Origin of the sequence: Methylobacterium amylolyticum (assembly GCF_030700245.1) — a bacterium.
GTDB lineage: Bacteria > Pseudomonadota > Alphaproteobacteria > Rhizobiales > Beijerinckiaceae > Methylobacterium.
The window spans coordinates 1-110,527 of sequence record NZ_JAUYZI010000002.1 but is presented as its reverse complement, the minus strand read 5'-3'; the positions used below and the strand labels follow the sequence as shown (position 1 = coordinate 110,527).

General features: G+C 74.1%; 107 protein-coding genes and 2 pseudogenes. 64 read left to right on the top strand and 45 right to left on the bottom strand.

The genetic code is table 11. The features are described from left to right. The first annotated feature begins 111 nt into the window (after window positions 1–111). Both Q8W71_RS02265 and Q8W71_RS02260 read left to right on the top strand, forming a co-directional pair. Entirely contained in the window at window positions 112–402 is a 291-nt protein-coding gene (locus Q8W71_RS02265) for a hypothetical protein (RefSeq protein WP_305523682.1), read from the top strand. A gap of 126 nt (window positions 403–528) precedes the next feature. Continuing rightward, window positions 529–4,050, top strand: a complete 3,522-nt coding sequence (locus Q8W71_RS02260) for an AsmA-like C-terminal region-containing protein (RefSeq protein WP_305523681.1) — start codon at window positions 529–531, stop codon at window positions 4,048–4,050. Window positions 4,051–4,078: 28 nt separating this feature from the next. Here Q8W71_RS02260 and Q8W71_RS02255 read toward each other — a convergent pair whose 3' ends face one another. Further along, window positions 4,079–5,443 carry an MFS transporter gene (locus tag Q8W71_RS02255; RefSeq protein ID WP_305523680.1) on the bottom strand — a complete coding sequence of 455 codons (1,365 nt, stop codon included), beginning with the start codon at window positions 5,441–5,443 and terminating at the stop codon, window positions 4,079–4,081. A gap of 170 nt (window positions 5,444–5,613) precedes the next feature. Then, entirely contained in the window at window positions 5,614–7,758 is a 2,145-nt protein-coding gene (locus Q8W71_RS02250; RefSeq protein WP_305523679.1) for a S9 family peptidase, read from the bottom strand. Between the two features lie 198 nt (window positions 7,759–7,956). Here Q8W71_RS02250 and Q8W71_RS02245 point away from each other — a divergent pair, with 198 nt between their 5' ends. Together Q8W71_RS02245 and Q8W71_RS02240 are read left to right on the top strand one after the other, a co-directional pair. After that, window positions 7,957–8,169, top strand: a complete 213-nt coding sequence (locus Q8W71_RS02245) for a hypothetical protein (protein ID WP_305523678.1) — start codon at window positions 7,957–7,959, stop codon at window positions 8,167–8,169. A 98-nt stretch (window positions 8,170–8,267) separates the two neighbouring features. Next, on the top strand, window positions 8,268–9,125 hold the full coding sequence (locus Q8W71_RS02240) for a DUF6456 domain-containing protein (protein WP_305523677.1): 858 nt from the start codon (window positions 8,268–8,270) through the stop codon (window positions 9,123–9,125). Window positions 9,126–9,131: 6 nt separating this feature from the next. On the opposite strand, the gene Q8W71_RS02235 is transcribed toward Q8W71_RS02240, so the two are convergent. Then, window positions 9,132–9,554 (bottom strand): SufE family protein, encoded by a 423-nt coding sequence (locus tag Q8W71_RS02235; RefSeq protein WP_305523676.1) that lies wholly within the window; start codon window positions 9,552–9,554, stop codon window positions 9,132–9,134. Between the two features lie 93 nt (window positions 9,555–9,647). Beyond that, the gene (locus Q8W71_RS02230; protein ID WP_305523675.1) at window positions 9,648–10,712 is read right to left on the bottom strand and encodes a sensor histidine kinase; all 1,065 of its coding nucleotides are present in this window, start codon (window positions 10,710–10,712) and stop codon (window positions 9,648–9,650) included. Window positions 10,713–10,930: 218 nt separating this feature from the next. On the opposite strand from Q8W71_RS02230, the gene Q8W71_RS02225 reads away from it, so the two are divergent. Next, window positions 10,931–11,860: a hypothetical protein gene (locus Q8W71_RS02225; protein WP_305523674.1), complete on the top strand. Its 930-nt coding sequence runs from the start codon at window positions 10,931–10,933 to the stop codon at window positions 11,858–11,860. Beyond that, the gene (locus Q8W71_RS02220) at window positions 11,805–13,079 is read left to right on the top strand and encodes a DNA-packaging protein (protein ID WP_305523853.1); all 1,275 of its coding nucleotides are present in this window, start codon (window positions 11,805–11,807) and stop codon (window positions 13,077–13,079) included. The genes Q8W71_RS02225 and Q8W71_RS02220 overlap by 56 nt, the downstream gene beginning before the upstream one ends. 343 nt (window positions 13,080–13,422) lie before the next feature. Here the strand turns inward: Q8W71_RS02220 and Q8W71_RS02215 are convergent, their stop codons facing one another. Beyond that, window positions 13,423–13,689, bottom strand: a complete 267-nt coding sequence (locus Q8W71_RS02215) for a hypothetical protein (protein WP_305523673.1) — start codon at window positions 13,687–13,689, stop codon at window positions 13,423–13,425. A 539-nt stretch (window positions 13,690–14,228) separates the two neighbouring features. Between Q8W71_RS02215 and Q8W71_RS02210 the strand changes: the two genes are divergently transcribed. From Q8W71_RS02210 to Q8W71_RS02195, 4 genes are all read left to right on the top strand, one after another. Continuing rightward, a complete protein-coding gene (locus tag Q8W71_RS02210; protein WP_305523672.1) occupies window positions 14,229–15,389 on the top strand; it encodes a phage portal protein in 1,161 nt (386 codons plus the stop codon). A 153-nt stretch (window positions 15,390–15,542) separates the two neighbouring features. Beyond that, entirely contained in the window at window positions 15,543–16,064 is a 522-nt protein-coding gene (locus tag Q8W71_RS02205; RefSeq protein ID WP_305523671.1) for an HK97 family phage prohead protease, read from the top strand. A 59-nt stretch (window positions 16,065–16,123) separates the two neighbouring features. Further along, on the top strand, window positions 16,124–17,455 hold the full coding sequence (locus Q8W71_RS02200; RefSeq protein WP_305523852.1) for a phage major capsid protein: 1,332 nt from the start codon (window positions 16,124–16,126) through the stop codon (window positions 17,453–17,455). A gap of 170 nt (window positions 17,456–17,625) precedes the next feature. Continuing rightward, complete coding sequence (locus Q8W71_RS02195; protein WP_305523670.1) at window positions 17,626–18,693, top strand: hypothetical protein; 1,068 nt, start codon at window positions 17,626–17,628, stop codon at window positions 18,691–18,693. A 31-nt stretch (window positions 18,694–18,724) separates the two neighbouring features. Here Q8W71_RS02195 and Q8W71_RS02190 read toward each other — a convergent pair whose 3' ends face one another. Both Q8W71_RS02190 and Q8W71_RS02185 read right to left on the bottom strand, forming a co-directional pair. Further along, window positions 18,725–19,615 (bottom strand): S1 family peptidase, encoded by an 891-nt coding sequence (locus Q8W71_RS02190; RefSeq protein ID WP_305523669.1) that lies wholly within the window; start codon window positions 19,613–19,615, stop codon window positions 18,725–18,727. Window positions 19,616–19,788: 173 nt separating this feature from the next. Then, entirely contained in the window at window positions 19,789–20,580 is a 792-nt protein-coding gene (locus tag Q8W71_RS02185; RefSeq protein WP_305523668.1) for a S1 family peptidase, read from the bottom strand. Window positions 20,581–20,607: 27 nt separating this feature from the next. On the opposite strand from Q8W71_RS02185, the gene Q8W71_RS02180 reads away from it, so the two are divergent. The 12 genes and pseudogenes from Q8W71_RS02180 to Q8W71_RS02125 form a co-directional block, all read left to right on the top strand. Then, window positions 20,608–21,171, top strand: coding sequence for a head-tail connector protein (locus tag Q8W71_RS02180; protein WP_305523667.1), 564 nt, complete (start codon window positions 20,608–20,610; stop codon window positions 21,169–21,171). 52 nt (window positions 21,172–21,223) lie between these two features. Then, on the top strand, window positions 21,224–21,577 hold the full coding sequence (locus tag Q8W71_RS02175; RefSeq protein WP_305523666.1) for a head-tail adaptor protein: 354 nt from the start codon (window positions 21,224–21,226) through the stop codon (window positions 21,575–21,577). A gap of 33 nt (window positions 21,578–21,610) precedes the next feature. After that, window positions 21,611–22,027 (top strand): DUF3168 domain-containing protein, encoded by a 417-nt coding sequence (locus Q8W71_RS02170; protein WP_305523665.1) that lies wholly within the window; start codon window positions 21,611–21,613, stop codon window positions 22,025–22,027. 84 nt (window positions 22,028–22,111) lie between these two features. Then, complete coding sequence (locus Q8W71_RS02165; RefSeq protein WP_305523664.1) at window positions 22,112–22,522, top strand: phage major tail protein, TP901-1 family; 411 nt, start codon at window positions 22,112–22,114, stop codon at window positions 22,520–22,522. 385 nt (window positions 22,523–22,907) lie between these two features. Continuing rightward, window positions 22,908–23,162, top strand: a complete 255-nt coding sequence (locus tag Q8W71_RS02160) for a hypothetical protein (protein ID WP_305523663.1) — start codon at window positions 22,908–22,910, stop codon at window positions 23,160–23,162. 412 nt (window positions 23,163–23,574) lie between these two features. Beyond that, complete coding sequence (locus Q8W71_RS02155) at window positions 23,575–23,757, top strand: type II toxin-antitoxin system YafQ family toxin (protein WP_305523851.1); 183 nt, start codon at window positions 23,575–23,577, stop codon at window positions 23,755–23,757. Window positions 23,758–23,813: 56 nt separating this feature from the next. Next, window positions 23,814–24,158 carry a gene transfer agent family protein gene (locus tag Q8W71_RS02150; protein ID WP_305523662.1) on the top strand — a complete coding sequence of 115 codons (345 nt, stop codon included), beginning with the start codon at window positions 23,814–23,816 and terminating at the stop codon, window positions 24,156–24,158. Window positions 24,159–24,166: 8 nt separating this feature from the next. Next, window positions 24,167–24,403: a phage tail assembly chaperone gene (locus Q8W71_RS02145; RefSeq protein WP_305523661.1), complete on the top strand. Its 237-nt coding sequence runs from the start codon at window positions 24,167–24,169 to the stop codon at window positions 24,401–24,403. A 10-nt stretch (window positions 24,404–24,413) separates the two neighbouring features. Then, window positions 24,414–24,987 (top strand): annotated as a pseudogene (locus tag Q8W71_RS02140) (phage tail tape measure protein). A gap of 120 nt (window positions 24,988–25,107) precedes the next feature. Further along, the gene (locus Q8W71_RS02135) at window positions 25,108–25,743 is read left to right on the top strand and encodes a DUF2460 domain-containing protein (RefSeq protein WP_305523660.1); all 636 of its coding nucleotides are present in this window, start codon (window positions 25,108–25,110) and stop codon (window positions 25,741–25,743) included. Between the two features lie 25 nt (window positions 25,744–25,768). Continuing rightward, a complete protein-coding gene (locus Q8W71_RS02130; RefSeq protein WP_305523659.1) occupies window positions 25,769–26,644 on the top strand; it encodes a DUF2163 domain-containing protein in 876 nt (291 codons plus the stop codon). Between the two features lie 5 nt (window positions 26,645–26,649). After that, a pseudogene (locus tag Q8W71_RS02125) lies at window positions 26,650–27,096 on the top strand (NlpC/P60 family protein); the annotation flags it as partial. 2 nt (window positions 27,097–27,098) lie between these two features. Here the strand turns inward: Q8W71_RS02125 and Q8W71_RS02120 are convergent. Then, window positions 27,099–27,854: a trypsin-like serine peptidase gene (locus Q8W71_RS02120; RefSeq protein ID WP_305523658.1), complete on the bottom strand. Its 756-nt coding sequence runs from the start codon at window positions 27,852–27,854 to the stop codon at window positions 27,099–27,101. A 340-nt stretch (window positions 27,855–28,194) separates the two neighbouring features. On the opposite strand from Q8W71_RS02120, the gene Q8W71_RS02115 reads away from it, so the two are divergent. The 9 genes from Q8W71_RS02115 to Q8W71_RS02075 all read left to right on the top strand — a co-directional run bounded on the left by Q8W71_RS02115 (window position 28,195) and on the right by Q8W71_RS02075 (window position 38,286). Then, a complete protein-coding gene (locus Q8W71_RS02115; RefSeq protein WP_305523657.1) occupies window positions 28,195–32,094 on the top strand; it encodes a baseplate multidomain protein megatron in 3,900 nt (1,299 codons plus the stop codon). 15 nt (window positions 32,095–32,109) lie between these two features. After that, window positions 32,110–33,558, top strand: a complete 1,449-nt coding sequence (locus Q8W71_RS02110) for a DUF2793 domain-containing protein (RefSeq protein ID WP_305523656.1) — start codon at window positions 32,110–32,112, stop codon at window positions 33,556–33,558. Between the two features lie 37 nt (window positions 33,559–33,595). Next, window positions 33,596–34,123, top strand: a complete 528-nt coding sequence (locus Q8W71_RS02105; RefSeq protein ID WP_305523655.1) for a phage tail tip lysozyme — start codon at window positions 33,596–33,598, stop codon at window positions 34,121–34,123. A gap of 7 nt (window positions 34,124–34,130) precedes the next feature. Further along, window positions 34,131–34,700 carry a hypothetical protein gene (locus Q8W71_RS02100; protein WP_305523654.1) on the top strand — a complete coding sequence of 190 codons (570 nt, stop codon included), beginning with the start codon at window positions 34,131–34,133 and terminating at the stop codon, window positions 34,698–34,700. 99 nt (window positions 34,701–34,799) lie between these two features. Next, window positions 34,800–35,324, top strand: a complete 525-nt coding sequence (locus tag Q8W71_RS02095; RefSeq protein WP_305523653.1) for a hypothetical protein — start codon at window positions 34,800–34,802, stop codon at window positions 35,322–35,324. Next, window positions 35,321–35,872 (top strand): hypothetical protein, encoded by a 552-nt coding sequence (locus tag Q8W71_RS02090; protein ID WP_305523652.1) that lies wholly within the window; start codon window positions 35,321–35,323, stop codon window positions 35,870–35,872. Before Q8W71_RS02095 ends, Q8W71_RS02090 begins: the two co-directional genes overlap by 4 nt. Window positions 35,873–36,009: 137 nt before the next feature. Further along, window positions 36,010–36,381, top strand: a complete 372-nt coding sequence (locus tag Q8W71_RS02085; protein WP_305523651.1) for a PepSY domain-containing protein — start codon at window positions 36,010–36,012, stop codon at window positions 36,379–36,381. Between the two features lie 32 nt (window positions 36,382–36,413). Further along, entirely contained in the window at window positions 36,414–37,091 is a 678-nt protein-coding gene (locus Q8W71_RS02080; protein ID WP_305523650.1) for a response regulator transcription factor, read from the top strand. A 10-nt stretch (window positions 37,092–37,101) separates the two neighbouring features. Further along, window positions 37,102–38,286 (top strand): 2-methylaconitate cis-trans isomerase PrpF family protein, encoded by a 1,185-nt coding sequence (locus tag Q8W71_RS02075; RefSeq protein ID WP_305523649.1) that lies wholly within the window; start codon window positions 37,102–37,104, stop codon window positions 38,284–38,286. 58 nt (window positions 38,287–38,344) lie between these two features. Here the strand turns inward: Q8W71_RS02075 and Q8W71_RS02070 are convergent, their stop codons facing one another. Continuing rightward, window positions 38,345–38,662: a type II toxin-antitoxin system VapC family toxin gene (locus Q8W71_RS02070; RefSeq protein WP_370875317.1), complete on the bottom strand. Its 318-nt coding sequence runs from the start codon at window positions 38,660–38,662 to the stop codon at window positions 38,345–38,347. A 76-nt stretch (window positions 38,663–38,738) separates the two neighbouring features. Continuing rightward, window positions 38,739–38,975 (bottom strand): type II toxin-antitoxin system VapB family antitoxin, encoded by a 237-nt coding sequence (locus Q8W71_RS02065; RefSeq protein ID WP_305523648.1) that lies wholly within the window; start codon window positions 38,973–38,975, stop codon window positions 38,739–38,741. A 91-nt stretch (window positions 38,976–39,066) separates the two neighbouring features. Here Q8W71_RS02065 and Q8W71_RS02060 point away from each other — a divergent pair, with 91 nt between their 5' ends. From Q8W71_RS02060 to Q8W71_RS02005, 12 genes are all read left to right on the top strand, one after another. Beyond that, on the top strand, window positions 39,067–40,485 hold the full coding sequence (locus Q8W71_RS02060; protein ID WP_305523647.1) for a sensor histidine kinase: 1,419 nt from the start codon (window positions 39,067–39,069) through the stop codon (window positions 40,483–40,485). 192 nt (window positions 40,486–40,677) lie between these two features. Then, entirely contained in the window at window positions 40,678–42,153 is a 1,476-nt protein-coding gene (gene ccmI / locus Q8W71_RS02055; RefSeq protein ID WP_305523646.1) for a c-type cytochrome biogenesis protein CcmI, read from the top strand. Between the two features lie 138 nt (window positions 42,154–42,291). Further along, the gene (gene ccmE, locus Q8W71_RS02050; protein ID WP_305523645.1) at window positions 42,292–42,804 is read left to right on the top strand and encodes a cytochrome c maturation protein CcmE; all 513 of its coding nucleotides are present in this window, start codon (window positions 42,292–42,294) and stop codon (window positions 42,802–42,804) included. 10 nt (window positions 42,805–42,814) lie between these two features. After that, a complete protein-coding gene (locus Q8W71_RS02045; protein ID WP_305523644.1) occupies window positions 42,815–44,833 on the top strand; it encodes a heme lyase CcmF/NrfE family subunit in 2,019 nt (672 codons plus the stop codon). Window positions 44,834–45,111: 278 nt separating this feature from the next. Then, a complete protein-coding gene (locus Q8W71_RS02040; protein ID WP_305523850.1) occupies window positions 45,112–45,537 on the top strand; it encodes a cytochrome c-type biogenesis protein in 426 nt (141 codons plus the stop codon). Between the two features lie 174 nt (window positions 45,538–45,711). Beyond that, complete coding sequence (locus tag Q8W71_RS02035; protein WP_305523643.1) at window positions 45,712–46,368, top strand: glutathione S-transferase family protein; 657 nt, start codon at window positions 45,712–45,714, stop codon at window positions 46,366–46,368. Window positions 46,369–46,976: 608 nt separating this feature from the next. After that, a complete protein-coding gene (locus Q8W71_RS02030) occupies window positions 46,977–47,477 on the top strand; it encodes a formate dehydrogenase subunit gamma (RefSeq protein ID WP_305523642.1) in 501 nt (166 codons plus the stop codon). Further along, window positions 47,474–49,033, top strand: coding sequence for a formate dehydrogenase beta subunit (locus Q8W71_RS02025; RefSeq protein ID WP_305523641.1), 1,560 nt, complete (start codon window positions 47,474–47,476; stop codon window positions 49,031–49,033). Before Q8W71_RS02030 ends, Q8W71_RS02025 begins: the two co-directional genes overlap by 4 nt. Before the next feature lie 10 nt (window positions 49,034–49,043). Then, window positions 49,044–51,905, top strand: a complete 2,862-nt coding sequence (fdhF, locus tag Q8W71_RS02020) for a formate dehydrogenase subunit alpha (RefSeq protein ID WP_305523640.1) — start codon at window positions 49,044–49,046, stop codon at window positions 51,903–51,905. Window positions 51,906–51,907: 2 nt separating this feature from the next. Continuing rightward, window positions 51,908–52,201 carry a formate dehydrogenase subunit delta gene (locus tag Q8W71_RS02015; protein ID WP_305523639.1) on the top strand — a complete coding sequence of 98 codons (294 nt, stop codon included), beginning with the start codon at window positions 51,908–51,910 and terminating at the stop codon, window positions 52,199–52,201. A 449-nt stretch (window positions 52,202–52,650) separates the two neighbouring features. After that, window positions 52,651–54,309, top strand: coding sequence for an OFA family MFS transporter (locus Q8W71_RS02010; protein ID WP_305523638.1), 1,659 nt, complete (start codon window positions 52,651–52,653; stop codon window positions 54,307–54,309). Between the two features lie 396 nt (window positions 54,310–54,705). Beyond that, window positions 54,706–55,623, top strand: a complete 918-nt coding sequence (locus tag Q8W71_RS02005; protein ID WP_305523637.1) for a LysR family transcriptional regulator — start codon at window positions 54,706–54,708, stop codon at window positions 55,621–55,623. Between the two features lie 414 nt (window positions 55,624–56,037). Here Q8W71_RS02005 and Q8W71_RS02000 read toward each other — a convergent pair whose 3' ends face one another. The 15 genes from Q8W71_RS02000 to Q8W71_RS01930 form a co-directional block, all read right to left on the bottom strand. Next, entirely contained in the window at window positions 56,038–58,023 is a 1,986-nt protein-coding gene (locus Q8W71_RS02000; protein WP_305523636.1) for an autotransporter domain-containing protein, read from the bottom strand. A 495-nt stretch (window positions 58,024–58,518) separates the two neighbouring features. Next, entirely contained in the window at window positions 58,519–59,208 is a 690-nt protein-coding gene (locus Q8W71_RS01995; protein ID WP_305523635.1) for a response regulator transcription factor, read from the bottom strand. After that, window positions 59,205–59,684 carry an MxaH protein gene (locus Q8W71_RS01990; RefSeq protein ID WP_305523849.1) on the bottom strand — a complete coding sequence of 160 codons (480 nt, stop codon included), beginning with the start codon at window positions 59,682–59,684 and terminating at the stop codon, window positions 59,205–59,207. The genes Q8W71_RS01995 and Q8W71_RS01990 overlap by 4 nt, the downstream gene beginning before the upstream one ends. A gap of 50 nt (window positions 59,685–59,734) precedes the next feature. Then, entirely contained in the window at window positions 59,735–60,676 is a 942-nt protein-coding gene (locus tag Q8W71_RS01985) for a YncE family protein (protein WP_370875322.1), read from the bottom strand. 47 nt (window positions 60,677–60,723) lie between these two features. Further along, the gene (locus Q8W71_RS01980) at window positions 60,724–61,305 is read right to left on the bottom strand and encodes an SRPBCC family protein (RefSeq protein WP_305523634.1); all 582 of its coding nucleotides are present in this window, start codon (window positions 61,303–61,305) and stop codon (window positions 60,724–60,726) included. 2 nt (window positions 61,306–61,307) lie between these two features. Then, on the bottom strand, window positions 61,308–62,285 hold the full coding sequence (locus tag Q8W71_RS01975; protein WP_305523847.1) for a vWA domain-containing protein: 978 nt from the start codon (window positions 62,283–62,285) through the stop codon (window positions 61,308–61,310). A 17-nt stretch (window positions 62,286–62,302) separates the two neighbouring features. Next, window positions 62,303–62,902: an MxaK protein gene (locus Q8W71_RS01970; protein WP_305523633.1), complete on the bottom strand. Its 600-nt coding sequence runs from the start codon at window positions 62,900–62,902 to the stop codon at window positions 62,303–62,305. Then, entirely contained in the window at window positions 62,899–63,969 is a 1,071-nt protein-coding gene (locus Q8W71_RS01965; protein ID WP_305523632.1) for a vWA domain-containing protein, read from the bottom strand. Before Q8W71_RS01965 ends, Q8W71_RS01970 begins: the two co-directional genes overlap by 4 nt. Window position 63,970: 1 nt before the next feature. Further along, a complete protein-coding gene (locus Q8W71_RS01960; RefSeq protein WP_305523631.1) occupies window positions 63,971–64,891 on the bottom strand; it encodes a nonribosomal peptide synthetase MxaA in 921 nt (306 codons plus the stop codon). A 2-nt stretch (window positions 64,892–64,893) separates the two neighbouring features. Further along, the gene (locus Q8W71_RS01955) at window positions 64,894–65,751 is read right to left on the bottom strand and encodes a DUF58 domain-containing protein (RefSeq protein WP_305523630.1); all 858 of its coding nucleotides are present in this window, start codon (window positions 65,749–65,751) and stop codon (window positions 64,894–64,896) included. Next, window positions 65,748–66,779, bottom strand: coding sequence for an AAA family ATPase (locus Q8W71_RS01950; protein WP_305523629.1), 1,032 nt, complete (start codon window positions 66,777–66,779; stop codon window positions 65,748–65,750). The genes Q8W71_RS01955 and Q8W71_RS01950 overlap by 4 nt, the downstream gene beginning before the upstream one ends. Before the next feature lie 64 nt (window positions 66,780–66,843). Beyond that, the gene (locus tag Q8W71_RS01945) at window positions 66,844–67,134 is read right to left on the bottom strand and encodes a methanol dehydrogenase [cytochrome c] subunit (RefSeq protein ID WP_305523628.1); all 291 of its coding nucleotides are present in this window, start codon (window positions 67,132–67,134) and stop codon (window positions 66,844–66,846) included. An 84-nt stretch (window positions 67,135–67,218) separates the two neighbouring features. After that, window positions 67,219–67,812: a cytochrome c(L), periplasmic gene (moxG, locus tag Q8W71_RS01940; protein WP_305523627.1), complete on the bottom strand. Its 594-nt coding sequence runs from the start codon at window positions 67,810–67,812 to the stop codon at window positions 67,219–67,221. Between the two features lie 47 nt (window positions 67,813–67,859). Beyond that, window positions 67,860–68,759 carry a methanol oxidation system protein MoxJ gene (moxJ, locus tag Q8W71_RS01935; RefSeq protein WP_305523626.1) on the bottom strand — a complete coding sequence of 300 codons (900 nt, stop codon included), beginning with the start codon at window positions 68,757–68,759 and terminating at the stop codon, window positions 67,860–67,862. 133 nt (window positions 68,760–68,892) lie between these two features. Then, complete coding sequence (locus tag Q8W71_RS01930) at window positions 68,893–70,782, bottom strand: methanol/ethanol family PQQ-dependent dehydrogenase (protein WP_305523846.1); 1,890 nt, start codon at window positions 70,780–70,782, stop codon at window positions 68,893–68,895. Window positions 70,783–71,127: 345 nt separating this feature from the next. On the opposite strand from Q8W71_RS01930, the gene Q8W71_RS01925 reads away from it, so the two are divergent. The 4 genes from Q8W71_RS01925 to Q8W71_RS01910 all read left to right on the top strand — a co-directional run bounded on the left by Q8W71_RS01925 (window position 71,128) and on the right by Q8W71_RS01910 (window position 74,207). Next, entirely contained in the window at window positions 71,128–72,000 is an 873-nt protein-coding gene (locus Q8W71_RS01925) for a S1 family peptidase (RefSeq protein ID WP_305523625.1), read from the top strand. Window positions 72,001–72,144: 144 nt separating this feature from the next. After that, window positions 72,145–72,579, top strand: a complete 435-nt coding sequence (locus Q8W71_RS01920) for a hypothetical protein (RefSeq protein WP_305523624.1) — start codon at window positions 72,145–72,147, stop codon at window positions 72,577–72,579. A 191-nt stretch (window positions 72,580–72,770) separates the two neighbouring features. Continuing rightward, entirely contained in the window at window positions 72,771–73,838 is a 1,068-nt protein-coding gene (locus Q8W71_RS01915) for a phosphoesterase (protein ID WP_305523623.1), read from the top strand. An 84-nt stretch (window positions 73,839–73,922) separates the two neighbouring features. Further along, window positions 73,923–74,207: a hypothetical protein gene (locus tag Q8W71_RS01910; RefSeq protein WP_305523622.1), complete on the top strand. Its 285-nt coding sequence runs from the start codon at window positions 73,923–73,925 to the stop codon at window positions 74,205–74,207. Window positions 74,208–74,340: 133 nt separating this feature from the next. Here the strand turns inward: Q8W71_RS01910 and Q8W71_RS32870 are convergent, their stop codons facing one another. Continuing rightward, a complete protein-coding gene (locus tag Q8W71_RS32870; RefSeq protein WP_370875316.1) occupies window positions 74,341–74,559 on the bottom strand; it encodes a GCG_CRPN prefix-to-repeats domain-containing protein in 219 nt (72 codons plus the stop codon). Between the two features lie 243 nt (window positions 74,560–74,802). Between Q8W71_RS32870 and Q8W71_RS01905 the strand changes: the two genes are divergently transcribed. Both Q8W71_RS01905 and Q8W71_RS01900 read left to right on the top strand, forming a co-directional pair. Continuing rightward, on the top strand, window positions 74,803–74,970 hold the full coding sequence (locus Q8W71_RS01905) for a hypothetical protein (protein WP_305523621.1): 168 nt from the start codon (window positions 74,803–74,805) through the stop codon (window positions 74,968–74,970). A gap of 6 nt (window positions 74,971–74,976) precedes the next feature. After that, a complete protein-coding gene (locus tag Q8W71_RS01900) occupies window positions 74,977–75,483 on the top strand; it encodes a CinA family protein (protein ID WP_305523620.1) in 507 nt (168 codons plus the stop codon). Window positions 75,484–75,581: 98 nt separating this feature from the next. On the opposite strand, the gene rpmG is transcribed toward Q8W71_RS01900, so the two are convergent. The 6 genes from rpmG to Q8W71_RS01870 form a co-directional block, all read right to left on the bottom strand. After that, window positions 75,582–75,749, bottom strand: coding sequence for a 50S ribosomal protein L33 (gene rpmG, locus Q8W71_RS01895; RefSeq protein WP_109950145.1), 168 nt, complete (start codon window positions 75,747–75,749; stop codon window positions 75,582–75,584). Between the two features lie 108 nt (window positions 75,750–75,857). Then, window positions 75,858–76,982, bottom strand: a complete 1,125-nt coding sequence (locus Q8W71_RS01890) for an MFS transporter (RefSeq protein WP_305523619.1) — start codon at window positions 76,980–76,982, stop codon at window positions 75,858–75,860. A gap of 295 nt (window positions 76,983–77,277) precedes the next feature. Beyond that, entirely contained in the window at window positions 77,278–78,090 is an 813-nt protein-coding gene (locus Q8W71_RS01885) for an NUDIX hydrolase (RefSeq protein ID WP_370875315.1), read from the bottom strand. After that, on the bottom strand, window positions 78,041–78,508 hold the full coding sequence (locus Q8W71_RS01880; RefSeq protein ID WP_305523618.1) for a DUF983 domain-containing protein: 468 nt from the start codon (window positions 78,506–78,508) through the stop codon (window positions 78,041–78,043). Before Q8W71_RS01880 ends, Q8W71_RS01885 begins: the two co-directional genes overlap by 50 nt. A 23-nt stretch (window positions 78,509–78,531) precedes the next feature. Next, complete coding sequence (gene rnr, locus Q8W71_RS01875; RefSeq protein ID WP_305523617.1) at window positions 78,532–80,847, bottom strand: ribonuclease R; 2,316 nt, start codon at window positions 80,845–80,847, stop codon at window positions 78,532–78,534. Between the two features lie 174 nt (window positions 80,848–81,021). After that, a complete protein-coding gene (locus Q8W71_RS01870) occupies window positions 81,022–81,360 on the bottom strand; it encodes a hypothetical protein (protein WP_305523616.1) in 339 nt (112 codons plus the stop codon). Between the two features lie 107 nt (window positions 81,361–81,467). Between Q8W71_RS01870 and Q8W71_RS01865 the strand changes: the two genes are divergently transcribed. The 3 genes from Q8W71_RS01865 (at window position 81,468) to Q8W71_RS01855 (ending at window position 86,729) form a co-directional block, all read left to right on the top strand. Next, window positions 81,468–84,692, top strand: coding sequence for an FAD-binding and (Fe-S)-binding domain-containing protein (locus tag Q8W71_RS01865; protein ID WP_305523615.1), 3,225 nt, complete (start codon window positions 81,468–81,470; stop codon window positions 84,690–84,692). Between the two features lie 53 nt (window positions 84,693–84,745). After that, entirely contained in the window at window positions 84,746–85,621 is an 876-nt protein-coding gene (locus Q8W71_RS01860; protein ID WP_305523844.1) for a ketopantoate reductase family protein, read from the top strand. Between the two features lie 781 nt (window positions 85,622–86,402). Then, window positions 86,403–86,729, top strand: a complete 327-nt coding sequence (locus Q8W71_RS01855; protein WP_305523614.1) for a hypothetical protein — start codon at window positions 86,403–86,405, stop codon at window positions 86,727–86,729. 31 nt (window positions 86,730–86,760) lie between these two features. Here Q8W71_RS01855 and Q8W71_RS01850 read toward each other — a convergent pair whose 3' ends face one another. After that, window positions 86,761–87,030, bottom strand: a complete 270-nt coding sequence (locus Q8W71_RS01850) for a hypothetical protein (protein WP_305523613.1) — start codon at window positions 87,028–87,030, stop codon at window positions 86,761–86,763. A gap of 56 nt (window positions 87,031–87,086) precedes the next feature. Between Q8W71_RS01850 and mdcB the strand changes: the two genes are divergently transcribed. Both mdcB and Q8W71_RS01840 read left to right on the top strand, forming a co-directional pair. Then, entirely contained in the window at window positions 87,087–88,169 is a 1,083-nt protein-coding gene (gene mdcB, locus Q8W71_RS01845; RefSeq protein ID WP_305523612.1) for a triphosphoribosyl-dephospho-CoA synthase MdcB, read from the top strand. Further along, complete coding sequence (locus tag Q8W71_RS01840) at window positions 88,145–88,489, top strand: hypothetical protein (protein WP_305523611.1); 345 nt, start codon at window positions 88,145–88,147, stop codon at window positions 88,487–88,489. The genes mdcB and Q8W71_RS01840 overlap by 25 nt, the downstream gene beginning before the upstream one ends. 67 nt (window positions 88,490–88,556) lie before the next feature. On the opposite strand, the gene Q8W71_RS01835 is transcribed toward Q8W71_RS01840, so the two are convergent. After that, a complete protein-coding gene (locus Q8W71_RS01835) occupies window positions 88,557–89,420 on the bottom strand; it encodes a hypothetical protein (RefSeq protein WP_305523610.1) in 864 nt (287 codons plus the stop codon). Window positions 89,421–89,491: 71 nt separating this feature from the next. Further along, window positions 89,492–90,823 (bottom strand): LLM class flavin-dependent oxidoreductase, encoded by a 1,332-nt coding sequence (locus tag Q8W71_RS01830; RefSeq protein ID WP_305523609.1) that lies wholly within the window; start codon window positions 90,821–90,823, stop codon window positions 89,492–89,494. Between the two features lie 312 nt (window positions 90,824–91,135). Between Q8W71_RS01830 and Q8W71_RS01825 the strand changes: the two genes are divergently transcribed. The 3 genes from Q8W71_RS01825 to Q8W71_RS01815 all read left to right on the top strand — a co-directional run bounded on the left by Q8W71_RS01825 (window position 91,136) and on the right by Q8W71_RS01815 (window position 94,085). Continuing rightward, complete coding sequence (locus Q8W71_RS01825; RefSeq protein ID WP_305523608.1) at window positions 91,136–91,612, top strand: VOC family protein; 477 nt, start codon at window positions 91,136–91,138, stop codon at window positions 91,610–91,612. 76 nt (window positions 91,613–91,688) lie between these two features. Beyond that, window positions 91,689–93,392 (top strand): dihydroxy-acid dehydratase, encoded by a 1,704-nt coding sequence (locus tag Q8W71_RS01820; protein WP_305523607.1) that lies wholly within the window; start codon window positions 91,689–91,691, stop codon window positions 93,390–93,392. 204 nt (window positions 93,393–93,596) lie between these two features. After that, complete coding sequence (locus tag Q8W71_RS01815) at window positions 93,597–94,085, top strand: hypothetical protein (RefSeq protein WP_305523606.1); 489 nt, start codon at window positions 93,597–93,599, stop codon at window positions 94,083–94,085. Between the two features lie 47 nt (window positions 94,086–94,132). Here Q8W71_RS01815 and Q8W71_RS01810 read toward each other — a convergent pair whose 3' ends face one another. Further along, a complete protein-coding gene (locus tag Q8W71_RS01810) occupies window positions 94,133–94,555 on the bottom strand; it encodes a flagellar biosynthesis repressor FlbT (RefSeq protein ID WP_305523605.1) in 423 nt (140 codons plus the stop codon). Window positions 94,556–94,754: 199 nt separating this feature from the next. Here Q8W71_RS01810 and Q8W71_RS01805 point away from each other — a divergent pair, with 199 nt between their 5' ends. Next, a complete protein-coding gene (locus tag Q8W71_RS01805; RefSeq protein WP_305523604.1) occupies window positions 94,755–98,375 on the top strand; it encodes a flagellin N-terminal helical domain-containing protein in 3,621 nt (1,206 codons plus the stop codon). Window positions 98,376–98,445: 70 nt separating this feature from the next. Here the strand turns inward: Q8W71_RS01805 and senA are convergent, their stop codons facing one another. Then, window positions 98,446–99,768: a selenoneine synthase SenA gene (gene senA, locus Q8W71_RS01800; RefSeq protein ID WP_305523603.1), complete on the bottom strand. Its 1,323-nt coding sequence runs from the start codon at window positions 99,766–99,768 to the stop codon at window positions 98,446–98,448. Window positions 99,769–99,841: 73 nt separating this feature from the next. On the opposite strand from senA, the gene senB reads away from it, so the two are divergent. The 3 genes from senB to Q8W71_RS01785 all read left to right on the top strand — a co-directional run bounded on the left by senB (window position 99,842) and on the right by Q8W71_RS01785 (window position 101,870). Beyond that, entirely contained in the window at window positions 99,842–100,795 is a 954-nt protein-coding gene (senB, locus tag Q8W71_RS01795; RefSeq protein WP_305523601.1) for a selenoneine biosynthesis selenosugar synthase SenB, read from the top strand. A gap of 141 nt (window positions 100,796–100,936) precedes the next feature. Beyond that, window positions 100,937–101,323, top strand: coding sequence for a hypothetical protein (locus Q8W71_RS01790; protein ID WP_305523600.1), 387 nt, complete (start codon window positions 100,937–100,939; stop codon window positions 101,321–101,323). Beyond that, window positions 101,298–101,870 carry a hypothetical protein gene (locus Q8W71_RS01785; RefSeq protein WP_305523599.1) on the top strand — a complete coding sequence of 191 codons (573 nt, stop codon included), beginning with the start codon at window positions 101,298–101,300 and terminating at the stop codon, window positions 101,868–101,870. Before Q8W71_RS01790 ends, Q8W71_RS01785 begins: the two co-directional genes overlap by 26 nt. Before the next feature lie 28 nt (window positions 101,871–101,898). Here Q8W71_RS01785 and Q8W71_RS01780 read toward each other — a convergent pair whose 3' ends face one another. The 6 genes from Q8W71_RS01780 to Q8W71_RS01755 form a co-directional block, all read right to left on the bottom strand. Next, window positions 101,899–102,600: a ribonuclease activity regulator RraA gene (locus Q8W71_RS01780; protein WP_305523598.1), complete on the bottom strand. Its 702-nt coding sequence runs from the start codon at window positions 102,598–102,600 to the stop codon at window positions 101,899–101,901. 109 nt (window positions 102,601–102,709) lie between these two features. Continuing rightward, complete coding sequence (locus tag Q8W71_RS01775) at window positions 102,710–102,940, bottom strand: hypothetical protein (protein ID WP_305523597.1); 231 nt, start codon at window positions 102,938–102,940, stop codon at window positions 102,710–102,712. 236 nt (window positions 102,941–103,176) lie between these two features. After that, window positions 103,177–103,428, bottom strand: a complete 252-nt coding sequence (gene moaD / locus Q8W71_RS01770) for a molybdopterin converting factor subunit 1 (RefSeq protein WP_305523596.1) — start codon at window positions 103,426–103,428, stop codon at window positions 103,177–103,179. 48 nt (window positions 103,429–103,476) lie between these two features. Further along, complete coding sequence (gene pgsA, locus Q8W71_RS01765; RefSeq protein WP_305523595.1) at window positions 103,477–104,076, bottom strand: CDP-diacylglycerol--glycerol-3-phosphate 3-phosphatidyltransferase; 600 nt, start codon at window positions 104,074–104,076, stop codon at window positions 103,477–103,479. 61 nt (window positions 104,077–104,137) lie between these two features. Continuing rightward, entirely contained in the window at window positions 104,138–106,213 is a 2,076-nt protein-coding gene (gene uvrC / locus Q8W71_RS01760; protein ID WP_305523594.1) for an excinuclease ABC subunit UvrC, read from the bottom strand. 70 nt (window positions 106,214–106,283) lie between these two features. Beyond that, window positions 106,284–106,979: a protein phosphatase CheZ gene (locus tag Q8W71_RS01755; RefSeq protein ID WP_305523593.1), complete on the bottom strand. Its 696-nt coding sequence runs from the start codon at window positions 106,977–106,979 to the stop codon at window positions 106,284–106,286. A 324-nt stretch (window positions 106,980–107,303) separates the two neighbouring features. Here Q8W71_RS01755 and Q8W71_RS01750 point away from each other — a divergent pair, with 324 nt between their 5' ends. From Q8W71_RS01750 to Q8W71_RS01740, 3 genes are all read left to right on the top strand, one after another. Then, the gene (locus Q8W71_RS01750) at window positions 107,304–108,116 is read left to right on the top strand and encodes a L,D-transpeptidase (RefSeq protein ID WP_305523592.1); all 813 of its coding nucleotides are present in this window, start codon (window positions 107,304–107,306) and stop codon (window positions 108,114–108,116) included. 81 nt (window positions 108,117–108,197) lie between these two features. After that, the gene (locus Q8W71_RS01745) at window positions 108,198–108,569 is read left to right on the top strand and encodes a nucleotidyltransferase domain-containing protein (RefSeq protein WP_305523591.1); all 372 of its coding nucleotides are present in this window, start codon (window positions 108,198–108,200) and stop codon (window positions 108,567–108,569) included. After that, window positions 108,566–108,982, top strand: a complete 417-nt coding sequence (locus Q8W71_RS01740) for a HEPN domain-containing protein (RefSeq protein WP_305523590.1) — start codon at window positions 108,566–108,568, stop codon at window positions 108,980–108,982. The genes Q8W71_RS01745 and Q8W71_RS01740 overlap by 4 nt, the downstream gene beginning before the upstream one ends. Window positions 108,983–109,198: 216 nt before the next feature. Here Q8W71_RS01740 and Q8W71_RS01735 read toward each other — a convergent pair whose 3' ends face one another. After that, window positions 109,199–109,954 carry a DUF2076 domain-containing protein gene (locus Q8W71_RS01735; protein WP_305523589.1) on the bottom strand — a complete coding sequence of 252 codons (756 nt, stop codon included), beginning with the start codon at window positions 109,952–109,954 and terminating at the stop codon, window positions 109,199–109,201. Between the two features lie 248 nt (window positions 109,955–110,202). Further along, window positions 110,203–110,527, bottom strand: a 325-nt coding sequence (locus Q8W71_RS01730; RefSeq protein WP_370875314.1) for an outer membrane protein, incomplete at its 5' end; no start/stop codon positions are given.

Here is a 110,527-nt window from a genome sequence, read left to right as displayed (position 1 = left end):
AATCGCGAACGGCGTCGAGGCCGTCCGCGGCCGGACTTCGCGGCCGGAACCGGGGCGCCGGCCGATGCTTGCCCTCACAGATCACGCCGTCGCGCCGTCGAGGTGACGCCCATGCGCCTGCCCGTCCATAGCCCCACCGCTCACATCCCTGCCGCCCTCGCCGCCGCGCTGCTGGCGGCACCGCTGCTGGCCGCGCCGGCCGCCGCGCAGGTGCAGCAGGGCAACCCGAACGCCGCCAACCGGGCCCTGTCGAACGCCGGCCAGGCCCGCGCGCAGCAGCAGGGTCAGGCCGCGCAGGGCAACACGACGATGATGAATGCGCAACGCGGCCGCAGCGCCGCCCCGCCGCCCTCCGGCGGCCAGATCATGGGGGTGCCCTCGGCCACCGGTCCCGGCCGCTGACGGCGTCCCGCGCCCGCGTCTGGCGCGGGCGCGGGTGGATCGTGCTATAGCCCCGCCGGGCTTGCCCGCGGGGGCACGCGACGGCCGTGCCCGGCGCACGTCGCGCGAGGGTGCGGAACGGGAACGGTGCGTGATCTCCTGACCGCGCTGGCGGGCGCCGTCATCCTCGTTCTCGTCGCGGCCCTGGCGGCCCCGCCCCTCGTGGACTGGTCCGCCCACCGCGCCCTGGTCGACCGGGCCCTGTCCCGCTCGCTCGGCCTCCACGCCCGCACCGAGGGGCGGATCGAGGTGCGGCTCCTGCCCTCGCCGCGCCTGCGCATCGACCGGCTCCACCTCGGCGACGATCCCGCCCGGCCCGCCCTCGACGCCCGCTTCGTCAAGGCCGAGATCGCGCTGGCCCCGCTGCTCAAGGCCGAGTTCCGGTTCACCGAGACGCGGATCGGCCGCGCCGAGATCCGGCTGCCGGTGACCGGCGGCGACGCCCTGCGCCTGCCCTCCGGCCTGCTCGACGACCTGCGCGGCCGCGACCTCGCCATCGAGGACCTGCGCGTCCAGCAATTCCTGGTGACGACCCAGGTGCCGGCCACCGGCCGCACCGACCAGTTCTACGCCACCGACCTGCGCCTCCAGGCGCCGGCGCTCGCCGGGCCGTGGCGGATCGAGGGGGCGAGCGACGGCGTCCCCTTCCGCGCGGTCACCGGCACGCCGGGCGCGGACGGGCGCCTGCCGCTGAAGATCTCCGGCGGCGGCGACGCGCACCCGCGCTTCGAGGCCGACGCGCGCCTCGGCCTCGCGCCGGTCGAGGTGGGCGCGGGCGCGCCGGTGCTGGTCGAGGCCGAGGGCACCGCCCGGCTCGTGGTCGGGCCGCCGACCCAGGCCGCGGGCGCCTACCTGCCGTTCGCCCTCGGCGGCGCCTTCAAGGCGCGGGGCGCCGCGGTCCGGTTCGAGGGCGTCACCCTGGAGATCGACCCGGGCGGCAACGCCCTGCGGCTCGCCGGGACCGGCCGGCTCGACATCCGCCAGGGGCGCGCCGCCCTGGCCCTGGAGGCGCGCCGCCTCGACCTCGACGCCTTCCTGGGAACGCCCGAGGGGCAGGCGCTGATCGCCCGGGGGCTGCCGCGCGGGCTCGCCCTGCCGGTGATGCTCGACCTCGACCTCGCCGTGGAGAGCGCCCGGCTCGGGGCGGAGGACTGGTCGGACCTCGCGCTCGCCGGCACGTTCGAGCGGGCCGGCGGGCTGCTCCTGCGCCGCCTCGCCGCCGCGGGGCCCGGCGGCGCGACCCTGACCGCCAGCGGGCAGGTCGAGACGGCGCCGTTCCGCTTCACCGGCCCGGCGGCCCTCGCCGCGCCGCGCTCGGACGCGCTGGGCCGCTACCTCGGCCGGCTCGGGGCGGAGGGGCCGCTGGTGGCGGTGCTCGACGGCCGCCCGGTGGAGGCCGCCGCCGACCTGTCCGCCTCGGCGGCGGACCTGTCCCTGCGCAACCTGCGCCTCGCGCTGGGCTCCGCGCGGATCACCGGCAACGCCCGCTACGCCGCGCCCGAGGCCGGCGCCCGCGGCCGGTTCGAGGCGCAGATCCGCGCGAGCGGGATCGACGTGACGGGCCTGCCGCCGCTCGGCGCGACGCTCGCCGGCCTGCACGACCGCGACGTCGCCCTGACCCTGGAGGCGCGGGACGTGCGCTTCGGCGCCGAGGGCTCCGGCGGCGGCACCATCGCCGCCCGGGTCCAGTCCGACGGGTCGAGCGTCGTGGTCGACAGCCTCGACGTGGCGGGCCTCGCCGGCGCGAGCGCCCGGCTCTCGGGCCGGATCGCCGCCGACGGGACCGGCCGGATCGCCGGGCGCCTCCAGGCTCCGGCGGCCGCGCCGCTGCTCACCCTGCTCGAACGGGTCTGGACCGAGGATCTCCGCCTGACGCCGGCCTTCCTGCGCGACGGGGCGGTCGACCTCGCCGTCACCCTCGACCGCGAGGCCGGCGCCGGCCCCCTGCGGGTCCAGGCCCAGGGCAAGGCCGGCGGCGGCACCCTCGACCTCGCGCTGGCGAGCCGCGACGGGCGGATCGCGGGCGGGCACGTGGCGCTCGGCGCGCCCCGGGCGGGGGTCTGGTTCGGGCGCACCGACATCCCGGGCCTCCAGGGGCCGGCGGAGCTGCGGGCGAGCGCCGAGCGGCCGGGGGGGGGGGCCCCCCCCCCCGGGGCCCCCCCCCCGCCCCCCCCCCCCCCCCGGCCCCCCCCCGCCCGCCCCCCCCCCCCCCCCCGGCCGGTCGAACTCGGCGAGGACCGCCTGCCGAAGGCCGGCGAGATCCGGGCCGAGACCGCCGATCTCGGCCCGTTCCTCGCGCTGGCGGGCGCCGCCCGCCTCGTACCCGGCGCGTGGCCGGCCGACCTCACCCTGGCGCTCGGGGCGGACGGCGGGGATCCGCGCGCCGACGTCTCCGGCCGGATCGCGGGGGCGGCGCTGAGCGGCCGGCTCGTGCGCGCCCCGGACGGGGCGCTGCGCGGGGGCGGCCAGATCGAGCGCCTGTCGGTGCCCCAGCTCGCCGCGGCGCTGGTGATCCCGCCGGAGGCCGGGGGCGCCCGCTTCGCCGCCCCGCCGCCGCCGCGGCCGCCCGCTGCCTTGGACCTCCGGGTCGGCACCCTCGACCTCGGCCGCGGCCTGAGCGCCGCGGAGACGGCGTTCACCCTCGCCCTCGACGACGGCGCCCTCGCGATCCGCGACCTCACCGGGCGGCTGGCGGACGGGCGCCTGTCCGGCTCGGTCACCCTGGCGCGCCGTGGGGCCGCGGCCACGGTCGCCGGGGAGGGCAGCCTCGACGACGCCGCGATCCGGGCGCTCGCCGACGGCGGGCCGATCGCCGGGCGTCTGTCCGCGAGCCTGCGCTTCGCCGCCTCCGCCGAGTCCGTGCCGGGGCTCGCCGCCGGCCTCGCGGGCAGCGGCTCCCTCACCCTCAAGGACCTCTCGGTGCCGGAGGCCGACCCCGCCGCCCTCGGCCGCGCCCTGACGCGGGCCCTGGAGATCGACGACCCCCTGCGCGACGGGCGGCTCGCGGCCCTCGTCGGCGAGGAGCTGTCGAAGGGGGCTGCGGGGATGCGCGGCCCGGTCACCGCCCCGGCGACGATCGTCGCGGGCGTCCTGCGCGCCGGCCCGCTCGACCTCGATCTCGGGCCCGCCCGCTGGTCGGGGACCCTGGGCTACGACCTGCGCGGCGGCCGCCTCGACGTCCGCGGCACCCTGACCGGCGGGGCCGTCCCGCGCGGCTGGAGCGCCGGCCCGCCCGCGGTTCAGCTCGGCCTCACGGGCCCGGTGGAGAACCCGGAGCGGAGTCTCGACGTCGGCGCCCTGTCCACCGGGCTCGCCGCCGCCGTGCTCCAGCGCGAGCTGGAGCGGATCGAGCTGATCGAGGCCGACGGGGTCGAGCGCCAGCGCCGCCGCGGGCGCATCGAGATGGACCGCGCCCGCGCCGCCGCCCTCAAGGCCGCGGCCGAGCGCGCCGCCGCCGAGGAGGCGCAGCGTCAGGCCCGCCTGCGCGCCCAGCAGGCGGCCGCGGAGGAGGCAGCGCGCCAAGCGCGGACCCGCCGGGACGGCGAGGGGCTGCCGCCGGCCGAGGTCCCGCCCGCGCAGGCCCCGGACGCGGAGGCCGTGCGCCCCTGAACCGGGCCCTGAACCGGGGCCCCCGAGGTCACGCCAGCGACGTCCCCGTCCGATCGCGCATCGTCACGACGGCGGCGAGCGAGATCGCCGAGAGCACGGCGATGTAGAGGCCCGGCCCGGTCGGCCACGCGAGGTGGTGGACGATCCAGGTCGCCGCCATCGGCGCGGTGCCGCCGACCAGCGCCATCGAGGCGTTGAAGCTGATCGCCAGCGCCGTGCAGCGCGAACGGTGCTGGAACATCTCGACGAACGCGGTCGGGACCACCGCCGCGTAGCCCGCGATCAGGACCGCGAACACGACCTGGCTCAGGATGATCAGCGCGATCTGCCCGCTGGTCAGCAGGACGAACAGCGGCCACGCCAGCACCGTCAGCCCCGCCCCCGTCAGGACCAGGACGCGCTTGCGTCCGTAGCGGTCCGACAGGGCTCCGGAGATCGGGATGCAGACGGCCTGCACCACCATGGCGAGCGTGTTGATCAGGAACGCCGTGTGCTGCGGGAGACCGGATTCCGTGTGCAGGTAGGTCACGAGGTAGACGAACACGACGTAGAAGGCGCAGGCCAGACCGAGGTTCATGGCGAAGGCGCGCAGCATCGCGGAGCCGTCGACCTCCACGGCCGCGCGCAGCGGCGAGCGCTGGACCGAAGGGGGGAGGGGCGCGGCGGGAGCCGCGGTGGGCGCCGCGCCGACGGGCCGCTCCTCCATCTGCCGACGCAGCACGAAGATGAAGGCGCCGAGCACGATCCCGAACAGGAACGGCACGCGCCAGCCCCACGCCTCCATCTGCTCGGGCGTGAGCAGGCCGGTGATGAGCGTCCCGAAGATCGAGCCGAGCAGGATTCCGCCGGCCGCGCCGATGCAGGCGAGGCTGCCCGTCAGGCCGCGGCGGGCCGGCTCCGCCGTCTCGGACAGGAAGATCGCCGACGAGGTGTACTCGCCGCCGACCGAGAGGCCCTGGCCCAGGCGCAGCACCACGAGCAGGACCGGGGCGAGAAGGCCCGCGGACGCGTAGGTGGGCAGGCAGCCCATCGCGAAGGTCGAGACCGCCATCAGGCCCGCCGACAGCAGGAGCGCCGCCTTGCGGCCGTAACGGTCGCCGATGTGTCCGAACACGATGCCGCCGATCGGGCGCATGAAGAACGCCGCGGCGAAGACCGCGAAGGCCGAGAGCAGCGATGTCGTGGGGTTGTCGGACGGGAAGAAGTTTCGCCCGACCACGACGCTGAAATAGCCGTAGGTCGCGAAATCGTACCATTCGAGCGTGTTGCCGATCGCGCCCGCGACGACGGAGGGGCGCCGCAGCGGACGGGTGGGCTCCGGCGCATGTCCGGCCGCGGTTCCCAGGGAACCGCTCGCGAGCAGCACCCCGCCTTCGGGGGGGGCGAACTTCATGGTTGGATGACCCTGCCGCCGAGACCGGTCTTTCGACGCTAGACCGAAACCTCAAGCTTGGCGACAGGATTCCGGACCGTGCACCCGCACGACGATCGACACGGTAAGCGGGCCTCGACGACTCCGGAACGGGCATGTCCCGCGCGGATACACGGGGCCGGTCCCGGCCCCTACGCCGCCCCCGCCGCCAGCAGCGCGAAGGCGTAGATCAGCGCCACCTCCTCCAGCCGGTCGAACCGGCCGGCGGCGCCGCCGTGCCCGGCCTCCATGTTGATGCGCAGCAGCACCGGGCCGCCGCCGGTCATGGTGGCGCGCAGCCGCGCCACCCACTTGGCCGGCTCCCAGTAGGTCACCCGTGGGTCCGTGAGGCCGCCGAGCGCCAGGATCGCCGGGTAGGCCTTCGCCGCGACGTTGTCGTAGGGGGAGTACGAAAGAATCGTCTCGAAGGCGGCCACGCTCTCGGCGGGGTTGCCCCATTCGGGCCATTCCGGCGGGGTCAGCGGCAGCTCGGCGTCGAGCATGGTGTTGAGGACGTCGACGAAGGGCACGTCGGCGACGATGCCGGCGAACAGCTCCGGGGCGAGGTTGGCCACCGCCCCCATCAGCATCCCGCCGGCTGAGCCGCCGTGGGCGACGATCCGCTTCTGCGCGGTGTAGCCGGCCTCGATCAGCGCCCGGGCGCAGGCCACGAAGTCGGTGAAGGTGTTGGGCTTCCGCTCGCGCTTGCCGTCGAGATACCAGCCCCAGCCCTTCTCGGTCCCGCCGCGCACGTGGGCGATGGCGTAGACGAAGCCGCGGTCGACGAGGCTCAGGAGGTTGGTGCGGAAGCCGGCCGGCATCAGCGTGCCGTAGGAGCCGTAGCCGTAGAGCAGCAGCGGCGCGCTGCCGTCGAGGGCGAGGCCGCGGCGGTGCAGCAGCGAGATCGGCACCTGCTCCCCGTCCGGGGCGGGGGCGAAGAGGCGCCGGACCACGTAGGCCGCCGGATCGTGCCCGCTCGGCACCGCCTGTCGCTTGCGCAAGACCCGCGCGCGGCTGGCGCAGTCGTAGTCCCAGGTCTCGGACGGCGTCGTCATCGACGAGTAGACGAAGCGGATGATCGCCGTGTCGAACCGGTGCCCCGGCTGGAGGCCGAGCGCGTAGGCCTCCTCGGCGAAGGCGACCGTGTGCTCGTCCCCGTCCCGGAGCGCCCGCACGACGATCCGCGGCCGGGCGTTCTCGACCTCCAGGCGGATCAGGTGGTCGCTGAGCGCGTGCAGGTGGCGGATCATGATCCCCGGCCGGTGCGGCACGAGGTCGGTCCAGTGCGCCCGGCCGGGCGTGGCGAGCGGCGCGGTGACGACCTTGAAGTCCTCGGCGCCGTCCGCGTTGGTGCGGATGTAGAGCGTGTCGCCCCGGTGCTCGACGCCGTAGATCAGCAGCGGCTCGCGGGGCTGCACGACGCGCAAGGCGGCCTCCGCCCGGTGCCGGTCGAGGAGATGGACCTCGGAGGTCTCGTGGTCGCTCGCCGTGACGACGAGGAACGCGCCGGACTGCGTCTCGGAGATGTGCACGAAGAAGCCGGGGTCAGTTTCCGCGTAGACCGTCTCGTCGGCCTCCTGCGCCGTGCCGAGCCGGTGGCGCATCACCCGGGCCGGGCGGTGGTTGGCGTCGAGGGCGACGTACCAGAAGCTCCGCCCGTCCGCGGCCCAAACCGCCTCGCCCGAGGTCGCCTCGACCCGGTCGTCGCGGTCGGCGCCGGTGGCGAGGTCGCGCACCCGCAGCGTGTGGAGTTCCGAGCCCTTGGTGTCCGCCCCCCAGGCCAGCAGGGCGTGGTCGTCGGAGTGCGCCGCGCTGGCGATCTCGAAGAAGGCGAGGCCCTCGCCCTCGCGGTCGCCGTCGATCAGGATCGCCTCGTCGCCTGCCCCGTCGCCCTCCACCGCGTCGAGGCCGCCGCCGGGGACGACCGGGCGGCGGCAGATCAGGGGGTGCTGGCCGCCCTCGCGGTGGCGGGCGTAGTAGGCGAACGGCCCGTCCGGCTCCGGCACGCCGCTCTCGTCCTCCTGGATGCGCCCGCGCATCTCGGCGACCAGGGTCCTGCGCAGGTCGACGGTCTGCGCGAGTGCGGCGTCCGCGTAGGCGTTCTCGGCCTTGAGGTAGGCGGCGATGTCGGCGGGCAGCGCCGCCGGATCCTTGAGCACCGCCTGCCAGTTCTCGGCCTTGAGCCACGCGTAGGGGTCGGTCAGCGTCCGGCCGTGGACGGTGACGTGCGTCGGCCGCGCCTCGGCGACCGGCGCGTCGGTTGGTGTGGCGAGCGGCACGGGTCCGGCCTCCGTCATCAGGTCCCTGTCGGCGGGGGATGTGACCCGTGCCCGCGCCCGAGGCAAGCCGCCGGCGGGGACGCAGCCGCCTCCCGGCGGCGCGGCGGGAGGCAGTCCGATCCCGTCCACAACTTACGTTCTGGATTGACTCGCCTCGGCAAAATAGCGCTCGATCGGCCTCGCGCGACGGACGGGCCGCGTGGAGAGCGCGACACCATGGTTTCTTCAGGCCCGCATGACGACGAACCCGAGCTGGACCTCGACGCGATCAACGGCCTTCTGGCCGAATGGGCGGCGCGCTCGGCGTCCGAGAGCGACGCGCTGATCGAGCGCTTCGAGGCGATGGGCTACGAAGTCCGGGGCAAGTCGACAGAGGAGATCGCCGCGGTGCTGCGGCGCGCGCCCACCCGGGCCGCCCGCGGGGGATAACCCGCCGGATTTAGGCCTTCCATCTTGACGTAGGACATTTTTCTATAAATGCTCACTCCGGTCGGGGCGTCGGAGGCGGTGCGAGTATGGAACAAAACATGAACAAAAGCGCGGCGCATCCGTGCGGCCTTGGCCAGGGCGTCGGCGTTCCGCTGTCCCGCCCGGCGCAGCGCCTCCTCGACGCCCTGGCCGAGGCCGGAGCCTACGCCCTGCCCGATCCGCTGAGGGAGGGCGCCCTGCTGGTGCGGCAGGGCGGTGCGGGCGTGTCGGTGGCCCGCGGCCACTTCCCGGATCGCGCGGGGCGGGATCTCGTCGCCGCCGACCTCGCCGAGCGGACGCGGGCCGGTCGCCTCACGCTCAGCGCCGCCGGGCGGGCGCGCCTGCGCCGGGCGGGGGCGAGGGCAGGAGCAAGGGCAGGAGCAGGGGAGGGCGCGGGCTACCTCGCCCAGCACCTCGATCTCCGCCGGGACCGGGGGGCGGCGGACGCGCCCCTGCGCGACGCCTCCGAGAGTCCGCTCGCCTGGATGGCCCGGCGCCGCGACCGCGACGGCCGGCCGCTGCTCGACGCCGCGGGCTACGAGGCCGGGGAGCGCCTGCGCCGCGACATCGCGGCCGCGCTGATGCTGCCGCGGACGGGCACCGACTGGGGAGCGCCGCGAGTCGACGGCGGGGGCCCGCGCGATCCCGCCTCCGCCTCGGACGCGGTGGTCGCCGCCCGGCAGCGGGTGCGCGACGCGCTGGCCGCGGTGGGCAGCGACCTGTCCGGCCTGTTGCTCGACCTGTGCGGCTTCCTGAAGGGGCTGGAGCGGATCGAGGCGGAGCGGCGCTGGCCGGCCCGCTCGGCCAAGGTGGTCGCCCGGATCGCGCTCGGCCGGCTCGCCGAGCATTACGGCTACGAGCGGGAGGCGGTCGGCCCCGAGCGGGTGCGCACGCGCCAGTGGCGGGAGCGGGCCTGATTTCAATCAGGCCGCGAGGGCGGCGGCGTCGCGGCGGATGCGCTCGACCATCGCGCGCACGCCGTTCGAGCGCTTCGAGGTCACGTGAGCGCCGAACCGCAGCTCGCGGAACAGGTCGAGCCCGTCGGTCTCGGCCGCCTCCCGCGGGGTCTTGCCGCCGTAGAGCGCGAGCATCAGCGCGACGAAGCCGCGGACGATGAACGAGTCGCTGAAGCCGTGCAGGGCGAGGCGCGGCGTGCCCGCGGCCTCCGCGACGCCCGCGTCGATCCACACTTGGCTCTCGCAGCCGTGGACCCGGTTCGCCTCGGTGCGCAGCGCGTCGGGCATCGGCGGCAGGGCGCGGCCGAGCTCGATCAGGTATTCGAGGCGCATGTCGTCGTCCTCGATCAGCTCGAAGTTCTCGATGATGGTGTCGATGGGCGGGAGCATGCCGGGCCGGGGGTGAGAGCGCGCGGGGGCGCTATACGCCGGTCGCGCGGCGGTTGCGAATCGAGGACCCTCGCCCTTCCCCTTACCTCCGCCTCAGGCGAGCGGGCCGGTGCGGGGCTCGGGCAGGTGCAGCAGCAGCGGGTCGCCGGGGCTGGCGTCGCCGCTCACCGCGATCTCGGCCTGCGCCGCGTAGGCGGCGATCAGCCGGGGCCCGAGCTTGGGGATGTTGGGCCGGCCGACGGCGTCGGCGTCGCTGAGGCCGGAGACGATCCCGACCCGCAGCGGCAGGCCGGCCTCGGCCCGGATGTCGATCGCGATGGAGCAGGCGACCGATTCGGCGGTGGCGTCCAGGCACTCGGCGACGATCTCGGCGACGATCATGCCCAGCGCGTTGGCGGTGCGCGGCTCGACCAGCCCGGTGCCCGAGCCCTCGACCTGGACGCCGATCCGCCCGACCCGGCGGAGCTGCCCGAGCCCGGAGGCGAGGCGGTGCAGGTAGTCGCGCAGGTCGATCGAGGCGATGTGCGGCGCCTCGTGCAGGTGCTGCTGCACGAGCGCGATCGCCCGCACCCGCTGGCCCAGCGCCTCGAAGCTGCCGCGGCAGGGCTCCGGCGCCGCCCGGCCGTAGAGGCCGATCAGGCTGACCATCACCTGGAGGTTGTTGCGCACCCGGTGATAGACCTCGGCGAGCAAGGCCTCCTTCTCGGCGAGCGCGTGCTCGATGTGCTCCTCGGCGTGCTTGCGGTCGGTGATGTCGAAGCAGGAGCCGAGATAGCCCTGGAAGCGGCCGTCCTCGACCAGCGGGCGGGCGGTGTCGAGCAGCCAGCGGTAGACCCCGTCGTGGCGCCGCAGCCGGAACTCCACGGTGAACGGCTCGCGGGCCGTGAACGCTTCGGCCACGATCCGGGCGTGCCGCTCGAAATCCTCCGGGTGGAGGCCGCTGCGCCAGCCGAGGCCGAGTTCCTCCTCCAGGGGGCGCCCGGTGAAGGCCAGCCAGCACTCGTTGTGGTGGACGGCGTGGCCCCGCGTGTCGGAGCGCCACATCATCAGCGGCACCACGTCCGCGAAGCGGCGGAAGCTGTCGCTCAGCGCCACCGCACCCGCGTCGCCCGCGGCGTCCGGATCGGGCCGGCCCGTCTGTGGTGGCTGCGCGACCATACTGAACCCGATTCGCCCTGCCGAGACGCCCGATGCGGTGGAGAGATGCGCCGGTCAACGTGCCGGTCGGGGTGCCGTTCCGGTCCTTTCCCGGCCTGCCGCAGATGCCGCGGGGCCGTACCCTGAAAAAAGGCACAAGTCAGGAAATTAGAGATTGACAGCGGCGCGCTCCTCCGGTACAAGGAGGGCAGGCTCAGGAAGTGTGCGGGGGCGGCGGGATGCCGTACGAGAGCCATCACCCGCCCGGCCTGCGCGCCGAGGTCGAGGCGCTCCTGCGCGACACCGACCTGAGATTCGTCGACATCGCGGCGCGCACCGGCGTCAGCCGGCACACGGTCGCCACCTGGAACGCCCGCTCGCCCTGGCGGCGGCCGCCGCGGGAGGCGCGCCGGTTCCTGGCGACGTGGCCGGCGGCGCGCCGCGCCGCGCTCGCCCGGCTCTACGCCGAACCTGGGCTCGATCCCGGCGACCTCGCCGAGGCGGCGGGCGTCGCGCGGGAGGCGGGGCCGGACCTGTTCGCGGCGATGGGACTGGCGTGTCCGGATCCGGACGGCGATGCGGGGGCTGATGAAGCCCGCGCCGCCCTCCCTCCCCCCTCTGCGGGGGAGGGTGGCCCCTGCGCGAGCAGGGGTCGGGAGAGGGGCGGCGCGACGGCGCAGGATGCGGCTCGCAGCGCGCCCTCTCCGGACGCGGCGCTCCCCTCTCCCCCCCTGCTACGCAGGGTACCCTCCCCCGCAGAGGGGGGAGGGGGGCCGCGCGGCGGCCGAACCCGCGCCGCGCATCAGGAAGCCTTATCCGGGAAGGGCGGACGTTCGGCACCGCACACGGAGATCGACCCGCCCACCCTGCGCGCGCACCTGCGCGCCCACATCGCCCGGCAGATCGCCGCCTTCGACGCGGCCCTGCGCGGGGAGGGCGCCGCGGTGGTCGATTCGGCCCGGGTGCTGCGCGACCTCGGCGGCCTCAAGCGGCTGTTCGACGAGCTGGTCCGGGAGGATGGGGAGGAGGGCGGCGATGGACCGGAGCCCGACCTGCCCGCCCTGCGCGCGGCCATCGCGCGACGCCTTGCGGGCGGCGGCGGCGCGGGGGACGCTGCCGGCCTTCCTAGAGACCCTGCCGCGGCCGCTGCTCACGGCGCTGGCGGATGACTGGTTCTTCCAGGCCCGGCCCGACCAACTCCCGCCGCCGGGGGACTGGACGGTCTGGGCGGTGATCGGCGGCCGCGGCAGCGGCAAGACCCGGACCGGGGCGGAATGGGTGGACGCGCTGGCCCGGGGCGACCCGGCCTTCGCCGCCAGGCCGGTCGGGCGCATCGCGCTGGTCGGCGAGACCCATCTGGCGGTGCGCGACGTGATGGTGGAGGGGGAGTCGGGCCTGCTCAACCTGCCGGCCCGGGGCCGGGCCCGACCCCTGTGGTCGCCGAGCCTGCGCCGGATCGCGTGGCCGAACGGCGCGGTCGCCCACGCCTACTCCGCGGAGGAGCCCGATTCCCTGCGCGGTCCGCAATTCGGCGCGGCGTGGTGCGACGAGGCCGCCAAGTGGAAGAGTCCGGAGGCCGCCTTCGACATGCTCCAGTTCGGGCTGCGGCTCGGCGCCCGCCCGCGCAGCCTCGTGACCACGACCCCGCGGCCGGTCGCGCTGATCCGCCGGCTGCTCGCCGACCCGCGCACCGCCGTCACCCGCGCCCGCACCGCCGACAACGCGGACAACCTCGCGCCGGACTTCCTCTCGGCGGTGGTCGGGCGCTACGCCGGCACACGGCTCGGCCGCCAGGAACTCGACGGCGAGCTGATCGCCGACCGGCCGGACGGGCTGTGGGAGCGCGGCGCGATCGAGGCGGCCCGCGTGGCCGCCGCGCCGGAGCTGGCGCGGGTGGTCGTCGCGGTCGATCCGCCCGCCGCCTCGACCGCGCGCTCCGACGCCTGCGGCCTCGTCGCGGCCGGGCGGCTCGGCGACCACGCCTACGTGCTGGCGGATGCGAGCCTGTCCCGGGCGAGCCCCGAGGCCTGGGCCGCCGCGGCGCTGGCGCTCTACCACCGGCTCGGCGCCGACGCGCTGGTGGTCGAGGTCAACCAGGGCGGCGAGATGGCCGCCGCGGTGCTCGCCCAGTGCGACCCGGCCGTGCCGGTGACGGCGGTGCGCGCCACCCGCGGCAAGTTCCTGCGGGCGGAGCCGGTGTCGCTGCTCTACGCCCGCGGCCGCGTCCACCACGTCGGCGCCCTGCCGGCGCTGGAGGACGAGCTGTGCGATTTCGGGCCCGAGGGCCTGTCGAGCGGGGCCTCGCCCGACCGGCTCGACGCCCTGGTCTGGGCCCTGACCCACCTGATGCTGGACCCGCGGCCCGAGCCGCGGATCCGCCGGTTGTGAGGGCCCCGGGCTAAGCGGGTTTCGCCGAAGTGGTCGCCGGTCCGGCGTCGAAAACCTGCGATCCACCAAGGATCTAAGTGGGTGAAGCGTTGGCGTGCCCAGAGTACACAACAGTCCGGGGTGCAGCCCCGCGGATCCCATCAGACCCCCTCATCCTGAGGCGCCCCTTGCCGTGGCAAGGGGCCTCGAAGGAGCCCTCCAGAGGGCGCCGCGATCCCTGGAGCCCTCCTTCGAGGCCGCTCCGCGGCACCTCAGGATGAGGAACAGGGTTGGATGCGCCGCCCGGCACGCACTGTCGTGTACCGTGTGGCGTGCCAACGCGAACTTGCTTAGGGCCGGCGCCTCAGCGGGAGCCGCCGCCCCCGCCCTGCGGCGCCGCCCGCGAGGGCTGGCCGGCATTGCCGGCGGAGGAGGAGTCGTTGGAGATCGAGGCGGCCGGGTTGCCGCCCGGGGCGACGGTGCCCGCGGCCGGGGCCCCGGTCGAGTTCGTCTGGGGCGTCGCCACGGTCCCGCCCGGTCCGGGCGTGCCGGGCGGCGTCGTCTGCGCCGACGCGGTGCCGGCGAGCGCCAGCAGCAGCGAGCCGGCGAGAAGGGGAATGCGCACGGACATGAATACCTCAGGGTTGTTTCTGTCGGTGGCAAACGCGTTGGCCGCGAACCGGTTCGAACCTGCGCCGTCCGGGTGAGCGGGCGTGCGGGTGGGCCGATCGTCCCGAGTCCCTTTCCCTGCGGGCCACCGGATTCACCCATCGGCTCCGGATCTGTCGTCGAACCGCAGCGCGTTTCCCTTCCCCCTTTTCCCCTCCCCCTTGTGAGGAGGGGCGAGGGGTGGGGGTGGTGCAGGAGGCACCGCCCCGCTCGATCCGGAACCACCCCCACCTCCACCTCCTCCCCACAAGGGGGAGGAGAGCGCGTCGCGGTTCGCATCGCGCGCGTCGCGCGAGGCACGAGGGCGAAGACGTCGTGTCGGGCCTCCGCGCAAAACAATACGGCGCGCCTCTTCCGAGGCGCGCCGCGAGTCGGTTCGTGGTCTCTGGAACGAACTGCGCGCTGCATACGCCCGCCCGGCCACGGAAGCTGTAGCCGCCGCGCCACGCGCGCTCCGCGGCGGTCGCCGGGTCCGGAATCCCCGCCCACGGAGCCACCGGCATGTCGATCCTCCACACGTCGGGCCTGCTCGGGCGGCTCGCCCGCGCCGCGGGCCTCGCGACCAAGGCGGCGCCGGGCTTCGCGCTCTACGCGGAGGGGCGGCCGAGCTGGACGCCCCGCGATCCGGCGGCGCTGGCGCGGGCCGGCTACGCGCGCAACCCGGTGGTCCACCGGGCGGTGCGGCTCGTGGCCGAATCCGCCGCGAGCCTGCCGCTCGCCGCCGCGGCGGGGGAGGCGGACGGGCTGCTGGCGCTGCTCGCCCGGCCGAACCCGCGCGAGGGCGGCGCGGGGCTGCTCGAGACGGTCTACGCCGACCTGATGCTCGCGGGCACCGCCTACCTGGAGGCGGTGTGCCTCGACGGCCGGATCGCCGCCCTGCAGGCGCTGCGCCCCGAGCGGATGCGGATGCTGCCCGGCCCCGACGGCTGGCCCGCCGCCTACGTCTACACCGCCGGGGGCGGCAGCCGCCGGTTCGACCAGGACGACGGCCCGGTGCCGCCGATTCTGGCGCTCAGCCTGTTCCACCCCGCCGACGACCACGTCGGCCTCGCCCCGATCGAGGCGGCGGCCACCGCGCTCGACATCCACAACGCCGCCGGCGCCTGGAACAAGGCGCTGCTCGACAACGCCGCGCGGCCCTCGGGCGCCCTGGTCTTCGCCGGCGCCGCGCTGAGCGAGCCGCAGTTCGAGCGGCTGAAGGGCGAGCTGGAGGCCAATTACCAGGGCGCCGGCAATGCCGGCCGGCCGCTGCTGCTCGAAGGCGGCCTGGACTGGAAGCCGCTGGCCCTGTCCCCGAAGGACATGGACTTCGTCGAGGCCAAGAACGCCGCGGCCCGGGAGATCGCGCTGGCCTTCGGCGTGCCGCCGCTGCTGCTCGGCCTGCCGGGGGACAACACCCACGCCAACTACGCCGAGGCCAACCGCGCCCTCTACCGCCAGACCCTGATCCCGCTCGCCCGCCGCACCGCGGGGGCGATCGCCACGTGGCTGGAGCCCGCCTTCGGCCCGGTGAACCTGGAGCCCGACCTCGACCGGATCGAGGCGCTGGCCTCCGAGCGCGAATCCCTGTGGCGCCGGGTGCAGGCCGCCGACTTCCTGACGGTGGCCGAGAAGCGCGAGGCGGTCGGCTACCCCGCGGAAGTCCCGGGGTCCGGGGCCTGAGGGCGCCGCATCGTCATCGCGAGCCGCAGGCGAAGCGATCCAGGGCGGCGCCACGGTCGTAGGCCTCGCGCTTCCCTGGGTCGCTTCGCTGCGCTCGCGATGACGGCGGATGCGCGGCGCGCGCCGATTCCAACACCGCTTCGGAGCACAGCGATGGACGGCCACTTCACCGGCTACGCCAGCGTGTTCGGCGTGCCCGACCTCGGGCGCGACGTGGTGGTCGCGGGCGCCTTCGCGGGCAGCCTCGCCCGGCGCGGGGCGGGGGGCGTGCGGATGCTGTTCCAGCACGACCCCGCCGAGCCGATCGGCCGCTGGATCGCCCTGCGCGAGGACGCCCGCGGGCTGTTCGCGGAGGGCCAGCTCAACCTCGCCGTGCAACGCGCCCGGGAGGTCGACGCGCTGATGCGCGGCGGCGGCCTCGACGGCCTGTCGATCGGCTTCCGCACACTGCGCGCCCGGCCCGGCGCCGGGGGGGAGCGCCGGCTGCTCGGCGTCGACCTGTGGGAGATCTCCCTGGTGACCTTCCCCCTCCAGCCCGGGGCGCGGGCGAGCCCGGATCTCGGCCCGGATTCCGGCCCGTCGCCCGACGCGCTCCGCGGCCTCGCCCGGCGGATCGCTCCCGTCGCCCGACCTCTCGCCCGCTCCGCCGCCGGCCGCGTGGCCGCACGGCCCTGACCCCTCGACCCCGGAAGACGAGACACGCCATGACCCACGCCGCAATGACCGACGCTGCCATGACCCACGCTGCCGTGACCCAAGCCCCCGTGACCCGAGCCGCCGAGACCAAGAGCCTCCTCCCCGACCTGGAGAACAAGGCCGGCCGGGCCGACCCCCTCGCCAGCCCCTTGCCCGGCCCCTTGCCCGGGCCGCTCGACGACCTCGCCGCCGCCTTCGAGGCGTTCAAGGAGACCAACGACGCCCGCCTCGGGCAGATCGAGGGGCGGCTGTCCGCCGACGTGCTGACCGAGGAGAAGCTCGCCCGCATCGACGCGGCGCTCGACGCCGCCCGCACCCGCCTCGACCGGATCAGCCTCGACCGGGCGCGGCCGCCGCTCGGGCGGATCGGCGGGCAGGCGGGTGGCCACGGGGAGCCCGCCGCCGGGGAGCACAAGGCGGCCTTCGACCTCTACGTGCGGGCCGGCGAGAGCGCCGGGCTCAAGCGCCTGGAGGCCAAGGCGCTGTCGGCCGGCTCCGGCCCCGACGGCGGCTACCTCGTGCCCGGCAGCCTGGAGCGGACGGTGCTGGCGCGCCTCGGGACGATCTCGCCGATCCGGTCGATCGCCGGCGTGCAGCAGATCTCCGGCGGGCAGTACAAGCGCGCGGTCGCGGTGGGCGCGCCCGTGACCGGCTGGGCGGCCGAGACCGCGCCGCGCCCGCAGACCGACGGGCCGGCCCTGTCCGAGATCGCCTTCCCGGCGATGGAGCTCTACGCGATGCCGGCCGCGACGCAGACGCTGCTCGACGACGCGGTGGTCGACGTCGACGCGTGGCTCGCGGGCGAGATCGAGACCGCCTTCGCCGAGCAGGAGGGGGTGGCCTTCGTCACCGGCAACGGGGTCAGCCGCCCGCGCGGCTTCCTCAGCTCCGACACGGTCGCCAACGCGGCCTGGGCTCCGGGCAAGCTCGGCTTCGTCGCCACCGGCGCGGCCGGCGCCTTCCCGACCACCAACCCGGCCGACGTGCTGTTCGACCTCGTCTACGCCCTGCGGGCCGGCTACCGCCAGAACGCCGGCTTCGTGATGAACCGGCGGGTCCAGAGCGCGATCCGCAAGTTCAAGGACGCGGACGGCACCTACCTGTGGCAGCCCGCGCTCGCCGCCGGCCGGCCCGCGACGCTCGCCGGCTTCCCCGTCACCGAGGCCGAGGCGATGCCCGACCTCGCCGCGGGCAGCCTGTCGGTGGCCTTCGGCGATTTCCGCCGCGGCTACCTCGTGGTCGACCGCACCGGGCTGCGGGTGCTGCGCGACCCCTACTCGGCCAAGCCCTACGTGCTGTTCTACACCACCAAGCGCGTCGGCGGCGGGGTGCAGGATTTCGACGCGATCAAGCTGCTGAAGTTCGCCTGACGGGGGCGCCCATCCCGTACAGGCTGCATCGCCCCGGTAAACCTGACCGAGCATTGTAAATGCGCGCCAGGTTGCGAGTGGGCGTCGTAATAAACCTGGATGAAACACGTGCCGTGGTCTGCCTATCCCGGCGCGGCGGCCGGACGCCGCCGCTTCGGGGTCGGGCCGGGATGCGGTGGGACGGGGCGCAGAACGCCAAGGCCGAGGTGTTCCGGCGGGCCTTCGGCTACGCGGCGGCCGGCGCCGGGCCGGACGGCGTCCCGGCCTTCCTGCCGTGCCCGGACAGCGCGGTCGGCGAGCGCGTCGCCCGGGGGCGGCGGGAGGGGCTGCGCGCCGCCGCCGACCTGATCGCGGTCGGGGTCTCGGCGATGCCGGGGGACCCGCGGCAGGTGGTGCTGGCGCTCGTCCTCCAGCACCACCGCCTCCGCGACCACCCGATCGTGCTGCGCGCCCGCCAGATCGCCGGCGCGACGGAATGCGCGCTCGTCGTCGCCGGCCCCGCCGTGCCGCCGGGCGCGGCCGATCCCGGCACGCACCGCCCCCTGCGCCTCGGGGCGCCGGTGGGCCGCGCGGACGCCCCGCCGGGGTCGCTCGGCTTCTTCGCCACCTGCCGGGCGAGCGGGGCGCGCGGCTTCGTCTCGACCAACCACGCCCTCGCGGACGCCAACGCGGGCGCCCCGGGGGACCCGATCCTGCACCTCGGCGCCGCGGCGGCACCGGGAGAGGCGCGGCAAGGGGCGCACCAAGGGGCGCGGCAAGGGGCCCGGCAGGTGGCGCGGCTGCGCCGGTTCCGCGCGATCGACGGCGCGGCCGGCGGGATCAACACGGTCGACGGCGCCTTCGCGGAACTGATCGAGGGGATCGCCTGCCAGCCGCACCGGATCGGCGAACCCCTCGACGCGCCCGGCGACCCGGGGGCGCTCCTCGAGCGGGGGATGGCCGTCGTCAAGGTCGGCCCGGCGACGGAGCGGACCGCGGGGACGGTCGCGGTCGTGCGGCTCGACAACCTCACGACCACCCTGCGCGCGGGCGGCTTCGCCCGGTTCGACGGACAGGTCGCCGTCCGCGGCGGCGCGGCGCGCTTCGCGGCGCCGGGCGACGGCGGTGCGCTGGTCGCCACCCGGACGGGACGGCCGGTGGGGCTCCTCCACGCGGTCACGACCGGCGGCCTCGCCTATGCCAGCCCGATCCGCGACGTCCTCGATGCCCTGGACGTGGACCTGCACGCGCGCCCGTGAGGACCGCGCGACGCCGCGGTCCGGCGCCCCGTCACCGCCGCGCCGGCCGCGCCATCCAGTCGGAGCGGTTGCCCCGCGGCAGCGCCTGCCCGACCTGGATCTGCGACAGCTCGGCGGCGCGGGTGGCGATCCAGCCGGTGTGCTCGGCCACCGGCGTCACGGCGGTGAAGCCGCCGCAGGCGGTGCGCCGGGCGCCCTGCTGGAGGGCACCGCTCGACCAGCTCACCACGCCGACGATCCTGTAGCCGCCCGGGCCGCCCTGGAGGATCGGGCCGCCGGAATCGCCGAGGCAGGCGCCCGCGCCCGCCGTCTCGGCGAGCCGGCGCCGGTCGGTGACGACGGTGACCCGGTTGGCGACCTGGAGGGAGCCGATCGAGACGAGGTGGGCCTGCCGCAGCACGCGGGCGGAGCCGCGCCGGTTCTCGGCCACCACGCCAAAGCCGGCGATGTCGACCGGGTCCCCGGTGCCGATCGCCCCGGCGCCGCGCGGGTCGAGGGGGGCGTAGTCGCCGCCCAGCGGCCGCTCCAGCTTGAGCAGCGCGAGGTCGACCCCCGGCTGGTCCTCCGGCGTGGTGCCGGGCACGAAGTCCGGGTGCATCGTCGCCAGGATCGCCGCGGTGCGGTGCTGGCGGAACCCCCGGTCGACGCTGATCACGCTGTAGCCGGCCGGGCGCATCACGCAGTGGGCCGCGGTCAGCACGAGATCGGGGGCGATGAGGGTGCCCGAGCAGATCTCGCCGGCCGTGCTCTCGATGCGCACGACGAAGCTGCGCGTCCCGTTCGGGTCGCGGGCGACCTGCCCGTCGATCACCGCCCGGGCCGGCACGGCGGCCAGGATGGGCGCCGAGAGAGCGGCCGCCCCGAGCAGGGCGCCGCGCAGCGCCGCACGCAGGCCGGCCTTGCGGGGGAAGCGTGCGGGCATCGGGTACTCCCAGGAGGGGCCGGCGGACGAGGGGGCCGGCCGTGCGGTCTGATGTGACCTTGGCCGGAGCCTAGAACAAGGCAATCCTCCGGCCAAGCCGCGGTTCCGATCCGCGCACGCGGCATCCCGCCGGATCCGCCCCGAGGCGGCCGCCCCGATTCAGCCGCCCCGGATCACCCGTCCCAGCGGGCGGTGCGGTCCCAGCCGGCGAGCGTCCGGTCGATCCAGGCCCGCTGGGGGCCGACCAGCACACCCTGCGTGAGGCCGCCGCAGGCGCCGCCGATCCAGGCGGCGACCGCGACCACCGCCCCGTCCGGTCCCGTGACCGGGCCGCCGGAATCGCCCTGGCAGCCGCCGATCCCGGGCGCCCCCCGGAGCCAGACGAGGATCCGGCTCGGCCCGTAGGGCTCGACCACCGGGACGGCGACGCCCCGGAAGGTACCGGTGGAGCGCGGATCGCCGGCCTTGGCCGCGCCGTACCCTGAGAGCGTCAGGCTCTCCCCGGCCCGGGGCATCGCCGCGCTCAGAGTCTCGGGGGAAAAGCGCGGCGGCAGGGCCGTGGCGGTGCGCAGGAGCGCGAGGTCGATCGAGCGCCGCCGCCCGGCGGCCGCCCCGGCGTCGTAGCCCGGATGCACCGCCCGCGCCGCCACCTCGACCAGCACCGGCTGGCCGGAGGCGTCGCGGAAATGGACCCTGAGGTCGCTCGCGCCCGCCACGCAGTGGCCGGCGGTCAGCACGGTCTCGGGGGCGAGCACCACGCCGGTGCAGACGCCGCCGTTCGCGGTCAGCACCATCACCGCGCCGCCGGCCGGCGCCTCGGCCCCGCCGACGATCGCCCGCGCGGGCCCGGCGGTCAGGGCCGCGCAGGCCGCCAAGGCGATGGCCGAGACGATGGCCGAGACGGCTGCCGGGACGGCGGCCGCGGCGCGGCGGGCGCCCGGGAGGCGGCGCGGGACGGACGGCATCGAGGGAATTCCTGGGAGAGCTGGGCGATGATTCCGATACGCGCCGACACCGCGATCGTCGAGCCGGTGAGCGTGGCCGACCTGCGCGGCTACCTGCGCCTCGATCCCGACGACGGCGGCGCCGAGGACGCGCTGCTCGCGAGCCTGATCGCCGCCGCCCGCGCGAGCCTGGAGATCGAGGCCCGGCGGGTGCTGGTGCCGGGCCGCTACCGGATCGCCCTGGCGGCCTGGCCCCGGGACGGCCGGCTGCCGCTGCCGGTGAGCCCCCTCGTCGCCCTGGTCCGCGCCGGGTTCACGGACACGGGCGGGGCGGTGACCGAGCTCGCGCCCGACCTCGTCCGCCTCGGGCCCGACCGGATCGAGGCGCCCGCCCTGCTGGTCGATCCGGCCGCTCCGGAGCCGTCCGGCCGCACCATCCTGATCGAGGTGACGGCCGGCTTCGGCGGCGACGGGCCGCCGCTGCCCGCGCCCCTGCGCCTCGCGGTGCTGCGCCTCGCCGCCGCCCGCTACGAGCACCGCGGCGACGAGCCGGACGCCGCCGGGCCCGACGCCGCGGCGCTGGCCGCGCCCTTCCGCCGGATGCGGCTCTGACCCGCACCCCCGTCCCGCGCCCGCACCCCCGTTTCGCGACCCGGAGCCCGCCATGGCGACGACCCCACGACGCCCGCCGATCGGGGCGCGGCGGCGGCGCTTCGTCCTCGAACTGCCGATCGAGGAGCCCGACGGCTTCGGCGGCGTGCTCCGCCGCTACGTGGCCGGGCCGGTGCTGTGGGGCGCGATCAGCCCGGTCGGCGCGGTCGCCCGCGAGGCCGGCGGCCGGACCGACACGCTCGCCACCCACCGGATCACCCTGCGGGCCCAACCCTCCCTGAGCCCGGCGATGCGCCTGACCGCCGGGCCGCGCCGCTTCGCGATCCGGGTGGTGGGCGATCCCGACGCGGCGGGCCGCGACCTCGTCTGCCAGGTCGAGGAACTGCCGCCGGAGGCGAAGGCATGAGCCGGGAATCCAGGACAGCCGGAAATCCATGACATGAGCGATCCGAGCCCGCTCCTGGCCCTGCGCGCCGGCCTGCTCGCGCGCTTCGCCGCCGACCCGGCGCTGGTCGCCCTGCTCGGCGGCCGCGCCCGGCTCCACGACGAGCCGCCCCCCGGCAGCGTGCCGGTCTACGCCCTGTTCGGCGACGCCGAGATCCGCGACGATTCCGTCGACGGCGCCGCGCGCCACCTGCACCGCCACGAGATCGCGGTGATCGCCCGCCCGGGCTCGGTCCGCACCGCGCTGGACGCCGCCGAGCGGATGGCCGCGCTCCTCGGCGAGCCGGCCATGCCGCTCCAGGGCTGCCGCCTCGTCCTCCTGCGGGTCAGCGCCCTCAAGGCGCACCGCAACCCGCGCACCGGCGAGGCCCGGGCCAGCCTGACGGTCGAGGCCGTCACCGAGACCACCTGAGACCGGCCGGCGACGGGGCCATGCAGCGCCTTCTGCCCCCGTGACTGCGGGGCGGCGCTTGAGGATGACGACGGGAGCGACACGATGGGCGCGCAACGGGGCAAGGACCTGCTGATCCGGGCCGGGGACGGCGCCGGCGGCTTCGTGGCGGTGGCGGGCCTGCGCGCCCGCCAGATCACCCTCAACGCCGAGACGGTGGACGTGACCAACGCCGATTCCGCCGGGCGCTGGCGCGAGCTGCTCGCCGGCGCGGGCGTGCGCCGGGCGGCGCTGTCGGGCTCCGGGGTTTTCCGGGATCAAGCCTCCGACGCCCGCCTGCGCCAGATCTTCTTCGACGGCACGATCGAGACCTACCAGGTGGTGGTGCCCGAGTTCGGGACCCTCCAGGGGCCGTTCCAGATCGCGAGCCTCGAGTATCGCGGCGACCACGCGGGCGAGGTGACCTTCGACATGAGCCTCGACTCGGCCGGGGCGCTGGCTTTCACGGCGCTCTGAGAGCGTTCCGCTGGCGGGCGTCTCCGCGCCGCATGAGATTGCTCCCGGGGAACGGAGTGGAGCATGGCCGACGCTCGCGTGCAGACGCCGATCGACCCGGTGGTGAAGGAGGAGGCGGCCGCCGTCCTCGCCGGGATCGTCGCCCGAGTATGACGAAGGCGTGCGACTTTGGGCCCTCAGCGGCCAGCACTGACGGCGACGGGGTTGGCTACGGCACCGTTCAGCCCTATCTGACTATCAACCCGTGGATAACGCCGAATTGTTGCAAGGAGGCAACAGCTCGGCGTTTTCGACTCTTAAGGGTGCGTTCTGATACCTCTTGGCTGGCTTCCTTCAGCCAAGCTTCACGTACACCGCGCTTCCCTCGTGCGCCGTGGGGCTTGAGATGAACATGACCTTGCGTGGGCTGAGCAGCAGGTTCGGGCTTGTCGGTCTGGTCAATGTCACCCAGGCTGCTCCGGTCACTGCGCCACTTCAGCTTGACCGCGCGTTTGATCGCGATACCTACAATCCGGCCGACGATGTGATGCCCGAAGCTGTCGCCGCATTGCAGGCGAAGTCGGACGCTTATCGCGGCGACGGTGAGTGGGTCTTCCCCGAAGACGATGAGCAATCCGGAGAAGCCGTCCCCGCCGCTTGAACCTTTTTGGTTCCCGGATCGGCCGATCTCGTATGACATAGTGGCCTGTCATTACCCTGGCGATCCAAAGCCGGACCCGCGTCCCTGCCTCGTCTTTAGTGCAACATCCGATCGCAGGAATCCGCAGCATCATATGCTGCGTGTTTACTATGGCACAAAGGTACTGAAATATTCCACCAGGGGCCATTTGGATCTCTACGTCACAGATGAGGCGGATTGGCGGGCGTTTGGATTGTCTTATCCGACAAGGTTTGATTTAGATCAAAGATCGGATCTCGTATATAACGACCAAATTTTTACTCCATGGCGCGGCCGGCCGACACCTGTCATCGGTCACCTAAGCGATGATTACATCACAGAGTGCCGTCGTCTCCTGGCCGAAAGGCGCCGATCCTAGCTCACTTCTGGGTGCATCTGCTCCATAAGACCGGATCGACCCCTCGCACCGCGTAACCGCGACCACGCGCCGATCGGTGACTGGTGCGACTACCGCGACTGCCACGTCAAACCGGATCTCGTCCTGATCGACCGGCTCCCGGACGCGGGCACGCTGCAACGGGTGCGTCTCGGCTCCCACGCCGAACTGGGGCTCTGACGCGCTCCCGATCGGGCGCCGCTGCCCGTCCCACACGACAGCTCGGAAGACATCCCATGGCCAACCGCAGGCGCGGCGAGGTGCCGCTCGAACTCGGGGGTGAGCGCTACACCCTGTGCTTCACCCTCGGCGCCCTGGCCGAGCTGGAGGATGCGCTGCGGGCCGGCGACGTCGCCGGGCTGGGCGAACGCCTTGGCGCCGGCCGGCTCGGGGCCCGGGACCTGATCGCGCTGCTCGGGGCGGCCCTGCGTGGCGGCGGCCACACCATCAACGATGCGGGGGTGGGGCGGCTGCCGATCGCGGGCGGCCTGGAGGCCGTGACGGATGCCCTCGGTGCGGCGCTGGCAGCGGCCTTCGGGGAGGGCCCCGCGGAAAACCCTATGGTGCCGCGGAGGGCCTAGACCCGGGCGTGAGCGTCCCCGAGGACGCCCGCCCCGCCTTTCCGTGGGACGACGCCCTGGCCTTCGGCCTCGGGACCTTGCGCTGGCGCCCCCGGGACTTCTGGGCGGCGACGCCGGTGGAACTCGCCGCGGCACTCGGCCGCCGCGGCCGGGCCGCGTCGCTGACCCGCGCCGGGTTCACGCGGCTGCTCGCCACCCATCCCGATCCCATCCTTCCCGACCCCATCCATCCCGATCCGTGCTGAGGAGCCCGCGATGGCCGAGACCGACGCCGACCGCCAGAACGCCGCGCGCATCCGGCAGCTCGAAGCGCTCGACCGCCTCGCCCAGAATTTCGGCCGCAACCTCAGCGCCGCCTTCACCCGCGGCACCGCCTCCGGCCGCGGCCTCGACGGGGTGCTCGGCACGATCGGGACCAAGCTCGCGCGCGCCGCGGGCACCGCCGCGGCCGCCCCGGTGCGGGGGGGGGGTGAGCGGCCTCGTCAACGCCCTGCTCGGTGCCGGCTCCGCCTCGGAGGGCTTCGCCCGCGGCGGCGTGCTCCAGGGCGGGCGCGTGCGGCCGTTCGCGGCCGGCGGGGTGGTGGCCGCGCCGACCTACTTCCCGATGGCCGATGGTGCCGGGCTGATGGGCGAGGCCGGGCCCGAGGCGATCCTGCCGCTCAGCCGCGGCGCGGACGGCCGCCTCGGCGTCGCGGCGGGCGGGGCGGCGCGGCCGGTCTCGGTGACCGTCAACATCGCCACCCCGGATCCGGCCGCCTTCCGCCGCTCGGAGGCGCAGGTGAGCGCGAGCCTCGCCCGCGCCGTCGCCCGCGGCCAGCGCGCGCTCTGAACCCTTTTCGCGCTGCCCTCGATCGGGATCGGGGGCGCCCGCCGCACGGGCGGCGGCGCGCGGTCGCGCTCGCGGCCGGCGCGCCGCCGGCCGGGTGCCGCGCCGTGACGGGAGCCCCCGATGGCCGACGATTTCCACGAGGTGCTGTTCCCCCTCGACGTGTCGCTGCGCGGCAGCGGCGGCCCGCGGCGGCTGACCGAGATCGTGACGCTGGCCTCGGGGCGCGAACACCGCAACGGCCGCTGGGCCGATTCCCGCCGCCGCTACGACGCCGGCTTCGGCGTGCGCGGCCTCGACGCCCTGTACGCGGTGCTGGCCTTCTTCGAGGAGCGGCGCGGGCGCCTCTACGGCTTCCGCTACCGCGACCGGGTCGATTTCCGCTCCGGGCCGCCGGGGCGGGCGCCGGGCCCCCTCGACCAGCCGCTCGGGACCGGCGACGGCCGGACCACGGCGTTCCAGCTCGCCAAGACCTACGGCGCCGGCTTCGCGCCCTACCGCCGGGTCATCGCCAAGCCGGTGGCCGGCAGCGTGCGCGTGGCGGTGGCCGGCACGCCGCTGCCGGGCAGCGCCTTCGCCTGCGACCCGGCCACCGGGCGCGTGACGCTCTCGGCCGCCCCGGCCGCGGGCGCCGCGGTGACGGCGGGCTTCGCCTTCGACGTGCCGGTCCGCTTCGACACCGACGACCTGTCGATCGACCTCGCTGCCTTCACCGCCGGCGAGATCCCGCGGGTGCCGCTGGTCGAGATCGTGCCCTGAACGGTCGAACGCAGGTCCGAGCGCCATGAGAACCCTGCCCGACGCCGTCGCCGCCCACCTCGCGGGGGGCGTCACCACCCTGTGCCGCTGTTGGTCGCTGCGGCGGCGCGACGGGGTGGCGCTGGGCTTCACCGACCACGACCGCGACCTGACCTTCTCCGGCCTCGTCCACGCCGCCGGCACCGGCCTGGAGGCGGCGGAGGCGAGCGCCGAGTCGGGGCTCGCCGTCTCCGGCGGCGACGTGGCGGGGGCGCTGAGTTCGCTCGGCCTGACCGAGGCCGACATCGCCGGCGGGCTCTACGACGGGGCGTCGGTCGAGACCTGGCTCGTCGACTGGACGAACCCCGAGACCCGCCTGCTCCTCGACCTCGGCACGGTCGGCGAGGTGCGCCGCACCGGCGACGCCTTCGTCGCCGAGATCCGCGGGCTCACCGACCGGCTCGACGCCGAGCGCGGCCGGACCTACCGCGCCACCTGCGGCGCCGACCTCGGCGACGCCCGCTGCCGGGTGGATCTCGCGGGGTGGCGGGTGACGGGCACCGTCGCGGGCGTGCCGGAACCCGCGACGCTGGCCGTGACGCTGGCCGGCGGCTTCGACGACGGCGCCTTCACCGGCGGCCGCCTGACCTGGGGCGACGGCGCCAATGCCGGGCTCGGCATGGACGTGCGGCTCCAGCTCGGCGGCCTGATCGAGCTGTGGGAGCGCCCGCCGCGGCCCGTCGCCCCGGGGGACGGCTTCACCCTCACCGCCGGCTGCGACAAGCGGCTCGCGACCTGCCGCGACCGCTTCGCCAACGCGGTGAACTTCCAGGGCTTCCCGCACATGCCGGGCAACGACGCGGTGCTCCGGGTCGTGCCGGGCTCCGCGCCGGTCCTCGACGGCGGCAGCCTGTTCCGGTGAGCGCGATGGCGGACGACACCACCGGCGCGGCGGCGCTCAGCGAGGCCCGCCGCTGGCTCGGCACGCCCTATCGGCACCAGGGCTCGCTGCGCGGCGTCGGCTGCGACTGCCTCGGGCTGCTGCGCGGGGTCTGGCGGGCGCTGCACGGGGACGAGCCCGAGCCGGTCCCGCCCTACGCCGCCACCTGGGCGGAATCGGCGGCGCCGGGCCGCGACCCGTTCGCCGAGGCGGCGTCCCGCCACCTCGTGCCGGTGCCCGGCCCGCTCGCGGCCTACGCGCCGGAGCCCGGCGACGTGCTGCTCTTCGCGTTCCGCCGCCACCGGCCGGCCCGGCACTGCGCGCTCGCCACCGGCGAGGGCGGCATGATCCACGCCCACGACCGGGCGGCGGTGGCCGAGGTGGCGCTGACCCCGTGGTGGCGCCGCCATCTCGTGGGGGCGTTCCGGTTCCCCGCTCAGCGCTCGGAGGCGAGCGCCGCCTCCGCCGCCGCCCGGAAGCTTCCCGCCGGCACCGCGAGCGAGGGCGGCGTGCCGGCGGTGGTGGCCACGAGCACGCCGACCACCGCCGGCTCCGCGCCGGACAGGTCGATGAGCGCCGAGCCCGACTCGCCGTGCGCGATCCGGCAGGAATGATCGAGCAGCGCCGGCCCGGCCGGGTCGGCGCGGGCGGTGCAGCCGGTCTCGACGCTGACGATCTGGCTGGCATCCGCCCGGTAGCCGGCGTGCAGGATCCCGGTGAGCGTGCCCGTCACGGTGCCGGCGGCGACCGCCAGCGGCCGCAGCGGGATGTCGGCGGCGAGCGCCACCACCGCCCAGTCCCGGGCGAGGCTCTCCCGGTCGGTGCCGAAGCGGTAGGCGTCGGGCTTCACGTAGGCGCGCGCGGTCGCGTGGGCGGTGTAGCGCCCCTGCGCGTAGCCGGCGACGAAGTGGACGTTGCCTGGCTCCACCCAGACCTTCCGCGCCCGGTCGTAGAGGCAGTGCGCGGCGGTCAGCACGTGCCGCCGGCCGATCAGCGTCGCGGTGCAGAACTGCCGGCTGCCCGGGCCGGTGACCACGTTGAGCTTCCCCACCGCATTCACCGGGAAGGCGTGCGGGTCCGTGCGCGGGTCGGTGGACGGGGTCTGGGGCAGGGGGTGGACGAGGGATTGAGCCTGGGCGGCACACGGGCCGGCGAGGATGCCCGCGAGGGTGAGGGCACGGCGAAGGCTCAACGGTCGGTCGCCTCCGCACCTACAAAGGATTCCGGAACGTCGAAGGCTGTGAAGCGCATCCGCCACGTCCCTTGAAATCCGCAGCCATCGCCCGCGTGCCGACAGCATGCATCCGCAGGTTGGCTTCCGAGACCGGCGCGTCGAGCCACGAACATCCGAATTACGACCCGGGTCACCGGCGTGTCCACCGGCGTCCTTGCGAGCGGAGCGAAGCAATCCAGCAGCGCGACGCCTTGAGGCCGCGCGCAGCCCTGGGTCGCTTCGCTGCGCTCGCGATGACGGCGCGGGATCATCGGGCCGCATCCGTCCCGGGGACCGCCTCCCGCGACCGGAGCCCCCGATGGCCACCCTGATCCTCTCCACGGCGGGCGCGGCGGCCGGCACGGCGCTCGGGGGGCCGATCGGGGCGGTGGTCGGCCGGGTGGTCGGCGCGGCGGCGGGGGCCGGGATCGACGGGGCGCTGCTCGGGGGCGGGCGGCACACCCGCTTCTTGCAGGGGCCGCGGCTCGCCGACGTCGCCGGGCTCACCTCCACCGAGGGCGATCCGATCCCGCGGGTCTACGGCCGGGCCAAGCTCGGCGGGGTGGTGATCTGGGCGACGCGGCCGCTCGAGGTCGCCAACACCGCGGTCGAGCGGGCGGGCGCCGCCGCGAAGGGCGCGGGCGGCCAGCGGACCGTGCGCACCACCTACGCCTACGTCGCCAACCTCGCGGTCGGCGTCTGCGAGGGCGAGATCGCCTTCGTCCGGCGGATCTGGGCGGACGGCAAGGAGATCGACCAGACGCAGGTGACGCTCCGCGTCCACACCGGCGGCCCGGACCAGGCCCCGGACCCGCTGATCGTCGCCAAGGAGGGGGCTTCGAACGCCCCGGCCTATCGCGGCCTCGCCTACGTGGTGTTCGAGGGGCTGCCGCTCGCCGAGTTCGGCAACCGGGTGCCGCAATTCGCCTTCGAGGCGATCCGCCCGGTCAACGGCCTGTTCGGCCTCGTGCGCGCCGTCGACCTGATCCCGGGGGCGGGCGAGTTCGCCCTCGATCCCGACCTCGTGACCGTCGATCTCGGCTTCGGGCGGACGCGCGCGGCCAACCGCAACCAGCTCCAGCGCGCCACCGACGTGACCGCCTCCCTCGACGCGCTCCAGGCCCTGTGCCCCAACCTGCGGCGGGTGGCGGTGGTGGCGACGTGGTTCGGCACCGACCTGCGCGCGGGCGCCTGCCGGGTCGTGCCCAAGGTCGAGTTCCACGGCAAGACGACGCTCGGCGACGTGTGGCGGGTGGCCGGGATCGACCGCGCGGCGGCCGAGGTGGTCTCGACCCTGCCCGACGGCTCGCCGGCCTTCGGCGGCACGCCCTCCGATGCCGGGCTCGGGCGCCTCGTGGCCGACCTCGCCGCCCGCGGCCTGGAGGTCGTGCTCTATCCCTTCGTGATGATGGACGTGCCCGCGGGCAGCGGCCTGCCGGACCCGCGGGTGCCGGGGGCGGCCCAGCCGCAATACCCCTGGCGCGGGCGCATCACCTGCGATCCGGCCCCGGACGTGCCCGGCAGCCCCGACGGCACCGCGGCGGCCGACGCGCAGGTCGCGGGCTTCTTCGCGGGCGGCTACGCTGCGATGGTGCTGCACTACGCCGACCTCGCGGCCGGCTGGGCGGCGGCCGGCGCGCCGCTCGCGGGCTTCGTGATCGGCAGCGAGTTCGTCGGCCTCACCCGCGTGCGCGGCGCCGCCGGCTACCCGGCGGTGGCGGCGTTCCGGGCGCTCGCCGCCGGGGTCCGCGGCCGACTGGGATCCGGAGTGAAGCTGGTTTACGGCGCCGACTGGACCGAGTACGGCGCCCATGTCCGCGACGGCGGCGCCACGGTCCGCTTCCCCCTCGACGACCTGTTCATGGACGCCGCCATCGACGCGGTCGGGATCGACTGGTATCCGCCGGTCACCGACTGGCGCGACACCCCCGGCCACGCCGACCTCGCGGCCTCCGGGGACATCTACGACCGCGCGTTCCTGAAACGTCGCGGCGCCGCGGGCGAGGCGTTCGACTGGTACTACGCCGACGCCGCGGGCCGCGCCGCGCAAGCGCGCCTGCCGATCACCGACGGCGCCCACGCCAAGCCCTGGACCTTCCGGGCCAAGGACCTCGTCGGCTGGTGGGCGAACCGCCACGTCGAGCGCGACGGCGGCGTCGAGACCCGCGCCACCGCCTGGGTGCCCGGGGGAAAGCCGGTCTGGCTCACCGAGATCGGCGTGCCGGCGGTGGACAAGGGCACCAACGGCCCGAACGTCTTCCCCGACCCGAAATCCTCGGAGGGCGCCTACCCGCCGGAATCGCGCCGCCTGCGCGACGAGCTGATCCAGCTCCGCGGGCTGGAGGCGGTGATCGCCCGCTTCGACCCCGCGACGCCGGGTTTCTCCGAGGCCGACAACCCGGTCTCCCCGGTCTACGGCGGCCGCATGGTCGATCCCGGGGCGGTGTTCGTCTGGTCCTGGGACGCGCGGCCGTTCCCCGCCTTCCCCGACGTGCGCGGGGTCTGGGACGACATCGACAACTGGCGGGTCGGCCACTGGGTCACTGGCCGGATCGAGGGCTGCGACCTCGACCTGCTGGTGGGCAAGATCCTGGCGGAGTTCGGCGTCGACGCGGGCCTGTCGGTCGAGGCCGCGGCCTATCTCGACGGCTACGTGGTCGACCGGCCGCTCTCGGCCCGGGCCGCCCTGGAGACGCTGGTCCAGGTCTACGGCCTCGACGTGTCGGCGGTCGGCGGCGCTCTACGCCTGCGCGGGCCGCGCCGCGACGCGCCGGTGGTGCTGGCCGAGGCCGACCTCGTGCGCGTGTCCGAGGACGGCGAGGTGCTGCGCCGGGTCCGGACCGAGGAGAGCGCCCTGCCGCGCTCGGTCGAGATCGGGGTCACCGATTCCGAGAGCCCGGATTACCGCCGCGCCGCGGCCGCCGCGATCCGCCCGGCGGGCGCGCGTCGGCGCGAGACCCGGATCGAGGCGGCGATCGTCACCCGCCGGGAGACCGGCGACGCGCTCGCCGAGGCGCTCCTCGACCGGACCATCGCCGCCCGGGACGGCGCCGTGCTGACGCTGAGCCCGCGCCGGATGGAGCTGGAGCCCGGCGACCTGCTGGCGATCCCCGCCGACGTGCCGGGCGGCGCGGTGCTGCGCCGGATCGACCGCATCGACGACGCCCCGACCGGCCGCCGGATCGAGGCGAGCGGCGTGCCGCCGCGCCCCGGTGGCGCCCGCGGCCTCGCCCGCACCCGGGCCGCCCCGGCGGCACCGGTCCCGGCCTTCCCGGGGCCGCCCTTCGCCCTGCCCCTCGACCTGCCGGTGGACCGGGGCAGCCCCACGATCCTGCAAGTCCTCGCGGTGGCGGCCGATCCCTGGCCCGGACAGGTCGCGGTCTGGCGGGCGGAGGGCGCGGGCCCGCTGGCGCTCCGCGGTTTCGTCGACTACCCGGCCTGCCTCGGGCGGACCCTGTCCGACCTGCCGCCAGGGCCGCTCTGGCGCCGCGACCCGGCGGCCCGGCTCGACGTGAGCCTGCGCCACGCCGGGGCGCTCGCCTCGGTCGGCACCGCCGCGATGCTCGGCGGCGCGAACACCTTCGCCGTCGTCGCCCCGGACGGCACGGTCGAGATCCTCTCGGCCGAGGCGGCGGTGCTGACGGGCCCGGAGACCTACCGGCTCGCCGGGCTGCTGCGCGGGCTCGCCGGCAGCGAGGCTTCCGCCGGCCGGACGGCCCCGGCCGGCAGCCGGATCGTGCGCCTCGACGGCGGTGCGGTGATCCCCCTCGTCGACCGGCTGGACGAGACCGGCCGCGGCTTCCGCTACCGGGTCGGCCCGGCCTCGCGCGATCCCGGGGACCCGAGCTACGCGGAGTTCGCGGCGACCGCCGGTCTCGGCGCCCTGCGCCCGCTGCGGCCGGTGCACCTGCGGGCGCGCCGGGAGGCGGGGGGCGTGCGCGTGACCTGGATCCGCCGGGCGCGCCGGGACGCGGATGCCTGGGAGCCCGTGGAGATCCCCGGCGACGGGCCGGAGGCCTACGCGGTGACGCTGTTCTCCGCCGCCACCCCGGTGCGCCGCCTGACCGCGGCGGCGCAGGGCCTGCTCTACGCCGCCGCCGACGAGGCCGCGGATTTCGGCGGGCCGCAGGCGGTCCTCGACGTCGCCGTGGCGCAGGTCGGCCCCGTCGCGGGGCCCGGCCCCGCCTGCCGCGCCCGGGTGCCCGTCCGCTCCGCCTGACCCCGAGGAACTCCGATGTCCGACGCCACGCCCAACCTGGGCCTGCCGCTGATCGCGGCGGCCCAGGCGCAGAAGCACGTCACCCACAACGAGGCGCTGGGTCTGCTCGACGCGCTGGTGCAGCTCGCCTGCCTCGACAAGGACCTCGCCGCGCCGCCCGCGAGCCCCGCGGACGGCGACCGCTACCTCGTGACCGCGGCCGCCCCGACCGGGGCCTGGGCCGGGCTGTCGGGACAGGTGGTGCGGTTCGCCGACGGGGTCTGGACCGGCTCGGTGCCGCGGCCCGGCTGGTTCGCCTACGTGGTCGACGAGGCCGACCTCTACGTGTTCGACGGCCGCGCCTGGACGAGCTTCCGCCGGGCGCTGGCCGCGCTCGTGAGCGCGCCGCGGTTCGGGATCAACACCGATGCCGACCCGGTCAACCGGCTCGCGGTGAAGTCCGACGCGGCGCTGCTGTCCTGGGACGACGTCACCCCGGGCTCGGGCGACATGCGCGTCGCGGTCAACAAGCGGGCCCCGGCCCGCGACGCGGGGCTCGTCTTCCAGACCGGCTACGCGGCCCGGGCCCTGCTCGGCCTGCTCGGCTCCGACGACTTCAGCCTCAAGGTCTCCCCGGACGGGACGAGCGTCGTCACCGCGCTGACCGCCGCGGCGGCCACGGGGGTCGTCGGCTTCCCCGCGAGCCCGGTCGCGCCGACGCCGCCGGCGGGCGACGGCTCGACCCGGCTCGCCACCACCGCCTATGCGGACCGCGCCGCCGCGGCCGGGATCCGCACCCGCGTGGCCGTGGCGGACGCGGCCTACGCCGTGCAGCCCGGCGACCGGGTGGTCGCGGTGACCGCCCTGACCGCCCCGCGCACCCTGACCCTGCCGCCGGCCGCCGCCTTTCCCCCGGGCGCCGCGCTGCTCGTGCTGGACGAGAGCGGCGCCTGCTCCGCGGCCCGGGCGATCACCCTGGCCCGGGCCGGCGCCGACACGGTGAACGGCGCCGCCGCGGCCGCGATCTGCGCGCCCTACGGCGTCCTCGCGCTGGCGAGCGACGGCGCGAGCCGGTGGACGGTGATCGATCAGGCCCCCGGCATGGCCGCGGCGGCCACGCTCGCGCAGGGGGGGGCGGGCGCCGACATCCGCTTCGGCGTGCTGGAGCAGCTCGTGCCCCTGTCGGGGACCGCGGTGGTCTCCTCGCTCCAGATCCCGAACCGGGCGATCGTCTTCGCGGTCTCGGCGCGCGTCGTCGCCGCGGTGACGGGGGCGCCGGCCTTCGGGGTCGGGGTGGCGGGCAACCCGACCCAGTTCGGCGGCGGCCTCGGGCCCGCGGCGGGCGCGACCAATTCCGGGGTGATCGGCCCGACCGCCTTCTACGCGCCGACGCCCCTCGTGGTCACCGCCGCGAGCGGCAGCTTCACCGGCGGCGCCGTGCGGCTCGCGCTCCACCACGCCCTGTTCGGGCCGCCGACCGGCTGACGCCCCCGCCTCCGACGCCCTCCCCTTGGAGACTGCCATGACCGCCAGCCCCGCCGCGGCGCCCTCCCGCGCGGCCGCCGACCGCTTCGCGGCCGCCTGCGCCCTCTACGGCCCGCGCCTGATGGCCGACCTCGACCTGCTGGAGCACCACGCCGCCGGCATCCTCGGCAATGCCGGCCACGAATCGGACGGCCTGCGGCGCCTCCAGGAGATGCGGCCCGTCGTGCCGGGCTCGCGCGGGGGCTGGGGCTGGTTCCAGCTCACGGGACCGCGCCGCCGGGCGATGGAGGCGTGGTGCCGCGCGGCGCGGCTCGACCCGGCCTCCGACGCGGCGAATTACGGCTACCTGCTGGTCGAGCTGCGCGGGCCGGAGGCGGCCGCGCTCGCGGCGCTGCGGCGGGCGGCGACGCTGGAGGCGGCCACCGAGCGCTTCATGCGCGCCTTCGAGCGGCCGGGCGTGCCGCATCTCGCCCGCCGCGTCGCCTGGGCGCGCCGGGCGCTCGCGGCGCTCCGTCCCCGCACCGATCCCGAGCCGGCCGGGCACGCCGCGCATCCCGAACCGTGAGAGTCCCGTGCACACTCGCTTTCCCCTGCATCGCCGTTCTCCCAAGACCGGCCGCTTTCCCAAGACCGGCCGCTTCCCCGCGGCGCTGGCGCTCGCCTGCGCCTGCGCCTGCGCCGCTTGGCCGGCCCTCGCCGATCCGGCCGCGCCCGCCGCCCTGGCCATCCCCTGGGGGGATTGGCTGGTGGCCGCGCTCCAGCCCGTCTCCGCCGTGCTGGTGCCGCTCGCCGCCGCGGCGGTGACGGCGGGGGTCGCGCGGGTCGCCCCCTGGGCCGCCTCGGTCCTGACCCGCCAGCGGATCGAGGCGGCGATCCAGGCCGGCGCCGCCTACGGGCAGAACGCGGTGGCCGGCGTCGCCCGCGGCCGCACCGTCAGCGTCGACCTCGCGGCCGCGACGATCGCCGCCGGCACCCGCCACGTGGTCGAGACCGCCCCGCCCGCGGTGGTCCGCCGGGCCGGCGGGGTCGAGGGCGTCGCGGCGCGGATCTTCCGGGCGCTGCCCCTCGACGCGGGCGCCAGCATCGACACCGCCCTGCGCCCGGCCCTCGACCGGCTGCGGGCTCCGTCCGGCCGGCCGTAGGCCCGCACCGGCCGGACGGAGCCCGCGAACGCGCCGCCGGGATCGCCAACGGGGATCGGCACGAGGGATCGCCATGGGGAATCGCCATGGGGCATTGCCATGACCGCCGACCGACGGCCGCCCGCGCCCCCCGGCTTCGAGCCCCGCGCCGTCGTCGACGGCGCGGGCCGCGCGCTCCAGGAGCACGCCGCGCCGCCGCCGGACAGCTTCGCCGACGGCGTCGAGGCCCACCGCGCGCTGCGCCGGATGTGCCCCGAGCCCGAGGCCGGCTGCGACCTCGGGCACTCGTCCGCCGGCCCTTCCGCCGGCCCTTCCGCCGACCCGGCCGACGGCGCCGCCCCGCTCGGCGGGCGGGCGCGGACGATCCGCTTCCCGGCCTACTGGCACGCGTGGTTCTCCCGCCAGACCGAGCCCCGGCTCGCGACCCTCGACGAACTCGTCGACGAGCGGATCGAGCGGCGGGTGCTGCTGGGCTTCCTCCGGCGGCTCAAGCACGCCGCGCTCCTCGCCTTCGTCTCGGCCGCCGCGGCGGCGCACTGGTTCTCCGACCAGATCGCGTGGCTGGTCGAGCGCGTGCCGGCCCTGCGCGCCTTCTGGCACCTCGTCACGGGGAGCGTGCGATGAGCGCCCGCTGGGACCGGATCCTCTCCCGCCTGTGGCTCGCGGTCGGGGGCGCCGGGCTGATCGCCGCCACCCTGTATCTCGGCGCGGTGGTGGGCGTGCGCCGCTGGCCCTACACCGTCGCGGAAACCTTCGTGGACACGCCGACCGTCCCGCCGGGCGGCGTCTTCCGCATGGGCCGGCGGATCGCCTACGACGACGCCTGCGAGCTGTCCTACGGGCGGCGCCTCCAGAGCCTCGTCCCGGGCCCGCGCGGCGCCCTGCGCCGGGACGTCCTGCCCGACATCGTCTTCGATCGCCCGCCGATGGACCTCGACGGCAAGGCGTGGTCGGTCGACGTGCCGGTCCCGGCCGACTTCCCCTGCGGCCCCGCCATCCTCGTCGACAGCCCGTCCGCCGCCTGCAACTGGTTCCAGCGGATCTTCTGGCGCCAGCGCCGCCCGGACGCGCGCACGCCGTTCACGGTCGCCTGCCCGGACGGGACCGCCGGGGTCGCGGGAACCGGCGGCGGCCTCGGCCGTAGTGACCGGCAGCCCGCCGACCCGCCATGAGACACCACCCCAGAGACCGCCCTCCGAACCACCCCGCCCGGCGGACCGCGACGGACCCCGCCCGGCACCCCGCCGGAGGCCGCGCAAGCGCGGGCATTCAGGGCGCATTCAGTGCCTCGCGCCCAATGCTCCTGCCAATGCGCCACGCCATCGCCCTCGTCGCCATCTGCCTGACCGCCGCGGCCTTCGCCGTGGGCGGCGTCGGCTCCATGGCCGGCGACGGGCCGGCCCATCAGGACGCCCCGGCGGCCGGCGCGCCGCCCCTGCGGAGCGAGGCCTGCCTGTCCCCCGCCGACATGCGCGAGGAGGTCGGCGAGCGGCGGGTGATCGAGCCGGTGGCCGCGATCCGCGCCGCGCGCACCGTGATCCCCCGTGCCGACATCCAGCGGGCGAGCCTGTGCCGTTACGAGGACGGCCTCGTCTACATGCTCACGGCCTTGCGCCGGGACGGCCACTTCGTGCACGTCATCGTCGATGCCCGGACCGGCAAGGTGGCGGGGCAATACTGATGGGGCGGTCCCCGGATCGGATGGAGTGAGACGTGCGGCTGCTCGTCGTCGAGGATGATCGGGACATCAACCGGCAGGTGGTCGCCGCGCTGGAGGAGGCCGGCTACGTCGCCGACAAGGCGTTCGACGGCGAGGAGGGCGGCTATCTCGGCGAGAGCGAGCCCTACGACGCGATCATCCTCGACATGGGCCTGCCCAAGGCCGACGGCGTCACCGTCCTCCAGAAATGGCGCCGGGCCGGGGTGAAGACCCCGGTCATCATCCTCACCGCCCGCGACCGCTGGTCGGACAAGGTCGACGGTTTCGACGCCGGCGCCGACGACTACGTCACCAAGCCGTTCCACATGGAGGAGCTGATGGCGCGGGTGCGCGCGCTGCTCCGCCGCGCTGCCGGCCACGCCACCAGCCAGATCGCCTGCGGCCCCGTCACCCTCGACACCCGCTCGGGCCGCGTGTTCGTCGACGGCGCGCAGGTGAAGCTCACGAGCCACGAGTACCGGCTGCTCTCCTACCTGATGCACCACACCGGCCGGGTGGTCTCCCGCGCGGAGCTGACCGAGCACCTCTACGACCAGGATTTCGACCGCGACTCGAACACGATCGAGGTGTTCGTCGGCCGCCTGCGCAAGAAGCTCGCCGTCGACCTGATCCAGACGGTACGGGGGCTGGGCTACCTCGTCGATCCCGGCCATCCGCCGGCGCGGGTGTGAGGGCGCGGGTGTGAGCCCGGTGGCCGGCAGCCGCCCCGGCACGTTGCCGGCCGTGTTCATGCGCGGCGGCACCAGCAACGCGCTGATGCTGCGCCGCGCCGACGTGCCGGGCGATCTCGCCGCCTGGGCGCCGGTCTTCCTCTCGGCGATGGGCAGCCCTGACCCCTACGGCCGCCAGCTCGACGGCATGGGCGGGGGCGTCTCCTCCCTCTCGAAGATCTGCGTCGTCGCCCCCTCCGAGCGTCCGGACGCGGACCTCGACTACACCTTCGTCCAGGTGGCCGTGCGCGAGGGCCGGATCGACCTGTCGGGCAATTGCGGCAACATGCTCGCGGCGGTGGGCCCGTTCGGGATCGACGCGGGGCTGGTGAGCGCCGCCGACGGCCCGGTTCGCCTGCGGATCCACAACACCAACACGGGCAAGCTGATCGAGGCGTCCTTCGCGGTCCGCGACGGCCGGACCGTCTACGCGGGCGACCTCGCGATCCCCGGGGTCGCCGGCACCGGCGCGCCGATCCGCCTCGATTTCCGCGATCCGGGCGGCGCCACCACCGGGCGCCTGCTCCCCACCGGCCGCACCCGCGACCGCCTCGACGTGCCGGGCCTCGGGGCGGTGGAGGTCTCGCTGGTGGACGCGGCCAACGCCTGCGCCTTCGTGCGCGCCGCCGATCTCGGGCTCGCCGGCACCGAGCCGTCCGCCGCCCTGGAGGCGGTGCCCGGCCTGCTCGACCGGCTCGCCCGCATCCGCGTCGCTGCCTCCGTGGCGATGGGGATCGCCCGGGACCCGGCGGAGGCGGCCGGCATCGCCCACGTGCCGTTCATCGGTCTCGTCGCGCCCCCGCGCGACGCCGCCACCCTCTCCGGCGCGCCGGTGCGGGCGGACGCGGTCGACCTGACGGCGCGGGTGATCTCGAACGGCCTGCCCCATCAGGCCCTTCCCCTCACCGCCACCCTCTGCCTCGCGGTGGCCGCCCGGCTGGAGGGAAGCCTCGTCCACGAGGCCGTCCGCACGACAGCGGCCGCCCGCACCACCGAGGACGCCCTGCGGGTCGGCATGCCCTCCGGGATCCTCACCGCGGACGCCGCCGTGACCCGCGGCCCGGACGGCTGGCGGGCGACGCGCGGCGCGTTCTTCCGCACCGCCCGTCCTCTGATGCGGGGCGAGGTTTTCTACGACGTGCCGCCTCCGGGCTGAGCGCGACCGCGGCGTTCGCCGCTGTACGAGAGACATGGGCGGAACTCTTCGAGGTCCGTCAGGTCTCGATGTCGGTTTGTGAGAAGTCATCTTCCTTGAACAGGAGCGGGACACCGTTCCTGCGTGCTCCGGCGTAAGCGAAGCAGTCGCCCATGTTGAGGCGCGCCGGGTGCCCCTGGCCTTTGCCGAAGTGGGCGAATGCCTCGAGCGCGAGATCCGCGTCCTCGACTTCGATGGGCATGACGCGGATATGAGCCTCGGCGAGGAGCGCCTTGATGTCGGCCCGGGCGGCTGCGATGCCGCCGCGCCTTTCCCTCGCCACTGCCAGGACGGCCTCGTAGAACGCGATCGGCGAGGTGATCGGATCGGGGCCCATTCGAGCCGATCCGCCAGGGCACGCGCGTCCGGCTCGCCCAGCGCGAGCGCGACGAGGGCGGACGCATCGACGAACATCACTCGTCGCTGAGACTGTCGTAGAAGGCCTTGTCGGCCGTGTGGCCCGTCGCGGGCCGCGCGGCGACCCGCTCGTGAAGCGGTTTCAGGCGCTCCCACAGGCCCGGAGGCGCTGCGTCCCGATCGAGCTCGTTGCGCACGGCGAGCTTGATCGCCTCTGTCGGCGGGATACCCTTGCGCGCGGCCAGCGTGCGGACGAGACGGTCGGTCTCCGCGTCGCGGATGTGCAGCGCCATTCCGGTCGGTCCCACGGATGTTGATGGACTCTCCCGACAGTCTACACGAACGGCGAATTGCCGTCAGGCGCCGTCGAGGGGCCGGCGGACCGTGAGCCCCATCCTCGACCTCATCTCCCTGCGCCGCGGCTCGATCGCGGTGCGGCTGGCCGTCTCGGCCTTCCTGTCGAGCTCGGCGATCCTGCTGATCGCCGCCTGGATCCTCACCACCCTCTACCGCGAGAACACCGAGCGGGCCTTCGACAGCCGGCTGCTGGTGTTCACCAACAACCTCGCCACCGACCTCGTCACCCCGAACGACCCCGAGAGCCGCACCTTCTCGCTCGGCGACCCGCGCTTCGACCTGCCCCTGTCCGGCTGGTACTGGCAGGTCAGCAAGCCGGACGCCAAGCCCCGGGACATCCGCACCTCGCGCTCGCTGGTCGGCGTGCCCCTGCCGCCGGCCACCGACTCGGACGGGAAGGTCGGGATCGGGCAGATCCGCCAGGGCTACGGCCGGGGCCAGGACGGGCGCCTGCTGCGGATCATGGAGCGCGACGTCGATCTCGGCGAGGAGGGCCGCTACACGGTCCGCGTCGCCGGCCCGGCCGACGAGATCGTCAACGACGTCGACCGCTTCCGCAACGCCCTCTACCTGACCTTCGCGCTGCTCGGGGCCTCGCTGGCGCTCACCACCCTGCTTCAGATCCGCTTCGGCCTCGCGCCCCTGAAGAAGATGCGCGCGGCGCTGGGCGCCGTGCGCCGCGGCGAGGCCGACCACATCACCGGCACCTACCCGCGCGACATCGCACCCCTCACCGGAGAGGTGAACCTCCTGATCGACACCAACCGCGAGATCCTGGAGCGGGCCCGCACCCAGGTCGGCAACCTCGCGCACGCGCTGAAGACGCCCCTGTCGATCATCGTCAACGAGGTCGGGAGCGCCGACGCGCCGGAGGATCTCTCCAACAAGATCCGCGAGCAGGCGGCGGTGATGCGCGACCAGGTGAACTACCATCTCGACCGGGCGCGCGCCGCGGCGCTGGCCGGCACCCTCGGCACCTCGACCGAGATCGAGCCGGCGCTCGCCGGCCTCGTGCGCACCTTCGGGAAGATCTACCGGGACAAGGACATCGCCTACGAGGTCCACGTGCCGGCCGGCCTGCGCTTCCGCGGCGAGCGCCAGGACTTCGAGGAGATGGTCGGCAACCTCGTCGACAACGCCTCGAAATGGGCGCACGGCCGCGTGGCCATCCGCGCCGAGGCGGTGGCCACGGGCGATTATCCACACCTCGTCGTCGCCATCGAGGATGACGGGCCGGGCCTGCCCGCCGACGCCCGCGCCGCCGCCCTGGCGCGGGGCCGCCGCCTCGACGAGTCGAAGCCGGGCTCCGGCCTCGGCCTGTCGATCGTGGCCGACCTCGCCGCCCTCTATCGCGGGCGCTTCAGCCTGGAGCAGGCGGCGCTCGGCGGCCTGCGCGCGGTGCTGGAGGTGCCGGGCGACGCGCCGGCCGGCGCCCCGGGGCACTGAGCGCGTCCGGAGGTGAGCGCGCCTGGGGGTGAGCGCGCCTGGGGGTGAGCGCGCCCGGGGGCGGGCCGCGGTGCCGCACTTGTCTTCGCGGGACAGTTGCGTGACACCCTCCCGGCGAGCGGGGGCGTGCCGGGGACGGGCGCGGACCCCGCGCGCGGATGCGGGCCGGTCCGGCCCGTCGGCGAAGGTTCGATGACGGCGATCTGGTTCATCCTGGCGGGCATGACCGCCGCGGCCGTGCTCGGCCTGCTCTGGCCGATGTCGCGCCGCACCGCCCCCGCCTCGGAGCGGGCGGGGGAGGGCGTCGGCACCGAGACCGCCTTCTACGAGGATCAGATCGCCGAGATCGCGCGCGACCAGGAGCGCGGGCTGATCGCCCCCGCGGAGGCCGAGGCCGCCCGGGCCGAGGCGGGCCGCCGCCTGCTGCGCGCGAGCCGCGAGGCCGGGGGGGAGGGCGGCGACGCGCCGCTGGCCGAGCCGTCGCTGCGCCGCCGCCGGGCCGCCTCGGCCTTCGCGCTGTCCACCATCCCCCTGATCGCGCTGATCGCCTACGGCCTCTACGGCTCGCCGGAGCTGCCCGCCCAGACCGAGGCCGACCGGCAGGCGGCCCGCGGCGGCGCCGACGAGCTGGCGAAGGCGGTGGCCCAGATCGAGGCGCGGCTCGCCCGCGACCCCGACGACGCCCGCGGCTGGCAGGTGCTCGCCCCGGTCTACATGCGCACCGGCCGGTTCGACGACGCGGCGCGCGCCTACGCCCGGGTCGCGAAGCTGAAGGGCGAGACGGCCGAGACGCTGTCCGACTGGGGCGAGGCCCTGACGGCGGCCGAGAACGGGACCGTGCCGCCGCAGGCAAGGGCGCTGTTCGAGCGGGCGCTGGTGGCGGACCCGCACGCCCCCAAGGCCCGGTTCTACATCGCCCGCGCCGCCGAGCAGGCGGGCGACACCGCCGAGGCGATCCGCCAGCTCACCGCCCTGAACGACGCGAGCCCGGCCGGCGCGCCCTGGCTGGAGACCGTCCGCCAGACGCTCGCCCGCCTGAAGGGCGAGCCCGCGCCGCCGCCCGCGGAGCCCCCCTCCGAGTCCTCCGAGGCGCCCTCCGCCCCCCTGAAAAAAATCCCGGCGGAGCAGCAGGCCCAGATCCGCGGCATGGTCGACGGGCTCGACGCACGCCTCAAGGCGGGGGGCGGCACGCCGGACGAGTGGCTGCGCCTCGCCCGCTCCCGCGCCGTGCTCGGCGAGCGCGACCGGGCGGCGGCCGCCGTCGCCCGCGCCCGGGTGGCGCTGGCCGGCGACCCCGGCGGCCTCGCGCGGGTCGAGGCCGGCGCGCGCGAACTCGGCCTCGACCCGGATCGGCCGCAGGCGCCGGCCGCGGCGGAGGCCCGTCCCGACGCGGACGCGGTGCGTGCCCTGCCGCCGGCCGAGCAGCAGGCCGCCATCCGCGGCATGGTCGAGGGGCTCGACCGCCGGCTCGCCGCCAAGGGCGGCACGGCCGACGAGTGGCTCCGCCTCGTGCGCGCCTACAGCGTCCTCGGACAGCGGGACCAGGCGGCCAAGGCCCTCGACCGCGCCCGCATGGCGCTGGCCGCCGACCCCGAGGCGGTCGGCCGCCTCGACGGCCTGGGGCGGGAACTCGGCCTGCCCGACCCTGCCGCCAAGGGTCGTCCCTGACGCCAAAGGTCGCCCCTGGCGCTTGGTCCGGCCCCGCGGCCTTGACCCGGGCCCCGCCGCGTCCGACACCCGTCCCAGGTTAGAACGAGAACGGTTCACCTCCGCGGCCCGCGCCCCGGAGGTCGGGGGACGGAAGTCGTGACGCGCAAGAGCCGCCGCCTCATCCTGATCGCCGCCTGCGGCAGCGTCCTCGCGCTGGCGGTCGGGCTGATCCTGTTCGCGATGAGCGGCTCGATCGTGTTCTTCCGCTCCCCCACCGACATCGCCGCGCAGGGCATCGCGCCGGGCACCCGGCTGCGGCTCGGCGGCCTCGTCAAGGACGGCTCGCTGAAGCGCGGCGCCGGGGAGACGGTCGAGTTCGCCGTCACGGACACCAACGCCACGGTCGCGGTGCAGTACCGGGGCCTGCTGCCCGACCTGTTCCGCGAGGGCCAGGGCGTGGTGGCCGAGGGCGTGCTGGAGCCGGGCGGCCTGTTCCGCGCCGACACCGTGCTCGCCAAGCACGACGAATCGTACATGCCCCGCGAGGTCGCCGACGCGCTCAAGGCGCAGGGACGGTGGCAGGAGGGCAAGGAGGCGGCCAAGGGGACCGGCAAGGAGGCTGCGACGGCCTCGGCCGGCGGCACCCTCGGGCCGCGCAGCGAGCGGTGAGGCGCGCTCCGTGATCGTCGAGACCGGACATTTCGCGCTGGCGCTGGCGCTGGCCCTCTCCCTCGTCCAGGCGGTGATGCCGGTCTGGGCGGCCCGCTCGGGCGACCCGGCGCTCCGCCAGACCGCGGGGCAGGCGGCGCTCGGCGCGTTCGCCTGCGTGCTGTTCGCGTTCGCCGCGCTCACCTACGCGCACGCCACCTCCGACTTCTCGGTCCAGAACGTCGTCGAGAACTCGCACACCCAGAAGCCGCTGATCTACAAGCTCTCCGGCGTCTGGGGGAACCACGAGGGCTCGATGCTCCTCTGGGTGCTGATCCTCACCCTGTTCGGCGCCTGCGTCGCGGCCGCGCGCAACTCGGTGCCGCCCAAGCTCCGGGCCAACACGCTGGGGGTGCAGGGGCTGATCACCTTCGTGTTCGTGCTGTTCATCGTCACGGCTTCGAACCCGTTCACCCGGGTGATCCCGGCGCCGCTGGAGGGCAACGACCTCAACCCGCTGCTCCAGGATCCCGGCCTCGCGATCCACCCGCCGCTGCTCTACGTCGGCTATGTCGGCTTCTCGATCAGCTTCGCCTTCGCCGTGGCCGCGCTGATCGACGGGCGCATCGACGCGGTCTGGGCGCGGGCGGTGCGGCCCTGGACGCTCACCGCCTGGGTGTTCCTGACGCTCGGCATCGCGATGGGCTCGTACTGGGCCTACTACGAGCTCGGCTGGGGCGGCTGGTGGTTCTGGGACCCGGTCGAGAACGCCTCGCTGATGCCCTGGATCGCCGGCACGGCGCTCCTGCACTCCACGGTGGTGATGGAGAAGCGCGACGCCCTGAAGGTGTGGACGGTCCTGCTCGCCATCCTCACCTTCTCGCTCTCGCTCGTCGGCACCTTCCTCGTGCGCTCCGGGGTGATCACCTCGGTGCACTCCTTCGCCACCGACCCGACCCGCGGCGTCTTCATCCTCGCGATCCTCGTGCTGTTCATCGGCGGCTCGCTCACCCTGTTCGCGTGGCGCGCGCCGCTCCTGCGCCAGGGCGGCCTGTTCGCGCCGATCTCGCGGGAGGGCGCGCTGGTCCTCAACAACCTGTTCCTGGTGGCCGCCTGCGCCACGGTGTTCGTCGGCACGCTCTACCCGCTGCTCCTGGAGATGCTGACGGGGGAGAAGATCACGGTCGGGCCGCCCTTCTTCAACGCGACCTTCGTGCCGCTCGCGATCCCGCTGCTGCTGATCGTGCCGTTCGGGCAGGCGCTCGCCTGGAAGCGCGGCGACGTGCTGGCCGCCTCCCAGCGCCTGTTCTTCGCGCTGGCCGTCGCGCTGGCCGCGGGGTTCGCGACCCTGGCGTTCGCCTGGGGCGGCCCGGTGATGGCCCCGGTCGGGGTCGGGCTGGGCGCCTACCTGCTGATCGGGTCCGCCCTGGAGATCTACCACCGGGCCCGCGGCTACGGCGCGAGCCGGACGCGGGTGCCGGGCCAGATCGCCCGCCGGGCGCTCGGCCTGCCGCGCTCGGCCTGGGGCACCGCCCTGGCCCATGCCGGCGTCGGCGTCGTGGTGATCGGCATCGCCGCGCAGGGCTGGGCCACGGAGGCCCTGGCGACCCTGAAGCCCGGCGAGACGCTGGCCACCGGCCCCTACGTCGCCACCCTCGACCGCCTCGCCCCCCGCACCGGCCCGAACTACGAGGAGGCCGCCGCCTTCCTCACCGTGCGCGAGCGCGACGGCGAAGGGGTCGGCCACATGGTCGGCCACGTCGAGACCGGCAAGCGCTTCTACCCGAGCCGCCGGATGACGGTGACGGAATCGGGCCTGCTCACGGTCGGCGCGAGCCAAGTCTACGCCAGCCTCGGCGAGATGGGCGCGGACGGCGGCGTCGGCCTGCGGCTGTACTACAAGCCCCTGGTGCTGCTGATCTGGCTCGGCGCCGTGGTGATGGCGGCGGGCGGCGCCCTCGCGCTCACCGACCGGCGCATGCGGGTCGGCGCCCCGGCCAAGGCCCGGGCGCGCCCGCTGCCGCAGGCCGCCGCGGTGCCGGCGGAATGAGGGCGGGTCTTTTCAGGAGCCCGGCGCCCGCCGCGGCCTTCCCTCCCCCCTCTGCGGGGGAGGGTGGCCCGGCCGTCAGGCCGGGTCGGGAGAGGGGAGCGCCGCGTCCGGAGAGGTCGCGCCGCGTGCCGCATCCGCTGCCGTCGCGCTGCCCCTCTCCCCCCCTGTTGCGCAGGGGACCCTCCCCCGCAGAGGGGGGAGGGGATGCGCAGCGTTCGTCGCGCCCTCGGCAACCCCGTCGCGCCGCTGTTCTCCGCCCCGCGCTCCTCGCCCTCGCCCTGCTCGCGGCGGCCGTCCCGGCCCGCGCCGTCCAGCCCAGCGAGGTCCTGAAGGACCCGGCGCTGGAGCACCGCGCCCGGGAGATCTCGGCGGAGCTGCGCTGCCTCGTCTGCCAGAACCAGTCGATCGACGATTCCGACGCGCCGCTGGCCAAGGACCTGCGCCTGATCGTGCGCGAGCGCCTGGAGAAGGGCGACAGCGACCGGGCGGTGCTCGACTACGTCGTCGCCCGCTACGGCGAGTTCGTGCTGCTGCGCCCGGTCTTCGCCCCGCACACCCTGCTGCTGTGGCTGACCCCGGCGCTGGCGGTGCTGCTCGGCGGGCTCGGGATCTGGCGGCTGGCCCGCCGCCGGGCGCCCGCGCCGGAGCGGCGCCTGTCGGCGGCCGAGGAGGCGGAGGTCGCGGCCCTCCTGCGGCGGGAGTAGACTCGCTCAGGCGTTGCGATTCGCTGGCGGCCTTCCACGGCACGAGTCTTGGATGCGGATCTCTGCTGCGGATCTCTGCTGCGGATCTTGGACGCGAGTCTCGGATCGCCACGCCTGGGCCGGCCGGGCCCCCGAAGCGGGCGGCGCCGTGCCGATGGAACACCGGAGGGGACGATGCATGCGGCCGCGCTCACCATCTCCAGCCGCAACTACTCCTCGTGGTCGCTGCGCGGCTGGCTGATCTGCCGCATGGCCGGGCTGGATTTCCGGACCGAGGTGCTGAGCGGCGACGACGCGAATTCCCGGGCCGAGCTGCTGCACCTGTCGCCGTCCTTCCTCGTGCCGCGCCTGCGCCACGGCGACATCGTGGTCTGGGACACGCTGGCGATCGCGGCCTACCTCAGCGAGACCTTCCCGGAGGCCGGCCTGCTGCCGCGGGACGTGGCCGAGCGCGCCCATTGCCACTCGATCTCCGGGGAGATGCACGCGGGCTTCGTCAACCTGCGCTCGGCCCTGCCGATGAACCTGAAAGCCTTCCATCCGGGCTTCCGGCTGTTCAACGGTGCCAGGGCCGATATCGAGCGCCTCGTCACGATCTTCGACGACTGCCTCGACCGCTACGATGGCCCGTTCCTGTTCGGCCCGACGCCCTGCCTCGCCGACGCGATGTACGCGCCCGTCTGCACCCGCTTCCGCACCTACGACGTGCGGCTGCCGCCCCGCGCCGCCGGCTACCGCGACACGATCCTGCACTGGCCGCTGATGGTCGAGTGGGCCGAGGCCGCGGCGGAGGAGCCGGAGGAGATCGAGGAACTCGACATGGAGTTCTGAGGGACGGCGCCTGTCGATGGCCGGCCTCGGGTCGCGCAACCCACGGTCCACGACAGTTCGGCGTTTGCGTCGGCCGATCCCGCCAACCCCCTCATCCTGAGGTGCCCCTTGCCTCAGCAAGGGGCCTCGAAGGAGCCCTCCAGCCGGCCGCGCGATCCCTGGAGGTCTCCTTCGAGGCCCGCTCTCGCGGGCACCTCAGGATGAGGGAGAGGGTCGGAAACGCCCCTCGGCTCGCCGCGTCGTGGACCGTGCGCGCACCCGCCGTGCCGGCTCTCGTTCCGTCCGACCGCAGGGGCCGCGGCCCAGGCAACCCGGAATTGCCGGTTCGCGCACGGCTCCCCTGAGACGCGAGTCTCGCGCTCCCAATCTTCACATGCATCGGCATTTTATCGCGAAGCACAAAGTTTTGCGGCGGTGCAGCATAATGCTTCGCCGTGCTTGCGGCGTGCACGCAACTCATTGACACGTATAGCTTTGCGAGGATCGCCTGATCGAGTATTACAGCTCGACAGAGATCCTTTGTCGGCCGACCGGACGGCGCGGTTGAAGCGCACCTGCATTTCTGTTCCTCTCAGAGCTTAGAAAAGGAACAGAGTGGGCAGGAAAAGATGCCGCGTCACGAGCCGCTGCGTCATGAGCCCTGGAGCGCCGACCGCGCCTCCGGGATCATCGCCGAGCACACCCATCTCGAAGGTGCGACGCTCCCGATCCTGCACGCCTTGCAGGAGACCTTCGGCTACGTCGATTCCGGCGCGGTGCCGCTGATCGCCGACGCGCTGAACCTGTCGCGCGCCGAGGTCCACGGCTGCATCACCTTCTATCACGACTTCCGCGCCGCGCCGGCCGGCCGCCACGAGGTCAAGCTGTGCCGGGCCGAGGCCTGCCAGGCGGTGGGCTCGGACGCCCTCCACCGCGAGATCCTCGGCCGCCTCGGCTGCGGCTGGCACGAGACCACCGCCGACGGCAGCGCCACGGTGGAGCCGGTCTACTGCCTCGGCCTGTGCGCCAACGGCCCGGCCGCGCTGATCGACGGCGAGCCGGTGGCCCATCTCACCGCCGACGCCCTGGACGCGGCTTTGGCCGAGACCAAGCGGGAGACCCGCCAGTGAGCGTCACGGTCTACATCCCCCGCGACGCCGTCGCGCTGGGGCTCGGCGCCAACAAGGTCGCGCGCGCCCTGTTCGCGGGTGCCGAGCGCCGCGGGCTCGACGTGCGCGTCGTCCGCACCGGCTCGCGCGGCCTGTTCTGGCTGGAGCCGATGGTCGAGGTCGCCACCCGAGAGGGACGGATCGCCTACGGACCGGTGACGCTCGCGGACGTGGACGCGCTCCTCGATGCCGGCCTGACGACCGGCGGCGACCATCCGCTGCGCCTCGGCGATCCGGAAAAGATCCCGTTCCTCGCGCGGCAGCAGCGGCTGACCTTCCACCGCTGCGGGGTGATCGATCCCGTCTCGGTCGACGATTGCCGGGCGCATGGCGGCTACCGCGGCCTGGAGGCCGCGCTGAAGAAAGATGCCGAGGGCATCGTGGCCGAGGTGCGCGAGTCCGGCCTGCGCGGCCGCGGCGGCGCCGGCTTCCCGGCCGGCATCAAGTGGAACACGGTGATGCTCGCCGAGGCGGGCCAGAAATACGTGGTCTGCAACGCCGACGAGGGCGATTCCGGCACCTTCGCCGACCGGATGATGATGGAGGGCGACCCCTTCAACCTCATCGAGGGCATGACCATCGCCGCCGTCGCGGTGGGTGCGACCCGCGGCTACATCTACCTGCGCTCCGAGTACCCGCAGGCCTTCGCCACGCTGAAGGAGGCGATCGCCAACGGCGTGAAGGCCGGCGTGCTCGGGCAGGACATCCTCGGCTCGGGGAAAAGCTTCCATCTGGAGGTCCGGCTCGGGGCCGGCGCCTACATCTGCGGCGAGGAGACCTCGCTGCTGGAGAGCCTGGAGGGCAAGCGCGGGATCGTCCGGGCGAAGCCCCCGATCCCGGCGCTCAAGGGCTTCCTGGGCAAGCCGACGCTGGTCAACAACGTGATGACCTTCACGGCCGTGCCCTGGATCCTGGAGCACGGCGCCAAGGCCTACGCCGATTACGGCATGGGCCGCTCGCTCGGCACCCTGCCGATCCAGCTCGCCGGCAACGTCCGCCACGGCGGCCTGATCGAGACCGCCTTCGGCATCACGCTGCGCGAGGTGATCGAGGAGTACGGCGGCGGCACCCGCTCCGGCCGTCCGGTCCGCGCCGTGCAGGTCGGCGGCCCGCTCGGCGCCTACTTCCCCGACCATCTCCTCGACACGCCGCTGGATTACGAGGCGATGGCGGCCAAGAAGGGTCTCGTCGGCCACGGCGGCGTCGTGGTGTTCGACGACACCGTCGACATGGCGGCCCAGGCCCGCTTCGCCTTCGAGTTCTGCGCCACCGAGTCCTGCGGCAAGTGCACCCCCTGCCGCATCGGCGCGACACGCGGCGTCGAGACGATGGACAAGGTGATCGCCGGTATCCGGCCGGAGGCGAACCTCAAGGTCGTCGAGGATCTCTGCGAGGTCATGACCGACGGGTCGCTCTGCGCGATGGGCGGGCTCACGCCCATGCCCGTGATGAGCGCGATCACCCATTTCCCCGAGGATTTCCGCCGCGCGGGCTCGCTGCCCGCAGCGGCCGAGTGAGGAGGCTCCCGTGGCCCTCATCAAAGAGATCGACTACGGCACGCCGATCCGCGTGTCCGAGCAGACCGTCACCCTGACGATCGACGGCATGGAGATCACGGTCCCGGCCGGCACCTCGGTGATGGCCGCGGCGATGACCGCGGGCACCAAGATCCCAAAGCTCTGCGCCACCGACAGCCTGGAGCCGTTCGGCTCCTGCCGGCTCTGCCTCGTGGAGATCGAGGGCCGCCGCGGCACTCCGGCCTCGTGCACGACGCCGGCCGAGAACGGCATGGTGGTGCGCACGCAGACCGACAAGCTCGCGCGCCTGCGCAAGGGGGTGATGGAGCTGTACATCTCCGACCACCCGCTCGACTGCCTGACCTGCGCCGCCAACGGCGACTGTGAGTTGCAGACCCAGGCGGGCGCGGTCGGCCTGCGCGAGGTGCGCTACGGCTACGATGGCGACAACCACGTCCAGCCGACCTCGGACAAATACCTGCCGAAGGACGAGTCGAACCCGTACTTCACCTACGACCCGTCGAAGTGCATCGTCTGCAATCGCTGCGTGCGGGCCTGCGAGGAGGTGCAGGGCACCTTCGCGCTGACGATCAGTGGCCGCGGCTTCGATTCCCGCGTCGCGGCGGGGCCGACCGACTTCATGCAGTCCGAGTGCGTCTCGTGCGGCGCCTGCGTGCAGGCCTGCCCGACCGCCACGCTCCAGGAGAAGTCGATCCACCAGTTCGGCCAGCCCGAGCACGCGGAGGTGACGACCTGCGCCTATTGCGGAGTCGGCTGCGCGTTCAAGGCCGAGATGCAGGGGACCCGCGTGGTGCGCATGGTGCCCTACAAGGGCGGCAAGGCGAACGAGGGCCATTCCTGCGTGAAGGGCCGGTTCGCCTACGGCTACGCCACCCACACTGACCGCATCACCAAGCCGATGATCCGCGAGAAGATCACCGATCCGTGGCGCGAGGTTTCCTGGGACGAAGCCATCGCGCATGCGGCCAGCGAGTTCAAGCGCATCCAGGCGACGTACGGAAAAGACTCGGTCGGCGGCATCACCTCGTCGCGCTGCACCAACGAGGAGGCCTACCTCGTCCAGAAGCTGGTGCGCGCGGCCTTCGGCAACAACAACGTCGACACCTGCGCCCGCGTCTGCCACTCGCCGACCGGCTACGGCCTGATGTCGACGCTCGGCACCTCGGCGGGCACGCAGGACTTCAAGTCGGTCGAGCAGTCCGACGTGATCCTCGTCATCGGCGCCAACCCGACCGACGGCCACCCGGTGTTCGGCTCGCGGATGAAGAAGCGCCTGCGCCAGGGCGCCAAGCTGATCGTCGCCGATCCGCGCAAGATCGACCTCGTGAAGTCGCCCCACATCAAGGCCGACTACCACCTGCCGCTGAAGCCCGGCTCCAACGTCGCCTTCCTCAATTCGATGGCGCACGTCATCGTCACCGAGGGGCTGGTCGACGAGGCCTACATCCGCGCGCGCTGCGACCTCGACGCGTTCGAGTCCTGGGCGCGGTTCGTCGCCGAGGAGCGGCACTCCCCCGAGAGCCAGGAGCCGTTCACCGGCCTGAACCCGGCGGACGTGCGCGCCGCCGCCCGCCTCTACGCCACCGGCGGGGCCGCGGGGATCTACTACGGCCTCGGCGTCACCGAGCACAGCCAGGGCTCGACCACGGTGATGGGGCTCGCCAACATCGCCATGGCCACCGGCAACATCGGCAAGCTCGGCGCGGGCGTGAACCCGCTGCGCGGCCAGAACAACGTGCAGGGCTCCTGCGACATGGGCTCGTTCCCGCACGAGCTCACCGGCTACCGCCACGTCTCCGACGACGCCACCCGCGAGAGCTTCGAGGCCCTGTGGGGCGCCAAGCTCGACAACGCGCCGGGCCTGCGCATCACCAACATGCTCGACGAGGCGGTCGATGGCGCCTTCAAGGGCCTGTACATCCAGGGCGAGGACATCGCCCAGTCCGACCCCGACACGCACCACGTCACCTCGGGCCTCAAGGCGATGGAGTGCATCGTCATCCAGGACCTGTTCCTGAACGAGACCGCCAAGTACGCCCACGTCTTCCTGCCCGGCGCCTCGTTCCTGGAGAAGGACGGCACCTTCACCAACGCCGAGCGCCGCATCAGCCGCGTGCGCAAGGTGATGCCGCCGATGGGCGGCTACGGCGACTGGGAGGGCACGGTGCTGCTCTCGAACGCGCTCGGCTACCCGATGCACTACACGCACCCGTCCGAGATCATGGACGAGATCGCCTCGCTCACCCCGAGCTTCACCGGCGTCTCCTTCGCCAAGCTCGACGAGCTGGGCTCGGTGCAGTGGCCCTGCAACGAGAAGGCGCCGCTCGGCACGCCGATGATGCACGTCGACCGCTTCGTGCGCGGGCTCGGCCGGTTCATGATCACCGAGTTCGTGGCCACCGAGGAGCGCACCGGCCCGAAGTTCCCGCTGGTCCTCACCACCGGCCGGATCCTGTCCCAGTACAATGTCGGCGCGCAGACCCGGCGCACCCACAATTCGCGCTGGCACGAGGAGGACGTGCTGGAGATCCACCCCTTCGACGCGGAGCTGCGCGGCATCGTCGACGGCGATCTGGTCTCGCTGGAGAGCCGGTCCGGCGACATCGCCCTGAAGGCCCGGGTCTCGGAGCGGATGCAGCCGGGGGTGGTCTACACCACCTTCCACCACGCCAAGACGGGGGCCAACGTCATCACCACCGACTACTCGGACTGGGCGACCAACTGCCCCGAGTACAAGGTGACGGCGGTGCAGGTGCGGCGCACCAACCGGCCCTCGGACTGGCAGGCGAAGTTCTACGAGGAGGACTTCTCCCTGACGCGCATCGCGCAGGCCCTGGACGCGGCGGAGTAGGCATGAGCGCCGCGACCCAGGAGGACAAGCTCCTCCGCATGGCCAACCAGATCGCCGCCTTCTTCCGGTCCTACCCGGAGGAGGAGGCGGTGGCGGGCATCCACAAGCACATCACCGCCTTCTGGACCCCGCGGATGGTCTCCAAGCTGGAGGCGGCGCTGCCCGGCTTCGGCGAGCGGGCCGACATCCTCGTGCGCCGGGCGATGACCGGGCCGGAGCCCGCGGGCGAGGGGCCGGTGCGGCCGGCGACCCGCGATCCGCAGAAGCTCGGCGAGGGTGCGAGCGACGCGGGTTAGACCGGTTCGCAGTTCCGTTGCGACACAGGACACGACGCCGCCGGTCGAGGGGCATTTCCGACCCTGTCCCTCATCCTGAGGTGCCCGCGAGAGCGGGCCTCGGAGGAGGCCTCCAGGGATCGCGCGGCTGGCTGGAGGGCTCCTTCGAGGCCTCCGCTACGCTCCGGCACCTCAGGATGAGGGGAGTTGGTGGGATCGGCCGACGCAAACTCCGAACTGTCGTGGGCTGTGCCGTTGCAAACGCGAGTTGCTGCAACTCATTGTTGTGGCGCATGTTTTTCGCCCGGACCGGTCCCTCGCAACCGTAACGCGCGCCGGGCACAAAAACTTCGCGCGGACGGGATGAAAAATCATCCACAAGCGTGGCAGGTGCTGGCCAGGAGACTGCATACACTTTAAGCATCCCGACGCCGGCCCGCGGAACGAGGCCGCACTCGGGAGGACGGTCCATGAGTCTGGGGCTGACGGGCGCGGTCGCGCCCGGGGGCGCGCACCCGCTGTTGTCGCGCGAACGCATCGTGGCCAAGCCCGGCTTCAACCGCTGGCTGGTTCCGCCAGCGGCACTGGCGATCCACCTCTGCATCGGCATGGCCTACGGCTTCTCCGTGTTCTGGCTGCCGCTGTCGCGCTCGCTCGGTATCACCGCCTCCAAGACCTGCCCCGACCTGACCCTGCTCTCGGCCCTCGTGACGACCACCTGCGACTGGCGCGTGGCCGACCTCGGCTGGATGTACACCCTGTTCTTCGTCTTCCTCGGCGCCGCAGCCGCGGTGTTCGGCGGCTGGCTGGAGCGGGCGGGACCGCGCAAGGCCGGCATCGCGGCGGCCCTCTGCTGGTGCGGCGGCATGGCGATCTCGGCGGTGGGCATCCTCACCCACCAGCTCTGGATGATGTGGCTCGGCTCCGGCGTGATCGGCGGCATCGGGCTGGGCCTCGGCTACATCTCCCCCGTCTCGACCCTGATCAAGTGGTTCCCGGACCGGCGCGGCATGGCCACCGGCATGGCGATCATGGGCTTCGGCGGCGGCGCGCTGATCGGCTCGCCCTTGGCCGCGATCCTGATGGACAGCTTCAAGACGCCCACCTCGGTCGGCGTCTGGCAGACCTTCCTGGTGATGGCCGCGGGCTACTTCGTGTTCATGATGGCGGGCGCGCTCGGCTACCGCGTGCCGCCGGCCGGCTGGAAGCCGGAGGGCTGGACGCCGCCTGCATCCAACAAGGCCGGCATGATCACGCACCGCCACGTCCACCTCAAGGATGCGCACAAGACGGCGCAGTTCTGGCTGATCTGGGCGGCCCTGTGCCTCAACGTCTCGGCCGGCATCGGCGTCATCGGGATCGCCTCGCCGATGCTGCAGGAGATCTTCGGCGGCAAGCTCGTGGGCGCGCCGGGGGTCGGCTTCGCCGCTCTGGATGCGGGCCAGAAGGCCCAGGTCGCCGCCATCGCGGCGGGCTTCGTCGGCCTGCTGTCGCTGTTCAACATCGGCGGCCGCTTCTTCTGGGCCTCCCTCTCGGACAAGCTCGGGCGCAAGACCACCTACTCGGTCTTCTTCCTGCTCGGCATCGCCCTCTATGCCGCCGCGCCCTCCTTCGCGGCGGCCGGCGCGCAGAGCCTGTTCGTGCTGTCCTTCTGCATCATCCTCTCGATGTATGGCGGCGGCTTCGCCACGGTGCCGGCGTACTTGGCCGACATCTTCGGCACGCAGTTCGTCGGCGCCATCCACGGCCGGCTGCTCACCGCCTGGTCGACCGCCGGCATCGTCGGCCCGGTGGTGGTGAACTACATCCGCCAGGCGCAGGTCGACGCCGGGGTGAGCGGATCGCAGCTCTACGACAGGACCATGTACATCCTGGCCGGCATGCTGGCGCTGGGCTTCGTGGCCAACCTCCTGGTCCGGCCCCTGAAGGAGCGCTGGTTCATGAAGGAGGCGGACGTCGCCGCCCTCGAGGCCAAGGGCGCGGCGGTGGCCGGCGCACCCTCGGGCTCCTTCGGCATCGGACGCGGCGGCCTGACCCCGATGGCGCTAGCGGCCTGGGCCGTCGTCGGCATCCCGATCGCCTGGGGCGTGTGGAACACCCTGAGCAAGGCGCTCATCATCTTCCGCTGAGCCTCATCGGGGACGGTGTCGTGCCTCCAGGGCTCCGAACTCGGCTTAACGGGACACAGCCGCAGCGTGTCTGTCGCCGGTTCTGACACGCACGCCGTTATACCGGGGCGCCGGAGGCGAGCCCGGGATCCAGACACGCCGACGACAGCCATGCCCGGCACGCCAAGCCCGGCACGCCCTGTGGTTCTGGATTGCCCGCCTCCGGCGTGCCCCTTCGGGGCCGGGCTCCGCTGCGCGGCCCCGGAATGACGGTGGTGGTGGATCGCAGCCGAAGTGGCCCGGCGATAAGCCGAGTTCGGAACCCTGGTCGTGCCGCGCGGGCCGTTGAGGCCGCGGCCACTCCCCTCTACCCTCCGGGCTGCCGCGCATCCCTGCACCGGCGTCCCGGATAGCACCGTGATCGACAAGCTGGACTTCCTGCTCGCCCTGTCCCGCGAGCAGCATTTCGGCCACGCCGCCGAGGCCTGCGGCGTCACCCAGCAGACCCTCTCGGCCGGGGTGAAGCAGCTCGAGAACCGCTTCGGCGTGCAGCTCGTCCAGCGCGGCTCGCGCTTCCAGGGCTTCACCCCCGAGGGCGAACGGGTGCTGGAATGGGCCCGGCGGATCGTCGCCGACGCCCGGGCGATGCACGAGGAGGTGACGGGCCTGCGCCGCGGGCTGACCGGGCACCTGCGCATCGCCGCGATCCCCACCGCCCTGCCGATGGTGGTGCGGCTCACCACCCCCTACCGCGAGCGCCACCCGGATGTGCGGCTCGCCGTCGAATCCGCCGCCTCCACCGACATCTTCTCGCTGATCGAGAACCTGGAGGCCGATGCCGGCCTGACCTACCTCGACAATGAGCCGCTCGGGCGGGTCATCACCGTGCCGCTCTACCGGGAGCGCTACCGCTTCGTCACCGCGGCCGGCGGCCCCTTCGAGGGCCGGGACGCGGTGACCTGGTCGGAGATCGGCCGGGTGCCGCTCTGCCTGCTCACCCCCAACATGCAGAACCGGCGCATCATCGACCAGCAGATCCGCGCCGCCGGGGGCGAGCCCGCCGCGACGCTCGAATCGAACTCGATGATCGTGCTGATGACCCACGTGCGGACGCTGCGCTGGTCGTCGGTGATGCCGGAGATCCTCGTGGACGCGCTCGGGCCGATGGAGGGCCTGCGGGCGCTGCCGATCACCGGCCCGGACCTGGAGCACGCGATCGGCCTCGTGGCGCCGCGCCGTGAGCCCTCGACGCCGATGGTCACCGCCCTCGTCGCCACCGCCCGGGCGCTGGCCCGCACGCTGGGCGGCGCGGAGGCCGATCCGCCGGCGCGGTAGGGGCACGCGTCCCCGCCGAGAGCGCGCTCCGCCGAGGTGGACACCGGCTCGGCGCGAGAGCGCGCGTCAGAACAACGGCTTGGAGCCGTACACGATGGCAACGCGCACGGTACACGACAGATTGGAGTTTACGTCGGCCGATCCTACCAATCCCCTCATCCTGAGGCGCCGGAGCGAAGCGGAGGCCTCGAAGGAGCCCTCCAGCCAGCCGCGCGATCCCTGGAGGTCTCCTTCGAGGCCCGCTCTCGCGGGCACCTCAGGATGAGGTGGAGGGTCGGAAACGCCCCTCGGCCCGCCGCGTCGTGTACCGTGTGCAGGGCGATCGGGAACGGCTCCGGCGGAGCCGCGACGCGCCCGAAACGCGACGGGGCGGCCTTCCGGCCGCCCCGCGCCGCCGGATCGAGGGCCCGGCGCTCAGTACTTGGCGATCACCGGGCGCGGCGCCGGAGCGACGATCGCCGGCTCGAAGATGAAGCGGTAGTTCACGCCGATCTTCACGATGTCGCCCGTGTTCTGGGTCGTCACGAAGGCTTGGTTGGCCACCGAGCCGAAGTTGGCGTAGCGCTTCCGGTCGAGCTCGTAGTGCATGTACTCGGCCTTGGCGCTCCAGTTCTTGGTCAGCGCGAACTCGAAGCCCGCGCCCACGGTCCAGCCGGTCTCGAACGCGCGGACCAGGGAGTTCGGGAACTGGTTCGGCAGCAGGAAGAGCGACTGCCGGTTGAAGTTGTTCTGCTGCCCGTCGGTCGTGTCGGCGAACACCGCGCCGCCCTTGGCGTAGACGAGGGTCCGCTCGAAGGCGTAGCCGACGCGGCCGGTGGCCATGTAGATGTCATCGACGCTGGTCCGGCAGGAGTAGATGTAGCCGCCGCCGTCGGCCGCGCAGCCGCGGCCGCCCCGGGCGTTGGTCCAGCCGGCATCGCCCGCGACGCCGACGACGATGTTGCCGAACTGGTAGTCGGCGCCGACCTGGCCGCCCGCGTAGACGCCGGCGGCGTGCGGGTTGGCGGTGTCGAAGGTGTTGATGAACACCGTCGACTGCCGCTGGCGGGTCTGGCTCCACAGGGCGCCCACCGAGCCGCCGACGCTGAAGCCGCTCCAGACCACCGGGCCGTCGAGCGCCGCCAGCACCGGGCTCTCGCCCTTGGTGATCAGCGCGCGGGCCACCGTCTCGGGGGTGAACTGGTAGCGCACGCCGCCGCTGATGCCCCAGCCGTCGACGCGGTCGCCGGTCCGGTAGTCGCCGCGCACGTAGCCGAGCCAGCCGGTGTTCAGGATCTGGCCGGCGAGGCCGAGCGAGAACTGCCCGTAGGTGCCGATGCGGTAGGTGTTCAGCCGCGCCCGCGAGTCGAACAGCGAGAAGATGCTGCCGATCCCCGAACCGTAGACCGCGGTGCCGACGCTGCCGAAGGCCGTGGCGATGTCGGTCCGCACCGGGCCGCCGAACTCGCTGATGACGCTCGCCGTGAAGAACGGCTGCAGCGCGTAGCCGTCGACGATGAAGTTCCGGCCGAGCCGCACGCTGGCGCGGCCGAGGATGCTGTCGAAGTCCCGGATCTTGACGTTGGCGGGCAGGGCGAACGACGGGTTGTTGGCAACGAAGATCGGGCCGCCGGTCTGGAGCGCGTCGACCTTCACCTCCGCGTAGACCGCGCCGGCGGACGGCTCGACGAACCAGCCGTCGGTCAGCGGGATCTGGTAGCCGACGTTGCCGGTCAGGCTCAGGCTGCGCGCGTCGAGCCGCTGGTTGGTGAGGGTGTTGGTCGGGTCGTTCAGGTTGCCCTGGAAGAAGTCCCAGCGGATCTGTCCGTCGGCGAAGAAGCTGCCCTTGGTGATCGCGCCGTAGAGGCCGACGAACGGGGTCTGGAAGTCCGCGCGGAACGTGCCGTTCGAGCGCACCGAGGACTCGGTGTAGCCCATGGTGACGCCGCCGTGGATGTTGAACCCGTTGATGTTGAGCCGCGAGATGTCGGCGCCCGCCTGGAACCCGGCATAGTCCTGGAAGGTGCGGGTGTTGCACCGGCCGTTGGCGTTGTTCGAGAAGATCGACGGGTTCGCCGAGAACGAGCCCGGCGTCCGCGTGTCGAAGGTGCCGCCGATGCCGCGCGCCCAGACGCCGCCGCCCTGGAGGTCGGCGGCCGGGTTGCCCGGGGCGCCGATGAAGCCGGAGGTCTGCGTCAGGAAGGCGGTGTTCTGCGTCGTCAGGATCGACACGAGGGACTGCACGCCGGACACGGTCGAGGAGGTCGGCAGGCCGATCGCGGAGAAGTTCCCGCCGACGCCCGAACCGGTCGGGTCGGCGCACTGCGCGTGCGCGGCGGACGCCGCGAACACGGCCGCCAGCGCGGTGCCGCAGCGCAGGACGCGTCCGAACGACCGGCGCCGCTCCGGCCCGGACTGCATTCGCGCTTCGTCTCGCACCGCCATGACCGCTCTACCCCACCCCCCGCCGCGCGTCCTCTGTGCAAGGGTGTGCGCGGCGCCTGAATCGTCGGGCGCATACTGCCAAGATTGCGCCGGATGAGAAGTGGAGACTGGCCAAGCTGCGAAACTGACGGACGAATGTGGCCAGCGTGCCACATTTCGTGATCGCCGGCGTCGCGAAGACAGATCGTAGTCGTGTCGGGTCGTCTTGAAATACGCAAGGTCACGGCCAAGAAGAGCGGCGTGCTGCGGAGCTGTGCCGACACGGCACGACTGACAAAGCCGCGACTTGGTCGACGCGTCGCGCCGGGCCGCTGTCCCCGCAATTCCGGGGGCGGCGCCCGGACCGGCCGGGCGTCTCCACGGGCTCGCCGTGCGGGCGCGCCGGTCCCCGGCGTCCTGGATCCCCGGCGTTTCAGATCCCCGGCGTCCCAAATCCCCGGCGGTTCGGGCGCCGGGAGCGCCCCGGGGCCGTCAGCGGAGGGCGCCGTCCTGCGTGAGGGCGATGTGCATCAGCTCGGCGAGGCTGCCGGCGCCCAGCTTGAGCCGGATCGCCGAGGTCGCGCTGACCACGCTGCGGTAGTTCAGCGTCAGGATGCCGGCGATGTCGCTGTAGGAGCGGCCCTTGCCGAGCAGCGACAGGATCTGCAACTCCCGCGCGGTCAGGCGGGCCAGCGGCGAGCGGCGCGGGGTCAGGTCGAGGGTCGCGATGCCGGTGGCGATGGCGTGCGGCAGGTAGCTGCGTCCGGCCCGGACCGCGTCGAGCGCTTCGAGGAAGGCCGCCACGGACGAATCCTTGAGCACGAAGCCGAGGGCGCCGGATTCGAGCACGCGCGCCGCGATGACCGGATCGTCGTGCATGCTGAAGGCCAGGATGCGCGCGACCGGGTCGAGCGCCCGGATCCGGCGGATCAGGGACAGGCCGGACAGGCCGTCGGCCCCGAAGGACAGGTCGGTCACCACGAGACCCGGCCGGTGGCGGTGGAAGGTGCGGTAGCCCGAGACGATGTCGGCCGCCTCGTGGACGCGGGCGATGCCGGCCTCCTCGGCCAGCCGGCGGAAGCCCTGGAGGACGACCGGGTGGTCGTCCACGATCAGGAGTCCGTCGCGCAGGGCCGGCGGGGGCCGCGTCGCGCGCTCGGCCCTGTTGCCCGCGGCGATCATGGCGCCCCCGCCGCGCCCGGCGGCCGCGCGATGTGCGCCGCGAGCTCGGCCAGCGCCGCCGCGTGGTCGAGCCCGCGGTTGCGGGTGTTGAAGTAGTGCTGGCACATCTCGCCGTAGAGGCTCTTGTGGCGACCGCGCCGGGCCGCGACCCGGCCGAACCCGTCGATCAGCGCGCCGTAGCCCTCGCCCTTGCCGACCTCGGCGAGCATCTGGCCGAGCTGCACCGTTCGGTTGGCGATCATGCGCGGGTCCTCGATGAAGCCGTCCCGGGCGCCGGTCAGCGCCGCGCGGATCGCCCGCACCGGCTCGGCGTCGGCCGGGAGGGTATGCCCCGCCTCGCGGCCGGCGAGCCAGCGGGCCGGGTCGGTCCCGTCGGTCGGCGACAGCCACGCGGGCAGGTCGGCCTCGGCGGTGCGGGCCACCACGGCCTGATCGGCGCCGCGATCCTCCTCGCCCCGGTCGCAGGCGGCGAGCATGGGCAGCAGGGCGAGCGCCGGCAGGGTGAGCGCCGACAGGGCGAGACGCCTCACCGTCCCGCCTCCGCCGACGGTCCGCGCCGGGCGACGACGAGGCTGCGCGGCCCCTCGGCCACGGGGATGCGTCCGGTCTCGCGCAGGGTCGCGAGGTCGATCACCGACACGTCGTCCGAGAACCAGTTGGCGACGTAGGCCCGGTCGCCGAGGATCGCCACGCCCTCCGGGTACTGGCCGACAGGCACCGTCGCGGCGACCGCGAGGGCGCGGGCGTCGATCACCGTCACGCGGGCGGCGTGCTGGTCGGTGACGAGCACCCGGGCCCCGTCCGGCGTCACCGCCACGCCGTAGGGGCTCGCCCCCGCCGGCACGGTCGCCAGGACGCGTCCCGCCGCCGCGTCGATCACGGTCACGTCGTTGCTGCGCACGTTGGCGACGTAGAGGCGGCGCAGGGCCGGGTCGTAGGCCAGGGCGAACGGCCCCTCGCCGACCGGCAGGCCGCCGACCCGCGCCATCCGGGCGGTGTCGATCACCCCCACGGAGCGATCCTCGCGCTCGGCCACGTAGAGGCGGCCGTCCGCGCCGAGGGCGAGGTTGGCGGGATCGCGCCCGACGGCGGCCACGCCCTCGACCGCCCCGGTCGCCGACGACAGGCGCAGCACCCGGTTGCCGGACCAGTCGCCGACGTAGATCGCCCGCCCGTCCGGCTCGGCGGCGAGGCCGAAGGCTTGGCCGGAGAACGGCAGGCTGCGCGCCGCGCCGTCCGCCTCGATCACGGTGACCGCGTGTCCGTCCGGGTGGCTGACGTAGAGCCGGCCGGCCGCATCGGTGGCGACCACGGCCGGAGAGGGCGCCACGGCGAGCGCCTCGGCGGCCGCGCCCGCCTCGACCCGGGTGATCCGCGCGCCCTGCTGGCTCGCCACGAACAGCGCCTCGCCCCCCGCCGGGGCGGCGGCGAGGGCTGAGGGCAAACCGAAGGGCACAGCGAAGGCCAGGGCGAAGGCGGCGAGCCGCCGCGCACGGACCCGGCGAGGCGCGGCGGTCACTGCGTCTGCCCGGCTTCGAGCTTCGCCTTGAGGCCCTTCAACCCGTCGGCGAAGTAGCGGGTCATCGCCGCGCGTCCGGCCGCGTCGCTCAGGTTCTCCGGCGGCTCGTTGCCGGTGTCGCCGCGGTAGAAGCGGGCGATCCACTCGACCTTCGACCCGTCGCCGTCCGGCGTCACCGTCAGCGTCGCCGAGTAGGACGAGACCGGCAGGGCCTTCAGGTCGGGCTCCGACATCCGGTAGGAGTAGGTGCGCCCGTCCGCCTTCCACTCGTCGAGGCCCTCGACCAGGACACCGCCGTTCTTCAGCGTGACCGTGCGCGTCGCGCCCTCGGCATCGCCGCCGGTCGCCTCGACCTTCGCCACGTCCGGATGCCACGCGCCGATGCCGCCGAACGGGCCGGCGAGCGTCCACACCGCATCCGGCTTGGCCCGGATGGTGACCGACTGGGCGACCTTCTGCGGCGTCGGCCCGTGCGCGAGCGCGGCGCCGGCCGCGAGGGCGAGCGCGGGGGCCAGGAAAGGGACCAAGAGAGGGGCCAAGCGAAGGGCCGGGCGAGGGGCGATGACGGGACGGCGCATGATCAGGCACTCCGGGTACGCGGAACGGTGAAGCGGCCGCGGCCGAGCGCGGCGAGCGGCGCCGCGAGCAGGCTGCCCAACAGGAGGAGCAGGGCGGCGGCGGCGAGGATCGGGCGGAGGTCGACCTGCCCCGGCAGCGGCCGGGGCGTGGCGGCGGCGCGCAGCGGGGCGTCGAGGCCGCCGGGCCCGTCGAGATGCGCGTAGGCGAGGCCCGTGGCCGCGGCCAGCTCCTTCAGGTAGCCCTCGCGCACGGAGGACAGGTGCTCGGTGCCGTTGGCGGCCGCCGCGCCGAAGGGTGCGTTGCGCGGGTTGTAGCCCTCGCGCGCCTCCGCGTCCGCCGGCGGCGGTCCGAAACGGTTCTCCTGCTGCACGTCGGTCTCGGCGTAGAAGCCGCGCTCGCGGCCGCGGTCGTCGAATTTCGGGATCGGTGCGAGGCTGTAGCCCCCCGCCCCGACGATCAGGCCGCGCACTCCGGGTTTCGCGTCGAAGCCCGGCGTCCGGCCCGCCGGCAGCGGCGGCGTCTCCTGCCCGTCGGTGATGAACAGCAGGTCGACCCCGAGCCCCGCCGCCATGGCCAGCGCGCGGTCGAGCCCGGCGGCGATCCGGCTATCGCCCTCCCAGGCCATGCGCCAGTCGAGGGCCGCCAGGGCGCCGTCGAGGGGGGCGAAGTCGGCGCAGACCTCGACCGGCTCGAACAGCAGGAACGGCCGGCGCTCGGTGAACAGGCCGAGCGCCATCCGGGAACCGCAGGGGAGGTCGGCCACGAGACGGCGCAGGGCCGCCTTGGCCGCGTCGAGGCGGCTCTCGGGGCGGCCGTCGACCGTGTAGTCGCGGGTGTTCATCGACCCGGTGATGTCGACCACCGCGAGCACCGCGACGCCGGTGCGGGTGATCGCGAGCGGATGGACGACGAGGGCCGCGACGGCGAGCGCCAGGGCCAGGGCCAGGGCCAGGAACCGGGGCCCGCGCAGGTTGCGCATCAGGGGAGGGCGCTCGCTCACGGTCCCCCCCTCGGCTGCCCGGGGATGTCCGTCCAGATCTGCTTGGGCTCGGCGCGCATCTCGTCGCCGCTGGTCCGGTCGAACTCGGGGAAGTCCCGGATCAGGCGGGAGGCGACGTCGAGGTTGAACTTCGCGTCCCAGAAGTCCGGGCGGTCGCGCAGCGCCCGGCGGTAGTCCTGGCGGGCGAGCGTGACCTGCGGACCGGCCTTGTCGAGGTCGCTCCGGGCGATGCGCGCGAAGGCGTCCCGGACCCGGGCGTTGGCCACGAGGTAGCGGGCGCGGGCGGCGGCCTCGGGCGCGGCCGCCCGGTCGAGGGCCGCCACTAGCGGCTCGGTCTCCTCCAGCCGGTCTCGGGCCGCCAGGAAGCGCACGCGCGCGACGAGGAGCGGGACGGGCGCGTCGGGGGCCACCGCCGCGTCCTCCCCGGCATCGAGCGCCGCGATCGTCCGGTTGGTCCGCTCCGCGCGCCACGCCGCGGCGCCGAAGCCGAGGGCGGCCAGGGCGAGCAGGATCGGCAGGACCAGGAGCAGGCTCGGCCGCGCGCGCCGCCACGCGCGGCGCAGGGGGGCGATGGGCGCATCGGCCGATCCCGTCATGCCGCCCTCCGGATCTGTTCCGCCGAGACCGGGCTCGCCCGCTCCACGGTGCGCCGGCGCGCGGAAAGGTCCGCCTCGGCGAGCGCCGCGAGGGCCAGCACGGCGAGGCCGAGGGCGGCCAGCGCGAGGCAGGCACCGGTCAGGTCGCGGCGCGGGCGCACCTCGGTGTAGGGGATCGGGTCGCGCTCCAGCGCCTCGATCCGCGCGATGGCGTCGGCCACCTGCTGCGGGCCCTCGGCCTCGAAGGCGCGGTAGGGCAGGCCGAGGCTCTTGAAGAACAGGTCGAGATGGCGCTCGGGGGCGGCCTGGGGCGTGTCCTCCCCCGGCGGCCGGTCGTAGATCGAGGGCGCGCCCTTGGTCCGCAGGAACAGCCAGTACAGGTTCGGGTGGATCCGCGCGAAGGCGGCGCGGAGCGCGTCCTGCATCCGCGGGTCGATCACGGCGGCGCCGTCGGAGATGAACAGCAGCACCCGCGAGACGCCGCTCTCGTCCCCGAACTGCGACAGCGCCATGCCGAGCCCGCGGGCGACGTTGGTGTAGTCGAGGCCCGGCCGGTCGGTCGCGGCGATGGCCGCGCGCACCGCGTCGTGCCGGTCGGTCATCGGCATCACCAGCATCGGCGCGGTCGAGAAGGCGGTCACCGCGAACAGGTCGTGGCTGCGCGCGCCGACGAAGCCCGCGAGCAGGCGCTTCGACGCCGCCGCCTTCGATTCCTCCGCCCCCGAGGGCTGCCGGCCGGCGAAGGTCTCGTTCATGCTGCCCGAGCGGTCGATCAGCATCGAGATCTGCGCGCCGACGCCGATGCGGGTGATGCGCTCCCCCGCCCGGTAGGGGCCCGCGAGCGCCAGGATCAGGCCGGCGAGCGCGAGGATGCCGGCCAGCGTCAGCGCCCGGGCGATCCAGCGGGAGACCGGATCCGGCGGCGCGGCCGAGAGCGCCGCCACCGCCGCCCGGCGCCGGCCGGAGGCCGCGAGCGGGAGCAGGGCCAGCGGCAGCAGCCACAGCGCCCAGGGGGACGCGGCGCCGAAGCCGGCGAGCCAGCCGGAGATCGCGGACCAAGCGCCCATCTCAGGCCGCCCGCTCGGCGGCGGCGAGGCGGCGCAGGCTCGCCTCGACCTCGGGCCGGGGCCACGCGGCGCTGGCCCCGGCCGCGTCGCGGCCGAAGAAGGCCCGGCGCGAGGCGGCGAAGAAGCGGGCGAGCGCCGCGCCCTCGCCCCGGAAGGCCGGGTGCCGGTCGAGGAAGGCGGGCAGGTCGTCGGCGAGCACCCGGCGGCCGTCGGTCTCGTCGAGGCCGCGGTGGACGAGGCGCAGGGCCTCGCGGTAGCCGCCCTCGCCGCCGCTCGCCCCGGCCCGGCCGAGCCGGCGCAGAGCCCGCGCGGCCCGCGCGAACGGGCGCCGCCGGCTGCGGCCGAACCACGCCCGGTCGTAGGCGAGGCCCGCCAGCGCCAGGGCGGCCAGCGCGAGGCAGGCGAGCGCCGCCCGGAGCCACGGCACCGGGTCGAGCCGGCCCCCGCGCCCGTCGGGGCGCAGGTACTCGGTCGGGTCGTCGCGCGCCGGCGGCTGGACCTCGCGCAGGGGCGAGACGCCGAGCGACCAGCCCGGGATCTCGGCCTTGGCGGAGGTGATGCCGCCCGGCGTCTCGCTCGCGAGCGTCACCGAAAATCCGGGCACGGTGAGCTGGCGGGCGTCGAGGGCGGCGTAGAAGGTCTGGTAGGTGAGGCGCAGGCGGACCCGACCGGGCGCCGCCTCGACCGCGACCCCGCGCAGGTCGAGCCAGTAGGTCACCGGCCCCGGCTGCGGCAGCGAGGCGCGCTGGAGGGTGAAGCCCGGGTCGACGGCGATGTCGGCCTGGGCCTCGACGAGGTCTCCGAGGAAGTAGCCGAAGGCGCGGGGGACGCGCACCTCCACCCCGCGCACCTGCGCGGCGGCCGTCCCGGCCGGGAGGGCGAGGAGGAGCGCGACCAGTAGGGGGATCGCCGGGCGCCGCATGGTCAGGTCGCCAGCAGGTGGCGGCTGAGGGCGTCCGCGTCGAAGCGGTCGACGAGGTGGAACGGCGCCCGCGCGCCCGCCGCGCCCGCGGCGCGGCGCAGCGCGTCCCGACGGGCGTGCTCGCGCGCGATCCAGCGGCGGCGCAGGGCGGGGCGCAGGAAAACGACGCGGCGGCCGCCCCCCTCTAGGTCGTCGAGTTCGGCCAAGCCCCAGTCCGGCAGGCCGGCATCCTCGGCGCTGTCGGCGAGCAGGACCGGCACGGTGTCGTGGAGCGCCAGCGCGGCGAAGACCCGGGCGACGAGGGGTTCCGGCCAGCGGAAGTCGGAGACGAGGAACACGAGCTTGGGCCGCCCGGCGAGCCGCCGGGCCGCGTCGAGCATGCCTTCGGCGCTGCGCGCCGCGCGCGGCGCATCGGCGAGGCGCGCCGCGGCGGCGAGCGCGGCGGCGCGGCGGCGGGTGGCGGGGAGGTAGAGGTCGGCGCGGATTGCCCGGTCGCAGCCGATCAGGCCGAAGCCGTCGCCGATCCGGGTCGCCGAGGCGGCGAGCCCGGCGCAGAGGTCGCGGGCGAGGTCGATCCGGTCGGCCGTGCCGCGAAAGCCCATCGAGGCCGACAGGTCGACGAGTGCCCAGACCTCGACCGGCGCGCGCGCCTCGAAGCGGCGCACGTGGACGCCCTCGAACGGGTCGCGCAGGGTGGCGCGCAGGTCGATGCGGCGGGCGTCCGGCAGGGCCAGGAACGGCACCTGATCGCGGAACGTCCCGAGCCCGCCCGGGTCGCGGCCGCGATGGGCGCCGGGGCGGCTGCCGCGCGGGCGCCACCGCGGCAGGTATACGATCTCCGCCGGGGGCGCGCCGGTCACGGGGCGGGCACCGTCTCGAACACCGCGCGGCACAGGGCCGGCACGATCTCCGCGCGGCGCATCTCGTGGATCGGCTCCAGGAAGACGCGGTGGGCCATCACCTCGGGGAAGACCGCGCGCACGTCCTCCGGCACGAGCCAGTCCCGGCCCTCCAGCCACGCCCGGACGCGCGCGGCCCGCACGAGGTAGCTCAGGCCCCGCGGCGAGGCCCCCCCCTGGACGAGCCCGGCCATCTCGACGCCGGGGAGCCGGATGCCGGCCGCCTCCGGGCGCACCAGCGCGTCCCACAGGGCGACCACGTAGGTCTCGATCTCGGGGGCCGCCTGGATCGCGTGCTGGATCGACGCGCCGATGCCGCCGATCGCGGCGTGGTCGAGGACGCCCTCGGCCACGGTCCCGATCAGCCGGTCGGTGTCGTGGAAGCGCGGGTCGAACACCAGGGCGCGGCGCGATTCGGGATCGCGCGGCGCCTCCAGGCCGATCTCCATCAGGAAGCGGTCTCGGGCGGCGGCCGGCAGCTCGAAGGTCTCCTCGCGCTCGACGCGGTTGCGGTCGGCGAAGACCTGGAGGTTCGGGAAGTGGTAGTCCCGCTCGAAGGCGGTGACGGTGCGCTCGGCCATGAGGCGCAGGAGCAGGGCGTGGACCTGCGGGCGGGCGCGGTTGATCTCGTTGAAGAAGAACACCGACAGGTCCTCGGCCCGGCGCAGCACCGGGCCGGGCTCGACCCGGGGGCGCCCGTCCTCCCCGAGGAAGGTGTGGTAGATCAGGTCGGTCGGCATCAGGTCGACCGTGCCCTCGACCCGCTCGTAGGCACCGCCGAGCGCCCGCGCCACCGCCCGCAGCAGGGTGGTCTTGCCGACGCCGACGTCGCCTTCCAGCATGACGTGGCCGCGGGCGAAGATCGCGATCGTGACGAGGCGGATGGCCCGGGCTTGGCCGACGACGGCCTTGGCGACCTCGGCCTCGAAGCGGCCGGCCGCGGCGCGCCAGTCGGTGAGCATGGCGTCGCCGGAGCGAAGGGTGTTCATGAACCTGACCTGAGGCGTGAGCGCGGGACGTCCCGGCCGGGCCCGTCCGGGCCCGGCCGTCGCGTCAGTTCGCCGAGATCTTGCTCACGTCGTACTCGAACTTGCCGGTCTTCTTGGCGTTCTCGATCCGCGCCTTGTTGCGCTCTTCCATCTGCTTGATCGAGTCGGCCTGCTTGTTGAGTTCCTTCGGATCGTGCTTCGGGTCGTACTTCGAGCCCGCGATCTTCTCGGGGAAGCCGGGCTTGGGCTGCCAGCAATTGCCCGGGGCCTTGCAGGTCTGCCCGTCATAGGCCAGGGCCGGGGCCGCCAGGATCGTCCCCGCGGCCAGGGCGGCCGCCGCGATGGTCATGCGCATCTCACACTCCTCAACGTTCTCTCCCCAGGGCGGCCGGTCGGGCCGTTCGTCCGCGCGCCGTGACGCGCGGCTCCGCCTGGACGCTCACTCCGGCAGCGGCTTGCACTGGCCGGGCGCGTCCTTGGCGAAGGTCTCGCCTTCCTTGTAGGGCTTGTAGGTCTTCTTCTGGTCGTCGTTGAGCCAGACCGCGTCCTTGACCGGCCCCGTGTAGAGATGCCGGATCCAGGCGACGACCTGGAGCACCTCGTCGGGGGTCAGATTCTCGTTGTGCGGGCCCATCATCCCGTTGGCGCCGCCCCAGATCGTCGAGAACAGCCCGGTATCCTCGGTGTTGGCCGGATACGTCCAGTAATTGTCGTTGAGGCCCGGACCGAGCTTGCCCTCGGCGAGATGCCCGTGGCAGCCGGAGCAGGAGGTCGCGTACAGGCTCTCGCCGTTCCTCAGGCAGGCCTTGTCGTCGATGTAGATGTTCTTTCCCGTCTGGAAGAAGGTCTTCACCGCCTCGGTATCGCGGCCGCCGGGCTTGCCCTCGGCGGTGTCGAGGGTCTCGCCGGTCACGGTGTTGCGGAAGACGATGCCGGTCTGCGGACCGGCCTGCGGCTGGGCGAGGACCGCCCCGCCGGCCGCCGCGGTCGCGACGCCGAGGCCGAGCGCGAGTAGGGATTTGGCGTTTCTCATATGAGGACTTTGGGTTCTCCGAGTGTGTCCTTCGTCCGCGGACGGGCTCAGTTGGTGGCGACCGGCACGCCGTCCTGCTTGAGGATCGCCTCGATCTGCGGCCGGGCCTTCGCGATGCCGGCGTCGAGGGCCTCGCGCAGGGCCGCGTCGTCCTTGCGCACGCCCATCGACTGGTCGAACATCTGCGGCATCTTGCGGCCGTCGCTGCTCACCGTGTCGTTCGGCACCAGCGTCATGCGCAGCGGCACCGCCGAGTCCTTGACGTAGCGGGCGACGTCCGGCGCGAAGGCGACGCCGACATCCGCCTTGTCGTTGGCGACCTCGCTGACGAGGCGGCCCGGGTCGATCTGGGTGTACTGGTTGCGCGGCGCGCGGAAGTTCACCAGCGAGTAGAGGTAGGCCATGTCCTCCTCGTAGCGGCCGATGTCCTTGAGCATCGCCTCGCCGGGCGAGCCGAACGGCACCACCATGTGGTCGACGGTCTTCAGCCGCGGGTCGGTCCAGGACTTCACGTCGAGGTCCTTGTCGGCGCGGGTGATGAACACGTAGCCGCTGCGGTAGTACGGCTTCGTCACGAGGACGCGCGGGTCGTCGCTGTCGAGGCCCACGACCACGTCGCAGGCCCGCTTCTCCAGGCCGTCGCGGACGAGGTAGATCGCGGGCTTGTCGAGCCAGACGAAGACCGGCTTCCGGCCCATCGCCTCCGCCACGGCCGCGGCGATGCGGTTCTCCAGGCCCGACCCGTCGCGCATCGAGAGCGGCGGCTGCTTGGCGGAGGCGCAGATCCGCAGGCTGGACGGGTCCGGCGCCGGGGCGGCGGAGGGCGCGGCCGGATTCGATTGGATGGCCTGGGCCTCGGATTCCTGGGCGCGGGCGGGGCCGGCGGCCAGGGCGAGGAGGGCTGCGGCGCAGGTCGCCGCGCGAAGGAACCCGCCGGAGAGCGGCATGCGTTTCGATCCCTGATGCTTTTCTGATCTTGCCCGTGGGTCCGGGCGGTCGCGCCCGGCGCGGCGACCCGGACGCGTCGGTCCGATAATCCCGCCGGCTCGGCGCCGGCGGGATCGCGGGGTTAGGCCACGCCTACTTCTTGGCCTGCTGCTCGTACTCGCCGACGTTCGGGTCGTCGTAGGGACCCTTGCCGTCCAGCGAGAACACGATCACGCCGCCGCCCATCTGGGTGTAGTTGGCGAGCTTCTTGAAGGCGCCCACCGCGCCGAGGCCGGCGGTCGGGTCCTGCAGGTCGAACACGAGGCCCACGCCCGGCCAGCCGCCGACGCCGTAGTTGATGGCGACGTACTGCGTGCCCTTGTGGGTGTAGGTGATCGGGTAGCCGATCGCCCCGGACGGCAGCTTGAACTTCCAGAGCAGGTCGCCGTTGTCGGAGTCGCGGGCCTTGATGAAGCCGTCCAGCGTTCCGTAGAGCACGATGTTGCCGGCTGTGGCCGTCGTGCCGCCCCAGACCGCGAAGCGCTCCATCTTCTCCCAGTTGAACTTGCCGGTGATGGCGTTGTAGCTCTTGATCTGGCCGAGGCCCTCGTAGTTCTGCCGGTCACCCTTCGGGCCCGGATACATGTTCAGCGTCGCGCCGACGAAGAACTGACCCGCCCGGTAGGGCAGCATGAAGGGCTCCCAATCCATGCAGATGTGGTTGATGCCCATGAAGAAGGCTTCACGCTTCGGGTCGTAAGAATCGTGGCCCTGGTTGTGGTAGCCCATCGCCGAGGGACAGATGTCCTTGGCGAGGTGATCCATGCGAGTGCCGTACTCGGGATCGCGCACCGGCGTGCCGGTCTTGAGATCCACCGACTTGAACACGTTGACCGTGTCGTCGATCTTGTTGGCCGTGATCAGCGAGCCGTCGGTCCGGTCGAGCGTGTAGACGATGCCGTTGCGGTCGGGGTGGGTGAGGAGCTTCCTCATCTTCCCGTCCTTGTCCTTCTGCTCGGACAGCATCATCACGTTGACGCCGGCGTAGTCCCACTCGTCGTGCGGGGTCTTCTGGTAGCCGAAATGGGCCGCGCCGGTATCGGCGTCGCGGCCGAAGATCGTCATCGTCCACTTGTTGTCGCCCGGACGCATGGTCTCGTTCCACGGCGCCGGGTTGCCGGTGCCGAAGTAGATCATGTTCGTGCCGGGGTCGTAGGCGTACCAGCCCCAGTTGGTGCCGCCGCCGATCTTCCAGGCATCGCCCTCCCAGGTCGCCGTGCCGAGGCCCTTCTGGCCGTAATGGGCGTTCTTGATGTTGAAGTCGTCGGCGAGCAGCAGGTCCTTGTCGGGCCCGGTCGCGTAGGCGCGCCACACCTGGGCGCCGGTCTTCACGTCGTAGGCGGTGAGGTAGCCGCGCACGCCGAGCTCGGCGCCGGACGAGCCGATGATCACCTTGTCCTTGACGACGTAGGGGGCGATGGTCAGCGTCGAGCCGACCTTGATGTCTGAGTTCTCGACCTTCCACACCGTCTCGCCGGTGTTGGCGTTGAGCGCGGCGACGTTGCCGTCGAGCAGGGTCTTCAGGATCAGCGGCGGGGTCTTGCCGTCCCCGGGCCAGTAGGCGAGGCCGCGGTTGACGAGATCGCAGCAGGCGACCGAGCGCGCGGCCGGGTTCTGCTTGGGCTTGTCCTGCCACAGGATCTTGCCCGGATCGTCGAGATCGAGGGCGAAGGTGTAGTTCGGGAACGAGGTGTGGACGTACATCTTGTTGTCCACCACCAGCGGCGCGCCCTCGTGGCCGTTCAGGAGGCCGGTCGAGAACGTCCAGGCCGGCTTGAGCTGCTTGACGTTGCTCTTGTTGACCTGGGTCAGCTCGCTGTAATTGTTCGAGTCGTAGTTCTTCCCTGGCATAATCCAGTTTTCGTCGCTCTTCGACATCTGGTCGAGCTTGTCGTTGGCGGACGCCATGCTCGCCAGTCCGACCGGCGCCATCGCCAGGATCGCCAGGGTCGAGACCGAACGCGTGAGCCTTCTCGTCCTCATCATGCATCTCCTCGCCGGGCCGCCCCGCCTTCCGGCCTCGCGGCAATTGTGTTTTTGCGGTGCGAGATAATCGTCAGTCTAACTCGCCGGTCGATCATCCTTTGCAAAGAACATCGCAGTGCGATTCCCTTATAAAAGACTTATTACGACCGTTCACGCTTGTCAGTTGTACCGGCGTGTCCATCGGAATGTCTCTAGGATAGCGGACATTTGTTGACGGGATGATTCGGCAAGTTGTGATGGCGGGGATGGAAGCGCCGCCCCGTTGCTTGACCGGCGGTGACCCGGCGCGCAGGAATGGGGTGCAACCGGTGCTCGGAACACCGGATCACTCCGGGGCACGCGATGGGATGCGGGGGGGCGTGGCGGCCGGGACGACGGACCTCTCCGGGCCGGGCCGCGGCCCTGCTCGCCCTGCTGGCCGCCATCGCCCCGGGGTCCATCGCCCCGGGGTCCATCGCCGCGGCCGAGCCAGGCCGGCTCGCGGCCCTCTACCCGCGCGACGGACGGCGCGACCTGACGGGGCCGGATCTCGACCGGTACAAGGGCGCGGGCGTGCTCTGGTGCCGGCGGACGGACGGCGTGCCGCAGAAGGCGGCCGCGGCGTGGCTCGTGGCGGATCCCTCGACGGTGGTCCTGAACGCCCACAACTTCCGGGACCGCCGGCTGGAGGTCACGCGGTCGGTCGCGGACTGCTACTTCCAGATCGGCGGGCGCAACTACGATTTCGCGCCCGACAGCCTCCGTCTCGGCGTCGCGTCCGGCGCGCAGAACCTGCACATCACCGACGACTGGGCGATCCTGCGGCTCGCGCAGCCCGCCGACGCCGCCCCGCAGCCGCTCTACGATGCCTCCGCCCTGCCGACGGGCGACGTGGCGCTGCCCGTCACCATGGTCTCGCCCGCCGGCCACGAGAACTATCGCGGGCCCAGCAGCCTCGAATCCTGCACGATCCGCCGGATCGACCCGCCGAGCGAGGGCGGCATCCGCCGGGCGCGCCACGATTGCAACGACGGCTACGGCGGATCCGGCTCGGGCCTGTTCGACGAGGCCGGGCGGCTCATCGCGATGCAGAGCGCCTCGTCGGTGATGAACGCCAAGAACGCCTACGACGCCGAGTTCCACCACGGCTCGGCGCTGCTCATCGAGGGCGATCTCCGTGCGGCGCTGCTCCGGGAGGTGCCCGCCGGCGGCGCGCCTGCCGGCCGGACGCCCTGACCTGCGCCTGCGGCTCTCGGCCGCGTCCCTCCCGGCCGCAGTTCGGGTCCGCGGCCGCCCGAACGGGCGGCGCGCGGGGTAAGAGACCGGCGCCGCTCCGCCCTTCCCCGGAGGCATCGGGCGGTCCGAGCCGGACCCGGTAGGATGAGCGCGCGATCCCTCGATCTCGACCGGTTCAGGAAGTGCGCGGCGCTGATGCGCGGCGGGGCGACGGCGGGCGAGCGCGCGGCCGGCGAGGCCGCGGCGCGGCGCATGGCCGCGGCGGCCGGCCTGACCCTGGGGGAAGCGCTGGGGCTCGGCGACGGCGCGCCCCCGCGGGCGGCATCCCGGCCCTCACCGCGGCGGCCGGCGCCGCACGCACCGCCGCCGATGCGGGCCGGACCGGTCACCGTCGAGGAACTGATCGCCGAGAAGGCCCGGCAGCAGGACTGGCTGAAGCGCAAGGCCGCGCGTGAGGCGCGGCGCCTGCGGGCGGCCTACGCGCAGCAGGAGGCGGTGAGCGCCGCGCTGCGCGCGGAGCAGGCCCGGAAGGATCGCGCGTGGGCCGAGGCGCGCGGGCGCGAGCCGGCCGGAACGTGACACGGTGTCCGGCACGCGCTGCGGGGCTGACCGCCGACCCTGCGCGGCCGAGAGCGCCGCCGTGCGACATCCCGGAGCGCCGTCAGGACCGGGGCACGGCAACCCGCCCGCGCGAACGGTCGTTGCCCGGCGCCATCTGGAGCAGCGTCCATGCCCGAGACCGCGTGCAGCCCGACGACCGGAGAGCGGCGATGACCGACCTCGCCGCGCACGGGGCCGCCTTCGCCGCTTCCGTAGCCCGGTTCGGCCGGAGCCCTCCGGCGGTGCTGTGCCACGACGACGCCGACGGCCTGTCGGCCGGCGCGCTCTTCGCCCGCGCCTTCGCGCGCGCCGGGCGCGGCCCCGCCCACGTCCGGGTGATCGGCCGCGGCGAGTCCGCGTGGTCGCCGGCCGTGCGGACGGAACTGGCGGCGCTGGCGCCCGGCGGGATCGTGGTGACCGATCTCGGCGTGCAGGCCGGCGCCGTGCTGCCCGGCGTGCCGACGATCCTCGTCGACCACCACGTGCCGCGGTCCGGGCCGGACGCGTCCGAGGCCGTCGTCATCAGCGGCCACGCGGATGCGCCGATCCCCACCTCCAGCCTGCTCGCCCACGCCTGCGCCGCGGCGCTGGGCGAGGCAGACGACCTCGCGTGGCTCGCGGGCATCGGCCTCGTCGGCGATCTCGGCGAGCGCGGCGCGGGGGCCGACTTCCCCGAATTCATGGCGCCGCTGCGCAAGGCCTACACCGCCAAGGCGCTGCGCGAGGCCGTGAGCCTCGTCAACGCGCCCCGCCGCTCGGCCTCCGGCGATGCCGGCCCGGCCCTGCGCCTGCTGCTGCGCGCGGGCGGCCCGGCGGACATCGTCGCCGGCACCGACCCGGACGCGGAGGCCCTGCGCGCGGGCCGCGCCGAGGTGAGGAGCGCCCTCGACGCGGCCCGCGCGGTGCCGCCGCTGTTCGCCGGGCCCGTGGCGCTGCTGCGCTGCGACTCGCCGTGCCAGATCCACCCGCTCGTCGCGCAATCCTGGACGCACCGCCTGCGCCGGCAGGTGGTGATCGCCGCCAATGCCGGCTTCCGCGCGGGCTACGTCCATTTCGCCGCGCGCAGCGCCGGGGTGCCCGACCTGATCACCTTCCTGGAAGAGCGCGCCCCGCCGCTCGGGCCGGACGACCAGTTCGCGCAGGGCCACCGCCGCGCGACCGGCGGGCAGGTCCGGGTCGAGACCTGGAACCGGTTCGCGGACAGCCTCGGGTTCGGCCCCGAGGCGCGGGTCCTGTGACCGTCCGTGGCGGGAGAGATCTCATCACGACGCGGTGATCGCCGCCGTCACGCCGCCGCCCGTATCGTCGGGCCCTGTGGGGGGATGCGCCTCGTCCTCGCCGCCGCCCTCGGGCTCGCCACCCTCGCCGCCGCCCGCGGCGCGGAAACGCGCCTGGACGGGCCGGTGACCGGCGGCTCGTTCGGCATGGGCGGCTCGGACTATTACGGCTACGTGCGCTCGCGGATGCCCTACACCGGGGAGCAGGCGCCGCAGCCGATCGGCGTGGCCGAGATCGAGCGCCACCGCGCGGTGCGCCGGGCGCGGGCGGCCGCCGAAGCCAGGGCGGTTCGGCGCGGAAAGCCGCGCGGGGCGGATGCGGGCGAGTGACGCGCGCCGGTGATGCCTGCGCCTCCGGCGGGAGGCGCGCGGCCGGAGCGCGGGGCATCGGCCGATCCGGCCGTCCCCCGCGATCGGTTGTCCGTTCGACGCGCCGGGTCGAGCGCCGGCCGTCCGCGCCGGTTCAGAAGCAGCGCATGGTCCCGTTCGGCATCCGGACGGCGCGACGCCCGCGGTTCCGGAGACACCACGACTCGTTCTGGCCGCCGAAGACGCAGACGCCATACGCGTTGCGGTGACCGTTCCGGCCGCAACCGCCCAGCGCGGAGGCCGGTGTCGAGACCGACGTCAGGGTCGCGACGAAGACGATGGCGCCGAGGGCACCCGCTGCCAGGAATTTCATGACCGTCCCCATTGCTGCGCCGCCAGGACCGGCGGCAGCGCCATGCTAGGGGAGCGATCCTCACGGACGGTACTGCACGCGGGCGCGACGGGCTTCATCCCCGGAGAATCTGTCATCGCGGTTAGCGACCGCCCATGGCCGCCGGGCCGCTCCGCGCCCGGCCCGGCCGGTGCGCCGGATCCAAGCGCGGGAACACGGGCGCCCGACCGGATTTGGCCCTGCGCGAGAGCGAGGAGAGCAGTCATGACCTGCGCCGACACGCCGATGCCCGGCGAGGACCCGGGTGCGCTGATCGAGGACGAGGATCGCCTCGACGAGATCGAGCCGCCACCGAAGGACGGGCGGTCCGGGCCACCGGCGCCCGTCGAGGAGGTGCCGGGCGCCCTCGACGCGGAACGGCAGCGGAGCTGAGGGCGCATGCAAGCCCTGCTGTCGCGGGCCGCGGATCTCGCGGCGCTGCTGAGCGCCCGGGGCGAGACCGTCGCCGTGGCCGAATCCGCCTCGGGCGGCCTCGTCTCCGCCGCACTGCTCGCGGTGCCGGGCGCGAGCGCGTACTATCTCGGCGGCGCGGTGGTCTACACGGCCTCCGCCCGGGCGGCGCTCCTGGGCCTCGGCGCGGCGGAGATGGCGGGCCTGCGCTCCGCCTCGGAACCCTACGCCCTGCTCCTCGCCCGCACGGTCCGCGAACGCCACGGCGCGACCTGGGGGCTCGCCGAGACCGGCGCGGCCGGCCCGAGCGGCAACCGCTACGGCGATGCCGCCGGGCACGCGTGCCTCGCGGTGAGCGGCCCGGTCGAGCGGGTGGTCACGCTGGAGACCGGGGCCGCGGATCGCGCCGCGAACATGCGCGCCTTCGCAGCCGCGCTGCTGGAACGGTTCGGCGAGGCCCTGGCCGCCGCGCCGCCGGCCGGACCGTCCGGCTGATCCTGCCGGCGCGCTCCGCGATCCCGGACATACGAAGAAAGCCGCCCCATCGCTGGAGCGGCTCTCAGGATCCCGGCGATGGCGTGAAGCGCGGTCGCTTACTTGATCTTGGCTTCCTTGAAGTCGACGTGCTTGCGCGCGACCGGGTCGTACTTGCGCATCGTCAGCTTCTCGGTCTGCGTCCGGGAGTTCTTCTTGGTGACGTAGAAGTAGCCGGTGTCGGCAGTCGAGACGAGCTTGATCTTGACGGTGACGGCCTTGGCCATGGCGCGGTGCTCCTCGTGGGGGTCGGCATTCCGCGGGCGCGAAACGCAAAAGGCCGGGCACGCCCGGCCGAAACTCGGGCGGGTCCATGCCCGATCGGGTCGGGGAGGTCAAGGCCGCGACCGCCCGGCGGCGGCCAGCAGGGCGGCGTAGGCCAGGAACAGGCCGAGGAGGCTCAGGGCGAAGCCGTCCGGGGGCAGGAGGTCGAGGCCGCCGCCGATCAGCGGCGGGCCCAGCATCAGGCCGACATTGTAGAGCACGACGAAGGCGGCGTTGGCGCCCGCCAGATCCGCCGCGGGGACGCGCGCGCCCAAGGCCGCGAGGCCGACGGTGTAGAGCGTCCCCGCGAGGCCGCCCCACAGGACCAGCACCGCGGCGAGCCCCGCCCCCGATCCCGCGACGAGCGGGATCAGGCCCGAGCCGAGCGCGCCGCCGAGGCTGGCGACCAGCAGCACCCGGTTCCGGTCGAACCGGTCGGCGAGCCAGCCGAACGGGATCTGGAACAGGATGTTGCCGAGCGCCACGAGGCTGACGAGGCCCGCCGCCCCCTGCGCCTCGTAGCCGAGCCGCAGGCCGTAGAGCGGCAGGATCGCGAAGATCCCGGTCTCGACGGCACCGTAGGTGAGCGCAGCCCCGAGCGCGACGGGGGCGAGCCGCAGGTATCCGGTGAGCCGCCGTCCGGCGCCGTGCTCCACGCGCGGCGAGAGCCCGCGGGCGAGCAGCACCGGCAGGGCGCCCAGGAGCACCAGCCCCGCCCCCGCGGCGTAGGGCAGCAGCCCCTCCGTCCCGACGACCGCCAGCAGCGCCGGCCCCACCGCGAAGCCGGCGGCCAGCACGGTGGCGTAGATCCCCATCACGAGGCCGCGGCGCTCGGGGGGCGCGGCGGCGCTGATCCAGTATTCCGACAGGACGAACAGCGCGCCGAGCGCGGCCGAGAACACGAAGCGCAGGGGGAACCACGGCGCGATCCCCGGCAGGAGCGGGAAGGCGACGAGGCCGCAAGCCGCCACCGCCAGGGACAGGCAGAGCAGCGGCACCACCCCGAGCCGGGCGGCGAGCCGCGGCACGTACGGCACCGCGACGATGCTCGCGAGGCCGGCCACCGCGGTGTTGAGGCCGATCAGGGTGCTCGACGCCCCGCGCCGCTCCATCTCGATCGAGAGCAGCGGGATCGACAGGCTCAGCCCGATCCCCACCACCGCGACGCAGGCGATGGCCGCGGTGATCGCGGCCACCCGTTCCCGCCCGGCCGACGTGTCGTCTCGACCCCGTCCGTCACGGTCCACGACAGAGCGGTTTGGTCGCCGGGCCGGACCTCCCGTCCGCGCCCTCATCCTGAGGCGGCGTCGCGCAGCGTCGCCCTCGAAGGAGGGCTCCAGATGTCGCCGCGATCCCTGGAGCCCTCCTTCGAGGGCCGCTGGCGCGGCCACCTCAGGATGAGGGGGATGGGCGGGAGCCGCGACACCCGGTGCAGACCTGTCGTGTCCCGTGCCCGTCCGGCGTCGTGTTCCGGTAAACTCCTGAGAAAACTCATAAAAAAACGCGTTCGCGGCGGCCGTAGCGCTCGTAGTGGAACGGGATCGGACGGTGGGGCGCGAAGTCGACGGCGATCTGCGCCTCCAGCTCGTCGAGGATCGCGCGGGTGATGTAGGGCAGGTCGAGCTTGCGCGCCGCGTCGAGGCGGACCCAGGCGAGTTCGGTGAACTCGGTGTCGGCGCTGACCCGGCCCGGCTCCTCGGCGGCGACCATGGTCCGGTCGACCGCGAAGAAGCGGGTGTCGAAGCGGCGCACGCGCTTGGGCGGCGTGATCGCGCGGGCCACGACGTGCAGGGCCTCCAGGTCCGGCAGGACGCCGTGCGCGGCAAACGCCTCCCAGCCGGCGGGCACCGTCTCGGGGCCGCCGTGTTCCGTGGTGCCGAGCAGCAGGCCGGTCTCCTCGTAGGTCTCGCGGATCGCGGCGAGCGCGAGGGCGCGGCCGAGATGGTGCGGCGGGCGGGAGACCTGCCGGGCGAGCGCGGCCTCGGCGTAGTCGGGCAGCGCGCCAGCGACCGGCATGGTGCGGTCGCCGAGCTCGATCCGGCCACCGGGGAAGACGAACTGGCCCGGCATGAAGGCGAGCCGCGCGTTGCGCCGGCCCATCAGCACCTTCGGGCCGCCGCGGCCGCGCCGGTCGAGCACGATCATCGTCGCGGCGTCGCGCGGGCGCAGCCGCGCCGCCTTCGCCGGGCTCGCCTTGAAGGGCAAATCTTGGACGGGCGTATCCGCGGCGGGCGCGGCGTCCGGGGCCCTGCGCTCAGGCTCGGTCGAGGCGCTCGACTCCGGCTGGGGCGAGGGGCGATTCACGGCGGGTGTCCTCCGGCCCCGGCGCGGGGCGGCCCCGCGGTAGCGCGGCGAAGCCGTGCATGCCAAGGGCGTATTGCAGCCCGACGACGGCGCCCTTGACCGGTTGCAGCAGGGCGAGCGCCAGGACGAGGGTGAAGAGCGGCCACACGCCGATCTCGACCCAGAGCGGCACCTCGTAGGCGCTCTCCGTCTCCAGGATCAGGTAGCCGACGACGTGGGCGACCACGAAGATCACCACGTAGGGCGGCAGGTCGTCGGCCCGGTGGTGGTGCAGCTCCAGGCCGCAGGCCTCGCAGGTCGGCCGCACTTTGAGGAAGCGGCCGAACACCTTGCCCTCGCCGCAATGCGGGCAGCGGCCGAGGAAGCCGCGGGCCATCGCGCGGATCAGGCCGGTGCGGACGGGAGGCTCGCCTGTCATGCCCCCTCCCTACACCACCCGCGTCAGCGGCGGGAGCCGCGGTGGCGCGTGCCGGTGTTGCGGATGCCGGGGGGGCGGCCCGGTGCCGCGGCCTTGAACGGTTGCCCGCCGGGCTTCTTGCCGGGCGCCTTGCCGGGCCGCGCCCCGGCCCGGGTGCGCCCCTCGCTCAGGAGCTCGAAGCGCAGCGCGCCGGCGACCGGCGCCGCCTCGACGAGGCGCACCTCCACCGGGTCGCCGAGGCGGAAGGTCTCGCCGGTGCGCTCGCCGACCAGGGCGTGGCGGCCCTCCTCGTGGCGGAAATAGTCGGCGCCGAGCTGCGAGACCGGCACGAAGCCGTCGGCGCCGGTCTCGGCGAGCTTGATGAACAGGCCGGCGCGGGTCACCCCGGCGATCTGGCCCGCGAAGGTCGCCCCGATCCGGTCGGCGAGGTGGGCGGCGATCAGCCTGTCGATCGTCTCGCGCTCGGCCGCCATCGCCCGGCGCTCGGCCGCCGAGATGGTCTCGCCGATCTGCGCGAGCTCCCCCACCGAGGTGTCGGGCAGGCCGCCCGGCCCGAGCCGGCAGGCGGTCACCAGCGCCCGGTGGACGATCAGGTCGGCGTAGCGGCGGATCGGCGAGGTGAAGTGGGCGTAGCGGCGCAGGTTCAGCCCGAAATGCCCGAGGTTCTCCGCCGCGTAGACGGCCTGGGCCTGCGAGCGCAGCACCACCTCGTTGATGAAGGTCGCGTGCTCGGTGCCCTCCACCGCGCGCAGGATGCGGTTGAACAGGTCGGGGCGAAGCGCCCCCTCCTTCGGCAGCTTGACGCCCACCGAGGCCAGCACCTCGCCGAGAACCCGCATCTTCTCCAGCGCCGGCTCGTCGTGGACGCGGTAGATCAGCACGTGGCGCGCCGCCTCCAGGGTCTCGGCCGCGGCGACGTTGGCCTGGATCATGAACTCCTCGATCAGCCGGTGCGCGTCGAGGCGCTCCGGCACGATCACCCGGTCGACCTGACCGTCGGGCGTCAGCAGCACCTTGCGCTCGGGCAGGTCGAGGGCGAGCGGCCCGCGCCGGTCGCGGGCGGTCTTCAGGGCGGCGTAGGCCGCCCAGAGCGGGCGGAGCGCCGGCTCGAGGAGCGGGCCGGTCGCGTCGTCCGGCCGGCCGTCGATCGCGGCCTGTGCTTGGCTGTAGGACAGCTTGGCGCGGGAGCGCATCATCACCCGGTGGACGCTGTGGCCGCGCTTCACCCCGTCGGCGGCGACCGTCATGCGCACGGCGATGGCCGGGCGGTCCTCGCCCTCGCGCAGGGAGCACAGGTCGTTGGAGATGCGCTCGGGCAGCATCGGCACCACCCGGTCGGGGAAGTAGACCGAGTTGCCGCGCTCCAGCGCCTCGCGGTCGAGATTGGAGCCGGGGCGGACATAGGCCGACACATCGGCGATGGCGACGGTGACGACGAAGCCTCCCGGGTTCTTCGGGTCGGGATCGGCCTCGGCCATCACCGCGTCGTCGTGGTCCTTGGCGTCCGGCGGGTCGATGGTGAGGAGCGGGCGGTCCCGCCAGTCCTCGCGGCCCTTCAGCGTCGCGGGCTCGACCGCGTCGGCCTCGGCGAGCGTCGCCTCGGAGAAGACGTGCGGGATGTTGTGGAGGTGCAGCGCGATCAGGCTCACCGCCTTCTCGGAGCCCAGGCTCCCCAGGCGCTCGCGCACCCGGCCGCGGGGCAGGCCGAAGCGGGTCTCGCGCTCCAGGCTGACGCTGACGAGGTCGCCGTCGCGGGCCTCCCCCTCCTCGCCCGGCGGGATCAGGATCTCGCGGCCCTGCGCGCGCTTCTCCACCGGCACGATCCGGCCGCCCTGCGCGCCGGCCCGGTAGACGCCGATGATCTCCGCCCGGTTCTTGCCGATCACCTTGATGACGCAGCCGGTATAGCCCTCGCCATCGCGCTCGACCCGAACCAGCGCCCGGTCGCCGATGCCCGGCGCCGGGCGGGCGGCCTTGCGCGAGCCCCGCGGCGGCTGCAGCACGATCGCCGGTGGCTTGCCCTCACCGTTCCACTCGACGGGAAAAGCCAAAAAGTCGCCGTGGCGGTCGCGGGAGCGGATGTCGGCGAGCACCACCGGCGGCAGCCGGCCGGAGGACGCGAGCCCGCCGCGGCCGCGCTCCAGCGCGCCCTCCTCCTCGATCGCCTTGAGCAACTGCTTCAGCTCGATCTTGGCGGCGCCCTTGATGCCGAACGCCTTGGCGATCTCGCGCTTGCCGACCCGCTCCTTCGCCTCCGAGACGAAGGCGAGAACCTGCTCGCGGGTGGGAAGGGGCGGGGGGAGGGCGGGCGCCGGCTTGGCGCTGATGCGTCGGGCCAAAAGAGAGCGTGCCGTATTCGTCCGTCGGGCCGCGGATGCGGACCCGTATCCGTGCAAGATGGGGGCGGCTCCCGCCCGCGGCAACGCCGTAACCGCGCCGCTCAACAGGCGTTTCCCCCCTCTGCCCATCACCCCCTGGACGATCCCGATCGCCCCGCGGGCCGCGCGGCGCGGTCAGCCCGTCGAGGCCGACTTGCGGATGCGCTCCACCGCGCGGTCCACGTCGAGGCCGGGCGCCAGGAGTTCGGCAAGCGTGAACGGGCAGGCGCGGGGCAGGGTGAGGTTGACCTGCCCCGCTTCAGCGGCCAGCTCCGGGGTCTCGGCCTCCCGGATCGCCAGGGTCCAGGCGCCGTCGACCCGGACCGAGTCCGGCGCCGGCGGATCCCCCGACAGGTCGGCCAGCTTTTCCCGGCCGGCGTCGCGGCAGGCGAGGCTCGCGCGGTCGTCGGACAGCAGGGCCGCCTTGATCAGTTCGGCCAGGGCGTCCCTGACCCGCTCGACGCTCGCGTTCATCGCCGTCCGTGGGTTCCGTTGCATACGGGCGGACTTGGCAAGGCCCGTGCCGGGCGCGGCGGCGCGGCCGGTGGTCCCCAGTGCGGCGCCGGGTGTAGAACGCCGGGATGATCCCGGTCCTGACCCGCACCTCCGAGGCCGTGCCGCTCTACGCCGCCTTCTGCGCGGAACTGACCGCGCGCGGTTTCGCGGGCGACCTGTCGCTGACCCCCGCCGACCGGACGGTGTTCTCGACCGACAACTCGATCTACCAGGTCGAGCCCGAGGCGGTGGCCTTCCCGAAGACCCGCGACGACCTCGTGCGGATCGCCCGCCTGCTCGACGACCCGCGCTTCGCCGAAGTCACCCTGCGCCCCCGCGGCGGCGGCACCGGCACCAACGGCCAGTCGCTCGGCCGCGGTCTCGTGGTCGATTGCTCGCGGCACATGAACCGCGTGCTGGAGATCGACGTCGCAAACCGGACCGCCCGCGTCGAGCCCGGCGTGGTCAAGGACCAGCTCAACCGCGAACTGGCCAAGCACGGCCTGTTCTTCGCCCCCGAGCTGTCGACCTCGAATCGGGCGACGATCGGGGGCATGATCTCCACCGACGCCTGTGGCCAGGGCTCGTGCCTGTACGGCAAGACCCGCGACCACGTGCTGGCGCTGACCTGCGTGCTCGCGGACGGCACGGTCTGGGAGATGGCGCCCCTCGATGAGGCGGAACTGGCCGCGGCCAAGGCGCGGCCGGACCGGGTGGGCGCGATCCACCGGGCGGTGGACGCGGTCGTCACCGAGAACGCGGCGCTGATCGCCGAGCGCTTCCCCAAGCTCAACCGGTGTCTCACCGGCTACGACTTGGCCCACCTGCGCGATGCCTCCGGCCGGTTCGACCTGAAGAGCGTGGTCTGCGGCTCGGAGGGCACGCTGGCGCTGATCGCCGAGGCGAGGCTCAACGTCCTGCCGATCCCGGCCCACGCCGCGCTGGTCAACATCCGCTACGACAGCTTCGACGCGGCGCTCCGCGACGCCCGGGCGCTGGTGGCGGTCGAGCCCGCCTCGATCGAGACCGTCGACTCGCGCGTCCTGGAGCTCGCCCGCGGCGACGGCGTCTGGCACGAGGTCAGCGCCTACTTCCCCGACGACGCGGAAGGGCCGGCCGCGGGCGTCAACCTCGTCGAGGTGCTGGCCGAGACGCCCGCCAACCTCGAAGCCCGGCTCGCAGCGGTGACCAGCCTGCTCGACCGCGAGGGCCGCAGCGGCGGCCGGCGCGGCTACACCGTCGCCCGCGAGGCGGCGGCCGATCCAATGACGCCGGGCGGCGAGGCCGCCCGCGCGTTCGGCGCGGGCGCGCAGGGAAGCCAGCGGCTCGCCGAGGACGGCGACGAGGCAGAGGGCGACGGCGTGCGGCTCGCGCCCCCGGAGGCGGTCGACGCGGTCACCCGCATCTGGGGCATGCGCAAGAAGGCGGTGGGGCTGCTCGGCAACATGAAGGGCGACGCCCGGCCGATCGCCTTCGTCGAGGACACCGCCGTCCCGCCGGAGCACCTCGCCGACTACATCGCCGAGTTCCGCGCGGCGCTCGACCGGCGGGGCCTCGTCTACGGCATGTTCGGCCACGTCGATGCCGGCGTGCTGCACGTGCGGCCCGCCCTCGACATGAAGGCCCCGGGCGCCGAGGCGACGGTCCGCGCGGTCACCGAGGAGGTGGTGGCGCTGACGCAGAAGTACGGCGGCCTGCTCTGGGGCGAGCACGGCAAGGGCGTGCGCTCGGAATTCGTGCCGGCGGTGTTCGGGCCGCTCTACCCCGCGCTCCAGGCGATCAAGGCCGCCTTCGACCCGAGCGACCGGCTCAATCCGGGCAAGATCGCTGCGCCCGAGGACGGCCGGCTCATGTCGGTCGACGGCGTGCCGACCAAGGGGCAGGCGGACCGCGCCATCCCGGCATCGACCCGCGCGGCCTTCGACGAGGCGCTGCACTGCAACGGCAACGGCGCCTGCTACACCTACGACCCGGACGAGGCGATGTGCCCGTCCTGGAAGGCGACCCGGGAGCGGCGGCACTCGCCGAAGGGCCGCGCCTCGCTGCTGCGCGAGTGGCTGCGGCTCGCCGCGGCCAGCGGCGTCGACCCGGCCGCGGACCTGAGGCGGCAGCGGGCGAGCTGGCTGCGCGACGTGGCCCTGAGCCTGCGGCCGGCCCCGCGCGACCGGCAGGATGTCTCCCACGGGGTCCAAGACTTCTCCCACGCAGTCAAGGAGGCGATGGACGGCTGCCTCGCCTGCAAGTCCTGCACGGGCTCCTGCCCGATCAAGGTCGACGTGCCGAGCTTCCGCGCCAAGTTCCTGGCGCTCTACCACCAGCGCTATCCGCGCCCCTGGAAGGATCACGCGGTCGCCGCGCTGGAGCCGCTGCTGCCGCTCGCCGCCCGCGCCCCGCGCCTCGGCAACGCGCTGCTCGCCAACCCCGCCGCGCGGGCGCTGCTCGCCCGGCTCGGGCTGGTCGAGATCCCGGCGCTCTCGACCTTCGATCTCGCGGGGGCCCTCCGCCGGCTCGGCGTCGCCGCGGCCACGCCGGAGGCGTTGCGCGCCCTCGACCCGGCGGCCCGAAAGAGATCCGTGGTGGTGGTGCAGGACGCCTTCACCACGCATTTCGAGGCCGAGCTGGTCGCCGACCTGTGCGCGCTGCTGGTGGAGCTCGGCTTCCGGCCCTGGCTCGCCCCCTACCGGCCGAACGGCAAGCCGCTGCACGTCCACGGCTTCCTCGCCCGGTTCAATCGTGTCGCGGGGGCGAACGCCGCGGGCCTGCGGGCGCTCGCCGACACCGGCGTGCCGCTCGTCGGCCTCGACCCGTCGATGACGCTGACCTACCGCTCGGACTACGCGGGCGCGCTGACGGCGGCGGCGGTGCCGCGGGTGCAGCTCGTGCAGGAATGGCTCTCGGGAAACCTCGACGCGATCGCGCCGCGGCAGGGCGGCCGTCGCTTCCGGCTCCTGCCCCACTGCACCGAGCGCACCAACGCGCCGGGGGCGGTCAAGGACTGGCAGGCGCTGTTCGCCCATCTCGGGCTGCGGCTCGACGTGCCGGCCTCGGGCTGCTGCGGCATGGCCGGCACCTACGGCCACGAGGCGGCGCACCGCGCCACGTCCGAGGTCATCTATGGCCAGAGCTGGGCGCGGCACGTGGCGGGGGCGGGCGACGGGGCGCTGCTGGCCGACGGCTATTCCTGCCGCAGCCAGGTCAAGCTCGTCGACGGCGTGCGCCTGCGCCACCCCGTCCAGGCCCTGCTGGCGCATGTCCGCGCCGCGGGCGCCGCCCCGTTCCACCCCGCACAGGCGGCCGCCGCACAGCCATGACCGACGCTTCTCGACACGAGACTCCCCAGCCCGAGACTCGCCGCGTCGCCGTGATGGGGGCCGGCGCGGTCGGCTGCTACTACGGCTTCCGGCTCGCCCGGGCCGGGCACCCCGTGACCCTGATCGGCCGGCCGGCCCTGGTGGAGGCGGCCGCGGACGGTCTCGTCCTGGAGACGGGCGGAGGCCGCGCCGCGGTGCCGGTGACGGCCACCGCCGAGGCGGCGGGCGTCGCCGGGGCCGACCTCGTGCTGGTCTGCGTGAAGTCCACCGACACGGAGGCGGCGGGCCGCGCCATCGCCCCGCACCTCGCCCCGGGGGCCGCCGTGCTCAGCCTCCAGAACGGCGTCGACAACGCCGCGCGCCTCGGGGCGGTGATCGGCCGGCCGGTGGTCCCGGTGGCGGTCTACGTCGCCGTGGAGATGGCCGGGCCGGCCCATGTCCGCCACCACGGCCGCGGCGACCTGATCCTCGGGGCCGGGGAGCCCGGGGCGCGCGCGGCCGCGATCCTCGCGGCGGCGGGGGTGGACGCGGCCGTCTCCGAGCGCGCCATGGAGGCGCTGTGGGGCAAGCTCGTGGTCAACTGCGCCTGGAACGCGCTCTCGGCGCTCACCCAGTTCTCCTACGGCCGGCTGCTCGACGGGGCGGGGGTGCGCGAGGCGATGGCCGACGCGGTCGCCGAGTGCGTCGCCGTGGCCCGGGCCGACGGCGTCGCCGTCCCCGGCGACATCCTGGAGACGGTGTACGGCATCGGCGCCGCCATGCCCGACCAGCGCTCCTCCACCGCCCAGGATCTCGGCCGCGGCCGGCGCAGCGAGATCGACCATCTCAACGGCTACGTCGTGCGCCGGGGCGCGGCGCACGGGATCCCGACCCCGGTCAACCGGCTGCTTCACACCTTGGTGAGGCTGGCCGAGGCCGGGCGCGGCTGACCGGCGGGTCGAAACAAGGCCCTTGCCAGCGCCGCGGGACGGTCCTAGCCTCCTCCCATCGACGCCCGGGGACGGGCGCCGGCCGGAGAGAAGGAGGGCCGCCATGCAGCGTCAGGGCCGTAGCTTCCGATCGACACGTGCCGCCGACGGGGACGGGGACACGCCGCCCAACCACCACCCGCAGGGGTAGTGACCCGCCGGGCGACGGACGGTCGAGATCTTCCGAGGCCGAGGCCACCGGGATCGGCACATCTCCCGTCGGATCGACGCGTGTGGACCCTGCATCAAGCCCGTCGGCTCGCGTCGGCGGGCTTTCTCGTGTCCGGGGGCGGCGCCGCCGGAACGCTTCGCCGCCGCGCGCGAGGACGAGGGCCGGCCGCGGCGAACCCTTCGACAAGCAGGTTTCGCCGAAGTGGTCGCCGGTTCGGCGTCGAAAACCTGCGATCCCTCAAGGATCTAAGCGGGTGAAACGTTGGCGTGCCCACGGTACACGACAGTTCGGCGTTTGCGCCGGCCGATCCCACCAACCCCCTCATCCTGAGGTGCCCCTTGCCTCGGCAAGGGGCCTCGAAGGAGCCCTCCAGCCAGCCGCGCGATCCCTGGAGGTCTCCTTCGAGGCCCGCTGACGCGGGCACCTCAGGATGAGGGACAGGGTCGGAAACGCCCCTCGGCTCGCCGCGTCGTGGACCGTGTGGCACGCCGACGCGAACCTGCTTAGAGACCCGATCGGCTCGGCGTCCCCGGACACGCGGCAGTAACCCGAATCGGCGATGAATCGCCCATGCGGACACCGACGCTCTGTCTCCTGATGGTCCTGGCCGGTCCGGCCGCCGCCGCGCCGACCAACCTGACCGGCCTGGAGACGGCGTGGCACGCCTGCCTGCGCGAGTCCTACGCCCACCAGCCGCCGCATCAGAGCCGGGCCGGCAGCGAGCGCAACGCCCTCGACGAGTGCCGCGGGCACGAGGACGCCTACGTGGCCGCGATCATGGCGGCGCGCGCGGAGGGAGACCGGCCGTTCTCGGCCCAGGCGCGGGCCTGGGCGGCCTCGGTCGCCGCCTACGTCTGGGATCCGGTCACCGCCTGGATCGCCGCCCTGCGGCGCTGAGCGGACGCGCGCCGGAACGACGGCCCCGGCCTCAGCGCACCTCGCTCATCCGCCGGGTCGCCCGCTGCTCCTGCTTGTAGGCGTTGATCGCCCCGGCGCAGTTGGGCGAGAGCTTCTTGAGATTGGCGCGGAAACAGGCTTCCACCTCGGGGCCGCCCGGCGGGTAGGCGCTGCAATGGTCCATGTAGTCGGCGGTGCAGTAGCGCTTCAGCGCCTCGCGCGCCGGGGACTGCTCGGCGAAGGCCGCGGCCGGGACGAGGCAGAGACCGAGGGCCAGGACGGCCGCTTTGGTCTGAGTCATGGGTTACCTATCGGTTTCCGGGGCCGCCCGGCGGACCGGACGGACGGGCGCGGGGGATGGATGCCAAGGATGGCATGAACGTGACGCGCATCTGCCCCGACAGCAAGCTTGAGCCATGTGTCCCTGAACCATGTGTCCCTGAACGCTCCTCGCCCGGCCGGCCGGGCGGCGGCGCCGAAGCCGGCCTTCCCGGAGGCAGCCCCGCGCTGCCCGCCCGCGCGGCGGCCCTCGCCCACCGCGCGCTGATCGACGAGCTGGAGACCTGGCCGAAGCCGGGTCTCGTCAGCCCGGTCGACGCGGGCAGCCACGACGACATGGACGCCGACAGCCTGCGCCGCAGCGCCGCCGCCCTCCGCCCGCACTTCGCCGACCTCGCGCGCGCCGGGGCGGCCGGCGCCGGGATGGCCGAGCTGCGGGCGATCGGGCTGCGGGCGGAGGCCGCGATGCTCGCCGCGACCGGCGGGGTCAACGCTCATCGCGGCGCGATCTTCTCCCTCGGCCTGATCTGTGCGGGGGAGGGGGCCTCCGGCGGCACGGACGCGTCGGCGGAGGCGCGGGCGGAGGCGGTCGGACGCCGCTGGGGCGCGGTGATCGCCCGCGCGCCGGTCTCGCCCGCGAGCCACGGCGGCCGGGCGGCGCGGCGCTACGGCGTCGGCGGGGCCGCCGCCGAGGCGGCCGCCGGCTTTCCCACCGTGCGGGCGGTCGGCCTGCCCGCCCTGCGCAGCGGCCGTGCCCTGGCGCCCGCCGATCCGGAGGCCGCGCGGGTGCAATGCCTGTTCGCGCTGATGGCGGTGCTCGACGACACCAACCTGCTGCATCGCGGCGGCCCCGAGGGGCTGCGCGCCGCCCGCGCCGCCGCGGCGGCGTTCCTGGACGCGGGCGGGGTCGGGGCGCCCGACTGGCGCGGCCGCGCGGAGGCGCTCCACCGCGCCTTCGTCGCCGCCCGGCTCAGCCCCGGCGGCAGCGCCGACCTGCTCGCGGCGACCCTGCTCCTCGACGCGCTGGCTGGAACCCGAGTTCGGAGCCCTGGGGCGACGCCGGGCGCCGTTGACCCGACCGGCCCGGCGTGGAAAGCGGGCGCCGTCCAGGACACCAGCCCGACGAACGGTATCCCATGCGCCCGAACGCCCGCTTCGTGAAGATGGCCGCCCTGGCCGCCCTCGTCCTGGCGGCGGCATCGCCCGGCGCGGCCCGCGCCGAGACGATCGCCCGCGAGCGCCTGGGCTGCCGCACGGCGGCGGTCAACGAGCGGCTGCTCGCCATGGTGCAGGCCGACGACGCGGAGGGCTACGGGCGCCTCCTGCGCGGCAGCCTCGCCTCGGGCGAGTGCAAGTACTGGAAGCCGGGGGACGAGGTCGAACTCGGCAACCGGACCATCGGCTACGCGTGCATGACCGCGAAAGCCGGGTCCGGGCCCTGCTTCTGGACCCCGGTCACCGCTCTCGAGAAGGGCGACTGACGCCGCGCCGCCCGCGTGCCGGGGCCGGTCGCAGGGACTTGCCGCAGGGACTTGCCGCCCGGCGCCCTCAGTAGAAGCCCGCGTCGGCGCAGGTTCCGCCGAACGCCCGGCTGCACGCGTCGGTGGTGGCGCTCGCCGCGCCGGCGATGCCGGCCCCGCCCACCGCGCCGCCGCCCGTCCCCGCGATCCCGGTCGCGGCGATGCCGGCGGCTACCTGCTCCGGCACGGCGCCCGCGCCCGCGGCGATGCCGGCGCCCGATCCCCCGGAGCCGCCGCCCGCGACCGCCACGCTCCGGGCGCCGGAGCCGGAGGCGATGCCCGCGCCCGAGCCGCCGGCGCCCGAGACGCCGAGACCTCCGCCGCCCCCGATGCCCGCGCCGGACCCGGACAACCCGGCCGACCGCGCCGAGGCGGCGGCCTGCACGGCGTTGGCGGTGGCGGCCGTCGTCAGGGTCGTGCCCGCGCCGCCGGTCCCGCCCGGCGTCCCGGACGTCCCGGACCCTGCCGTGCCGGCGGCGCCGGACGCGCCCGAGGCGGGGCCGCCCGCTGACGAGCCGGCCGCCGTCGCGCCGGAGCCGCCGCCCGGCGTCGAGCCGGCAGACGCGGCGCCCGCTGGGCTCGACACGCGCCCGCCGCCGGATCCGCCGCCGCCGAAGCTCAGGCCGCCCGCGTCGGTGATGCCCCCGGTCTGGCGCGAGATCGTGGGGAAGGCGCTCGCCCCCGCCGCGGCCGAGCCGCCGAGGCTGAGGGCGCCGGGGTTCACGAGCGCGGTCGTCGGCTCGACCGAGGCCGGGGCGAGGCCGGCGACGCCCTGGCCGGTCGGCGCCACGCTCAGGCCGGCGATCGACGGGACGCCGGTGACGGTCGTGCTCTGGGCCGCGGCCGGCCCGGCGAGCGCGAGCATGGCGGCTGCCGCGAGGAAGATCCGCATGGCGTCGTCCGTGATGTCCGCACCCTTGAAGAGAGCGAACGCGGGGTCGCGGCGGCGCGTTCCGGCCCGGCTCATCGCGCGGGACCGAAGCCGGCCGGCGGGCGTGAGCCGAGATGCCCGCGCAGGGTCCGCGCGGCGTAGTCCTCCCGGAACAGGCCGCGCCGGCGCAGCTCCGGCAGCACCAGCTCGATGAAGTCGTCGAGGCCGCCGGGCAGAGTCGGCGGCATGATGTTGAAGCCGTCGGCGCCCCCGGCCCGGAAGCGCTCCTCCATCTCGTCGACGATCTGGGCGGGCGTGCCGACGATCTGCGCGTGGCCGCGGGCGCCGGCGATGCGCAGGTAGAGCTGGCGCAGCGTCAGACCCTCGCGGCGGGCGAGATCGAACATCAGTCGCTGGCGGGACTTGCCGCCCTCGGTCTCGGGCAGCTCCGGCACCGGCCCCTCGGGGTCGTAGCTCGACAGGTCGACGCCGCCGATCATCCGCTCCAGGAGCGCGAGGCCGACCGCGGGGTCGATCAGCGCCTGAAGCTCCTCGAACTTGGCCCGCGCCTCGGCCTCGCTGCGCCCGACCACCGGGAACAGCCCCGGCATGATCTTCAGGTCTTCGGGCGCGCGGCCGAACCCGGCCATGCGCCCCTTCAGGTCGGCGTAGAACGCCACCGCCTCGTCGAGCGTCTGGTTGGCGGTGAACACGATCTCGGCGGTGCGCGCCGCCAGATCCTTTCCGGGACCCGACGAGCCGGCCTGAACCAGCACCGGCTGCCCCTGGGGCGTGCGCGACAGGTTGAGCGGGCCGCGCACCGCGAAGTGCTTGCCCGCGTGGTTCAGCGGCCGGAAGCCGTCGGGCTTGGAGAACTGGCCGCTCGCACGGTCGATGATCACCGCGCCGTCGTCCCAGGTGTTCCACAGCCCCAGCACCACGTCGACGAACTCCTCCGCCCGCTCGTAGCGGTCGGCGTGGACGGCGATCCGCGCGCCGCCGAAATTGGCGGCCTCCGCGTCGGTGGCCGAGGTGACGAGGTTCCAGCCCGCCCGGCCGCCGCTGAGATGGTCGAGCGAGGCGAAGCGGCGGGCGACGTTGTAGGGCTCGTTGAAGCTCGTCGAGGTGGTCGCCACGAGCCCGATCCGCTCGGTGACGGCCGCGAGCGCCGAGAGCAGCGTCACCGGCTCGAAATGGGTCGAGCGGGCGGTGCGCTCGCTGGAGCGCAGGCCGGTGTCGCGGATGCCGGTACCGTCCTCCAGGAAGATCAGGTCGAACTTCGCGGCCTCGGCCCGCCGCGCCCAGCCGACGTAGCGCGCGAGGTTGAGCCCGCCGTCGGCCTCGCTGGAGGGGTGGCGCCAGCCCGCCACGTGGTGGCCGGTGGCATAGAAGAACGCGCCGAGGCGCAACGTGTCCTGCGTCATCAACCGACCCGGTTCAGGGCGGCCTCCCCGGGCCGCGCGGATGCCTACGATCGCGCGGAGTGTACAGCCGCGCGCGGCCGAAAGGGACGCCCCCCGGCGCGGGGCGTCGATCGCGCCCACGCCGGCGCGGTGCGGCGCGCTGTCCCGGGCGATGGCGGCGCGTGTCCGGTCGCGTCCCGTGCCCACGGTCGAAGGCCCGCGCGCCGCGGATCGGCGGGGCGGCCCCCCGGAGCCGGAGGCTCGCCCCCGGTCGCGCGGCGCGCCCGCCGGTGCTACCCGTTCCCGAAAGCGTCGAGACGGCGGGAGGGAGCGATGTCGAGGGTCAGCACGTGCCTGTGGTTCGGGACGGAGGCCGAGGCCGCCGCGCGCTTCTACGTCGCGCTCGTCCCCGAGTCCCGGATCACCCACGTCCAGCGCTCGCCCGGCCCCTGGCCCGGCGGGGCGGCGGGCGACGTGGTGATGGTCAGCTTCACCCTCGGCGGCCAGCACTACGCGGGGCTGAACGGCGGCCAGCCCGCGGAGTACGGCTTCGCGGCCTCGATCTCGGTGCTGTGCGCGGATCAGGCGGAGATCGACCGGCTGTGGTCGGCGCTCACCGCCGACGGCGGCTCGGAGATCATGTGCGGCTGGCTGCGCGACCGGTGGGGGGTGCCCTGGCAGATCGTGCCCGAGATCCTGCCGCGCCTGCTGGCCGACCCCGATCCCGGCGTCGCGGCCCGCGCCTTCACCGCCATGCAGGAGATGGTGAAGCTCGACATCGCCGCGCTGGAGCGCGCGGCCGCCGGCTGAACGCCGCGCCGCGGCCGGAAGCCCGTTCCGCCGACCCCGTCTCGCGTACACGTCTCGCGTACAAGGCAGAAGCACCATGACCGACGAACCGCACGGCCTCGACCGCGGCCTGACCAATTACGGCGACCGCGACTTCGCCCGCTACCTGCGCCGCTCGTTCGCGCGCTCCATGGGCATCTCGCCGGGCCTCCTGAACAAGCCGGTGGTCGGCATCGCCATGACGCCGTCGGGCTTCAACAACTGCCACCGCGGCATGCCCGAGCTCGTCGAGGCGGTCTCGCGCGGCGTGCTGGCCGCCGGCGCCCTGCCGCGGCCGTTCCCGACCGTGTCGCTCGGCGAGGTTTTCCTCAACCCCACCAGCATGATGTACCGCAACCTGATGGCCATGGACACCGAGGAGATGATCGGCGCTCAGCCCATGGACGCGGTCGTGCTGATCGGCGGCTGCGACAAGACCGTGCCCGCCCAGCTCATGGGCGCGGCGTCCGCCGACCTGCCCGCGATCCAGCTCGTCACCGGCCCGATGTCCACCGGCCGCCACCGCGGCCAGCGGCTCGGCGCCTGCACCGATTGCCGGGGCTTCTGGGCGAAGTACCGGGCCGGCACGGTGGGGCCTGAGGAGATCGCCGAGGTCGAGGGCCGGCTCTCGGTCACCCAGGGCACCTGCGCGGTGATGGGCACCGCGAGCACCATGGCCTGCATCGCCGAGGCGCTCGGCATGTCGCTGCCCGGCACCGCCGCCATCCCCGCCGTGCATTCCGACCGGCTGGTCGCCGCCGAGGAGACCGGCCGCGCCGCCGTGCGGCTGATCGCGACGAAGATCCGGCCGAGCCAGGTGATCACGCAGAAATCGGTCGAGAACGCGATCCGGGTGCTGATGGCGGTCTCGGGCTCGACCAACGCCATCGTCCACCTGACCGCGGTCGCCGGGCGGCTCGGCATCCGGATCCCCTACGCGCGCTTCAACCAGATCTCGGACGAGACGCCGGTGCTGGTCGACCTCAAGCCCGTGGGCGAGGGCTACATGGAGGATTTCCACGCGGCCGGCGGCATGGGCGCGCTGCTGCGGGAGCTGCGCCCGCTGCTGCACCTCGACACGCTCGACGTGGAGGGCCGCCGGCTCGCCGAGCGCCTCGACGAGCCGGCGGGGTGGGTCGACCGCAAGGTGATCCGGGCGGCCGACGATCCCGTGTCGCCGGTGGGCGGCCTGATCGCGCTCGGCGGCAGCCTCGCCCCGGACGGGGCGATCTTCAAGCGCGCGGCGGCCACGCCCGCCCTGTTCGAGTCGGAAGGCCGGGCGGTGGTGTTCACCGGGCTCGAAGACCTCTCCGCGCGCATCGACGACCCCGGCCTCGACGTCCGGCCGGGCGACATCCTCGTCCTCCAGAACGCCGGGCCGCACGCGGCGGGCATGCCGGAGGCCGGCTACCTGCCGATCCCGAAGAAGCTGGCGCAGGCGGGGGTGAAGGACATGGTCCGGATCTCCGACGCGCGCATGTCGGGCACGGCGTTCGGCTCGATCGTGCTGCACGTGGCGCCCGAGGCGGCGGCGGGCGGGCCGCTGGCGGCGGTGCGGGACGGCGACCGGATCCGGCTGTCGATCCGGGACAAGCGCGTCGACCTGCTGGTCGAGCCGGACGAGATCGCCCGGCGGCTCGCCGATCACCGGCCGCCGCCCGCGCCGTCGCGGGGCTACAAGGCCCTCTACCGGCGCACGGTCACCCAGGCGCCCGAGGGCTGCGACTTCGACTTCCTGGCCGGCGCGGCGCCCGGGGCCTGAGGCCGCGCCGCCGGTGGCGGACCACCCGGCCGGGCGAGGGCACGCCCCGCGGCGCGAGCGGGGCTGCAAATCCTTTCGACAGCAGGGATTTTGCACAGGAGGCGAGATGACGCGCCCCGGCGATATGGCTTACAAGGCAACCGCACGGCGTCCCCGCGTCCCGCGCGGTCGCGCCACGACGTCTTTGAAGATCGGGCCGGACGAATGAGCGGAGACAACATGCTGGAAAAGGCGCTGGCCGATGTGCGGCAGCGCCGGATCGATCTCCAGGCCGAGTACGAGCGCGTCACCGCCGAGCTGAACAAGCTGCGGATGGCGGAGCGCTCGCTGGCGGTGATCGTCGAGGGCGCCGCCGCCGAGGAGGTGGCCGCCCTCGATCCGACGGGCGAGGGCACCGGCCGCTCCGGCCGGGCGACCGGGCGGGGCAGCCGCGGCCCCCGGGCGAATTCCGCCAAGGGCCGCCTGAAGGCGCTCCTGGAGAGCACGGGGCAGCAGGGCCTCTCCCACGCGGAGATCGAGCGCCGTCTGCCCGACGTCGCCCCCGCCACCCTGAACGCCTACCTCAGCACGATGGTGTCGAGCGGCGACGCGGTGCGCCGCGGCGACTTCTACGTCGGGGCCGCGCCGTCGGCCGCCGAGGAGCCGGCGGCGGAAGCCTCCGACGCGGAAGCCCGCGACGAGGCGGCCGAGTAGGCGGGCTCCCTACCGCCGCGGACGCGCGCCCGACACGCGGCGCGCGCTCACGCGGCGCTCGCCCCGGCCCGCTCGACCTGCGCAGGATCGTCCGCGCGGCGCGCGAGCGCTTCGTGCTGCACGAGGCGCCTGACGACCTTCAGCGCCTTGTGCGTGTGCTTGCCTTCGAGCGCTCGGCTGATCTCGGCGACGTAGGGTGCGGCCTCCGGCATCGCCTTCAGGATCTCGGCCGCCTGCGTGAACAGCAGGCCGAAGACCGCCTCCGGCTCCTCGGACAGGTGGATCATCTGGAGCGTCATCCAGAGCTGCTTGCAGGGCGTGTCGACCGCGCTCTCGTGGATGATCTCGCTCTCGCGCAGGAACCGGCACGGCGTCTCGATCAGGATGTCGCCGTTGCGGTCGCCGTTGCGGATCAGCGCCCCGTTGATGACCAGCCGCTCGCGGGGCTTGAGCGTGATGCGCAGGGCCATGGCGGTCCACTCCATTTTGAGCTGCGCGGACCGTGCCGGGACTTCTTTAACTATGCCTTATCGAAAAGACCGGGCGCGTCCGGGACCTGTTCTCTCGGGAGCTGTTTTACGGGCCGACTTAACGGTTCCGAAATCGGACGCGTGATGTGTTGGCGAACCGCAAAAGCGCGGCGTTCCATCCAATCACGGATACCGGCCGATGAGCTCCAGCATCACCCTGTCAGCCGCGACGCGGCAGAACCTGCTGTCGCTGCAGGACACCGCGACCCTGCTCTCGACGACGCAGAATCGGCTCTCGACCGGCAAGAAGGTCAACTCGGCCCTCGACAACCCGACGAACTTCTTCACCTCGCAGAGCCTGACCGCCCGCTCGTCCGATCTCTCCTCGCTCCTCGACGGCATGTCGAACGGCATCCAGACGATCCAGGCGGCCAACCAGGGCATCACCTCGATCCAGAAGCTCCTGGACACGGCGAAGTCGACGGCGAGCCAGGCGCTCGCGGACAAGACGGGCGGTTCGAGCGGCGTGACCGGCGGCGCGAAGGCGCAGGCCGCCAAGGTGACGGGTACCTCGACCCTGGCCAGCCTCGGCACCACCAATGCCAGCGGCGTCACGACCTTCGACCTGTCCAACCCCGCCAAGGACGCCTCGCTCGACATCTCGCTCGACGGAGGCACCACCAAGACCACGATCCGGATCGACTCGACGACGCTGGCCTCCTCCGGCTCCGACCTGACCAAGGTCACCTCGGACCAGTTGCTCACCGCCATCAACGGCCAGATCGCCAACAACGCCGCGCTGGCCGGCAAGGTCTCCGCCGGCACGAGCGCGGACGGGCGCATCACCTTCTCGACCACCGCCACCGGCGCGGCCGCCAAGCTGACGGTGGCCGGCTCGGCGAACGCCACCGTCGACATCGGCTACGGCAAGTCCACCACGACGCCGACCCACTCGACGGTGACGGCCCAGGGCGCGCTCGGCGCGGCGACCGACTTCACGACCGGCAGCGCCTCCCTGACCGTCAGCGACGGCAGCACCTCCGTTCAAGTCAAGCTCGACAAGAACTCGGCGACCGACAATCTCGGCGGCACCATCGGCACCTCCGGCACGCGGGCCGAGGTCGTGGACGCGATCAACAAGCAGCTCAAGGACAACGGCTCCACCGCCACCGTGGCGCTGGCCACCGACGGCAGCAACAAGCTCGTGTTCAGCTCGGCCGATGTCGGCCCGGACGCGCAGATCTCGGTGATCGGCGGCATCGACACCACGGGTGGCAACGGCGCCAGCGGCATCGGCTTCAGCACCTTCACGGCGAGCACGCCGACGCCGGGAACGCTCGCGGCGAACACCCAGACGGCGACGGTGGGCGCCTATACCGCGCCGACGGTCGTCAACGGTGCCGGTGCTGCGGTCAGCACGACGACCTCGACGGTCGCGCTCGGCGCGAACGTTCCGATCGCCGGCACCGGCCAGAAGACGACCTTCAGCATCCAAGTCGGCGCGGGCGCAGTCACCAACATCAGCATCGACGCGACCTCGCTCGACACCGGCGGGACCGCGCTCGGCGCGAACCCGACCCGCGCGAAGATCGTCGAGGCGATCAACCGGCAACTCGATGCCGCCGGCGTCGCGGTCACCGCCTCGACCACCGGCGGCAACTTGCTCCAGTTCTCCACGGACGCCAACAGCTCCGCGAACATCAACCTCGTCACCTCCGCCACCGGCTTCTCCGATCAGCTCGGCCTGTTCAGCACGCCGGCGACCGCCGAGCTCGCCACGACCATCCCCACCAACCTCGACCTCAACGGCAAGAGCGCGACCTTCACGGTCGGCGGCGCGACGGTCGTCCTCGACGCGACCAAGACCGACGCCTCGGGCCTGGCGATCGGCAACAACCCGAACCAGAAGGCCGTCCTCGAAGCGATCAACAAGCAGCTCACGGGTGGCAACTCCGCCTACATCAACGCTGCGAACCACCTCGTCTTCGTCGGCCCGACGAGTTCCGCCACGCCGCCCGCGCCGACCTTCACCGCGGTGAGCGACACGGTCGGTCTCGGCTTCGGCACCGCCAACAAGGTGACGGCGGCAGGCACGGTTTCCACGCCCGCCACGAGCTCGGCCGCCAAAGTGACGGCAGCCGGCACCGCGGTGACGTTCCCGGTCGATCTGACCACGCAGTCGGCGACCTTCACGGTCGGCGACGGCACGGCCACGGCCAACATCACGATCAACAACGCGAGCCTCGACACCGCCGGCGCCGCGATCGGCAACTCAGCCACGAAGGTCGAGATCGAGCAGGCGATCCAGCGTCAGCTCGACGCGGCGGGCGTCGACGTCACGGCGGCGTTCAACGCCGGCGGCAGGCTCGAACTCACCTCCCGCGGCGTCGGCGCCAGCGCCAGCGTCACTCTGACGCCCGCCACGGACACGGCCGGCCTCAGCATCGGCGTGGCCGGTGCCGCCAACCCGCCGCTGACCGCGAACGGTCTCTCGGCCGGCGTCATCGACCTTTCGGGCGGCAAGACGAGCACCTTCGCGATCAGCGACGGCACCACCAGCCGGAACGTCTCGATCAGCGCGACGAGCCTCGACAAGGCCGGCAATCAGATCGGCGCTTCGGCCACGCAGGCCAAGGTCGCCGAGGCCATCCAGGTCGAACTCGACACGGCCGGCGTCAAGGCGCAGGTCGCGTTCGTCGCCAACAGGCTCCAGGTCACCGGCAACGCCGTCGGAACCGGCGCCGCCGCCCCGACCCTGACCGCGACCAGCGACACCGCCGGCCTCGGCCTGGGCACCACCAGCAACGCCAACAGCACTCCCGCGGCCGGCACCGGCACGGCCGCGGGCGGCGTCACCTCCTCGGGCACCGAGGCCACCGACGGCTCCTCCAAGGCCTCGCTCGTGGGGACCGAGCAGACGCTGACCAAGGACTTCAGCGGCACGAAGGACGCGTCCTTCACCCTGAAGCTCGGGAGCGGACCGCTCAAGCTGATCACGCTGAACAGCGCCAATCTCGGCGCCTCGGCGGCGACCAGCCAGACCGCCATCGCCAAGGCGATCAACGATCAGATCGCCACGGATACCGGCCTCGCCGGCAAGGTCTCGGCCAGCTACGTCAACAACAAGCTCGTGATCTCGACCACGGATTCCGGCTCCGACCAGAAGCTCTCCGTCACGGCGGCGCAGCTCACCACGGGCGGCACCACCGGCGTCGACATCGGCTTCGGCCTCTCGGGGTCGGGCGCGACCGCGCAGACGGCGCAAGGCACGGATGTCGGCGGCAGCAAGGGCACGAGTTCGGTGCGCTCGGCCCTGGCGTCTCAGTTCAACCAGATCCTGCAGCAGATCTCGCAGCAGGCTCAGGACTCCGGCTACAACGGTGTCAACCTGCTGTTCCGCAACAGCAACAGCGCGGCCGACAACACCCTCCACATCGCCTTCAACGAGAAGAACACCTCGGCGCTCGACATCGCCGGCGTGCGCTTCGATGCGGCGGGCCTCGGCCTCAACTCCGTCGACGGCGGCTTCCAGTCGGACGCCGACATCAACGCGGCCATCGACAGCATCACCAAGGCGACCTCGCAGCTCCGCACGCAGTCCTCGACCTTCGGCGCCAACCTCTCGGTGGTGCAGAACCGTCAGGACTTCTCGAAGAACCTGACCAACATCCTCGACACCGGCGCCTCGAACCTCACGAGCGCCGACCTGAACGAGGAGGCGGCGAACTCCCAGGCCCTGTCGACCCGCAACTCGCTGGCGATCTCGGCCCTCTCGCTCGCCAACCAGGCGCAGCAGGGCATCCTCCAGCTCCTCCGCTGAGCGGCGGCAGCCACGACGATGCGGACGGCCGGGGCTCGCGCCCCGGCCGTTCCCGTTTCCGGGGGACGCCTCAGATCGCGACCGTGCGGAAGCCCGCGAGCACGTCCCGGCGCTCGGGGCCGAAGAAGTTGCGGTAGGTCGCCGTCACCATCCGCCCGCTTGTGGCCCAGGCGCCGCCGCGCAGCACCTTGCGGGTGCCGAAGGCCGGCACGGAATAGTCCCGGTAGGCGTCCGGCGCGAAGCCGGGGAAGGGGAGGAACGGACTCGCCGTCCACTCCCAGACGTTGCCCATCATCTGCCGGCACCCCCAGGGGCTGTCGCCCGCCGGGTGGGCTGCCACGTCGACCGGCCCGAGCCCGCGGCCGTCGAGGTTGGCGAGGCCGGGGGCGGGGGGCGCCACGCCCCAGGGATAGCGCCGCTTCGTCGCGCCGAGCCCGCCGTCGGCCGCCGGCTCGACCGCGGCGGCCGCCTCCCACTCGGCCTCGCTCGGCAGGCGTCGCCCGGCCCAGCGGCACCACGCGCTCGCCTCGTGCCAGTTGACGTGGATCACCGGCCGGTGCGGGGCGAGCGATGCCCACCTGTCGAACACCCGGACCTCCCAGCCCTCGGCGCCGCGCCGCCAGTAGACCGGGTGCTCCGCCTCGCTGCCTGCGAGCCAGTCCCGCCCCTCCGCGTCCCACAGGTCCGCGCGGCGGTAGCCGCCATCGTCGACGAAGGCGGCGTACTCCGCGTTGGTGACCGGCGCGCGGGCGATCCGGAACGGGGCGAGCTCCACCGGGTGCGCCCATTTCTCGTTGTCGAACACGAAGCCGTCCCCGGGCTCCGATCCGAGCCGCAGCACGCCGCCGCCCACCGTCGCGTCCCCCGGCCACGGTCCGGCCGCACCGGCCGCGGCTTCGCCGAAGGCCGGGGCCGGGTAGCCGAGCGTCTGGCGCGCATATGTGAACGCCTCCGCGTGCATGTCCTCGTGGAAGGCGACCAGCCGGTAGAGGTAGACTTCGCGCGCGTCCGGCGCCCGGCCGTCGAGCCGCGCGGCGAGCGCCGACTGGACGCGCTCCATGTAGGTCAGGGTCTCGGGCAGCGGGGGCAGCGGCAGGTCCCAGCGGGTCGCGTGCGGGACCGCCGCGGAATCGTACAGGGCGTCCGAGCCCGCCATCAACGAATCGCGGCCGTCGAGGCCGCGCAGGACGAAGTGCTCATGGAACCACGCGAGGTGCCCGATCTCCCACAGGAGCGGGTTCACGATGTCGAGCCGCGGGCCCATGAGCTGCGCGTCGTCGAGGCCGTCGAGCAGCGCCAGGGTGCGGGCGCGGGCGTCGCGCAGGGCGGCGACGAGGTCCGCGGCCGTGACGGGGGACGCGACGGGGAACGGTGTGGCCACTGCGGCGCGCATCGGGTCTCTCCGGATCGGGGGCCTGCTCCTCCCTCGCCGGCCCGCGCCCGCGGCGCAATCCCGGGCGCCTGAGATGCGGATCACGATCCGCACGCCGGTCGCGGCCACCCGGCGCACCGGCAACCGCGCCACCGCGACCCGCTGGGCCGGCTTCCTCGCGGAACTCGGCCACGCCGTCGCGGTCAATCCGGGTCCGGAGGTGCCGCCCCCCGACCTGATGATCGCGCTGCACGCGTGGCGCAGCGCCGCGCACGCCGCGCGCTTCCGCGCCGAACACCCGGACCGGCCCCTCGTGGTGGCGCTGACCGGGACCGACCTCTACCACTACCTCGCCGCCGAGCCGGGCCCGACCCTGCGTTCCCTCGACCTCGCCGACCGCCTGATCGGCCTGCACGACCGCGTCGCCGACGCCCTGCCGGAGCGCCACCGGGACAAGCTGCGGATCGTCCACCAGTCGGCCCGGGGACGGGCCGAGCGGGCGGCGCCGCTGGAGGGCGCCTTCGAGACCCTGGTGGTCGGCCACCTGCGCCCGGAGAAGGACCCGTTCCGGGCGGCGCTGGCGGCGCGGCGGCTGCCGCCGGCCTCGCGGATCCGCATCGTCCATCTCGGTGCGGCGCACGCACCGGACTGGCAGGCGGCGGCGCGCGCGGAGATGGCGGAGAACCCGCGCTACGCCTGGCTCGGCGACCTGCCGCCCGCGCGCGTGCGCCGGCTCATGGCCCGCGCCCGGCTGATGGTGCTGTCCTCGCACATGGAGGGCGGCGCCAACGTGATCTCCGAGGCGCTGGTCTCCGGCCTGCCGGTGATCGCCTCGCGGATCGCCGGCTCGGTCGGGCTGCTGGGCGAGGCCTATCCCGGCTTCTACCCGGTGAGCGACACCGCCGCCCTCGCCGCGCTGCTGCTGCGCGCGGAAGCCGAGCCGGCCTTCCTGGCCGACCTCGCGCGGCACGGCGCCGCCCGCGCCCCGCTGTTCCGGCCGGAGCGCGAGCGCGCGGCGCTGGGACGGCTGGTCGCCGAGCTGGTCTGAGCCTGAACCGAGAGTGCGCGGCGACGGGGCGGGGCCGGGAGGTTCGGTCCGAGGCCCGGCGCGGGCGCGGACCATCCCTTGCCGCGAGCGAGCGCGGGCGGCATATGGCGATCTGTATGTCTGTATCGTGCGGGGCCGGCCATGCGGCAGTTCACGATGAACATCGACGACAGCCTCCTGCTCGCGGCCAAGCGCCACGCGCTCGGTGCGGGCATCACCATGAGCGATCTCGTTCGGGATCTGCTCGCGCGGGAGGTCGGCTGGTCTCCGGTGCCGGACACGCCTGTGGTCGCTGAGGCCTCCGCCGTTCCAATCCTGCGGGCCTACTCGGAGGGGCGCCTGACGCGCCGGCAGGCCATGCAGGCGCTCCACCTCGCGCCGGACCGGCAAGTGGACTTCGTCGCGGCCATGAACCGCTTCGCGATCCCGTGGCCGCAGCCCGATCCCGGGCAGATCGACCGGGAGGCGGCGCTCGTCGCCGCCGCCATCGCGGAGGCTGTCGGTGAGAACCAAGGTCCTGCTGCCTGATTCCGGGCCGCTGTTCTCCTTCGTGGCCGTTCCGGACGGTTTGGACCTGCTGCTGGCGGCGGGGCTGCCGCTGGTCCTGACCGACTACATCGCGTGGGAAGCGACCCGGAGCCGGAGCGCGACGGCGCGCGCCATCGAGGCCTGGATCGCCGCGCATCCGGACGCGATCCGGGTCGTCGAGACGGAACTCGGGCAGGCCCGCATCGCGAAGGAACGGTCCGGGACCGCCGCGAAGGCCGACCGGCGCAATATCGGCGAGATCACCGTCTTCGAGGCGCTGGCGAGCGGCGACGCGGGCGAGGGCCCGTTCCTGTTCCTGTTCGAGGAGGACAAGTTCGTCGATCCGGGCTTCTACGGACGCCACCCCGTCCATTCCGTCACGACGCTCGGGTACCTCGTCGGCCTGGAGCGCAGCGGCCTCATCCCCGATGCCGACGCGGTGTTCGCGGCCATGCGGGCGAACGGCCGGGCGGGCGTGAAGGCGGTCGCGCTGGACCGGCCGCACCGGGGCACGCGGGACGGGACGGACACGTCGTGGCGCCCGTGACCGGCCGGGACGCCCCGGAGCTGGACGGTCAGTCCGTCTTGCTCGCCTCGTAGCGGGCCTTGTTCTCGGCGTTGGGCGGGTAGAGGCCCGGCAGGGCGGCGCCCTTGCCGACCTCCTCCATGATCCAGCCCTCGAAGCGCTCCTGCTCGGGGGCGAGTTCCAGCACCGCGTCGACGAGCGCCGCCGGGATCAGCACCGCGCCGTCCGCGTCGACCACGATCACGTCGTCGGGGAACACCGCCACGCCGCCGCAGGCCACCGGCTGCTGCCACGCCACGAAGGTGAGGCCGGCCACCGAGGGCGGGGCGGCGGCGCCCTGGCACCACACCGGCAGGCCGGTGCCGAGCACGCCGGCCAGATCGCGCACGACGCCGTCGGTGACGAGGGCGGCCACGCCCTTCTTGGCCATGCGCGCGCAGAGGATGTCGCCGAAGATCCCCGCGTCGGTCACGCCCATCGCGTCGACCACCGCGACGCATCCCTCGGGCATCGCCTCGATCGCCGCGCGGGTGGAGGTCGGCGACGACCACGATTCCGGCGTGGCGAGATCCTCGCGCGCGGGCACGAAGCGCAGGGTGAAGGCGCGGCCGACCACGCGCGGCTGGCCGGGTTTCAGGGGCTTCGTGCCGCGCAGCCAGACGTTGCGCAGGCCCTTCTTGAGCAGGATCGTGGTGATGGTGGCCGTCGTGACGGTCGAGAGCACCTCGACGATCCGCGCGTCGCTCGTCATCCCGCGATTCCTTCCCAGCTGCTGTCAGGGGCGGACGCCGCGTCCGCGCCGCCCCTGCCCTAGACCGGGATCGCCTGGCGGGAAACCCGTCCGGGCGCGGGCGGCCCGCTCAGTCGCAGGTCTCCTTGTGGACGGTCTTGGTGTCGCCCATGTCGTTCTCCTTGCGCACCGTCTTCGACACGCAGCCGTCGCCGCGGTCGCGGACGGTGACCGACTTGGACTCGGTCGCCGGACGATCGACCACCACGTCGGGGCCGTCGCGGCGGATCACGGTGGTCTCGGCCGAGGCGGCGCCCGAGAGGGCGAGCAGGGCTGCGGTGGCGAGCAGGGCGTTGCGCATGGATCTCTCCGTGGGTTGAGGCACGGAGTAACGGCAACCCCAGCTTGGGCGTTCCGCGATCGTCGGGCGGTTAAGCGGGCCGAACCCGTAGGGGAACTTGGCTCGGCCCGCACGCCGTTCGGCTTCACGGGAGGCCGGAGCGACGGGAGCCAGTGGGCGCCTTTCGCGGGCGCCCCGCAACCCGGCGGACTACGCGGGCCGGTCGGGCGGGCGCGACCGTGGCCCGCCGGCCACGCTCACCCGCCGGTCATCGGCGGGAAGAAGGCGATCTCCGAGGCCCCCGCGATCGGCGCGTCGGGCTTGACGTGGGCGCGGTCGATCGCGGCGCGGACCACGCCCGGGTTCTCGAAGGCGTGTGCGTATTCCTCGCCGCGCCGGCTGAGCCACGCCGCGAGGTCGGCCACCGTCGCCACCTCGGGCGGCGGGTCCAGGATCTCCTCGGCGCGGCCGATCCGCTCGCGGACCCAGGCGAAATAGACGAGCTTCATCGGGTGACGGACCTGTACGGGCGATGCGATGCGGGCGCCCGCGCCGCGTCAGCGCGGGTCGTCGATGACGTGCTTGATCCCGGCCCGCATGTAGTCCCAGCCGGTCCAGAGCGTCAGGGCGGCGGCAAGCCACAGGAGGGCGAGGCCGATCGCCTCGGTGCCGGGCAGCAGCGTCTCGCCGGCCGGCCCGGCCACGAGGAAGCCGAGCGCCACGAGCTGCACCGTCGTCTTCCACTTGGCGATCCGGCTCACCGGCACGCCGACCTTCAGCTCGGCGAGGTACTCGCGCAGGCCCGAGACCAGCACCTCGCGGCAGAGGATGACGATCGCCGCCCAGATCGACGGGCCGGCGATGGTGCGGTCGGCGGTGAGCATGAGCAGGCAGGCGGCCACGAGCAGCTTGTCGGCGATCGGGTCGAGCATCCGCCCGAGCGCCGAGCTCTGCGCGAGCACCCGGGCCACGTAGCCGTCGAGGTAGTCGGTGATCGCCGCGGCCACGAACACCCCCAGCGCCGTGAGGCGGGCGGCGGTGGAGTCCGGCCAGAACAGCAGGGCGACCATCACCGGCACCGCGGCGAGGCGCCCGTAGGTCAGGCAGTTCGCGAGCGTCCAGGCCGGCGAGCGTCGTCGGGGGAGGACGGCGTTCATCGGTGGCGTGAAATCAGAGCTTGTCCCGGGCGTCAACGGCGGCGCGGCCGTGCCCGCTTCCTCAGGCGCCGGCATGGAAGAAATCGTAGACGGCCCGGGCCGTGGCGGCGTTGACGCCGGGCGCGCGGGCGAGATCCTCGTAGGCCGCGCGCTCGATCGCCTTGACGGTCCCGAAGTGGTGCAGCAGCGCCCGCTTTCGGCTCGGGCCGATGCCGGCGATCTCGTCGAGGGGGTTCCTGGTCATCTCGCGCTTGCGCTTGGCCCTGTGGCTGCCGATGGCGAAGCGGTGCGCCTCGTCGCGCAGCCGCTGGACGAAATAGAGCGTCGGGTCCCGCGGGGGGAGCCGGAACGGCGGCCGATCCGGCACGAAGAAGGTCTCCCGTCCCGCGTCCCGGTCGCGGCCCTTGGCGACGCCGACCAGCGGCACGTCGGCGACGCCGACCGCCTCCAGGGCGACCCGCGCGGCGTCGAGCTGCCCCTTGCCGCCGTCGATCAGCACGAGGTCCGGCCACGCGGGGAAGACCTCGGCGTCCTCGGCCGAGGCTGCTTCCGGCACAGGCTCCGGCGCGCCGCCCTCGGCGGCGGCCACCGCGGCCTCGGCGGGGGTGCGCGGCGCCTCCTTGACGAGGCGCTTGAACCGGCGTTGCAGCACCTCGCGCATCATCCCGTAATCGTCGCCGGGGGTCAGCTCCTCGGACTTGATGTTGAAGGTGCGGTAATGCGTCTTCATGAACCCGGTCGGGCCGGCGACGATCATCCCGCCGACCGCGTTGGTGCCCATGATGTGCGAGTTGTCGTAGACCTCGATCCGGCGCGGCGCCCGCTCCAGCCCGAACGCCTGGCCCAGTGCGGCGAGCAGCTTGCCCTGCGAGGCGGTGTCGGCGAGCCGCCGGGCGAGCGCCTCCTTCGCGTTGCGCTGGGCGTAGTCGACGAGGTTCTTGCGCTCGCTCCGGCTCGGGCGGTGGATCTCCACCCGGTGCTCGACCCGGCTCGACAGGGCGGCGGCCACCAGCTCCGCATCCTCCACCGCGTGGCTCGTCAGCACGAGGCGCGGGGCCGGCTTGTCGTCGTAGAACTGGCCGATGAACGAGCCCAGCACCTCGTCGGCGGTCATCGTCCGGTCGGCCTTGGGGAAGTAGGCGCGGTTGCCCCAGTTCTGGAAGTTGCGGAAGAAGAACACCTCGATGCAGAACTGACCGGCCTGCTCGTCCAGGGCGAACACGTCGGCCTCCTCGACGCCTTGCGTGTTCACCCCCTGCACGCCCTGGATTGCCGAGAGTGCCGCGATCCGGTCGCGGAACCGGGCGGCGCGCTCGAACTCCATCGCCTCGGAGGCCTCCTGCATCTCCGTGCGCATCCGGTCCTTCACCGCGTTCGACTTGCCGGCCAGGAAGGCGCGGGCCGAATCCGCCATGACGCGGTAGTCATCGGAAGAGATCTCCCCGGTGCAGGGCCCCGAGCAGCGCTTGATCTGGTAGAGCAGGCACGGCCGCGTGCGGTTCTCGTAGTAGCTGTCGGTGCAGGTGCGCAGCAGGAAGGCGCGTTGCAGTGCGTTGACCGTGCGGTTGACCGCCCAGACGCTGGCGAAGGGACCGTAATAGTTGCCCTTGCGCCGCCGCGCGCCGCGGTGCTTGACGATCTGCGGCGCTGGGCCGTCGTCGGTGACGAGGATGTAGGGGAACGACTTGTCGTCCCGCATCAGCACGTTGAAGCGCGGCTTGAGCTGCTTGATCAGGTTGGCTTCGAGCAGCAGCGCCTCGGTCTCGGTGGCGGTGGTGACGAATTCCATCGCCGCCGTCTGCGAGATCATTCGCGCGATGCGGTTCGAGTGCGCCTGACCGCGGGCGTAGGAGCCGACGCGGGCCTTCAGGTTCTTGGCCTTGCCGACGTAGAGCACATCACCGCGGGCGTTGAGCATCCGGTAGACGCCGGGCGAGGGTGGCAGGGTCGACCAGAACCGGCGGATCACCTCGGTGCCGGCCTGCACCGCGCCGGGCTCGAAATCGAAGTCGATCTCCGGGCCGTCGTCGGCCGCCAGCGCGACCTCGGGCTCGTCGTCGGCCCGCTCGCCGGCCTGCGCGTCGCGGCCGTCGTCGAAGGTGTCGGGGGGCAGGTCTGACAGGGCTCTGCGGCTCATGCCGCAGACATAAGCCTTTTCGGCCCGCGCCGGGACATGTCCGGCGCGCAAAATCCGCGCGGGCGTCGCGTCAGTCGAACAGCGCGTCGATGTCGGTCTGGTCGACGTGGCCGGGGTCGTCGTCGAGCTTGGGCCCGTTGAGCAGGGCGCGCTCGTCGTCCGCCGCGGCCGTCGGCAGCGCCTCGACGAGGTCGCGGAAGCTGTCGAGCGAGGACCAGGCGGCGATCACGCGGTCGAGATGCTCCTCGATGAACTTCATCACGGAGACGATCTTGCCGATGCGCTGGCCGGTCAGGTCCTGGAAGTTGCAGGCCTCGTAGGCGCTGATCACCTGGTCGAGGATCGCGTCGGTGTGCTCGCGGGCGCCGGCCACCCCGGCGGCGCGGAGCAGGCCGGCGCGGGACTCGATCTCCTCGATCGCGGAGAGGAGCTGCGTCGTCGCCCGCTCGGTCGACTCGACCACGGCGTCGAGCTCGTCGGCGGCCCGCCGCATGCCCTTGCCGGTCGTCTCCGAGCGGTGCAGGGCGGCGAGGTCGGCCTTGGTCTGGACGATGGCGTCCTTCATCGCGTCGAGGTCGCTGCGCATGGTCAGCGCCTCGCGCAGCTCGCGCCGGCAGGACTCGACGGTCTCGCTCGCAGAGACCTGCATGATGCGGCGCAGGTCCCCGATGGCGGCGAGGATCTCGTCGTCCCGGCCGGGCTGCGACGCCGCTGCGACCTCGGGGAGGCCCAAGCTGTGCTCGATGCGATAGCGCTTCTGGGTCATCGTCCGGGAGGGTCGCGTAGGGGGCCGTCTTCGATGCCGCCACTCTCCGTCAGGATTGGTTAGCGGACCGTCACCGCCGTCGCTTCAAACACGCAGCGCTGATCGGGAACTGGCCTCGCGGGCCCGACGTCGCGCCGAACCCGTCCGCCGGACCGTTCGACGCGCCCCGGAGCGCGCGTTTACCGGGGATTCACGCTCTCCGTCCGCGGCCGGGGACGGCGATTCGGGGGGTACCCGATTCACCATGTTCCTTCACCGGATCGGGCGCCGCCGTGGCGGAGCCTGAAGGAAGCGGGGTGCCGGGCCCCGGCGTGGGAGCGGGCGATGCGGGGTGGAGCGTTTCGTGTGGGACTGGGCGGCGCGGCGCTGGCCGTCGCCCTGTGCGGGCCCGCCGCCGCGCAGGGCGCGCGCTACGCCGAGGGCGGCTACGGCGGCGGGCTGATCGAGTACCTCGTCACCGGCGGCGCCGGGGGACGGGGGGCGCCCGCGCGCGCCGCGCCCGCGCCGCAGCGGGTGGCGGTCTACTCGGGCGATCCGGTGCCGGCCTACGGCGAGCCCGCAAACGCGGCGGTCCCATCCTACGGATACGGCACCCAGGTCTACGGTGCTCAAGGCTACGGCGCCCAGGGCTACGGTGCGTCCGGCTACGGCGCGCCGGCCGAGGCGGATCCGAGCCGGATCGCCCGCGCCGTCGATCCGCAGTACCGGCGCCAGGAGGTCGATTTCCCGGGATCGCAGAGGCCCGGGACGATCGTCGTCGACACGGGGTCCAAGCACCTCTACCTCGTGCAGCCGGGCCACCGGGCGCTGCGCTACGGCATCGGCGTCGGCCGGCCGGGCTTCACGTGGAGCGGGCTGAAGACCGTCAGCCGCAAGGCCGAGTGGCCGGACTGGACGCCGCCCCCGGAGATGCTCGCCCGCCGGCCCGACCTGCCGCGGCACATGGAGGGCGGCCCCGGCAACCCGCTGGGCGCCCGCGCCCTCTATCTCGGCTCCTCGCTGTACCGCATCCACGGCACCAACGAGCCGCACACGATCGGCCAGAACGTCTCCTCCGGCTGCATCCGCATGATGAACGAGGACGTGACCGACCTGTACGACCGCGTGCCGGTCGGCACCCGCGTCGAGGTCCTCTGATCCCGGAGGACGGGGAACCACGGGCGCGACGCGGATGCGCGGCGAGCGGTCGTGCCGTATGCTTCCGGCATGAACGACTCGATGATCCGCGAAGGGCCTCGATCCGCGTTCGCGTCGGCGGAACGCGCGCTCGCCGTCGCCGTCGAGCGCCTCCGCGCCGTCGCGCCGGTCGAGCGCGTGATCCTGTTCGGGAGCCGCGCCCGGGGCGACCAGGAGGCGGACAGCGACTGGGACCTGTGCGTCCTGCTGCGCGACGATATCCCGGCCGGCCTCTACACGCCGGCCGCGCTCTGGCGGGCGGTGCGCGGTCTCGGCCTGACGCTTCAGATCGTCCCGATGCGCAGGAGCGTCTTCGACGGCACGCGCGGCGACGTGAACGCCCTGGCCCACGACGTGGCGCGGGACGGCATCGTCCTGTTCGACGCCGGCCCGCGCCACGGCGTGGGCCCGTGACCTCCGGCGGCTCGACGGATCCTGCGACGTGGATCGACGCGGCGCGCCGGGATGTCCGGGCCGCGCGGCGTCTGCTCGTCGACCCGCCCGAACTTGAGACGACCGCCTATCACGTGCACCAAGCCGTGGAGAAAGCCATCAAGGCTTTCCTCGTCGCGGCGGGCATCCGCTACCCGCGCGGCAGGGGAGCCGGCCATGATCTCGACATGCTGGCCAGCCTCGTGCCGGCCGGCGACCCGCTTCGCACGTCCGCGCTGCTGATGTCGGACCTGACGCCCTGGGCGACCGCATTCCGCTACCCGGCCGACGACCCTCTCACGGCCGAACCCCTTCCCCCGAAGGACGAGATCGAGCGCCGGCTCGATGCGGCCGAAGCCTTCATCGCGGCGGTCGCACGGCGGGTCGCACGGTAGATCGCACATCCGGCCGGACCGCGCGGTTAGCCCCGAGGCCCGCGGCGCGTCCCGACCGGCGAGCCTTCGGCGACGAAGGCTAAGCTGTGCCGGAAACGAGGTCGTCCGCTCAGGGGCACCGCCTCGTCCTGCCCGGACGAGGGGCAAAGGAATGGCCCGGCCCCGCCTCGGCGGGACCGGGCCTCGCAACATCCCGGGATCCTGGGCGCCGGACGATCAGGTCCAGTCGCTGTCGTCGCCGCCGCCGAGGTCGCCGCCGAAGTCACCGCCCGGATCGTTGCCCCAGGAGGCGTCCTGGAAGCCGCCATCGCCGCCGCCGAGGGCCGAGCCGAGATCCTGGTTGCCGCCGCCATCGCCGTAGTAGTTGTTCACCACGGTCTCGCCGCCGCCGCCGAGCCCCGCCGACGCGGCGCTGCCGAGCTGCGAGTGGCCGCCCGCGAAGGCGTTCGAGAGGGCGCTGCCGAGCAGCATGCCGCCGGCCGCGCCGGCCGCCATCGGCAGCGCGGTCGCCATGAAGCCGCCGCCGCGGGCCGGGGCCTGCTGCGGCTGGCCGGCCCACGGGCCGCCCTGACCGGGATAGCCGCCCTGCTGCGGGTAGCCCTGCTGGGGATACCCCTGGGGCGCGCCGCCCTGGCCGCCCCAGGCGCCGGGGCGCTGCTGCTGCTGCGCGTAGGCGGGCGGGGGCTCCGGCTGGCGCGAGCCGCCGCCGAAGATGCTCGACAGGAACCCGCCGCCGCCGGACGATTGCTGGGCCGGGGCCGACTGCCGCCGCGCCTCCTCGAGCTGCTGGTTCAGGCTCTTGATCGCCTCCTCCTGGACGTAGATCAACTGCGCCATCGCGTAGGGGGCGTAGGGCTGCGCACGAAGCTTGTCGGCGATGAAGCGCTCGGCATCCGCGTCACGGGGCTGGCTCTGGGCCTGCTCCAGACGCTGGAAGATGCCGGAGATGACGTCGCGTTCCTCGCTGTTCATGGAGTCCTCCTCGGTCGAACCCGCGGCCTGGAGCGCGCCGCACGGCTGACGAGGACATGGGGGTGCGGCGACGCTTTGTCAGGGGGGCCGCGAAAACTTCATGCGCCCCGGTCCGGCGACCGCGCCCCGGGGGGCGTACCGGCGCGTCACGGTCCGTCCGAACGCGAGAAAGCCCGGCCTCGCGGCCGGGCTCTCCCTCTCGTCGCGTTCCGATGGCGCGGGCTGGGGGACCGCGCCGGATCCCGATCTCAGAACGAGCCGAACTTGTAGTTCAGGCCGGCGCGGACGACGGCGAAGTCGTTGGTGTTCCGGCCGGCGCCGGCCAGCGAGTAGACCGGCAGGAAGCCGACGTTGGAGGCGGCGGCGCCGACCAGCGGCAGGCCGGTGCGGTTGCGGTCGAGGCTGACGTACAGGCCTTCGACCTTCACGGTGACGGCCGAGGAGCGGAAGAAGTTCAGGAAGGAGTCGGTGGGCAGGGCGTACTCGACGCCGCCGCCGACGGTCCAGCCGGTCTTGAAGTCGTCGCGGCGGCCGGCGAAGTTCTGGAAGCCGATGCGGGCGCCGGCATCCGTG

Coding starts and splice junctions, on each gene's coding strand:
- Q8W71_RS01825 (WP_305523608.1), top strand. CDS start 91,136: ATGTCGAGGGTCAGCACGTGCCTGTGGTTCGGGACGGAGGCCGAGGCC.
- Q8W71_RS01925 (WP_305523625.1), top strand. CDS start 71,128: ATGGGATGCGGGGGGGCGTGGCGGCCGGGACGACGGACCTCTCCGGGC.
- Q8W71_RS01945 (WP_305523628.1), bottom strand. CDS start 67,134: ATGCGCATGACCATCGCGGCGGCCGCCCTGGCCGCGGGGACGATCCTG.
- Q8W71_RS01910 (WP_305523622.1), top strand. CDS start 73,923: ATGCGCCTCGTCCTCGCCGCCGCCCTCGGGCTCGCCACCCTCGCCGCC.
- Q8W71_RS02165 (WP_305523664.1), top strand. CDS start 22,112: ATGGGCGCGCAACGGGGCAAGGACCTGCTGATCCGGGCCGGGGACGGC.
- Q8W71_RS02195 (WP_305523670.1), top strand. CDS start 17,626: ATGCGGTGGGACGGGGCGCAGAACGCCAAGGCCGAGGTGTTCCGGCGG.
- Q8W71_RS02030 (WP_305523642.1), top strand. CDS start 46,977: ATGCCGCGTCACGAGCCGCTGCGTCATGAGCCCTGGAGCGCCGACCGC.
- Q8W71_RS01860 (WP_305523844.1), top strand. CDS start 84,746: ATGGGGGCCGGCGCGGTCGGCTGCTACTACGGCTTCCGGCTCGCCCGG.
- Q8W71_RS02235 (WP_305523676.1), bottom strand. CDS start 9,554: ATGCTCCCGCCCATCGACACCATCATCGAGAACTTCGAGCTGATCGAG.
- Q8W71_RS32870 (WP_370875316.1), bottom strand. CDS start 74,559: ATGAAATTCCTGGCAGCGGGTGCCCTCGGCGCCATCGTCTTCGTCGCG.
- Q8W71_RS02225 (WP_305523674.1), top strand. CDS start 10,931: ATGCCGTACGAGAGCCATCACCCGCCCGGCCTGCGCGCCGAGGTCGAG.
- Q8W71_RS02250 (WP_305523679.1), bottom strand. CDS start 7,758: ATGACGGAGGCCGGACCCGTGCCGCTCGCCACACCAACCGACGCGCCG.
- Q8W71_RS01970 (WP_305523633.1), bottom strand. CDS start 62,902: ATGACGGGATCGGCCGATGCGCCCATCGCCCCCCTGCGCCGCGCGTGG.
- senB (WP_305523601.1), top strand. CDS start 99,842: ATGCGGATCACGATCCGCACGCCGGTCGCGGCCACCCGGCGCACCGGC.
- Q8W71_RS01745 (WP_305523591.1), top strand. CDS start 108,198: ATGATCCGCGAAGGGCCTCGATCCGCGTTCGCGTCGGCGGAACGCGCG.
- Q8W71_RS02265 (WP_305523682.1), top strand. CDS start 112: ATGCGCCTGCCCGTCCATAGCCCCACCGCTCACATCCCTGCCGCCCTC.
- Q8W71_RS02130 (WP_305523659.1), top strand. CDS start 25,769: ATGAGAACCCTGCCCGACGCCGTCGCCGCCCACCTCGCGGGGGGCGTC.
- Q8W71_RS02205 (WP_305523671.1), top strand. CDS start 15,543: ATGGACGGCCACTTCACCGGCTACGCCAGCGTGTTCGGCGTGCCCGAC.
- Q8W71_RS01820 (WP_305523607.1), top strand. CDS start 91,689: ATGACCGACGAACCGCACGGCCTCGACCGCGGCCTGACCAATTACGGC.
- mdcB (WP_305523612.1), top strand. CDS start 87,087: ATGGATGCCAAGGATGGCATGAACGTGACGCGCATCTGCCCCGACAGC.
- Q8W71_RS01780 (WP_305523598.1), bottom strand. CDS start 102,600: ATGACGAGCGACGCGCGGATCGTCGAGGTGCTCTCGACCGTCACGACG.
- Q8W71_RS02090 (WP_305523652.1), top strand. CDS start 35,321: ATGAGCGCCCGCTGGGACCGGATCCTCTCCCGCCTGTGGCTCGCGGTC.
- ccmI (WP_305523646.1), top strand. CDS start 40,678: ATGACGGCGATCTGGTTCATCCTGGCGGGCATGACCGCCGCGGCCGTG.
- Q8W71_RS01855 (WP_305523614.1), top strand. CDS start 86,403: ATGCGGACACCGACGCTCTGTCTCCTGATGGTCCTGGCCGGTCCGGCC.
- Q8W71_RS02000 (WP_305523636.1), bottom strand. CDS start 58,023: ATGCAGTCCGGGCCGGAGCGGCGCCGGTCGTTCGGACGCGTCCTGCGC.
- Q8W71_RS02015 (WP_305523639.1), top strand. CDS start 51,908: ATGAGCGCCGCGACCCAGGAGGACAAGCTCCTCCGCATGGCCAACCAG.
- moxG (WP_305523627.1), bottom strand. CDS start 67,812: ATGAGAAACGCCAAATCCCTACTCGCGCTCGGCCTCGGCGTCGCGACC.
- rpmG (WP_109950145.1), bottom strand. CDS start 75,749: ATGGCCAAGGCCGTCACCGTCAAGATCAAGCTCGTCTCGACTGCCGAC.
- Q8W71_RS02110 (WP_305523656.1), top strand. CDS start 32,110: ATGTCCGACGCCACGCCCAACCTGGGCCTGCCGCTGATCGCGGCGGCC.
- Q8W71_RS01840 (WP_305523611.1), top strand. CDS start 88,145: ATGCGCCCGAACGCCCGCTTCGTGAAGATGGCCGCCCTGGCCGCCCTC.
- moaD (WP_305523596.1), bottom strand. CDS start 103,428: ATGAAGCTCGTCTATTTCGCCTGGGTCCGCGAGCGGATCGGCCGCGCC.
- Q8W71_RS02095 (WP_305523653.1), top strand. CDS start 34,800: ATGACCGCCGACCGACGGCCGCCCGCGCCCCCCGGCTTCGAGCCCCGC.
- Q8W71_RS01865 (WP_305523615.1), top strand. CDS start 81,468: ATGATCCCGGTCCTGACCCGCACCTCCGAGGCCGTGCCGCTCTACGCC.
- Q8W71_RS02190 (WP_305523669.1), bottom strand. CDS start 19,615: ATGCCCGCACGCTTCCCCCGCAAGGCCGGCCTGCGTGCGGCGCTGCGC.
- Q8W71_RS02200 (WP_305523852.1), top strand. CDS start 16,124: ATGACCCACGCTGCCGTGACCCAAGCCCCCGTGACCCGAGCCGCCGAG.
- Q8W71_RS02065 (WP_305523648.1), bottom strand. CDS start 38,975: ATGGCGCTGCACATCCGCGACGCGGAGACCGACCGTCTCGTCCGCACG.
- Q8W71_RS02255 (WP_305523680.1), bottom strand. CDS start 5,443: ATGAAGTTCGCCCCCCCCGAAGGCGGGGTGCTGCTCGCGAGCGGTTCC.
- Q8W71_RS02210 (WP_305523672.1), top strand. CDS start 14,229: ATGTCGATCCTCCACACGTCGGGCCTGCTCGGGCGGCTCGCCCGCGCC.
- Q8W71_RS02135 (WP_305523660.1), top strand. CDS start 25,108: ATGGCCGACGATTTCCACGAGGTGCTGTTCCCCCTCGACGTGTCGCTG.
- Q8W71_RS02240 (WP_305523677.1), top strand. CDS start 8,268: ATGAACAAAAGCGCGGCGCATCCGTGCGGCCTTGGCCAGGGCGTCGGC.
- Q8W71_RS02010 (WP_305523638.1), top strand. CDS start 52,651: ATGAGTCTGGGGCTGACGGGCGCGGTCGCGCCCGGGGGCGCGCACCCG.
- Q8W71_RS02215 (WP_305523673.1), bottom strand. CDS start 13,689: ATGTCCGTGCGCATTCCCCTTCTCGCCGGCTCGCTGCTGCTGGCGCTC.
- Q8W71_RS02230 (WP_305523675.1), bottom strand. CDS start 10,712: ATGGTCGCGCAGCCACCACAGACGGGCCGGCCCGATCCGGACGCCGCG.
- Q8W71_RS01850 (WP_305523613.1), bottom strand. CDS start 87,030: ATGACTCAGACCAAAGCGGCCGTCCTGGCCCTCGGTCTCTGCCTCGTC.
- Q8W71_RS01980 (WP_305523634.1), bottom strand. CDS start 61,305: ATGCGCCGTCCCGTCATCGCCCCTCGCCCGGCCCTTCGCTTGGCCCCT.
- Q8W71_RS01905 (WP_305523621.1), top strand. CDS start 74,803: ATGACCTGCGCCGACACGCCGATGCCCGGCGAGGACCCGGGTGCGCTG.
- Q8W71_RS01990 (WP_305523849.1), bottom strand. CDS start 59,684: ATGCTCGCCGCCTGCGACCGGGGCGAGGAGGATCGCGGCGCCGATCAG.
- moxJ (WP_305523626.1), bottom strand. CDS start 68,759: ATGCCGCTCTCCGGCGGGTTCCTTCGCGCGGCGACCTGCGCCGCAGCC.
- Q8W71_RS01950 (WP_305523629.1), bottom strand. CDS start 66,779: ATGAACACCCTTCGCTCCGGCGACGCCATGCTCACCGACTGGCGCGCC.
- Q8W71_RS02085 (WP_305523651.1), top strand. CDS start 36,010: ATGCGCCACGCCATCGCCCTCGTCGCCATCTGCCTGACCGCCGCGGCC.
- Q8W71_RS02185 (WP_305523668.1), bottom strand. CDS start 20,580: ATGCCGTCCGTCCCGCGCCGCCTCCCGGGCGCCCGCCGCGCCGCGGCC.
- Q8W71_RS01750 (WP_305523592.1), top strand. CDS start 107,304: ATGCGGGGTGGAGCGTTTCGTGTGGGACTGGGCGGCGCGGCGCTGGCC.
- Q8W71_RS01960 (WP_305523631.1), bottom strand. CDS start 64,891: ATGCGGCGCCCGGCGATCCCCCTACTGGTCGCGCTCCTCCTCGCCCTC.
- Q8W71_RS01870 (WP_305523616.1), bottom strand. CDS start 81,360: ATGAACGCGAGCGTCGAGCGGGTCAGGGACGCCCTGGCCGAACTGATC.
- Q8W71_RS02245 (WP_305523678.1), top strand. CDS start 7,957: ATGGTTTCTTCAGGCCCGCATGACGACGAACCCGAGCTGGACCTCGAC.
- Q8W71_RS01835 (WP_305523610.1), bottom strand. CDS start 89,420: ATGCGGATCTTCCTCGCGGCAGCCGCCATGCTCGCGCTCGCCGGGCCG.
- uvrC (WP_305523594.1), bottom strand. CDS start 106,213: ATGAGCCGCAGAGCCCTGTCAGACCTGCCCCCCGACACCTTCGACGAC.
- Q8W71_RS01995 (WP_305523635.1), bottom strand. CDS start 59,208: ATGATCGCCGCGGGCAACAGGGCCGAGCGCGCGACGCGGCCCCCGCCG.
- Q8W71_RS01790 (WP_305523600.1), top strand. CDS start 100,937: ATGCGGCAGTTCACGATGAACATCGACGACAGCCTCCTGCTCGCGGCC.
- Q8W71_RS01930 (WP_305523846.1), bottom strand. CDS start 70,782: ATGAGGACGAGAAGGCTCACGCGTTCGGTCTCGACCCTGGCGATCCTG.
- Q8W71_RS01810 (WP_305523605.1), bottom strand. CDS start 94,555: ATGGCCCTGCGCATCACGCTCAAGCCCCGCGAGCGGCTGGTCATCAAC.
- Q8W71_RS02150 (WP_305523662.1), top strand. CDS start 23,814: ATGGCCAACCGCAGGCGCGGCGAGGTGCCGCTCGAACTCGGGGGTGAG.
- Q8W71_RS01805 (WP_305523604.1), top strand. CDS start 94,755: ATGAGCTCCAGCATCACCCTGTCAGCCGCGACGCGGCAGAACCTGCTG.
- Q8W71_RS01735 (WP_305523589.1), bottom strand. CDS start 109,954: ATGAACAGCGAGGAACGCGACGTCATCTCCGGCATCTTCCAGCGTCTG.
- Q8W71_RS02115 (WP_305523657.1), top strand. CDS start 28,195: ATGGCCACCCTGATCCTCTCCACGGCGGGCGCGGCGGCCGGCACGGCG.
- Q8W71_RS01915 (WP_305523623.1), top strand. CDS start 72,771: ATGACCGACCTCGCCGCGCACGGGGCCGCCTTCGCCGCTTCCGTAGCC.
- Q8W71_RS02105 (WP_305523655.1), top strand. CDS start 33,596: ATGACCGCCAGCCCCGCCGCGGCGCCCTCCCGCGCGGCCGCCGACCGC.
- Q8W71_RS01900 (WP_305523620.1), top strand. CDS start 74,977: ATGCAAGCCCTGCTGTCGCGGGCCGCGGATCTCGCGGCGCTGCTGAGC.
- Q8W71_RS02180 (WP_305523667.1), top strand. CDS start 20,608: ATGATTCCGATACGCGCCGACACCGCGATCGTCGAGCCGGTGAGCGTG.
- senA (WP_305523603.1), bottom strand. CDS start 99,768: ATGCGCGCCGCAGTGGCCACACCGTTCCCCGTCGCGTCCCCCGTCACG.
- Q8W71_RS02170 (WP_305523665.1), top strand. CDS start 21,611: ATGAGCGATCCGAGCCCGCTCCTGGCCCTGCGCGCCGGCCTGCTCGCG.
- Q8W71_RS02035 (WP_305523643.1), top strand. CDS start 45,712: ATGCATGCGGCCGCGCTCACCATCTCCAGCCGCAACTACTCCTCGTGG.
- pgsA (WP_305523595.1), bottom strand. CDS start 104,076: ATGAACGCCGTCCTCCCCCGACGACGCTCGCCGGCCTGGACGCTCGCG.
- Q8W71_RS01975 (WP_305523847.1), bottom strand. CDS start 62,285: ATGCGCAACCTGCGCGGGCCCCGGTTCCTGGCCCTGGCCCTGGCCCTG.
- Q8W71_RS01920 (WP_305523624.1), top strand. CDS start 72,145: ATGAGCGCGCGATCCCTCGATCTCGACCGGTTCAGGAAGTGCGCGGCG.
- Q8W71_RS01755 (WP_305523593.1), bottom strand. CDS start 106,979: ATGACCCAGAAGCGCTATCGCATCGAGCACAGCTTGGGCCTCCCCGAG.
- Q8W71_RS02070 (WP_370875317.1), bottom strand. CDS start 38,662: ATGGGCCCCGATCCGATCACCTCGCCGATCGCGTTCTACGAGGCCGTC.
- Q8W71_RS01830 (WP_305523609.1), bottom strand. CDS start 90,823: ATGACGCAGGACACGTTGCGCCTCGGCGCGTTCTTCTATGCCACCGGC.
- Q8W71_RS01815 (WP_305523606.1), top strand. CDS start 93,597: ATGAGCGGAGACAACATGCTGGAAAAGGCGCTGGCCGATGTGCGGCAG.
- Q8W71_RS02175 (WP_305523666.1), top strand. CDS start 21,224: ATGGCGACGACCCCACGACGCCCGCCGATCGGGGCGCGGCGGCGGCGC.
- Q8W71_RS02160 (WP_305523663.1), top strand. CDS start 22,908: ATGAACATGACCTTGCGTGGGCTGAGCAGCAGGTTCGGGCTTGTCGGT.
- Q8W71_RS01965 (WP_305523632.1), bottom strand. CDS start 63,969: ATGGGCGCTTGGTCCGCGATCTCCGGCTGGCTCGCCGGCTTCGGCGCC.
- Q8W71_RS01775 (WP_305523597.1), bottom strand. CDS start 102,940: ATGCGCAACGCCCTGCTCGCCACCGCAGCCCTGCTCGCCCTCTCGGGC.
- Q8W71_RS01880 (WP_305523618.1), bottom strand. CDS start 78,508: ATGACAGGCGAGCCTCCCGTCCGCACCGGCCTGATCCGCGCGATGGCC.